Consider the following 112,369-nt stretch of genomic DNA (forward strand, 5'->3'; position numbering starts at 1 on the left):
GGCGTCGACGTGAACGACCTCTACGGCAGCTACCCCGACTTTTCCATCGACATCGAGGCCGAACAGGCCCGGCTCTCCCAGGCCAGCCTGGTGGTGCTGCTGCACCCGATCCAGTGGTATTCCATGCCCGCGCTGCAGAAGCTCTGGCTCGACGACGTGCTCGCCTACGGCTGGGCCTACGGCCCCGGCGGCACGGCGCTGCAGGGCAAGGACCTCTGGCTGGTGGCCACCACCGGCAGCCCGGAGCCCAGCTACCACCCGCAGAGCTACCACCGCTACTTCTTCGACGCCTTCCTGCCGCCGTACGAGCAGACAGCCGCGCTGTGCGGCATGCGCTTCCTGCCGCCGCTGATCTTCTACGGCGCGCGCAGCGCCCCGGAAGCCGAGGTGGCCGCGCACGTGCAGACCTTCGCCCAGCGCCTGGGCAGCTACCCCGACTGGCCCGAGATCGAGGAACTCGACACCTGCATCGCCTGCCCGGTGCCCGAAACCGACCGCCCGGCCGATTCCGACGACATCGGCAAGGTCGTGTCCAACGCCTTCCACGCCGCCATGACCCACGGGCTGGCCGCGGCCTCCACGAGCAAGGCGCCCTGAATGGAACACGCACCCGCCTGGCTGACCAACAGCCTCATCTACCTGAGCGCCGCCGTGCTGGTGGTGCCGCTGTCCAAGGCCCTGGGCCTCGGCTCGATCATCGGCTACCTCGTGGCCGGCATCGCCATCGGCCCCTGGGGGCTGGGCCTGGTGTCCAGCGTCCAGGACGTGCTGCACTTCGCCGAGTTCGGCGTGGTGCTGATGCTCTTTCTGGTCGGCCTCGAGCTGGAGCCCAAGCGCCTGTGGAACCTGCGCCGCCCGATCTTCGGCTGGGGCACGGCGCAGGTGCTCAGCTGCGCCGCCGTGCTGTTCGCCGCGGGCTGCGTCGTGGGCGCCGAATGGCGCGTGGCGCTGGTGGCCTCGCTGGGCCTGGCGCTGTCGTCCACCGCCATCGCGCTGCAGGTGTTCGGCGAACGCAACCTGCTGAAGACGCCGAGCGGACAGGCCGGCTTCTCGATCCTGCTGTTCCAGGACGTGGCGGCCATTCCCATCCTCGCGCTGCTGCCGCTGCTGGCCGGCGCCACCGCCGCCGAGCAGTCGATCAGCGGGCTCGACCGCGCGCTGGAGGCCGCGAAGATCATCGGCGTGATCGGCGGCATCATCCTCGGCGGCCGGCTGCTGCTGCGCCCGGTGCTGCGCTGGATCGCCCGCAGCGACACGCCCGAGATCTTCACCGCCGCCGCGCTGCTGCTGGTGGTGGCCATCGCGGCGCTGATGCAGCTGGTGGGCCTGTCGATGGCGCTGGGCGCCTTCCTGGCCGGCGTGCTGCTGGCCGAGAGCGAGTACCGGCGCGAGCTGGAAACCGACATCGAGCCCTTCAAGGGCTTGCTGCTGGGCCTGTTCTTCATTGCCGTGGGCATGTCGATCAACTTCGGCGTGCTGATCGCCAGCCCCTGGGTCATGGCGGCGCTGGTGGTCGGCTTCATGGTCGTCAAGCTGGCGGTGATCTATGCGCTGGCCAAGGCCATGGGCATCGCCTACCAGGAGCGGCCTGTGTTCACGCTGCTGCTCGCGCAGGGCGGCGAGTTCGCGTTCGTGGTGTTCCAGGCCGCGGGGCCCGACGTGCTGCCGCCCGAGATCACGTCGCTGCTGATCGGCGCTGTCGCGCTGTCGATGCTGCTGTCGCCCCTGCTGCTGGTGCTGCTCGACAAGTTCGTGCTGCCGCGCTACAGCCGCAACCACGGCCCGCAGCTCGAAGAAATCTCGGAGCAGCAGGATGCCAAGGTGCTGATCTGCGGCTTCGGCCGCTACGGCCAGATCGTCGGGCGCATGCTGATGTCGCAGGGCCTGCGCGTGACGGTGCTCGACCATGACGCCGACACCGTCGAAGGCTTGCGGCAGTTCGGCTTTCGCGTGTTCTACGGCGACGCGACGCGGCTCGACCTGCTGCGCACCGCGGGCGCCGGCACGGCCAAGGCCATCGTGGTGGCGGTGGACGACATCGAGCAGTCGCTGGAAATCGTCGACCTCGTGAAAGAGAACTTCCCGCAGGCCCGCATCATCGCGCGGGCGCGCAACGTGACGCACCTGTTCCAGCTGCGCGACCGCGGCGTGACGGATGTAGAGCGCGAGGTGTTCGAGTCGTCGTTGCGCAGCGCCCGCGCCACGCTGGAAGCGCTGGGCTGGCCGGCGCACGAGGCACGCGAATCGACGATGCGGTTTCGCCGCCGGAACATCAAGCTCAGCGACGAGATCTATCCGCACTACAAGGACCGCGCCAAGCTGATCGCCGCCAACAAGGCGGGGCGCCAGCAGTTCGAGGAACAGATGGCGCGCGAACGGGAGGAGCGGCAGCGCCGCTCCGGGCGCGACTGGGACCGGCTCGAGGAAGAAGAGCAGGCCGAGCAGGCGCCCTAGATCGCGACGGTCAGATAAACGCCTTCGCGGCCCACCAGCGCCGCGCGGGTCGGCATGAAGATCGTGCAGTCGTCGCAAGGCGATCGGATTTCATGGCCGTCATCGACCGCGATCAGCTCGCCCTTCTGGAAGACTTCGAAGCCGAGCACCGGCCGCGCGAAGGCGAAGCTCTCGGTCTTCACCATGTGCACTTCGAGCAGGCGGAATCGGCGCGCCGGCGCCTTCGCCTCGGCAGCCGCCGGCGCATCGACCAGCCCCAGGTGCGCCAGAAAGCGCAGCGTCACGTCGGTGGCCAGGTCGGCCGCGGAGCGGCTGAAATGCTGGCCGCATTCCACGACCACCGCGCCGCCATCGGCACCTGCTTCGCCGTGGCGGCCGTAGCCCGTCACGCCGGTGCCGGGCGCGCCACCCAGCGGCATCACCAGGTGCACCAGCGGATTGCCGACGGCCAGCGCCAGCTCGGCGTTGCGCTCGAACTCCGGGTACACCCAGAAAGGCTGCACCGGCGCGCGCGTCGAGTGGATGTCGAGCACGTAGTCGGCCGCGTCCAGCACCGGCCGCAGCTCGCGCGCGCGGCGCAGCTCGGGGCTCTGTTCGCTGCCGTCGAGCATGGCCTTCGACCAGATGCGGTTGAGGTTGTGCACCAGCTGGCGGTTGTCGTAGGGCCGCCCGATGTCGAAGGCGTTGTAGGCCTCCACGTTCGCGAAGCTCACGGTGAGCGTGCCGGTCTTCGGGCGCACGCCGGTGTCCAGCAGGTGCGTGGCGGCGACCATGCCGCAGATCTCGTTGCCGTGGGTCAGCGCGTTGACCAGCACGTGCGGCCCCGGCCGGCCCGACTCGAAGCGGTGCACGTAGTCGATGCCGGTGTTGCCCTGCTTGTAGGCGGAGATGTCGCGCGGCAGCACCTCCAGCGGCGCGGTGTCGGGCGCGAACGATGCCTCGGTCATGCCGCCGCTCATTCGCCGCGAATGCCGGCGCGCTTGACGAGGTCGCCGTAGACCGCGAGCCGCTCCGACATCATGGCGGTGAACTGCGCGGGCGACTGCGCCTCGGGCGGCAGCGAGCCGCGCGACTCCAGCGCCTCGACCATCGACGGCTGGTCGGCCACCGAGCGCACCGCCTTGTGCAGCGCCGCGATGACTTCCGGCGGCGTCTTGGCGGGCGCCGCCAGGCCGATCCACGAAGTGGTGTTCAGCACCGGGTAGCCCAGTTCCGCGAAGGTCGGGATGTCGGGCAGCGCCGCCACGCGCGTGGGCGAGGCCACGGCCAGCGCGCGCAGCTTGCCGGCCTGGATCTGCGGCAGGAAGGGCGCGAGGTTGTCGAGCCCGAACTGCACTTCGTTCGAGATCAGCGCGGTGACCAGCGGGCCGCCGCCGCGGTAAGGCACGTGAGTGGCGTTGAGCTGCAGCTGCGACTTCATCAGCTCCACGTTGAGCTGGCCCATGCTGCCCGGGCCCGCGCTGCAGTAGTTGAGCTCGCCGGGGCGCGACTTCACCAGCGCGACGAATTCCTTGAAGTTCTTCGCGGGCACGGCCGGGTTGACCAGCAGCACGTTGATCGAGCGCGCGAGCTGGCTGATCGACGCGAAGTCCTTGATGGGGTCGTAGCCGGGGTTGGGCTGGGTGAGCGGGTTGGCCAGGTGCGAGCTCTGCGACGACGCGACCAGCGTGTAGCCGTCGGGCTTGGCGCGCGCCACCTGCGCGCTGGCGATGGAGCCGCCGGCGCCGGCACGGTTGTCGATGACCACCGCCGTGCCCAGCGCCTTGGCGAGCGGGTCGGCATACAGCCGCGCGATCAGGTCCACGGAACCGCCCGCCGGGAACGGCACCACCAGCGTGACGGGCCGCGAAGGCCACGCCTGCGCGCGCGCCGCCAGCGGCAGCATCGACACGAGGCCGGCGGCGAGGATCTCGCGGCGGCGCAACGCCGCGGCGGTGGAGATGGGATTCATGGAGCGTCCTGTAGCGGGATTTTGAAGTGGGCGCATTGTTGCAAGATGATTTCAATTTTGCAATGACCATTGCAAAATTAGGCCCAACGCGAATCAACGCGCAGAATGCGCGCGACCATGAATCTGAACCAACGCATCTCGGGCTACGGCAGGAAACTCACCAGGAGCGAGCAGCGCCTGATCGAGGAACTGCAGACGCGCTACCCCCAGGGCCTGCTCGAATCTGCAACGAGCCTTGCAAAGAAGGTGGGCACCAGCGCCTCCACCGTGGTGCGACTGCTGGCCAAGCTGGGCTACCCCAGCTACGCCGAGGCGCAGCTGGAGGCCCGCTCCGAGGTGACCGCGCGGCTGTCATCGCCGGCCACGCGGGCGGACGCCGTCATCGCCGACGACGCCTCGGTGCGCACCTGCCTGGCCAATGCGCTGCTGCACGACCAGCACAACCTGGCATCGACCTTCGCGGCGCTCGACGTCGCCGCCTTCGAGGGCGCGGTGCGCCTGCTCACGCAGCGCAAGGCGCGCGTTCACGTGACCGGGCAGCGGCACGCGGCGTCGCTGGCCGGCCATCTCGCGCTGCACCTGAACCTGTGCCTGCCCGACGTGCGCCCCATGTCCGGCGCCGGGCCGCTGCTCATGGAAGACCAGTTGCTGTGGGTCGGCGAGCAGGACGTGCTGCTGGCCGTCACCTTCAGGCGCCACGCGCTCGCCACCGCGCGCGCGGCCAGGTATTTCAAGGAAAAGGGCGCGAAGGTCATCGTCATCACCGACGCGCCCTCGGTGGCCGCGGCGGCCTCGGCCGACCATGTGATGCTGGTGCGCACGTCGAGCGCCTCCCCCTTCGATTCGTACACCGCCGCGTTCTCGCTATGCAACGCGCTGGTCACCGCCGTGGTGCAGCGGCGCAGGAAGGAACTGGGCGCCGCGCTCGAACGCGGCGACGCCCTATGGGAGCAGCACTGGAACGACGTGCCCGCGCAGCCTTCGGCGAAGAAGCCGCCGGCCGCCTGAGCGGCTCAGCCTCCTGAAGCCGCGCCCAGCTTCAGCAGGCGCATCGCATTGCCCTTGAGGATGCCGGGCATCACCTCGGGCTTGAAGCCCGCGTTTTCGAAGTCGCGCATCCAGCGGTCGGGCGTGATCAGCGGATAGTCGCTGCCGAACAGCACGCGGTCTTTCAGCAGCGTGTTGGCGTACTGCACCAGCTGCTTCGGAAAGTACTTGGGGCTCCAGCCCGACAGGTCGATCCACACATTGGGCTTGTGCGTGGCCACGCTCAGCGCCTCGTCCTGCCAGGGGAAGCTGGGGTGCGCCATGACGATCTGCATGTCGGGGAAGTCGATGGCCACGTCGTCCAGGTGCATCGGGTTGCTGTACTCCAGCCGCAGGCCGCCGCCGCAGCGCATGCCCGAGCCGATGCCGCTGTGGCCGGTGTGGAAGATGGCCGGCAGGCCGTATTCGGCGATCACCTCGTAGATGGGCCAGGCCATGCGGTCGTAAGGGTGGTAGCCCTGCACCGTGGGATGGAACTTGAAGCCCTTCACGCCGTGCTCCTCGATGAGCCTGCGGGCCTCGCGCGCGCCCATCTTTCCCTTGTGCGGATCGACGCTGCCGAAGGCGATCATGATGTCGCTGTTGTTCTTCGCGGCATCGGCGATCTCTTCGTTCGGGATGCGCCGGCGGCCCATGTTCGACTCCGCGTCGACCATGAACATCACCAGCCCGATCTTTCTTTCACGGTAGTACGCCACGCTCTCGGCGATGGTGGGCCGGCCGCTGGAGCCGAAGTACTTGTCGGCGGCGCGGTCGTATTCCTCGCCGTAGTTGTCGAACGGGTTCCAGCAGCTGACTTCGGCGTGCGTGTGGATGTCGATCGCAACAAGGTTCTCGTGGTCCATGTGTTTGTCTCCAGTGCGGGTAAGTCCCTAGCTTGGGGTGGGCTTGAATGCCTTGAATTGATTATTTCTCATAACCATAATCCAACGCAACCCCGGACACCTTCCCATGACCAATCCAGACCTCCACCTCGACATCCGCGACGAAGTCGCCATCGTCCGTCTGACGCGCGGCGCCAAGCGCAACGCGCTGTCGGACGGCCTGATCCTCGCACTGCGCGACACGTTCGAAAAGCTGCCTTCCACCGTGCGCGCCGCGGTGATCGACGGCGAGGGCCCGCACTTCTGCGCCGGCCTCGACCTGAGCGAACTGAAGGAGCGCGACGCCGGCCAGGGCATGCAGCACTCGCGCATGTGGCACGCGGCGCTCGACCTGATCCAGCACGGCCCGGTGCCGGTGATCGCCGCGCTGCACGGCGCGGTGGTCGGCGGCGGGCTCGAACTGGCCAGCGCCTGCCACATCCGCGTGGCTGACCGCAGCACCTTCTACGCGCTGCCCGAAGGCTCGCGCGGCATCTTCGTGGGCGGCGGCGGCTCGGTGCGCATTCCCAAGCTGATCGGCGTGGCCCGCATGACCGACATGATGATGACCGGCCGCGTCTACAACGCCGAGGAAGGCGAGCGCGCCAACTTCGCGCAGTACCTCGTGGACGAGGGCACCGCCTTCGACAAGGCCTTCGAACTCGCCAAGCGCGTGGCCACCAACGCGCCGCTGACCAACTACGCGCTGATGCATGCGCTGCCGCGCATCGCCGAGCAGTCGGCCGACCACGGCTTCTTCACCGAGGCGCTGATCTCCGGCATCACGCAGGCCGCCCCCGAAGCCAAGCAGCGCGTGCGCGACTTCCTCGAAGGGCGCGGCGCGAAAGTGAGCAAGGGATGAGCGCCGTCCGATACCGCCCGCTGGTCTTCGGCGTGACGCGCGCAGTCTTGCGCGACGGCGCGCCGGGCACGCAGTACCTGAGCGCCGAGACACAGCTCGCCCCCTACCGCGAGCGCATGACCGACCGCCTCGCCTACTGGGCCGAGCGCACGCCCGATCGCACCTTCATCGCCCGCCGCGAACGGCTGGCCGACGGCAGCACCGGCGACTGGGTGCGCGTGAGCTACGCGCAGGCGCTGAAGGAAGCGCGCGGCATCGGACAAGCCCTGCTGGACCGCGGCCTGAGCGCCGAGCGCCCCGTGGCCATCCTCAGCGAGAACGGCATCGAGCATGCGCTGCTCGCGCTCGGCTGCCTCTACGCCGGCGTGCCCTACTGCCCCGTGTCGCCGCCCTACTCGCTGGTGAGCCAGGACTTCGAGAAGCTGCGCCACGTCTTCGACACACTCACACCGGGCCTCGTGTTCGCAAGCGACGCGGCACGCTTCGCCAAGGCCATCGCGGCGGTCGTGCCGGCGGACACCGAAGTCGTGCTCGCCCAGGGCACGCTCGAAGGCCGCCCCACCACCGCGTTCGACGCGCTGGCCTCCACACCCGCCACGCCCGCCATCGACGAAGCGATGCGGGCGACCGGCCCCGACACCATCACCAAGTTCCTCTTCACCTCGGGCTCCACCAAGATGCCCAAGGCGGTGATCAACACGCACCGCATGTGGTGCGCCAACCAGCAGCAGCTGCGCCAGTCGATTCCCGCGCTGGGCGACGAGCCGCCGGTGCTGGTCGACTGGCTGCCGTGGAACCACACCTTCGGCGGCAACCACAACGTGGGCATCGTGCTGGACAACGGCGGCACGCTCTACGTCGACGACGGCAAGCCCACGCCCGCCGGCATGGCCGAGACGCTGCGCAACCTGCGCGAGATCGCGCCCACCATCTACTTCAACGTGCCCACCGGCTTCGAGGCCATCGCGCACGCCATGGAGACCGACGCGGTGCTGCGCCGCAACCTGCTGTCGCGCGTGAAGATGTTCTTCTACTCGGGCGCCGCGCTGTCGCAGCCCGTGTGGGACAGCCTGCACCGCACGCAGGAGTCGGAAGTGGGCGAGCGCATCGTCATGGGCACCGGCCTGGGCATGACCGAGTCGGGCCCCTTCGCGCTGTACGTGACCGGCCCCGACGTGAAGTCGGGCGACGTGGGCCTGCCCGCACCGGGCATCGAGCTGAAGCTGATCGAGGTCGACGGCAAGACCGAGGTGCGCTACCGCGGCCCCAACATCACGCCCGGCTACTGGCGCGCACCGGAAGCCACCGCCGAGGCCTTCGACGAGGAAGGCTTCTTCTCCACCGGCGACGCGGTGAAGTGGATCGACGACGCCGACATCCACCGCGGCCTGCGTTTCGACGGCCGCATCGCGGAAGACTTCAAGCTCGCCACCGGCACTTTCGTGAGCGTAGGCCCGATGCGCGCGAAGATCATCGCGGCCGGCTCGCCCTACGTGCAGGACGCGGTGCTGACCGGCATCAACCTGAAGGAAGTGGGCGCGCTGATCTTCCCGACGCAGAAGGTGCGCCAGCTCGCCGGCCTGCCGGCCGACGCCACCATGCGGCAGGTGCTCGAAAGCGCGCCGGTGCAGGCGCACTTCCAGCAGGTGGTCGACACGCTGGCCGCCGGCGCCACCGGCAGCGCCAACCGCATCGCGCGGCTGCACCTGATGGCCGAGCCGCCGTCCATCGACAAGGGCGAAGTCACCGACAAGGGCTCCATCAACCAGCGCGCGGTGCTCAAGCACCGCGCCGAACTGGCCGACGCGATGCACGGCGCCGCGCTGCCCTTCACCCTCAAGCCCCGCTAAACACTCCAGGAGACAGAACACCATGAAGATCGAAGGACAGGCAGCACTCGTCACCGGCGGCGCCTCGGGCCTGGGCGAGGCCACCGCGCGCGAGCTCGCGCGCCTGGGCGCCAAGGTCGCCGTGCTCGACCGCAACGCCGCGCTGGCAGAGAAAGTGGCGGCCGAGATCGGCGGCGTCGCCTGCGTCTGCGACATCACCGACACCGACAGCGTGAACGCTGCGCTCGACAAGGCCGAGGCCGCGCACGGCACCGCGCGCATCCTGATGAACGTGGCCGGCATCGGCAGCGCCAGGCGCATCGTCGGCAAGGACGGCAACCCCGCCCCGCTCGAAGACTTCGTGCGCGTGGTCAACATCAACCTGATCGGCGGCTACAACATGGCCCGCCTGTTCGCGGCGCGCTGCGCGAAGCTGCCGGCGCTCGACAACGGCGATGAAAAAGGCGAGAAGGGCGTGATGCTCTTCACCGCCTCCGTGGCGGCCTTCGACGGCCAGGTGGGCCAGCAGGCTTACAGCGCCTCCAAGGGCGGCCTGGTCGGCATGACGCTGCCGATGGCGCGCGACCTCGCGCAGCACGCCATCCGCGTGTGCACCGTGGCGCCGGGCCTCTTCGCCACGCCGCTGCTGCTGGAGCTGCCCGAGCCGGTACAGCAGTCGCTGGCCGCCTCCATTCCCTTCCCGCCGCGCCTGGGCAAGCCGTCGGAGTTCGCCGAACTGGCCTGCCACATCGTCACCAACGGCCACCTCAACGGCGAGGTGATCCGCCTCGACGGCGCGCTGCGCATGGCGCCGCGCTGAGTCGCACTCTTTCGCGTACCCGAGTTCCCGCCTTCACAACGTATCAGGAGACATCGATGACCTTCAAGAAGACCACCCTCGCCGCCGTGCTGGCGCTCATGGCCGCCGGCTTCGCGCATGCCGACATCACCATCGGCGTGGTGCAGCCGCTCACCGGCCCGGCCTCGGGCCTGGGCATTCCGGTGAAGAACGGCATCGCGATCTGGCCCAAGACCATCGCGGGCGAAACGCTCAAGGTGGTGGTGCTCGACGACGCGACCGACCCGACCACGGGCGTGAAGGACGCCCAGCGCCTGGTCACCGAGGACAAGGCCGACATCATCATCGGCTCCAGCGCCACGCCCGTGGCCATTCCCATGGCCGACGTGACGGCCGAGTCGGGCACGCCGCAGCTGTCGACCGCGCCGGCCGGCCTGCCGCCGGGCAAGGACAAGTGGTTCTTCCGCCTGCCGCAGTCGAACGACGTGATGGCCTACGCCGTGGTCGCGCACATGAAGAAGCAGAACGTGAAGACGGTCGGCTTCCTCGGCTATACCGATGCCTACGGCGAACTGTGGCTCAAGGCGCTCACCGCCGAAGCCGCCAAGAACGGCATCAAGATCGTCGCCACCGAGCGCTTCGCGCGCGCCGACACCAGCGTGACCGGCCAGGTGCTCAAGCTCACCTCGGCCAACCCCGACGCGATCCTGATCGTGGCCTCGGGCAGCGGCGCCGGCATGCCGCAGAAGGCGGTGATGGAGCGCGGCTACAAGGGCAAGGTCTACCAGACGCACGCCGCCGCCACGCAAGACCTGATGCGCACCGCCGGCAAGGACGCCGAAGGCACCTTCGTGGTGTCGGGCCCCGCCACGGTGGCTGAGCAATTGCCCGACAGCCATCCGTCGAAGGCAGCCGCGGTCGCCTTCGTGCAGGGCTACGAGAAGGCTTATGGCCCCGGCTCGCGCAACCAGTTCGCCGGCCACGCGGCCGATGCGCTCACGGTGCTCGAGAAGGCCGTGCCCGTGGCGCTCAAGAAGGCCAAGCCCGGCACGCCGGAGTTCCGCGCCGCGCTGCGCGACGCGCTCGAGGGCATGGGCCGCACGGTGCTCGCGCACGGCGTGCTGAACTGGACCGCGCAGGACCACTGGGGCTACACGACCGAAACCGGCGTGATGCTCAAGGTGGTGAACGGCGCGTTCAAGGTCGAGCAGTAAACCCTTTCTCCAGCCGCATCACACACACGCCATGGATCTCTCGATCGCCAGCATCCTGACGCTGGACGGCCTCACCAATGGCGCGATCTATGCCCTGCTGGGCATGGGCATCGTGCTCGTCTTCACGGTGACCCGCGTCATCTTCATCCCGCAGGGCGAATTCGTGGCGTACGGCGCGCTGACGCTGGCGATCTTCCAGACCGGCAAGACGCCGGGCACGGTGTGGCTGCTGCTCATCCTGGCCGGCGTCGCCGCGCTGATGGACCTGGTCACCATCTGGCGCCACAGCGGCAGCGCGGCCGCCGGGCTGAAGGCGGCGCTGCGCACCTTCGCGCTGCCGGCCGTGGTCTGCGCGGTGTCGGCCTGGGCCGGCCCGCGCAACCTGCCGATCGGCGTGCAGGCGCTGCTCACGGTGTTCATCGTCACGGCCTTCGGGCCGCTGGTGTACCGGGTGGCGTATCAATCGCTGGCGGGCGCGAGTTCGCTGGTGCTGCTGATCGTCTCGGTCGGCGTGCATTTCGCGATGACGGGGCTGGGCCTGCTGTTCTTCGGGGCCGAGGGCTTTCGCAATCCGCCGTTCTGGGACGAGCGCATGGCGCTCGGGCCGCTGAACGTGAGCGGGCAGGCGCTGATCATCTTCGGCGTGTCGGCGGCGTTGATCGTGCTGCTGTGGCTCTTCTTCGAGCGCAGCCTGTACGGCAAGGCGCTGCGCGCGACCGCGGTGAACCGGCTCGGCGCGCGGCTGATGGGCATTTCCACGCAGGCCGCGGGGCAGCTCACCTTCGCGATGGCGGCGCTGATCGGCGCGCTGTCGGGCCTGCTGATCGGGCCGACGACCACCGTGTTCTACGACTCGGGCTTCCTCATCGGCCTGAAGGGCTTCGTGGCGGGCGTCATCGCCGGCCTGGCGAGCTACCCGGGCGCGCTGGTCGGCGCCCTGGCCGTGGGCGTGATCGAGGCCTTCGGTTCTTTCTGGGCGAGCTCGTTCAAGGAAGTGATCGTGTTCACCATCATCCTGCCGGTGCTGCTGTGGCGCTCGCTGCGCAGCGGCCATTCGGACGAGGAGCATTGACATGGAAGCCCTGCTGAAATCCGAAACCGCCGCGCCCGCGCCCGACAAGAGCGCGCTGCGCACCTGGGGCCCGCTCGCGCTGATCCTGGTGCTGGCCGTTCTGCCGTTCCTGCCGCTGCCCGACTTCTGGATCATCCAGCTCAACTACATCGGCATCTACACGCTGCCGGTGCTGGGCCTCGTGCTGCTCACCGGCGTGGGCGGCCTCACCTCGTTCGGGCAGGCGGCCTTCGTGGGCATCGGCGCGTACACCACCGCCTATCTCACGGTGAACACCGGGCTGTCGCCGTGGGTCACGCTCTTCATCGGGCTGGCGCTCACCGGCATCAGCGCCGCGATCATCGGCGCGATCACGCTGCGCATGTCGGGGCACTACCTGCCGCTGGCGACCATCGCCTGGGCGCTGTCGCTCTACTACCTCATGGGCAACCTGGACGCGCTGGGCAAGTACGACGGCATCCTGGGCGTGAAGGGGCTGTCGCTGTTCGGCTTCGAGTTCGGGCAGCAGCGGTTCTTCTACGGCGTGGTGTGGGTCTTCGCGATCGTCGCGGCATTCGCGGTGATACGGCTGCTCGACTCGCGCAGCGGCCGCGCCATCCGCTCGCTGGCCGGCGGCTCGCAGATGGCCGAGGCCATGGGCGTGAACACGCTGCGCTTCAAGATCGGCATCTTCGTGCTGGCGGCCATGCTGGCATCGATCTCGGGCTGGCTGTTCGCGCACTTCCAGCGCACGGTGAACCCCTCGCCCTTCGGGCTGAAGATGGGCATCGAGTACCTGTTCATGGCGGTGCTCGGCGGCGCGGCCCATGTGTGGGGCGCGATTGCCGGCGCGGGCGTGGTCAAGCTGCTCGAAGACCAGCTGCAGGTGCTGCTGCCCAAGCTCATCGGCACGGCCGGCAGCTACGAGCTGATCGTGTTCGGCATCATGATCGTGCTGGTGCTGAAGTACCTGCCCGAAGGGCTCTGGGCTTTTGTCGATCGGCGCCTGCCGCGTCCGCGCCGCACCGTCGACTGGCAGGACGCGAAAGACCTGCCCGCGCGCGCCAAGCCGGCGGCCGGCGAAGTGGTGCTCGACGTGCAGGCCATCCGCAAGACCTTCGGCGGGCTGGTGGCAGTGAACGACATCAGTTTCCAGACGCGCGCCGGCCAGATCGTCGGGCTGATCGGGCCGAACGGCGCCGGCAAGTCGACCACCTTCAACCTCGTGACCGGCGTGCTCTCGCTGTCGGGCGGCGCGGTGCGTTTCCGCGGCGAGGCCATCGGCGGACTGGGCGCGCGGCAGATCGCCCAGCGCGGCGTGTCGCGCACCTTCCAGCACGTGAAGATGGTGGCTGACATGACGGTGCTGGAGAACGTGGCGCTCGGCGCGCACCTGCGCGGCCAGCGCGGCGCCATCGCCGCGATGCTGCGCACCGACCGCCAGGAAGAGCGCGCGCTGTTCCGCGAGGCCGAGCGCCAGTTGCGACGCGTGGGCATGGGCGAGTACCTGCACGAGCTGGCGGGCAACCTGGCGATGGGCCAGCAGCGCCTGCTGGAAATCGCGCGCGCGCTGTGCGCCGACCCCGCCCTGCTGCTGCTCGACGAGCCGGCCGCGGGCCTGCGCCACAAGGAAAAGGAAGCGCTGGGCAAGGTGCTGCGCCAGCTGCGCGACGAGGGCATGAGCATCCTGCTGGTCGAGCACGACATGGGGCTGGTGATGGACATCTGCGACCACATCGTGGTGATGGAGTTCGGCACGCACCTGATGGAGGGCACGCCTGCCCAGGTGCAGAACAGCGACAAGGTGCGCGCCGCGTACCTGGGAACGGAACACTGACATGACGACACCCCTGCTTCGCATCCGCGACCTGCACGCCGGCTACGGCCGCGCCGAAGTGCTGCACGGCATCGACCTGCAGGCCGACCAGGGCCGCGTCGTCACCGTGATCGGCCCGAACGGCGCCGGCAAGTCGACCCTGCTCAACGCGCTGATGGGCGTGCTGCCGTCCAAGGGCGGCATCGAGTTCAAGGGCCAGCCCATCTCGGCGATGACGCTCGAGGAACGGGTGATGCTCGGCATCGCGCTGGTGCCCGAGAAGCGCGAGCTGTTCGGCACCATGCCGGTGGAAGACAACCTCGTGCTCGGCGCCTTCCGCCAGGTGCGGCTGCGCAACCGGCAATGGCGCGACCGCATCGACGAGGTCTACACGCTGTTCCCGCGCCTGAAAGAGCGGCGCGCGCAGCTGGCCGGCACGCTCTCCGGCGGCGAGCGGCAGATGCTCGCGGTGGGCCGCGCGCTGATGTCGCGTCCCACGCTGCTGATGCTCGACGAACCCAGCCTGGGGCTGGCGCCGCTGGTGGTGCAGGAAATCTTCCGCACGGTCGATGCGCTGCGCGCCACGGGCGTGACGATCCTGCTGGTGGAGCAGAACGCGCGCGCCGCGCTCGAAGTGGCGGACCACGGCTACGTGCTCGAAATGGGCAGCGTGAGCCTCGAAGGCGAGGCCGGCAAGCTCGCGGTCGATCCGCGCGTGATCGACACCTACCTGGGCGCGGCACGCAAGGCCGCCTGACGGCAAGACACGGACCAGCACAGCCGCCGCGCGCGCGGCAAGGAGACGACATGACGAGACAGCAGCAGCGCCACCTCCACCTCGGCCTGTGCGCCAGCGCGCTCGGCGTTGCCGCACTGCTCGCGGCCTGCGCGGCCAGGCCGCCCGCTCCGCACGCGCCGCTGGCCGCCGCGCGGCCCGGCACGCTGCAGGCCTGCACGGACCTCGCCACGCGCGCCGCGCTGCCGGGCACGGTCTACACCTCCGTCACCGACGTGCCGGCCGGCACCGTCACGGTCGGCGGCGTCGCGATGGCGGCACCCGCGCACTGCCTGGTGCAGGGCCGCATGAACGAGCGCACCAGCCCGGTCGACAACCAGCGCTACGCCGTCGGCTTCGAGATGCGGCTGCCGGTGGCCTGGAACGGCCGCTTCTTCTATCAAGCCAACGGCGGTCTCGACGGCGTGGTGCTGCCGGCGCTCGGAGGCATCGGTGGCGGCGGGCCGCGCAGCAGCGCGCTGCAGATGGGCTTCGCCGTCATCAGTTCCGACGCGGGCCATGCCGGTTCGATGGGCCCACGCTTCGGGCTCGACCCGCAGGCACGGCTCGACTACGGCTACAACGCCGTCGCGCAGCTCACGCCGATGGCGAAGAACCTGATCTCCAAGGCCTACGGCCGCGGCCCCGACCGCTCTTACTTCGGCGGCTGCTCCAACGGCGGGCGGCATGCAATGGTGGCCGCCGTGCGCTCGGCGCAGCAGTACGACGGCATCCTCGCGGGCGACCCCGGCTTCAACCTGCCGAAGGCGGCCGTGGCCCAGCTTTATGGCGCGCAGCAGTACGCCGCCGTGGCCAGCGCGAAGACGCCCGCCGGCCAGCCCGACCTGCAAAGCGCATTCACCCCGGCCGAGCTGAAGCTGGTGGCCGACAAGGTGCTCGCGCGCTGCGACGCGCTCGACGGCCTGGCGGACGGCATCGTGTCGAACGTGCGGGCCTGCCGCACGCGCTTCGACATCCAGCGCGACGTGCCCACCTGCGCCGCCGGCACGCGCGACGGCATGTGCCTGAGCGCGCCGCAGAAGAATGCGCTGGCGAACGTGTTCAAGGGTGCGCGCAACAGCGCGGGCCAGCCGCTGTACAGCAGCTTCCCCTTCGACGCCGGCGTGAGCGGCAGCAACTGGCGCGAATGGAAGTTCGCGAGCCCGCCGACGCGCGACGCCGGCGCCGTGGCCTTCATCTTCAGCACGCCGCCGCTGGCCGACCGGCCGCAGGGCCTGCCGTTCGCGCTGGGCTTCGACATGGACCGCGACGCGCCGCGCATCGCCGCGACGGACGGCGTGTTCCGCGAGTCGGCGCTGTCGTTCATGACGCCGCCGGACGCGGCCAACCTGAGCGCGCTGCGCGACCGCGGCGGCCGCATGATCGTCTACCATGGCACCAGCGACCCGGTGTTCTCGTCCGACGACACCGCCGCCTGGTACGAGCGCGTGCAGGCGGCGAACGGCAGCGATGCATCGGCCTTCGCGCGCTACTTCCCGGTGCCGGGCATGAATCACTGCTCGGGCGGCCCGGCCACCGACCAGTTCGACATGCTGCGCGCGCTGGTCGACTGGGTCGAGCAGGGCAAGGCGCCCGCGTCCGTCACCGCCTCCGCCCGAGGCGCGGGCACGCCGGTGCCGAACGCCGAAGTGCCGGCCAACTGGTCGCCGCAGCGCACGCGGCCGCTGTGCCCCTATCCGCAAGTCGCCACCTACACCGGCGGCGACACCGAGCGCGCGAGCAGCTTCGCCTGCAGGCCGCCTTCCCCCTAGATTCCTTTTTCCGAGCCTCCATGGATTACCAGCCCCGCCCCGAAGATGTCCGATTCCTGCTGAACGCGGTGCTCGATGCGCCCACGCGCCTGGCCGCGCTCGCGCCTTTCGCCGAGGTCGACGAGGCGCTGCAGTCGCAGGTGCTGGAGGAAGCGGGGCGCTTCGTCGGCGAGGTGATCGCGCCGCTGAACCGGGGCGGCGACGAGACCGGCTGCCGCTTTGCCGGCGGCGAAGTGGCCAGCCCGCCGGGCTTTCGCGAGGCGTACCAGGCCTTCGTCGATGGCGGCTGGCCTGCTCTTTCGGCCGCGCCCGAAGACGGCGGCCAAGGCCTGCCCGCGGTGCTGGAGGCGGTGCTCTACGAATGGCTGGCCGCCGCCAACCACGGCTTCACGATGGCACCCGGGCTTCTGCATGGCGCCTACGCCTGTCTCAAGCATCACGGCAGCGACGAGCTGAAGCAGCGCTACCTCTCGAAGATCGCGACCGGCGAATGGCTGGCCACCATGTGCCTCACCGAAGCGCACGCGGGCAGCGACCTGGGGCAGGTGCGCACGCGGGCCGTGCCACAGGCCGACGGCAGCGTGCGCGTGAGCGGCGGCAAGATCTTCATTTCTGGCGGCGAGCACGACCTGACGCCGAACATCGTGCACCTGGTGCTGTGCCGCCTGCCCGACGCGCCGGACGGCCCCAAGGGCCTGTCGCTGGCGCTGGTGCCCAAGCTGCTGCCGGACGGCGCGCGCAACGCGGTGCACTGCGAACGCATCGAGGAAAAGATGGGCCTGCACGGCAGCCCCACCTGCACCATGCGCTTCGACGACGCCACCGGCTGGCTGGTCGGCGAGCCGGGGCGCGGGCTGGCCGCGATGTTCGTGATGATGAATTCGGCGCGCCTGCATGTGGCGCTGCAGGGCATCGGCCTGCTCGACGCCGCCTGGCAGAAGGCCGACGCCTATGCCGCCGAGCGCCGCCAGATGCGCGCGCCCGGCCCCGTGCCCGCGAGCCGTGGCGGCGAGAGCGCCGACCTGATCGCGGAACACCCCGCCGTGCGCCGCATCCTCGACACGCAGCGAGCCTGGATCGACGGCGCGCGCGCCCTCGCCTACCGCAGCGCGCTGATGCTCGACGTGGCCGCGCACGACGCCGACGCCAAGGCACGCGAGCGCGCGCAGCGCTGGTGCTCATTCGTCACGCCGGTGCTCAAGGCCGCGTGCACCCAGCAGGCTTTTCATGGCGCGAGCGAATGCCTGCAGGTGTTCGGCGGCCACGGCTACGTGCGCGAATGGGGCATCGAGCAGATCGTGCGCGATTCGCGCGTGACCATGATCTACGAGGGCACCAACGAGATCCAGGCCATCGACCTGCTGGTGCGCAAGGTGCTGCCGGACGGCGGCGCCGGCATGTCGGCGGTGCTGCTGGAGCTGCGCGACACGCTCGACGCCTCGCGCGAAGCCGATGCCGACGTGCAGCGCCGGCTCGCGCAATTGCGCTACCTGGGCACCACGGTCGCGATGGCCGCGCATGCCAACCCCGCGCTGCCCTATGAAGTGGCGGACGACTACCTGCGCGTGGCGATGCTCACGATGCTGGCCTGGGCCTGGGCGCGCATCGAGGCGGCGGCGCCGCGGGACGCCGCCAGGGCCCGGGTGGCCGCGGCCTTTCGCCGCTGGGTACTGCCCGAGTTCGAGATGCGGCTGGGCATCGTCAAGCGGGCCTGCGAGACGGTCGCGCTGACCCACGCGGCGCAGCCGCAAGGTGTCGCGCGCTAGGCTGCCGGCGCCCATTCACGCGGTTACGCTCTGGCCATGTCTTCCTCTTCGAAATCCGCTCCCGCGAAAGGCGAGCCGGCTGTGGCGCCGCCGGGCAAGTCGGACCGGCTCGACGCGCGCATGCTCGAAACACTGGTCGGCTACAACGCCCGCCGGGCGTGGCTGATCGTCAGCGACTTCTTCGCGGAGCGCATGGCGCCCTACGGGCTCAAGCAGATCGATTTCTCGGTGCTCTCGCTGCTGGCGCACAACCCGGGCGCCACGTCGCGGCAACTGTGCAGCACGCTGGACATCCTGCCGCCCAATCTGGTGAGCTTGGTCGCCACGCTCGACAGCCGCGGGCTCATCGAGCGCCGGCCGCATCCGCACGACGGCCGCGCGGTGGGCCTGCACCTCACACCGGCCGGCGAGGCGCTGATCCATGAAGCGGAACAGGCCGTGATGCAGCTCGAGGCCGATGCCAGCGCCAGGCTCACGGCACGCGAGCGCGAGACGCTGATCCGCCTGCTGCAGAAAATCTATTTGTAGGCGCTATAGGGCGATACAGGGCGCTACAGGCCTCGCTCAACCATGTCGATGAGGCGCTGGCCCAGCGCGTGGGTCTCGGCGGGCGGCATGGCGCGCAGCGGCCCGTCGATGATGAGCAGCGCCAGCCCGTGCACCGACGACCACGCGAGGTATTCGGCGTTGGGGCGCCGGGCCGGCTCGAGCACGCCCGCGTCCACCAGCCGGTCGATGGCCTTGCCCAGCAGCTGGAACGGATCAAGCCCGCTCGCGCCGGCCTTGCCGGGGCCGAGTTCGCCGTCGCCTTCGGCGGAAACCACGAACGCGGTGCGGAACAGGCCGGGCTCGGCCTGCGCGAACCGCAGGTAGGCGGTGCCGATGGCGCGCACCTGAGCGCGCGCGAAGTCGGCGGGCGGCTGGTCGCAGGGCAGCACGGCCAGTTCCTTTTCCATCGCCCCGGCCGCCGCGGCCAGGGCCGCCTCGCGCACGGCCCACAGAAGCTCCTGGCGGCTGCCGAAGTGCCTGTAGGCGGCATTCGGCACCACGCCCGCGCGGCGCGTGGCTTCGCGCAGCACCACTGCGTCGGGGCCACCGTCGCGTGCAAGCTCGATGCCCGCGTCCAGCAACGCCCGGCGCAAGTCCCCGTGGCGGTAGGTGCTGCGGGCGGGCGGCAGGCTTTCAGGGACGTTGTTGAGCTTCATTGCACTTCCATGTGGACACCGTCCATTATCCCTGCTATTCTTTGTGGACGGTGTACACAAAGTAATCCGATTGTTTGCGGCCCGATACACCGGGGCCCCACGACCCACCTCATCCAGCCCGAAGGAATCGTCATGAAAGTCCAGTCTTACCTCTCGTTCGAAGGCCGCTGCGACGAAGCGCTCGGCTTCTACAAGAAAGCGCTCGGCGCCGAAGTGATCCAGCTCATGCGCTATGCCGACGCACCGGCGCCCGAGCCCGCCGCTTCCGGCAACGCCGACGCCAGTTGCGGCGGCGCCGGGCCCGCGCCCGACAAGGTGATGCACGCGGTGGTCCGCATCGGCGAGACCGAGCTCATGGCCTCCGACGGCCGCTGCTCGGGCCAGCCGAAGTTCGACGGCATCATGCTGGCCCTCACCGCCAACACCGACGCCGAAGCCGTCAAGTGGTTCAACGCGCTGGCCGAAGGCGGCCAAGTGATGCAGCCGCTGATCCCGACCTTCTTCACATCGAACTTCGGCATGCTGGCCGACCGCTTCGGCGTGAACTGGTTGCTGGTCGTGGCGCACCCCGCCTGACCTCGCACCGCCCGCCCGCGCTCATCTCCAGGAATTTTTCTCCATGTTCAAGACCATCACCCTCATCGTCGTGGCGGCCATCGCGGCGCTGCTGATCTTCGCGGCCACCCGGCCCGACACCTTCCGCGTGGAGCGCACCGCGCGCATCAACGCGCCGGCCGAGAAGATCTTTCCGCTGATCGACGACTTCCACCGCTGGGGCACATGGTCGCCCTACGAGAAGCTCGACCCCGACATGCAGCGCAGCTTCGGCGGCAGCGCCAGCGGCAAGGGCGCAACCTATGCCTGGGAGAGCAAGGGCAAGGCCGGCGCGGGCCGCATGGAAATCACGGAATCGACACCCTCGTCGAAGATCGCGATCAACCTCGATTTCACCCGGCCCATGGAAGGCCACAACGTGGCTGAATTCACGCTGCAGCCACAAGGCGACGCTACACAGGTCACCTGGTCCATGCACGGCCCGAGCCCTTTTGTCGCCAAGCTCATGGGCATCTTCTTCAACATGGACCAGATGATCGGCAAGGACTTCGAAACCGGCCTTGCCAACCTCAAGACAGCCACTGAAAAGTAACCAAGGAAACTCTCATGTCCCCCATCAACGCTTACCTCACGTTCGACGGCAATGCAGCCGAGGCCATGCGCTTCTACGAGAAGACGCTCGGCGGCAAGATGCAGATGATGATGACCATGGGCCAGGCGCCCGGTGCCGAGCAGTTCCCGCCCGGCGCGGCCGACCGCATCATGCATGCCGCCCTCGCCTACGGCGGCGGCCTGCTGATGGCCTCCGACTCCATGCCCGGTATGGCCTACGAAGGCATGAAGGGCTTCGGCGTGGCGCTCACGCTCGACACCGTGGCCGAAGCACAGCGCGTGTTCGATGCCTTCGCCGACGGCGGCAAGGTCGGCATGCCGTTCGGCCCGACCTTCTGGGTCGAGGGCTTCGGCATGGTCACCGACCGCTTCGGCACACCCTGGCTCATCAACGGCGGCAAGCCCCTGGTGTAACGCGCATGACGGACACACTCGACAGCCGCAAGCGCTGGCTCGCGTTGATGGTGCTGTGCCTGGGCGTTCTGATGATCGTGCTGGACACCACCATCGTGAACGTCGCGCTGCCTTCGATCCGCACCGATCTCGGCTTCACCGAGACGTCGCTGGTCTGGGTGGTGAACGCCTACATGCTGACCTTCGGCGGCTTCCTGCTGCTGGGCGGCCGGCTCGGCGACCTGTACGGCCATCGCAAGCTCTTCCTCATCGGCCTGGTGCTGTTCACGCTGGCCTCGCTGGCCTGCGGCATCTCCAACTCGCAGGTGCTGCTGGTGGCGGCACGGGCGGTGCAGGGGCTGGGCGGCGCGGTGGTGTCGGCTGTGTCCCTCTCGCTGATCATGAACCTGTTCACCGAGCCTGCCGAGCGCGCCAAGGCCATGGGCGTGTACGGCTTCGTGTGCGCGGGCGGCGGCAGCATCGGCGTGCTCCTGGGCGGCCTGCTCACGAGCACGCTGAGCTGGCACTGGATCTTCCTGGTGAACCTGCCGATCGGCGTGGCGGTGTATGCGCTGTGCGTGGCGCTGCTGCCAAGCGCGCGCGGCCATGCGCACGGCGAGAAGCTCGACGTGGCCGGCGCGGTGACGGTCACGCTGTCGCTCATGCTCGCGGTGTACGGTGTGGTCAACGGCAACGAGGCCGGTTGGGGCTCCACGCAGACCGTGGGCCTGCTCGGCGCGGCCGTGGTGCTGCTTGCGGTGTTCATCGCCATCGAGGCGCGCGTGCAGCATCCGCTGATGCCGCTGGGCCTGTTCCGGCTGCGCAGCGTGTCGGTGGCCAACGTGGTGGGCGTGCTGTGGGCGGCGGCCATGTTCGCGTGGTTCTTCATCTCGGCGCTCTACATGCAGCTGGTGCTGCAGTACACGCCGATGCAGATCGGCCTGGCCTTCCTGCCGGCCAACATCATCATGGCGGTGTTCTCGCTGGGCCTGTCGGCCAAGATCGTCATGCGCTTCGGCATCCGCAAGCCACTGGCGGCGGGGCTGTGGCTCGCGGCCATCGGCCTCGCGCTGTTCGCCCGCGCGCCGGTCAACGGCAGCTTCGTGGTCGACGTGCTGCCCGGCATGATGCTGCTCGGCCTGGGCGCGGGCATGGCGTTCAACCCGATGCTGCTGGCGGCCATGAGCGAGGTGAGCCCCTCCGATTCGGGCCTGGCCTCGGGCGTGGTCAACACCGCCTTCATGATGGGCGGCGCGCTGGGCCTGGCCGTGCTGGCCAGCGCGGCGGCTGCGCGCACCGCGTCGATGGACGCCGCCGGCGCGCAGATGCCGCTGGCGCTCACCGGCGGCTACAACCTCGCGTTTCTCGTCGGCGCCGTGTTCGCGGCGGCGGCGGGGCTGATCGGCGTGCTGCTGCTTCGCTCGGCCATGCCGGGGCAGATGCAGAACAACAACGAAGAAGAAGCGGCCCCCCGAGGAACGGCGGCATCGTGAGCCCAGAGGCGCCATGCAGCCGCAGGTCTTTTTTCTTCAACGGTTCCACTCTTTGTTCAGGAGAACTTCCATGGCTCGTTATGTAGACGGTTTCATCGTCGCGGTTCCCACCGCCAACGTCGAGGCGTACCGCAAGCTGGCGCGCAAGGCCGGCAAGGTCTGGATGGAGTACGGCGCGCTCGAGTACGTCGAGTGCATTGCCGACGACGTGAAGCCCGGCAAGCTCACCTCGTTTCCGCAGAGCGTGAAGCAGAAGGCCGACGAGACCGTGGCCTTCTCGTGGATCACCTACAAGTCGCGCAAGCACCGCGACACGGTGAACGCCAAGGTCATGGCCGACCCGCGCATCGCATCCATGGACCCCAAGACCATGCCCTTCGACGCCAAGCGCATGATCTTCGGCGGCTTCAAAAGCATCGTCGAGCTCTGAGTCTTCTCAGGAACACCGCGGAACCGGCTTCGCCGGGCCGCCGGTGTTGCCCCCTGCAAGGGGGGTGGCGCAGCGACACGAAGTGCGCGAAGCCTGGGGGTTAGCCAATAAACCCGTCGTAGACGAGCTTGAGCCCCGTGAGCAGCATGCCCAGGTACACGAAGCGATAGAACCAGGTCGCGTCGATGCGCCGCGCGATGCGAATGCCGACCCACACGCCGAACGGCGCGATCGGCATCAGCACCAGCGAAGTGGCCAGCGTTCGGAAGTCGATCAGGCCCAGCCAGGCGTAGGGAATCCACTTGCTGAGGTTCACCACGAAGAAGAAGTAGGCCATGGTGGCCGTGAAGATCACGGGCTTGAGCCGCAGCGGGATCACATAGGCATTGATGGGCGGGCCGCCGGCATGCGCGATGAAGCTGGTGAAGCCCGACACCGTGGTCAGCACCGCGCCCACGCCGCGCGAGGGCAACGGGTCGTCGGGCTTGGGCGGGAACAGCAGGCGCTGCGCCAGGAACAACAGCGTGAACACGCCCACGATGCCCGCCACCGTGTGCGCCGACAGCATGCGAAACAGCAGCGTGCCGACCACCGTGCCCAGCAAGCCGAACGGAATCAGGAACTTGAGCAGCGAGCGGTCGAAGTCGCGCCGGAACGCGGCCAGGCCCAGCACATCCATCAGCAACAAGAGCGGCATCAGGATGGCGGCTGCCTGCGGCACGGTGACGGCCAGGGCCATCAGCGGCACCGCGAGCGACCCGAAACCGGCGCCGAAGCCGCTCTTGCTGATGCCGAGCAGCAGCACGGCGGGAATGGCGACCGCGTAGAAGTACGGGTCGGTGATCAGTGGGAAAACCATGGACGGAAGGCAAAAGAAAACCCGCCATGCGGGCGGGCCTTCCGAGGGTAGCAGGATGGCGCGGAACGCGCCGAAGGCCGCCGCGCTCCTCTAGCGCTCCAGTTCGCCGCCAGCCAGCCAGCGGGCGCCGCGCGCGTACAGCGCCTCCACCGCCGGGCCCTTGAGCATCGGCATGTCGAGCTTCACCGTGTAGCCGATGCGCTGCTGGATGTAGGTCAGGTGGCGGTAGCCCTCGGGCAGGCCGGCCAGCACCGCGGCATCGAGCTTCACGGTGGCGGCGGGGTCGACCGGGTCGATGCGGTCCTTCTCGTAGATGGGCTGGCGGTGCAGCAGCTTCCATTCGCCGCCGTGCTTCACCACGAAGTCGTAGAAGCGGCCGGTGCACACCACATCGCACAGCACGCCCTCGACCATGCCGCGCTGCGAGATGGTCATCTTGGTCTGCGCGATGGCGCGCTCGCCCGCCACCTCGATGGCCGAGCCGCCCAGGAAGTGCAGGATGCTCACGCCCTTGGCCCAGCCCTCCTGCGTGACGCGGATGAACTCGGTGTACGGGCCCTGGAACCAGGTGGCCATCATCACGCCCTCGGGGTGCCACACGGTGGCGAATCGCTCCCAGTCGCCGGCGTCGCGCCACACGGCCCAGCGTTCGATCATCTGGCGGATCAGCAGCTCCTGCTGCAAGGTGTCGGTCATTCTCTTCATCTCCGGGAGGGGTTGAGCACAAAATCGAAATCGAGGCGCCAGCGGCCGTTGTCCTGCTTCTTCCAAGGCGCGACCAGCGACTGGCGCACCGCGAACACGGCGTCGGAGTCCAGCCATTCGTCGCCGTCGCGGAACACGTGGGTGATGAGCCGCTCGTAGCCCGGCGCCTCGATCTTGAAATGCAGATGCGCGGGCCGCCAGGGGTGGCGCTTGGTGGCACGCAGCAGGTCTCCCACGGGGCCGTCGACCGGAATCGGATAGGCCACCGCCACCACGCTGCGGAAGTTCAGGCCGCCGTCGGGCCCGGTGCGCAGGGTGCCGCGGTTCTCCGCATGGTCGAGGCCCGGATGCTGCACGTCGTAGTGGCCACCGGCATCGGCCTGCCACACGTCGACGACCGCACCGGGCACCGGTTCGCCGTCGAGCCCGCGCACCGTGGCGTACACGTCGCAGGGCTCGCCCTCGGCGCCGTTGGCCACGTCGTCGCCATGCTCGTACTCGGGGGCGCCGTCGAAGTAGAAGGGGCCGAACACCGTGGCCTCGGTGCACCCGGCGGGCTTGTCGTTGTTCATCGCGATGGTGAGCATCGACAGGCCCAGCACGTCCGACAGCAGGATGAATTCCTGCCGCTTGTCGTCGCACTTCTGGCCGGTGGCCGTGAGGTACTGGATGCCCTGGAACCACTCCTCTTCAGTGAGCTTCACGTCGCGCGCAAAGGCATGCAGGTGCTGCACCAGGCTGGTCATGATCTCGCGCAGGCGCGGATCGGGGGTGTCGGCAAAGCGCGCAAGCACGGCCTGCGTGATGTTGTCCTGGTTGAGGTTGCGCATCGTGGTGTCTCCATGTTGTCTCGTCCGAAGCGGCACTGTAGGCCGCGCGCCGCCTGGCCGAAAGCTGCCGGGCGCAAATGATTTTTCCGCCCAGCGGAACGGTCGCCGCGCCGCTGCGCCAAAATCGTCCGAACAGACAAAAGACAAGCCCCGGAGACACCGCCCCATGGACCGCTGGACCGAAATCGCCCTGCTCGTGCAGATTGCCGATGCCGGCAGCCTGAGCGGAGCGGCCGAAGCGCTGGGGCTCTCCAACGCCGCCGCGAGCCGGCACCTGAGCGCGCTGGAGGCCCGGCTGGGCGCGCGGCTGGTGGAGCGCAACACCCGCCGCCTCTACCTGACCGACACGGGCCGCGAGTTCTGCGGCCGCGCCCGCACCATCCTGAGCGACCTGGCGGACGCCGAATCGACGGTCAACGCCACCGCGTTCAACCCCACCGGCACGCTGCGGGTGACGGCGTCGCTGTCGTTCTCCATCCACCACATCGCGCCGCTGCTGCGCGAATACACCCAGCGCTACCCCGGCGTGACGGTGCACGTGGAAGCCGCCAACCGGTACTTCGACCTGATCGACAACAACATCGACGTGGCGATCCGCACGCGCGAGTACGAGCCCGACTCGAACGTCACGATCCGCCGGCTCGGCGAGACCCGGCGCATCCTGGTGGCGTCGCCGCGCTACTTCGCGCAGCACGGCTTTCCGAAGACGCTGGACGAGTTGGCACGGCACAAGCTGCTGATCTACACCCACGCCAACAACCCGAACGAGCTGCGCTTCAGCCGCCAGGGCGAGACGCGCACGGTGTCGGTCACCGGGCTGCTGGAGTCGAACGACGGCCAGGTGCTGCGCGCCGCCGCGCTCGACGGCATGGGCATCCTGGTGCAGCCGACCTACATCGTCTACGACGACATCGTGGCCGGCCGGCTGGTGCCCACGCTGGACGACTGGGACCTGCCGCACCTGGCCATCAACCTGGCGTACCCGAGCCGCAAGCACCTGTCGGCCAAGGTGCGCAGCTTCATCGACTTCATGGCGGCGCACTTCGAGAAAATGGACTACGAGCGCAAGTGGACGGGCAGGTTCGGCGTGCGCTGAGCCGGCTTTGCGGCAAAACATGTGCGTTTACGCACATCCCGGCTTGCGGCGGCTGCGGACACTGGAGGCGCAACCGTCGCATTTCGCGGCGGCCTTCAATTTCCAAGGATCCGCCATGAACACCCAGGCCACCGCCGCCAACACCCCGCGTGCGCCGATCGCATCGCCGCTGTCCGCCCTCTCCCCCACCACGCTGGACGATTCCGGCAAGCTGCTGATCCGCGTGGCGGTCGGCTTCCTGGTGCTGCTGCACGGCATTCTCAAGCTGTCGGCGGGCGTCGGCTTCATCGCGGGCATGCTGGCCAAGTCGGGGCTGCCGGGCGGCATCGCCTACCTGGTGTATGTCGGCGAAATCGTCGCGCCGCTGCTGATGATCGCGGGCCTGTTCACCCGCGCCGCCGCCGGCGTGGTGGTGATCAACATGCTGGTGGCCTTCGGCCTCGTGCACATGGCCGACCTGTTCGCGCTGACCAAGCAAGGCGGCTGGGCGCTGGAACTGCAGGGCCTGTACCTGTTCGGCGCGCTGACCGTGGTGCTGCTGGGCGCCGGCCGCTTCAGCATCGGCGGCAAGAACGGCCGCTGGAACTGACGACGGCCAGCCGGCTCAGCCGGCATCTCCCCTGACCTGCGAGACCATCATTTCCAGGCGGGCGATGTCGGCCACCAGCAGGGCCTTGTCGTCCTTGCGCAGCACCCCGCTGCGCACCAGCACGTTGAGTTCGCGGGTCACCTGCTCGCGGTTGGTGCTGATCTGGCTGGCCAGCGCCGCATGCTTGGGCGCGGGGTCCAGGCGGGCCTGGTTGGCGTCCGCGGCATGCGGGCCGGCGGCCCGGGCCAGCCGAAGAAGCTCGGCGTGCAGCCGGTTCTGCACGCCCAGGGTGCTCAGGTCGATCACCCGTTCGGACAGCTGCCGCACCAGCGAGGCCAGCCGCTGCATCACCCGCTCGGCCACCAATGGCTCGTCGCGCAAAAGGGCCATGAAGGCGGCACGGTCGAGGCTGGCGACCACGCTGGGCGCAAGGGTGACCACGTCGGCGGAGCGTGGGCCGCCGTCGATGGCGGCGATGTCGCCGAAGTGCTCTCCGGCCTCCGAGTCGCGGAAGGTCACCTGCCGGCCGTTGGCCGAATAGGTCGTCACCCGCACCCGGCCCGAGACCAGCAGGAACACCTCGCCCTGCTGCTCGGCGCGCAGCAGCAGCGGCTTGCCGGCCTCCACGCTGTGCCACAGGCATTGCTGGGCCAGCAGGGCCAGGCGCTGGTCGGAAAGGCCTTCGAACAGCGCGATCTGGCGCAGCGCGAGGCTGGAGCGGGGTACAGGTTCGGGTTTGGCCATGCCGGGGATCGAAGCTCCATGAGGATGGGCGCGCGGATTATGCTCGGGAGCCGCTTCGAACCCGTTCATGGACAGACGTTCCCCCCAACCCCACTTTTCCCCGAGAACGCCGACCCGGCGCAATCTCCGCTGGGCGAGCGGGTTGGTGCTGATGGCCTACATCACACTTCACCTGCTGAACCATTCGCTGGGCATCTATTCATTCGCGGCGGCCGAGACCGTGCTGCGCGGCGTGCAGAAGTTCTGGCACAGCCTGCCCGGCACCGCGCTGCTGTACGGCGCCGCCGCCATCCATCTCGTGCTGGCCGTGGTTGCCCTCTGGGAGCGCCGCACCCTGCGCATGCCGCCGCTGGAGGGCCTGCGGGTGCTGCTGGGCTTCGCGTTGCCGCTGCTGCTGGCCACCCACCTCACGGCCATGCGAGGCGCCTACCTGGCCTACGGCATCGAGGGCTCTTACGTGCGGGTGGTCTGGGGCCTGTGGGACTGGCAGGGCGCCGCCGCGCAGTTGGTGATGATGCTGGCGGCCTGGACCCACGGCTGCCTGGGCCTGCATTTCGCGCTGCGGGCCCAGCCGGCGTACCGCCGCTTTTCGTACCTGCTGCTGGCCGTGGCGGTGATGCTTCCGCTGACGGCGGCGATGGGCTTCGTCTCGATGGGCCGGGAGTTCCAGTGGAACGGCGTGCCGCCCGTCGTGCTGCCGACGGCCGAACAGGGCAAGGCGCTCAGTGCGGCCGAAGGCAGCATCAAGTGGTTCTACGGGCTGGCGCTTGCCTTGCTGCTGCTGGCGCGCTGGGGCCGCAACGGTTTCTCGCGCCTGTCGCGCCAGCCATCGGTCGCGCTGCGCTACCCCGACCGCACGGTGCAGGTTCCGCGCGGCTGGAGCGTGCTGGAGGCCAGCCGTTCGCACGGCATCGACCACCTGTCGATCTGCGGCGGCCGGGCCCGTTGCTCGACCTGCCGGGTGCGCGTGGCCGGCCCGGCGGAGCACATCGGCGAGCCGGGCCGCGACGAACAGCGCACGCTGGAGCGCGTGCGCGCGCCCGCCGACGTGCGGCTGGCCTGCCAGCTGCGCCCGCGCGGCGACATCGAAGTGACGCCGCTGTTCGCGCCGCTGCCCAACGAAGGCCGGCCCGCGCCGGTCGGCAGCTTCGGGCGCGAGCGCGACGTGGCGATCCTGTTCGTCGACCTGCGGCGCTGGTCGGGCCTGTCGGAGCGGCAGTGGCCCTTCGATCTGGCCTATGTGCTCGACCGCTACTTCGCCACCGTGGGTGCGGCCGTGCGCGAGAGCGGCGGCGTTCCCAACCAGTTCATCGGCGACAGTGTGATGGCCATCTTCGGGCTCGAATGCGACCTGCCCACTGCCTGCAGGCAGGCCATGCGCGCGACCGAACTGATCGGCGAGCGCATGGACGCATGGAGCAAGGGCTTCGAGGCGCAGTTTGGCCAGCGGCTGGAGTTCGGCATGGGGCTGCACGCAGGGCGCGCGGCAGTGGGCGAAGTGGGCTACCTGGAAACCACCACCTTCACGGCCATCGGCGAAGTGGTGAACACGGCGAGCCGGCTGCAGGACCACTCGAAGACGGCGGCCTCGCGCCTTGTCGTCTCGCTGTTCGCGGCGGAGCAGGCGGGCGTGGCACATGCCCTGGGCACGCCCGAGACGCTTTCGGTGCGCGGGCGCTCCGAACCTCTTTCAGTGCTTTACGCATCCACTGGTGCCGTTCCTGCGTAGTAGATGCTGAATGCGGTGCGCAAACGCACAGCGCGAACCGCACTGCGGTTTCACACTGCATCTTGTGGCAACGACGAATGTCCGCCGCCCACACAGTGAACCAAAGGGACTCTCACCATGAACACCAAGCAACGCATCGCCGCCTCCGCTTTCGCCACCGCCTTCGCCCTGCTGGGCGCCGCCGGCGCGGCACATGCGGAAACCTATGACGGCGTGCACGCCATTACCTCGGCCGCCAGCCGCGCCGACGTGAAGGCCGAAGCCGTGGCCGCCGCGCGCGCAGGGAATGTCTATTCGGACACCGCCGCCGAAGGCGCCGTGGCCTTCAACTCCACGATCGACCGCGCCACCGTGCGCGAGCAGGCCGTGGCCGCCGCGAACAACCCGCTGCAAAGCCTGGACCGCCGCGCCTTCTACCGCGACGAAGTGCCCTCCGCCTACAAGAAGCCCAGCATGTCGTTCACGCGCCAGGCCGGCCTGTAAGGCCAGCCGCGGCCCCGCCCCGTCGGTTCAGGGCCGCACGCCTTCCCACGCGTCCTGCAGCAGGGCACGGATCGCATCGCGCTCCAGCGGGCGCGGATTGGGATACTGGTTCTTGAGCGCATGCTCGCAGGCCAGGTCGAGGTCGGACTCCTTCATGCCGATGTCGCGCAGCGCGACCGGCGCGCCGTTGTCGCGCGCCAGGTCGTACACCGCCTGCGCGGCGCTGCTTCCCCCCAGCGCCTTCACGATGCGCGCCATGGCCCGAGGCGCCGCTTCGGCGTTGTAGGCCAGCGCATGCGGCAGCACGATGGTGTGGGTCTCCGCATGCGGCAGGTTGAAGCTGCCGCCCAGCGTGTGGCACAGCTTGTGGTGCAGCGCCATGCCCACGTTGCCCAGCACCGAGCCGCAGAGCCAGGCGCCATAGAGCGCATCGCCGCGCGCGCCCGGGTCTTGCGGCGTGGCGCGGATGGCGGGCAATGCGCGGCCCAGCGCCGCAATGCCTTCCTGCGCCATCAGGTCCATGACCGGGTTCGAATCGACCGCGTAGAGGCCCTCGGCCGCATGCGCGATGGCGTTGATGCCGCTCGTCACGCTGATGCCCACGGGCAGGCTCGAGGAAAGCTCCGGGTCGTAGATCACCGTGCGCGGCAGCACCCGGATGTCTTTTCCTGTCTTCTTCATGCCGGCTTCGGTGATGCCGTAGATCGGCGTCATCTCGGAGCCCGCGTAGGTGGTCGGTATCGCGAGGATCGGCAGCCCCGAATCGAGGGCGATGGCCTTGCCCAGCCCGGTGGTGGAGCCGCCGCCGATGGCCACTGCGCAATCGGCGCCCAGGCGTTGCGCCACTTCCCTGGCCTCGCGCGCGGTCTCGATGGGCACGTGCATCACCGCACGGTCGAACACGCCGGCCGCATGGCCGCCGAGCATGCCTGCAACGCGCTCGGCTTGCGGGCGTTGCTCGGGCGTGGAAAGCACAAGCGCGCGCTTTGCGCCGAGCGCATCGATCTCGCGCGCCAGATGCTGCAGCGACCCCGCGCCGAACACCACCCGCTGGGGCACGCTGTTGTAGACGAATGAGGGGATGGTCATGGCTTTCCTGTTCCTCGGATGTTCATTCATGAAGCGTCGGTGTGGCTGATGCGGCCCTTGACGAAGACGCCGGTCATCGCCAGCACTGCCGGCACGATCAGCACCGTCAGCACCTGCTCGAAGTTCCAGCCCAGGCCCAGCAGCGCCGCCCCGAGCCAGGCGCCCAGCACCGCGCCGAAACGACCGATGCCGAGCATCCACGATACGCCCGTGGCACGCACGTGGGTCGGGTAATAACGTGCCGCCAGCGAAGGCATGGCCGACTGCGCGCCGTTGATGCACATGCCCGCGAGCAGCACCAGCAGCACGAGTGCCAGCCCGCTGCCCATGCTGTGGCCCACAGCCACCGCGAGCACGCCCGCCAGCAGGTAGCAGATGCCGATCACCTTGTGCGGGTTGCCGCGGTCCATGGCCCAGCCCACGCCCACCGCGCTCAGCACGCCGCCGAACTGGAAAAGCGCCCCCACCACGGCCGACTGCGTCATCGACGCGCCGCTCTCGCGCATCAGCGTCGGCAACCAGCTCGTGAGCAGGTAGATGATGATCAGCCCCATGAAGTTGGTGCCCCACAGCAGCAGCGTGCCCGGGCCGAGGCCGCCGGCGAACATGCGTGCCAGCACCGGGCCGCGCGGCCCCTTGCCGCCGGCCTGCTGGCCCGGAATGGTGAACTGCTCCACGCCCGCCAGCGACTCGCGCGCCACCGGCTGCAGCACCTTGCGGATGCGCTCGACCGGCTGCCCGCGAACCACCATGAAGCGCGCCGACTCCGGCAGCCAGAACAGCAGCACGGGCAACAGCAGCATCGGCACGATGCCGCCGATGAGCAGCAGGCTGTGCCAGCCCCAGTGCGGAATGATCGCGGCCGACAGGAAACCACCGCCCGCCATGCCCAGGTTGAAGCCGCAGAACATCGTCGTCACCAGCAGCGACTTGACTTTCTCGGGCGTGTACTCCGACAGCAGCGTGGTCGCGTTCGGCATGCCCGCCCCCAGCCCGAGCCCGGTCAGGAAGCGCAGCAACACGAGCTGGTCGATGCCGGTCGCGAAGGCCGACCAGAGAGAGAAGCCGCCGAACACCGCCACCGACACGCACAGCACCGTCTTGCGCCCGAAGCGGTCGGCCAGCGGTCCCGAGCCCAGCGCGCCGAAGATCATGCCGGCCAGCGCCGCGCTCATCACCGGGCCGAGCGAGGCGCTGGGCACGCCCCAGTCGCGCACCAGCGCCGGCGCGATGAAGCCCATGGCGGCGGTGTCGAGGCCATCGAGCAGCACGATCAGAAAGCACATCGCCACGATGCCCCATTGGTAAGGCGAAAGCGGGCGTGCGTTGATGAGCCACTGCACGTCGACGGTGCGGCGCGTGGCGATTGAACCTGTGTCGGTCATGGGCTTCTTTTGTCTCCATCGCTGATATGCGATGGGCGCGAGTGTCCCGCCGGCACGCAACCGGTTCAACGACACGAGCGGAAAGGAGTTTTCCGCTCAGGCCGGGGCGACCTGCACCCTGCAGGCCTGGCGGCCCTCCGCGATCGTGAAGCGCACCGGCAGGAAGCGCTCGATCACCGCGCAGTTGGTGCGCGTGTGCTCCGTCAGCTCGCTGCAGGTGAAGACGCAGGCTTTTCGCCCCTGCCACGCCGCAAGCGCCTGCAGCAGCGCCAGTTGGTCCGCGAGGTGCGGTCCGACCGCCGCCTCGCTCTTCTGGAAGTCGCGCAGCTCCTTGGCCAGGCCATGCGCCACCTGCTCGGCGCTCATCGACTTTTCGCCGAAGGCGGTGAACACCTCGGTCACGTGCTCGTAGGCCAGCGTGGCCATCAGCGCATTGCCGGGGCCTTCGTTCTGGCGCACCGCGCCCAGACGCAGCTGCTCGCCGGACCAGCCCATCGCGACACCCAGCGTGTCGAGTTCGCGCGTCGGCACATGGCGCGGCAGGCCGGGCGCGAGGCATTCGGCATGGCTTTCCTGGTACGCGCCGCGCGCCGTCAGGTCGAAAGGCTGCAGCGCGCCGCCAGCCGGCACGATGACCGCAGCCACCTCCCCTCCCCCGGCCGGATAGAAGCCGCAGCGGCGCAGCGTCAGTTGCAGGTCCGCGCCCAGGCGGCGCACCAGCGGCGCGAAAGCACGCTCCAGAAAATGAAACGGCGGCGCCATCGGGTTGTGCGTGCCGCCGCTCAGTTGCACGCGGCTCGTCGCGCCGGCCAGCAGCAGCGGCGGCAGCACGGTCTGCAGCACCAGCATGCAGCTTCCCGCGCCCGAGATCGCGAAGCGGTACTCGCCCGCGCGCACCGCGCCGGGCGTGAAGCGCAGCGCCTGCGAGCCCAGCTCCGCGCCTTCGACCTGCGCACCGCTGATTGCGGCGGCGGCGTTCACGCACGCCAGATGCTGGCGCATCAGGCCCGGCTTGGCGCGGCCCGCGCGGATCTTCTCGATGGCCAGCGGCTGGCCGGTGGCCACCGACAGCGCGAGGCTGGTGCGCAGGATCTGACCGCCACCTTCGCCTTGGGAGCCGTCGAGTTCAATCATGGGCGGACTCCTTCTTCTTGTTCTCCGCCTCGAGACGCAGCACCGTGTCGTACAGGAACGCATCGAGCCCCGAACCATCGGCCGAAGGCAGCGGCGTCACCGGCTCGGCCGCATTGGCCGCCAGTTCGGCTTCGATGAACGCGTGGATACCCGGCCAGCGCGGGCTGGTTGCGGCTTCGCCGGCGCGCATCTTCACCTCGAGCAGCGCGTTGATCTCGGCGATCAGCGCGGCGTCTCGCACGGTGTCGAGCGTGTGCTGCGCCAGGTCGGCAAAGCGCATCGGAGGCACACCGGCGCGCGAGCGGATCCAGCGCGCCGCCAGCAGCGGGCGCAGCACGTAGAGGTACTTCTTGTAGCGCACCTCGTCGGCCTGCAGGTGCTCGCGGAAGTTCTTCTTCGCCATCGAGCTGTAGTGATGCCAGCCGCGCGCGTTGGAAAACACCGCCTCCGACAGCTCGCGAAAGCGCGGCATCGCGGTCGCGTCGTCGCGGTACACGACCGGCGAACGCAGCCACTCGAGCAGCGTCGGGTTCGACTCGCGCATCAGGCCCAGCGCCTTGCGCAGGTCCCAGCCGTTGATGTCGAGGTCGCCGCTGATCGGCACCTCGATCACGTCGCGACGCGGCGCCACAGTGAGGTACCACGGCAGGCGGTTGACGTAGATGAAACGCACGTCGTAGTCGCTGTCGGGCGAAGCGAAGCCCCAGCCGCGGCTGCCGGATTCGCAGGCGAACAGCACGGTCACGTGATGCGTCGCCTCGATGTCGCGCAGGGCGTCCATGATCTGCGTGCGCACGGCCGGGTCGATCGGGTGGGCGGAGCGCAGGAATTCTTCGGTGCTCATTTCTTTCTTCTTCTCTTCAGGCCCGGGTGACGGTCACATGGCCGGCACCGTCGAGCTCGTAAACATCCAGGTCGTTGGCCAGGAACGCGTGGCCGCTGTAGCAGGCCTGCGTCTCGGCCATCAATGCGGCCATGCCCTCTTCGTTCTGATGGCGCGCGCTGAAGTGCGTGAGGATCAGATTGGGCACTTCAACCGCCTGCGCGAACTCGGCCAGCAGGCGCGCGGAACTGTGCATCGGCCCGGGGCCGACCTTGTCGAGCGCGTCTTGCGTGAAGGTGGCTTCGTGCACCAGCAACTGAGCGCTCTTGCAGGCGTCGCGCAGCAATGCGGGCTCGGCGTTGTCGCCACCCATCACCGCGGCAACCGCCTCGACCTGGGCATCCGTGTAGTCGGCACTGCGCAGCACATCGCCGTTGAAAGGCACGTCCTCGCCGGTCTGCAATGCGCGCCATGCGGGGCCGGGTGGCAGGCCGATGGCGCGCAGCGCGTCCGCCTTCAGCCGCACGCGCCGAGTCTCGACTTGCACGCGGTAGGCGTGGCTGGGCACGCGATGCAGCAGCGCATGGCTTTCTATGCACACGCCCGGCACCTCGTAAACCAGTGACGGGCCATCAAGATTCACGTGCTCGACTTCGTAAGGCAGATGCAGGTCGGTCAACGCGCGCGTCGCCTCGAACCACTGCCACACCGGCAGCGGCGCGATCAGCTTCAGCGGCTTCGTTCGCTTGTTCATGCCCGCACTTGCGAGCAAGCCGGGCAGGCCATAGCAGTGGTCGCCGTGCACATGCGTGATGCAGACGGCAGCCAGGTCGTTCAGGGACAGCGGCGTCTGCAGCACACGATGCTGCGTGCCCTCGCCGCAGTCGATGAGGACCCAGTCTGCGCCGAGCACCGTCTGCACGGCCAGGCCGGAGACGTTGCGGTGGCGCGTGGGGGTGCCGGAAGAGGTCCCCAGGAAAGTCAGTTTCATCATCTCGTTTGTCACTCCCTGCGCATCAATGCGCTTCTTGCGGCGTCGGCGGCGACGCGCTCCCAGCCGAAGTATCGGCGACCTCCCTCCGGGCGAGCCGCCATGAACGCATGGAGTCTTGCAAGATTCGCTTCGCCGCCCCAGCGCCCCATGGCCTGGATCGCCACGACGCGCAGGCTCCACCATTTGCTTTGCAGCGCCGCCTCGACTTCGGCTTCGGCCTGCACGCTCGGCTTTGCGGCGCCCAACGCACGCAGACGGCACGTCTTCTCGAACAGAAGGTTGGCGCCGGGTGCGGCGCTTCGCAACCGCTCGCGCCGCGCGCGCCTGCATGCGAGGCATCGCACGGCACGGCTATCGATATGACCGTGAATCGTCTCGTACCACCACTTCTGTTGCTTGGCCGTCCAGACCTCTTCGGCCCCGCAATCCCGGCAGATGAAGGGGCGCGCGACATAGAAGTCCGGCAGCACGCCGTAGGTGTTGCTGTACAGCTGGAGAACGGCTTGGTCCGCCGGCTCGCAACCGGGTGCATGGGCGATATCGGACTTCGACAGCCGGACATCCGGCGAACGCAGGCGTGCGGCCAGCGTCGCAGCACGCTCGCGGCGATGCGCCTTGATCTCGGCGCGGCGTTGCTTGTTGCTCTTCATTTTTTTAACCTCCGTAATACGTTGCTACGAAGGCAGGCTCGATTGTTCGAACCCTCTTCTATAGCTCTTCCACTGTCACGACGCCTTCGCCCGCAGCAAGTTGAACGATCCGGCCAAAAATCTGCCGCGCAAGGTCGCTGTTCGCATGCAAACAGACAACAAGGCCATCGGCTTCGATGTCCGCCGAGACTTCCGGCCATGTCGCGGACGTGGGTGCCACCGACGAATAGAAGCTGCCGCCAGCATCCCCCATCTCCAGGCGGCAGCCGTCGGCGGCCTTCCTCAGGACGGCTTCTGCGGTGGCCCCTGTCGGCAATGCCATCCTGATGCGGTACTCGACGCCCACCGCGTCAACCCTTCACGCAAACAACCTGCTTGAGCGTGTAAACCACCTCCACCAGGTCCTGCTGCGCCTCCATCACCGCGTCGATGTCCTTGTAGGCCATCGGAATCTCGTCGATCACGTCCGCGTCCTTTCGGCATTCCACGCCTTCGGTCGCGGCGATCTGATCGGCGATGGTGAAGAGCTTCTTCGCCTTGGTACGGCTCATCTTTCGACCGGCGCCGTGGCTGCAGCTCATGAAGCTCTCGGGGTTGCCCTTTCCGCGCACGATGAAGCTCTTGGCGCCCATGCTGCCGGGGATGATCCCCAGCTCGCCGGCCTTCGCGCTCACCGCGCCCTTGCGGGTCACGAGCACGTCTTCACCGAAGTGCGTCTCGCGGCTCACGTAGTTGTGGTGGCAGTTCACCGCTTCCACATGCGCCTCGAAGGGCTTGACGATGACCTTTCGCACGGCCGCGACCACGCGCTGCATCATCACTTCGCGGTTCGCTCGCGCGAACTTCTGGGCCCAACCCACCGCACGCACGTAGTCACCGAAGTACCGGGCGCCTTCCTCGAAGTACGCCAGGTCCTGATCGGGCAGGTTGCGCTGGTGCAGTTCCGCGTCTTTCTTGGCGAGCTCGATGAAGTGCGTGCCGACGGCGTTACCCACGCCGCGCGAACCCGAATGCAGCATGAACCACACGGAGCCCGCTTCGTCCAGGCACACCTCGATGAAGTGGTTGCCCGTACCCAGCGTTCCCAGGTGCTTGTGGTTGTTGGTGTTCTTCAGGCGCGGGTAGTCTTCGCAGATCGCGTCGAACTCGTCCTTCAGTGCAGCCCACGCCACGTCGGTTTCGTTCGGCGGCGTTTCCCACGAACCCTTGTCGCGCCCCATGCGCTTGGGGTTCGATCCGTGCGGCACGGCCTTCTCGATCGCCGAGCGCAGCGGCCCCAGGTTGTCCGGCAGGTCGTTGGCATGCAGCGTGGTCTTGCACGCCATCATTCCGCAGCCGATGTCCACGCCCACCGCGGCCGGGATGATGGCCTTGAAGGTCGGGATCACCGAACCCACGGTGGCGCCGATGCCGTAGTGCACGTCGGGCATGGCCGCGATGTGCTTGAACACGATGGGCAGGCGCGCCGCGTTCTCGAGCTGCTTCTGCGCCTCGGGCTCCACGGGCACGCCGCGGGTCCACATCTTCACGGGCACGCCGTTTTCGACTTCGTGCAGGTCGTAGTTCATTTTTTCTTCTTTCATCATCGTTTCACTCCTCTGTTCAGGTCATCGCGCGCTTGTACAGCGCGATCGACAGTCGTTCGTAGTCCTGCAGCGGGAAGTCGTGCTCCACCCACATCTCGCGGTAGCGCTTCGGCCCCACTTCATCGTGGATGCGCTGCAGGATCGCATGGATGTTCCGGACCAGCTCTGTACGCGAAATCTCTCCGCGCGCCACCACTTCATGGTCATGCACACCGACCACTCCCCAGCTGGCCCAGTCACGGTACTGGCGCAGCTCGTACTGCAACACGTCCCCAGCGCCCGAGACCAGCAGGATCACCTCGCCCGGCTCGCCCATGAACACGGCCTCGGCGTGCTCGGCACCCTTTTGCAGGGTCAGGCCCATGCGCGCAAGGTCGCCGAGCGAATCGTGCAGGTAGGACACCGCGAAGCCCAGTCGCTCGGAAGCGGCGCGGAAGCTCACCTCGGCCCAGCCCGCGTCGTGCAGGTCATAGGCGACGAGGTCGTGTTCGCGAATTTCTTCTTCGGTCATTTTCTTCTCCCTTGGCGCCTCTTCTGCGCCAGTCAAGCCTTCTCGAATCCGCAGCTCAAGGGGCGTTCGGCCGAAGCGTCACCAACCCATTGAGCACTTGGTCCAGACCGCCGATCACGGAGATCTTGTCGATCCGCTCGGCCACCCGTTCCAGCGTTTCGAGTTCCTTCATCCGCAGCGCGACGGGGTTGCCCTCCATCACCTTCGCGGTGTTCAGCAGCGAGCGCGTGGCCGCGGTTTCCTCGCGGCGGCGGATCACGTTGGCCTGGGCCGACTTCTCGGCCTCCACCACCTGGGCGAGGATGGTCTTCATCTCGCCGGGCAGGATGATGTCCTTCACGCCCACGCTTTCCAGCGCGATGCCGCTGCCCTCGATCCGCTCGCGCACCTGCGCCAGCACCGTCTGGTCGATGGCCGCCTTGTTCTCCAGCAGCGCGTCGAGCGTCTGTTCGCCCACGGCGGCGCGCAGCCCGAACTGCAGCTCGCGGTACACATGGTCGGCCGGCTTCGGCATCTGCGCCATCGCCTGACGCACATCGGTGAAGCGCCACACCGCTGACATGTTCAGCCGCAGGCCCACCTTGTCGCGGGTCAGGATTTCCTGGCCGCTCACTTCGGCGATCTGCGAACGCATGTCCACGCAGGTCACGGCCACCTGCCGGTTGAAGCGCCAGAAACCATGGTTGCCCGGCTGCAGCAGCTCCTGCATCTGGCCCTGCAACGTCAGCACGCCGACGTGGAACTCGGGCACCTGCACCAGCAGCACGCCGTCGAGGCCGGCCACCGCACGCGGGCGCAGCGCCACGCTCTGCAGCTTCGACACCAGCTCGGCCGGCAGCCGCGCATCTTCGGCGACGTCGATCACGTCGATGCGCTGTTCGCGCAGGCCACGCCAGTACAGCTTGCGGGTGGCGGGCGGCAGGATCTGCACCAGCACGCCGTCTTCCAGACGCAAGCCGACTTCCGTTTCGCCAAGGGACACCTGTACGAACTCGCGCTCGACAAGCTCCGGCTCCTGCGCCAGGAAATAGTCGACCAACTCATGCTCGAAGGCCGGTTCGGTCAACGCAAAGCGCTGTAGCTGGATCTTGTCGAAGCGCGAAAACACCCAGTGCTTTCCGGCGCCCAGTAGTTGCTCGAAATCGCCGTTGCGCAGCAGCAGCGCGCGTTCGTTCTTCTTGATCGTGATTCGGTTGAAGCCCAACATTTTTCTCTCCCACTCGTTATTCGGTTCGGTTGTTCGTTTAGTCGTTCAGCCATTCAATCCAGGCCCTCGAAAGGGCAGGCGGCGGGCACTGCGGCAGTCAAGGCCTGACGCGCGGCGGTCGCTCGGCTCGGCAGGTGCCTCCCTCGTTGCTCGCGCAACGCCGTCACCTTCCTGGCCGTCGATGGCCGCACGCAGTTCCTTGCCACGCACACGGTGCGCAAGCCGCCTGCGCTTGGCACTTTGGCGCGCGCCGCAGGGCATTGGTTGTCTGCCCTGCGCCATCGCTCCGTTGTGCCGGGGCGGAGGGGCTTTCGCCCCCAACAGATGGCGGTGCAAGCACCGCCGGTTTTTTCGCGGGAATCGAACCCACAGCTCCATGTGGTCAACACGGCGCTCAACCATGAGCGGAACTGAATCAAGTTCAGTTGCCAGACAGCTCAACCGCGGCATACGGCAAACCCAAGGACAGACCTGGCTTGCCGCACCGGACCGCTTTCACGCGGCTCCTGCGAGTGGATGAACTGCATCCTGACGCGATATCCATTGCAGCCGGCGTGCCAGCTTTGCGCCGGCGCTGCTCCTATGAGGGCAAGTCATTGATTGAAAAGGAGAAATTCTTTTTTCACCTGTTTTTTCGCGGCACATAGGGCTATAGAATTTCTATTGATCTATAAATTCAGCTAGTTTTTTATCCATGAAGCCAATCGTCGTCATAGGCTTTCTAGGCACCCAGCTCGACGCCGGCCAGGGCGCGGGCCGCTGGAACAAATGGCGCCCCACCGTTTCGCTCGCCCAGCACGAAGACATGGTCGTCTCGCGCATGGAGCTGCTCTACACGCTCAAGCACAAGGCGCTGGCCGAGCTGGTGAAGGCAGACATCGCCACGGTATCGCCCGAAACCACCGTCAACCTCGTGCCGATGGAGCTCGCGGACCCGTGGGATTTCGGCGAGGTCTACAGCCGCCTGTACGACTGGGCGCGCGGCTACAGCTTCGACACCGAGCGCGAGCAGTACTGGACGCACATCACCACCGGCACGCACGTCGCGCAGATCTGCATGTTCCTGCTGTCGGAATCGCGCGTGGTGCCGGGCGTGCTCGCACAGACCTCGCCACCCCGACGGCAGCGCCAGGGCGAGGCCGGCAAGTGCACGCTGATCGACCTCGACCTCTCGCGCTACGACGTGATCGCGAGGCGCTTCGACGCGGAGCAGCGCGATGCGGTCGCGTTCCTGAAGAGCGGCATCGCCACGCGCAATGCGCGCTTCAATGCGTTGATCGACGAGATCGAGCGCGTGGCGGTGCGCTCGCGCGCGCCGATCCTGCTGGTGGGGCCTACCGGCGCGGGCAAGTCCTTCCTGGCGCGGCGCATGTTCGAGCTGAAGCAGTCGCGCCACCAGATGACCGGGCCGTTCGTGGAAGTGAACTGCGCCACGCTGCGCGGTGACGGCGCCGCGTCCACGCTGTTCGGCCACAGGAAGGGTTCTTTCACCGGAGCAGCCGCCGACCGCGCTGGCCTGCTGCGCACGGCACACCAGGGCGCGCTCTTCCTCGACGAGATCGGCGAACTCGGCCTCGACGAGCAGGCGATGCTGCTCAAGGCAATCGAGGAAAAACGCTTCTTTCCCGTTGGCGCCGACAAGGAAGTGGAGAGCGACTTCCAGCTCATCGCCGGAACCAATCGCGACTTGCGCAGCGACGTGGCCGACGGCCGGTTTCGCGAAGACCTGTTCGCGCGCATCAACCTCTGGACCTACGACCTGCCCGGCCTCGCGCAGCGGCCCGAGGACATCGAGCCCAACGTCGATCATCTGCTGGCCATCCACGCGGCGGAAAACCATCGCGTGGTGCGCTTCAACGCGGAAGCGCGTGCGGCCTACCTGCGCTTCGCGCAAAGTGGCGAAGCGGTCTGGAGCGGCAACTTCCGCGACCTGTCGGCCAGCGTGACGCGACTGGCCACGCTGGCCGATGGCGGGCGCATTCCAGTCGCGCTGGTCGAAGCGGAAATCGCGCGGCTGCGATGGTTGTGGAAGCATGCGGGCGCGGTGTCGCCTGCATCGGCTGGCGGCGGCGATGTCGATCTCGATGCGCTGCTTGGTGAAGAGCGGGTGCAGGCGCTCGACCTGTTCGACAGGCTGCAACTCGAAGCCGTGGTGCGCGTGTGCCGCCAGTCGCGCAGCCTTTCCGACGCGGGGCGACAGTTGTTTCAGGCCTCGCGCACGCAACGCAGCGTGGTGAACGATGCGGACCGGCTGCGCAAGTACCTGGTCAAGCTGGGCCTCGATTGGGGGCAGGTTTCCGCCGGGCCAACGAGCTGACCGAACGGCACCATCGATGGGCTATCCTCCGCCCGATGGCCATCTCCGCATTCGTCGTGAAGGTTCCCGCCGCCGAGCCCATGGCCGGCGATCTGCGCCGCCGCTACGACGCAACCGTGGCACTCGGGGTACCGGCGCACATCACGGTGCTCGTGCCCTTCATGGACCCCGCGCTGATCACTGCAGACGTGCTGGATCGGGCACGGCGTGCGCTGACGCGGACACCTTCGTTCGCTTTCTCGCTGAACAAGGTCGGTCGGTTTCCAGAGACCGCCTATCTGGCGCCCGAGCCAGCAGCACCGTTCATCGAAATGACATTGGCGCTCGCGAAGACGTTCCCCGACTTCCCTCCCTATGGCGGCGAACACGAAGGCGTCATTCCGCATCTGTCGGTGGCGCATGGCCATGCGCGCGACGCGCAGGAGGCAGCCGACGAACTGAATGTCCGCCTTCTCGCATCAGGTGCCGTACACGCGCATTGCACCGAAGTCACGCTGATCGAGAACTCGTCCGGGCGCTGGCGCGACCTGCATGTCTTCGCGCTACCCGAAGCGACTTCCTGAGTATTCGTTCATGCCCGAAGAACCATCGACGTCGCCCGTTCGCAACGTGCTCTTCATCTGCAGCCGCAACCAGTGGCGCAGCCCCACAGCGGAGCAGATCTGGCGGCGGCACCCGCTGATCCGCGCACGCTCCGCCGGCACCAGCCCGAATGCGCGGCACACGGTGTCCGTGGACGACATCGAATGGGCCGACGTCATCCTCGCGATGGAAGAAAAGCACAAGTCGCGGCTGGTGGCCGAGTTCAAGCGAATGCTGGAAGGCAAGCCGATCCACGTGCTCGACATTCCGGACGAGTACAAATACATGGACCCTGAGCTCGTCGAGGAGCTCGAGCGGTCGGTTGCGTCGATTCCTCAAATCGACTGACGTTCGCAGCAACGAGAACCGCACCTGAAGAAGCACATGCCAGAAATCTACATAAGCACAGACGTCGAATCCGACGGCCCCATCCCCGGCCCGCATTCGATGCTCAGCTTCGGCTCGGCCGCCTACACGGCCGACAAGCAACTGCTCTCCACGTTCACCGCCAACCTGCACACCCTGCCCGGCGCCGAGGCCGACCCGAAGACCGCCGCCTGGTGGAAGACCCAGCCCGAGGCCTGGGCCGCCTGCCGCAGCGACCTGCAGGATCCCGCCCACGCGATGAAGAACTACGTGAGCTGGCTCAAGGGGCTGCCCGCGCGGCCCGTGTTCGTCGCGTACCCCGCGGGCTTCGACTTCCTGTTCGTCTACTGGTACCTGATGCGCTTCGCGGGCGAGAGCCCGTTCAGCCACTCGGCGCTCGACGTGAAGTCGTTCGCGATGGCGATGCTCAAGCTCGACTATCGCGACAGCACCAAGCGCGCGATGCCGCGCCGCTGGTTCGACCCCGGGCTGCCGCACACGCACGTCGCACTCGACGACGCCATCGAGCAAGGCGCCCTCTTCTGCAACATGCTCGCGGAGAACCGCGCGGCCGCCAAGGGCCCGGCGCCATGACCGGCAACGGCCGGATCCGACGATGGCTCAGGAGGCTCGCGCTGTGCGCGCTGCCGCTGATGCTCGCGGGCTGCGTGCAGTCGATGTTCTATTACCCCGACAACGTGCGCTACGAAACGCCCGACGTGCTGGGCATGCGCTACGAGCCCGTGCAGTTCACCAGCGCAGACGGCACGCGCCTGAGCGGCTGGTTCCTGCCTGCTGCCGACCGCAAGAACCCGAAGGAGGCCAAGGGCACGGTGGTGCACTTCCACGGCAACGCGCAGAACATGAGCACGCACTGGCGCTTCGTGGCGTGGCTGCCGAAGCACGACTACAACGTGTTCGTCTTCGACTATCGCGGCTACGGCCAGTCCGAAGGCAAGCCGGAGCCCAAGGGCGTGTTCGAGGACTCCAACGCGGCCCTCGACTACGTGCGCTCGCGCCAGGACGTCGACCCCGAGCGGCTGTTCGTCTTCGGGCAGAGCCTGGGCGGCACCAACGCGATCGCGGTGATGGGCTCCGGGAACCGGGCCGGCGTGAAGGCGGCGGCCATCGAATCGACCTTCTATTCGTATTCGTCGATTGCCAACGACAAGATCAAGGGCGCCGGCCTGCTGGTGAGCGACGAGTACGCGGCATCGAAGTACGTGGCCGCCGTCTCGCCGATTCCGCTGCTCTTCATCCACGGCACGGCCGACCACGTGATTCCGATCGAACATTCGAAGCGGTTGCTGGCCGACGCGCACGATCCCAAGCGGCTGATCGAGGTGCAGGGCGCCGGGCATCTGGAGCCGATGACGACCCTGCGCTTCGGCAACGCCTACCGCAAGGCGCTGACGGCCTTCTTCGAATCGTCCATGCAGCCGCTGCAGCAATGAAGCACTTCGACGAAACCGCCACCCGCGCGCCGCTGGCTTTCGAGCGGCTGGTGCCTGCGCTGCGCTCGGCGTTCGCGGCCGAGGCGCAGGTGCCGCCGCGCCATGTGCACGCCATCGAGACCGCCGGCGCGGACGGCGCCGCCTGCAAGGGCACGGTGCTCATCATGCCGGCGTGGAGCGACGCGGGCTTCCTGGGCATCAAGACCATCAACATCTTCCCCGGCAACGGCGAACAGGGCCTGCCCGGCCTGCACGCGACCTACGTGCTGTACGACGCGCGCACCGGCGTGCCCCTGGCAATGATGGACGGCAACGAAATCACCGCGCGCCGCACGGCCGCCGCGTCCGCGCTGGGCGCGTCGTTCCTCGCGCGCAAGGATGCACACCGGCTGCTGGTGCTGGGCACCGGCCGCATCGCGCGGATGCTGCCGGCCGCGCACGCGAGCGTGCGGCCCATCGACGAGGTGTGGGTGTGGAACCACCGGCCGGAAGGCGCCGAGGCGCTGGCTGCGCAATGGCGAGCCGAGGGCTGGAATGCGCGCGCCACCGCCGACCTGGAGACCGCCGTGCGTACGCATGCCGACATCGTCAGTTGCGCCACGCTGGCCACCACGCCGCTGGTGCGTGGCGAATGGCTCGCGCCGGGCTCGCACCTGGACCTGATCGGCAGCTTCACACCTGCGATGCGCGAGACCGACGTGCATTGCTTCTCGGGCGCGCGCACCTTCATCGACACCCCGGAGGCCCTGCAGAAATCCGGCGACCTGCTCGACGCGATCGCCGCGGGCACGCTGCGTGCGCAGGATGTCCAGGGCACCCTGGCCGAACTGTGCCGCGGAGAGCGCTCGGGGCGCTCCAGCGACGAGGAGCGCACCGTCTTCAAGGCCGTGGGCAGCGCGCTCGAAGACCTGACCGCCGCCACGCTGGTATGGCAGGCCGCAACGCCGCCGGCCTAATGCTTCCGGCTTAGTGTCGGCCGCGAGACCGATTTCGGAGGGCTTTTTCCTACATCCGCATACGTCAAGCAGCTAATGGCGAGCGCCGGCACATCCCGCTATCGTCCTTGCACGACAGACAGAGGAGGCGCCCGCATGCTCAGCACACATCACAAGGCCAACATCCTGCGCAAGGCGGGGTACGACGTTCCCGCGTGTCCGATCGAGCACCACGTTGGAGGACTGGGCACGGCAAGCCTGCCTGCCGACACGGTGCATCAGACGCCGCAAGCCTGGGGCAAGGCCATCGAGACGATGTATGTGTCGTATGCCGCCGCCCGCGCAGCCAAGAGCCTGCGCGACGCGGAAGAGGCGCGGATGCTGGCGATGCTGCAGTTGCGTTCGGCCAAGGCCTACGCCTGAGTCTCGCCGCCGCCTCGGTCGCGCAGGTAGGCAAGGATCAGCCGGACCAGTTCGGTCCTCAGCGCCGCCGAGCCGAGTTCGTTGCGGCCGGCCGCCGAGTGGACAACACCTTCGACGGCCGACGAGAGCATCCGCGCGGCCATGACCGCCCCATCGTCGTCACTCCGTTCATCGGCTGCAGCCAGCAGCCCCCGATAGCGCCGTTGGTACTCGGCCTCGAACGCCACATAGCTCGAGCGTGCCCCCAGCGGCACCTCGTCGACCAGCACGTGGTGCAGCGCCTGGTCGATGGAATGGGCGGCGATGACGCCGTCGATGAACCGGCCGACCCGCTGCTCTAGCGCGAGCGTCTCGCTCTGCTCGTCCGCGGCGGACAGCACCCGCAGCACTTCGTCGAGGTGCCGCTGCCGGATCGCCTCGGCAATGGCCAGCTTGTTCGGGAAGTACTGGTACAGCGATCCGACACTGACGCCCGCGACCGCAGCGATCTCATTCGTCGTGAATCGCGCCCAGCCCCGGCGCCCCAGAACGCGAGCAGCGGCCTCGACGATCACATCGACCGTGGCGCGCGAACGCTGTTGCCGCGGTGCTTTGCGCATGCTCTTGTGCTGCGAAGGAATGCGAGTACCCAAGTTCGAGGCTCCCCTCAAGAATAAGACCGTGCACATCCGCCATCGGTCGATGGATGCGAAGTGTGCCGTTTTAATCCAAGGGAACCGCGATGACGACGCAGACGCTTTTGACTTCACTGTTCCGCTACAAGACCTGGGCGGACGAAGAACTGCTGGAGGGGCTGGCCACGCTGGCCGAAAAGGCGCCGGAGGCGGAATACCGCACCGCAATGCGAGTGTTCAACCATGCATGCATCGTCGACCGCATCTTCATGGCGAACCTCCAGCGCATGAATCACGGCTACGCCGCGACAGGGTCTGAAGTCATTCCAACGTTGCGGGAGCTGGCTGATGCAGCGAGGAAAACGGATCGCTGGTACGTCGACTACACCGCGCGCGTGAGCGCGGAAGAGCTTGCGGAAAGCATCGACTTCACCTTCACCGACGGCGCCGCCGGGCGCATGTCGCGCGAGGAGATGCTGGGCCACGTGGCGACCCATGCCGGCTACCACCGGGGCGAGGTCGGCCGGATCATGTGGCGGCTGATGGGCGCGTCGCCCCCCGACACATTCACCGGCTTCCTGCACCAGGCCGAGCCCGCGCGCCGCATGCGCGCCTGAGCGGCCCGGCGTACTTGCCTTGCTTACTTGCCTTGCGCGGCCTTCAGCACGGGGTTCTCCATGGTGGAGATCACCTTGCTGTTGACGCGCGAGCCGCCAGTCACGTTCTGGTCGGGAGCCGCGGCGGTGGCCATGGCTTCCTGGTAGACCTGGGCCGGGTCACGGCTGGAGGTGAAGGGGTCCGGACCGCGCGAGCCGCGGGTCACGTTCTGGTTCGGCGCATGGGCCGTGTCGACGGCCTGCTTGTACACGGCTTCAGGATCGGCCACGGACTTGAACGGATCGGCGCCGCGCGAGCCGCGCGTGACGTTCTGGTCCTTGGCATGGGCGGCGGCGATGGCTTCTGCCTCCACAGCTTCGCGGGTGCGTTGCTGGGCATTGGCGGAAGCGACGGCCAGCACGGCGAGTGCGGCAGCGAGGGCGAGGTGAGTGGTTTTCATGGTTCCGTCTTTTCTATGGGTTGTCTGTCTGGATGGGGTCTTGCCTCTGTGATTCGGGAAAACCCTGAGCAAGACTATTAACGGCACAAGGCAGATCCGTGACGGCCCCGAGGCGTGGAGTAGCTCTTTCGCGAGCGCTGCAACCTCTGCGAACTTCTGTTAGCCGCGCCGGTGTACTTCGAATTCCTGCTTGCGCGCGAGCAGCGGGTTCTGCCACAGTCAACCGATTGCGAGCGCATCGCATCCACACATCCGACGAAGGAAAACCGCAACCATGGGACTGTTCGACCTCCTGAAGAAAAAGAAACCGGCCATGCCTGAAACGATCGAGGAAGGCATGGCTTCGCAGGCCAACGACTTCGTCGGTGCGTTCTCGCGGCCCGGCGCGCCCATCGACGGCGCGCGGCTGGACTACACGGCGTCCTCCCTGTCGCTGGTCGACCGCGTGCTCGACGACTTCTTCAAGCAGCAGGCGCCCCTGCCGGACGATCTTCACTTCCTCGCGTCGGCATACGTCTTCGAGGTCGCGCGCCGCGAATTCGGCGGGCGCTATCTGCGGGGCGACGAAGACAACCCCTTCGTTCTCGTCATCGGCAAGGACGATGCCCAGGTCGGCGTCTGCGCGATGGCCAAGGTGCGCGGGCGCGCCGTCAACGGCCCCGAGGACAACCTGGACTTCTTCTACGCCGGCATCGCACCCGCAGTGGCGCGCGGGGTGAGCGCGACGCTCATCTGAGGCCAGGGCAAGGCGCGAGCGATCACAGCCGGCTGCTACCCGCTGCGCCATCCGCCTTCGAATAATGCGGTGACGGTCGCTCGCGCACCGCATTCCAACCTCGTTCGAAGGAGACAAATCAGATGGCTCGCAAGATCCTCATGCTCTGCGGCGACTACGCCGAAGACTACGAAACCATGGTGCCCTTCCAGGCCCTGCTGGCCGTGGGCCACACGGTGCACGCGGTGGCACCCGACAAGAAGGCCGGCGACTGGGTGCACACCGCCATCCACGACTTCGAAGGCGCACAGACCTACAGCGAGAAACCGGGCCACCGCTTCACGCTGAACGCCAACTTCGCCGACGTGCGCCCCGAGGCCTACGACGCGCTCGTCATCCCCGGCGGCCGCGCGCCCGAATACCTGCGCATGAACAGCCGCGTGGTCGAGATCGCCAGGCACTTCCTGGCCGCAGACAAGCCGCTGGCCGCCGTCTGCCACGGCGCGCAGCTGCTCGCCGCCACCGGCCTGCTCAAGGGCCGCAAGGTCTCGGCCTACCCCGCCTGCCAGGTCGAGGTGGAACTCGCCGGCGCCGAGTACATGGGCATTCCGGTCGACCAGGCCGTGACCGACCGCAACCTGGTCACCGCGCCTGCGTGGCCGGCGCACCCGGCGTGGCTCTCTCAGTTCCTGGTGGTGCTCGGCACGCGCATCGAGCACTGATTGATTTCGCGATGGGCGGCGCTACAGTGCGTGCGTCGTCCATCCACCCATCCCGCAAAGGAGACAGCCCATGTGCGAAGTCTTCATCAGCGCCGACCCGCAGAGCTACGACGCGCGCACGCGCTCGGTGCGCCTGCACGGCGTGGTCACCAGCATCCGGCTCGAGAACCTGTTCTGGCAGGTGCTCGAGGAAATCGCGCAGCGCGACGGCATGGTCGTGGTGCAGCTCATCGAGCGCCTCTACGACGAGCTTGTCGCGGCGCGCGGCGAAGTCGGCAACTTCGCTTCCTTCCTGCGCGTGAGTGCCTTGCGCTACGAGGCAATGCTGGCGCAGGGACGCATTCCGGCGGACACCTCCGTGGCCATCCGCTCGCTCGATGCGAAGGCGGTGCTGCATGAGTTGCCGCAGGGGTGGGGGCGGCCGGCGTTGGAGGCGCAGCCTGCACAGGGTCGGGTGCGCACGCTGCACATTGCAGCGCAGCGTTAGACATCTTCGGCGCGCTGCCGCCGGATCTGCCGCTTCTGTTGGCCATCGGGCGCTTTGTAGGCAGGCGACAAGCGGCGCTTGAGGGACTTGATCGCAGTTACCCGTGCCGCTTCGACATCCGCATCCGCGACCTTGAGCGCCTGCACCCACGCAAGGGACCTTTCTGTGGGTGCGCCGCGAAGGGCCCAGAGACAAATGCTCTGGAGGAAGGGCACAAGGGTCGCACCGAACGCCTGCGTCACGATTTCCAGAAGATCATCCATGACGGCCTCGTCGACCTTCACACTATCGTCGAAGCTCAGCAGCTGGTTCAAAGCCGCCAGTGCTTTCCATTCGGCATGCGTGACGGCCATCGATTGCCATTGAGCCGAAACGCAAAAACCGATCAGTGCCCGCACGCTCTCGACAGTCTTCACCTCTTGCAGGACGCCGATGGCAAAGCTTGCGTGCACAGGGTCGCCCAGCAGCAGCCTCAACGCGGGGACACCACCGCGCCCAAAGGCAGCGCAGGCCCGTGCCCATTGAGCCAGAGGCACGACGCGCGTTCCGTCTTCGCGCATGCCGTCGCTCAGCCAGCCGTACTGTGCGCAAAGGCGTTCGATTTCGTCCGCCCCTTCGGCACCGTGGACCATCGCGAAACGGATCATGTCTTCGACCTCCATCGATCCGCCATAGGCCAGAGGCGCAGGCCCTTTCGATGCCTTGCGGGCAAGTGCGTTCAGATTCATCTATTCATCACCATCGCCTATGGATTCGTGCATCGCTGCCACCGACGCGCGGGTGGCCCTCCGGCGCATCATCGGCAAAGCGGCGAACGAGGACTTCGCAGCTTCGCACCATGTCGACCTTAGCGAAGGGTGCCACCCTGGCAACCCAGGTGCGCAGCGCGGGCGTGTCGGCATGCGCCGCCGCTTCGAATGCACGCTCTGTCGTCAATCGATGTCCTCCCCTGTGCGCCCGCCCCTTGCAGGCCAAGGCACTTTAAAGGAAAAGACGTGCGGCGGCGCGGCCGCGCCGGCGTCAGTCGAGCGACACGTTGGCCTTGCGGATCACGTCGGTGAAGCGCGCGGTCTCGCTCGCCACGAACTGGTCGAACTGCGGGCGGGTGGTCGGGAACGGCTCATAGCCGAAGCTCTTGAACTTCTCCAGCACGTCGGGTTCCGACAGGCCCTTCTCGATGTCGCGCTTGATCTTCTCGGTGACCGCCGCGGGCAGGCCCTTGGGCACGGCGATGGCGTTCCAGCCGATGACTTCGAAGCCCTTCGGGCCGCCCGATTCGGAAACCGTCGGCACGTCGGGAAAGGCGGCCACGCGCTGCGGCGCGGCTGCGGCCAGGAAGCGCAGCTTGTTCGCGCGCTGCAGCGGGCCGGCGGTGGCGCTGCTGCCCAGTGCGAAAGCCAGCTCGCCCGTAGCCACCGAGGTGTAGAGCTGCGTGGTTTCCTTGTAGACGATGTGCTCCATCTGCGTGCCGGTGGCCGACTCGAACAGCTCCGAGCCCAGGTGCACCGGATTGCCGACCGACCACGAGCCGTAGTCCAGCTTGCCGGGGTTGGCCTTCGCATCGGCGATCAGGTCGCCGATGGTCTTGTACTTGCTGTTGGTGGCCACCGTGAAGAAGAAGTAGGTCTTGAACAGCGGCAGCAGCGCGTCGAAGTCCTTGCCGGTGTCGTAGGGCAGCTTCTTGAAGAGCGCCGGATATGCGGCCAGGTGCACGTTGTCGAGCACGATGATGTCGTGGCCGTCCCTCGCGCCGCGCTTGAAGGCGTCGATGGCGATGAAGCCGTTGCCGCCCGGGCGGTTCTCCACCACCACGGGCTGGCCCCAGGCACGCGCGAGCTTGTCGGCCACCAGGCGCGCCACGCCGTCGGGGCCACCGCCCACCGGGAACGGCGTGATGATGCGCACGGGCTTGGTGGGAAAAGCCTGCTGTGGCTGTTGCTGCTGCGCAGATGCGGTGGCGGGCACCAGCGCGGCGGCGGCGAGCGCCAGTGCGGCCAGGCCGACATTGCGGCGCGTCGGCTTCGTTGTGTTCTTCTTCATCCTCTGATCCTCTTTTCTAGATCCTCATGATTGAAAAAAAGCCATCGGGCCGCTATGCGTGCGGCTTCCGATGGCTTGTTGGTTCTCTTCTTGTTGTTGTGTGTTCGTTCGCAGTGCGGCGTCAGACGCGTTCGAGAATCACCGCGATGCCCTGGCCCACGCCGATGCACATCGTGCACAGCGCATAGCGGCCACCGCCCTTGTGCAGCTGGTTCACCGCCGTGGTGGCCAGGCGGGCGCCGCTGGCGCCCAGCGGGTGACCCAGCGCGATGGCGCCGCCGTTGATGTTCACGCGGGCGTCGTCGTCCTTCAGGCCCAGCAGGCGCAGCACGGCGAGGCCTTGGGCTGCAAAGGCTTCGTTGAGTTCGATGACGTCGATCTGGTCGATGGTCAGGCCGGTGAGCGCCAGCACCTTCTGCGTGGCGGGCGCCGGGCCGATGCCCATCACGCGCGGCGCGACGCCGGCGGTGGCCATGCCGACCACGCGGGCGCGCGGCGTGAGGCCGTGCCTGGCGGCGCTGGCTTCGTCGGCCAGCAGCAGCGCGCACGCGCCGTCGTTCACGCCGCTGGCATTGCCGGCGGTGACGGTGCCGTCGGGGCGCACCACGCCCTTGAGCTTGGCGAGCGATTCGAGGCTGGTCTCGCGCGGATGCTCGTCCTTGTTGACGATGATGGCGTCGCCCTTCTTCTGCGGCACGGTCACGGGCACGATTTCAGAATCGAAGAAGCCCGACTTCTGCGAGGCCACGGCGCGCAGCTGCGAGTTCAGGGCCATCAGGTCTTGCGCCTCGCGCTCGATCTTGTAGTCGGTGGCCACGTTCTCCGCCGTCTCTGGCATGGAGTCGACGCCGTACTGCGCCTTCATGAGCTTGTTGACGAAGCGCCAGCCGATGGTGGTGTCGTACACCGCGTTGTTGCGGCTGAAGGCGCTCTCGGCCTTGGGCATGACGAAGGGCGCGCGGCTCATGCTTTCCACGCCGCCGGCAATCATGAGGCCGGCTTCACCGGCGCGAATGGCGCGTGCGGCGGTGCCCACCGCATCGAGGCCCGAACCGCACAGGCGGTTGATGGTGGCGCCGCCCAGCTCGATCGGCAGGCCGGCCAGCAGCGCCGACATGCGCGCGACGTTGCGGTTGTCTTCGCCGGCCTGGTTGGCGCAGCCGTAGAGCACGTCGCTCACGGCCTGCCAGTCGACGTTCTTGTTGCGTTCCATCAGAGCGCGCAGGGGCACGGCGCCGAGGTCGTCGGTGCGCACGCTGCTGAGCGAACCGCCGTAGCGGCCGAAGGGAGTGCGAACGGCGTCGCAGATGAAGGCTTGGTTGGTCATGGTGTGGTGTGTCTCTGTAATGGCTTGAAAGGGATCAGGCGGCAATCGGCAGACCGACGAGCTTCTCGAGTTCTTCGCGGCTCAGGCCGTCGACCAGGTCGATGAGCTTCAGGCCCTGCGGCGTGCATTCGAGCGTGGCGAGGTCGGAATACACGCGCTTGACGCAGGCGATGCCGGTCAGCGGATAGGTGCATTCCTTCACCAGCTTGCTCGCGCCCTGCTTGGTCAGCAGGTCCATCATGACCCAGGTCTGCTTGGCGCCGATGGCCAGGTCCATGGCGCCGCCGACGGCGGGAATGGCGTCTTTCTCTCCGGTGTGCCAGTTGGCGAGGTCGCCGGTGGCCGACACCTGGAACGCGCCGAGCACGCAGATGTCGAGGTGGCCGCCGCGCATCATCGCGAAGCTGTCGGCGTGGTGGAAGAAGGCGCCGCCCGGCAGCAGGGTGACGGGCTGCTTGCCGGCGTTGATGAGGTCGTAGTCCTCTTCGCCGGCCTCGGGCGCCGGGCCCATGCCAAGGATGCCGTTCTCGCTCTGCAGGATGACCTCGCGGCCCTTGGGCAGATGGTTGGCCACCAGCGTGGGCTGGCCGATGCCGAGGTTGACGACGGCGCCGTCGAAGATGTCCTGCGCGACGCGGGCGGCCAACTGGTCCTTGGTGCGACGGGTGTAAGTCATGGTCATGCTGCCTTCTTGAAACCGCCGGCCTGGGTCGCCACGCGTTCGATGCGCACCACCTGGTGCACGAAGATGCCCGGGGTCACGATGGTCTCGGGGTCGAGGGTGCCGAGTTCGGCGATGTCGTGCACGGTAGCGATGGTCTTCTTGGCGGCCATGGCCATCACCGGGCCGAAGTTGCGCGCCGCCTTGCGATAGACCAGGTTGCCCCAGCGGTCGCCGCGCTCGGCCTTGATGAGCGCCACGTCGCCGTGGATGGGGTACTCGAGAACGTACTGCTTGCCGTCGATCTCGCGGGTCTCGCGGTTGCCTGCCAACTGCGTGCCGTAGCCCGTGGGGCAGAAGAAAGCGCCGATGCCGGCGCCCGCGGCGCGAATGCGCTCGGCGAGGTTGCCCTGGGGCACGAGTTCGAGCTCGATCTTGCCGCTGCGGTAGAGCCCGTCGAACACCTGGCTGTCGGCCTGGCGCGGGAAGCTGCAGATGATCTTGCGCACGCGGCCGGTCTTGAGCAGCGCCGCCAGGCCAGTCTCGCCGTTGCCCGCGTTGTTGTTGACGACCGTGAGGTCCTTGGCGCCCTGCTCGACGAGGCCGTCGATGAGTTCGCCGGGGATGCCGGCGGTGCCGAAGCCGCCGATGAGAACCGTGGCGCCGTCCTGGATGCCCGACAGGGCATCGGCGACCGAGCGCGCGATCTTGTTGATCATGAAGCTTGTCTCCGGGTGAGAGGAAAGAAGAAACCGAACCGCGATCCGCCTGATTCTGCAAACTTTTGCGGATTGCCGATTTGTTCGTCTAAAGAACATTTGTTCGTATAATGAATTCTAGAGAGGATCGCTCATCATGGCAACCCACGCGACACAACCCGCCGCACCCGCCCCCGGCGACAGCTACGTGCAGTCTTTCGCACGCGGCCTGCAGGTCATCCGTTCGTTCAGCGCCAACGCGCCGCACCAGACGCTGAGCGAGGTGGCGGCCGTCAGCGGGCTCACGCGCGCGGGCGCGCGCCGCATCCTGCTCACGCTGCAGACGCTGGGCTACGTGGTGACCGACGGCAAGCTGTTCACGCTCACGCCGCGCATCCTCGACCTGGGCTTCGCGTATCTGTCGTCGATGCCGATCTGGAATCGCGCGGAGCCGGTGATGGAAGCGCTGGTGCAGCAGGTGCAGGAGTCGTGCTCGGCCGCCGTGCTGGACGCCACCGACATCGTCTACGTGCTGCGCGTGCCGACGAAAAAGATCATGCACATCAACCTGGGCGTGGGCTCGCGGCTGCCGGCCTATTGCACCTCGCTGGGCCGGCTGCTGTTGGCCGACCTGCCGGACGACGAGGTGCGCGCACGGCTCGAAGCCTCCGAGATCGAGGCGCTGACCAAGCACACCGTGACCGACATCGACGCGCTCATGGCCAAGGTCGCGCAGGCGCGCAAGCAGCAGTGGTGCCTGGTGAACCAGGAGCTGGAAGAAGGCCTGGTCTCTGTGGCCGCGCCCATCGTCGACAGGCAGGGGCGCATGGTGGCCGCGCTCAACATCAGCGGGCAGGCGAACCGCACCAGCGCCAAGGCCATGCAGGAAACGATGCTGCCGGCGCTGCGCGAATCGGCGGACCGGATCTCGCGCATGCTCTGAGCAAAAGGGCATTCATGGATGCGTCACAACGGTTTTCTAGATTGCGCTTCGCACTAAAAAACCATGGGAGGGTGCATTCATGTCCGATCGTTCGGTCTGGTCTATTTCGTCCGTTTCATCCGTATTGCCGCGTCGCCTGCTGATCGCGGCGGTTTCTTCCGCGGTCCTTGCCGCATGCGGCGGCGGTAATGGGAGTGGCATTGCACTTCCGCCGCTGGAGGCAGCGCCCGCGCCAACCCCCGCTCCCGCCCCTGCCGCGCCACCCGCGCAGGACAGCTCCGCGGGCCTGCCCCACCAACTGACCGGCTGGGCCGCGCTGCCCGACACGTTCCGCTGGCCCGGCCCGACCACGGGCCAGTTCATCTCCAGCATGTTCGGCGTGACACCGCCCTTCGTCGGCGGCCAGCCGCTGCCGGGCTTCTCAGCACTGCTGAAGAACGACGACGGCACCTGGACCGCCCTGCCCGACAACGGCTACGGCAGCAAGGGCAACTCCAGCGACTTCGTGGTCGGCTTCTACAACGTGAGCATCGATTTCCGCACCGTGCCCAACGGCACCACGGTGCCCGGCACCGTCAAGGTGAACAGCCATGTCGCCTTCAACGACGCCAAGGGCTTCCTGAAGGACGGCAAGGGCGTGGACCTGAAGATCATTGCCGACTACGCCAACTACCAGACGGTGACGGGCAACAGCATCGTCGACAGCGGCAAGCCCGTGGACCCGCGCATCGTCAGCGGTCGGCTCCTGACGGGCTTCGACTTCGACGTCGAGTCGATCGCCCGCGCGAAGGACGGCACCTGGTTCGTGGGCGAGGAATTCGGCCCCTACATCCTGCACTTCGACAAGAACGGCACGCTGATGGAAGACCCGGTGCCGCATCCGTTCCTGCGCAGCCCGTCCAACCCGCTGGTGATGAGCGGCAGCGCCGCCGCGACCTCGCTCTCGAGCCGGGGCTTCGAGAGCCTTGCCTTCAACAGCGACGGCAGCCGCATCTTCGCGGTGCCCGAGGCGGCGCCTTCGCTGGCCTCGCTGCGGCCGGTGGCCGACGACGAGCGCTATCTGAACTTCTTCGAGTTCGACCCGGCCTCGATGCTCTACACCGGCAAGAACCCGGTCTACAAGAAAGACGGTCCCGCCAAGGACAACCAGATCGTGATCGGCGACATGACCAACGTGGGCGGCAACAGGTTCGTGCTGATCGAGCGCGACGGCCTGTACGGCGCCAAGGCGGTGGTGAAGCGCCTGTACATGGTGGACCTGGACGTCAAGGACGCCGACGGCGTGCTGAAGAAGACGCTGCTGGTGGACCTGCTGAACATCTCCGACCCCAAGGACATCGGCGGCCCGCTGCCCGGCGTGCCGGCCGGCAAGTTCAGCATGCCCTTCGATTCGGTCGAGAGCGTCGAGGTGGTGGACGACCACACGCTGGCCGTCGCGATCGACACCAACTTCCCCACGGAAGACGGCCGCGTGCCCGGCAAGCCGGACGACACGGAAGTCATCACGATCCGCTTCGACCAGGCGCTGTTCAAGCGCTCCGGATCGAAGACTTGAGAGAGAACCCCGGGGGCATCAGCCCTCCGAGTGAATGCCCTTCATCAGGATCACGCCGCCCAGGCGCGTGGTGTCGGCGCGCATGCGCTTGGCCAGCGTGTCGGGCGAGCCGGGCTGCGCCTGCCAGCCGGTCTTGAGCAGCGCCTGGCTCACCTCGGGCGAGCTGATCACTTCGACCAGCGCGGCGTTGAGCCTTGCCACGGCCGAGGGCTTCATGCTGGCGGGCGCGGCGAGCGCGGTCCAGATCTCGAGATCGGCGCCGCGCACGTCGGCGTCGCGGATGGTGGGCAGCTCGCTCGCCAGCGGGCTGCGCTCGGGCGAAGTCACGCCGATGGCCTTGATCTTTCCCGACTTGATGTGCGGCATCGCCAGGCCTGGGGGCAGCAGCGCCAGCTGGATCTCGTTGGCCAGCAGGCCCGCGATGACCTGCGGGTTGCCGGTGTAGGGCTTGTGCTGCGCGGTGATGGCCGCGCGGCTCTTGATGAGTTCCATGCCCAGGTGGCCCACGGTGCCCACGCCCGGCGTGCCGTACTTGCCGCCGCTGCCGAGGTTGCGCACCCACAGCAACTGGTCGGCCGCGGTCTTGCCCGTGGCGCTGCCCGACACCGCCAGCACCAGCGGCGCGGTGCCGATCAGGCCGACGGGCGCGAAGTCTTTCTCGGGATCGAAAGGCAGCGACGGGTTGAGCAGCTTGGCAATGGTGAGATTGCCGTTGATCAGCGCGCCGATGGTGTGGTCGTCGGTGGCCTTCGCCACCAGGTCGGCCACGGTGTTGCCGCTGGCGCCGGGCTTGTTCTCCACCGTCACCGGCTGGCGCAGGATCTTCGACAGAGGCTCGGCAATGGCACGGGCCGCGAGGTCGGGCGATGCGCCGGCGGGGAAACCCACCAGGATGTGCAAGGGCTTGGTCGGCCAGGCATCGCCGCCGTTGTTGTTGCGCTGCTGCGCCCAGGAAGCCTTCGCGAGCAGCGAGGCGGCGACAGCTGCCGCGCCGCCTTCGAGCAAGCGGCGTTTGGTGATCGTCAAGATGACTCCAGAAAGAATGAAAAACCGGGGAAACCGCTAACGTTTCGTTTACACAACGTTACAGGATGAGGCCCGATTAATCAAGTCTGAACAAACGCCGGACAGGGCTTTAGCATGGATGGCGAGGGCGCATCGACCTGATGCCGCCCCATGCCACCAGAGGGAGCGAACGCCGATGATCGAGTTTTTCCACACCAAGGACCGCCTGCGTTTTCTGTTGTACGTGAGCGCCATTGCGGCGCCGCTGCTGATCGCCAGCGCATGGATCGTGAGCAGCATGGAAGAATCCGCCGCCGCCAAGGGCGAGCCCAACGCGCAGGGTGGACTGAGCTATCGCATCCAGGAAAAGAGCGGCGCCAAGACCTTGCCGCCGCCGCTGGCCGCCTTGCTCTCGGTGCCACCAAACACCTTGATGACCGACGTGAACGTGAGCGCCGACAGCGCCGGCCGCGTGAGCAGCGCGACGGTCAAGGCGTTCAGCACCGACGGCTTCCCGGCCGTGGCCGCTTTCCACAAGCCCACCCTCTCGCCCGTCACCACCGACAGCGCGACCTCGCTGGAGGGCGTGCGCGATGGCTACGAGATCAGGATCTCGCAGGAGACCAGGTTCTTCGACAACGATCCCTACAAGGACCGCACGAAGATCGAGTACTACATCAACCCCGTGAAGAAGCCTTAGCCCCGGCCGTTGCGTGCAGCAGTTTGCGCTGCGTGGGAAACAGCGACCAGCCCCATCGCTGCTGCGCGTAACCCCACAGGCCCTGCTTGAAGAACAGCGTGACAAGAATGGCGAGCAGCCCCAGCCCCAGCAGATACCAAGTGCCGTAGTCGCTCAGGAACTTGTTGAGCGCCCAGAAGATGAGCGCGCCCACCAGCGGCCCTTCGATGCGCCCGATGCCGCCGATGACCACCATGAAGATCGCGAAGGCCGTCCAGTTGACACTGAACGCCGCGTCGGGGCTGATGCGCAGGTTGCCGACGAAGTACAGAGCGCCCGCGAGCCCCGCGCCTAAAGCCGCGACCACATACACCGCCAGCTTCATGCGCGCGACCGGAATGCCCTGCGACTCCGCCGCCACCTCGTTGTCGCGAATGGCCAGCAGCGCGAGGCCACGCTTGCTGCGCAGGAACAGGTACACCAGCGCGACGGCCGCGACCACGCAGGCCAGCGCCATCCAGTAGGTGGTGCTCTCGCGCATGGCCTTCTCGATGCCGCGCAGCGCGGTGAGCGTGGTGCCCGAGCCGCCGCCCACCGCCGACACGTTCGCAAAGCTCAGCCGGAACACTTCGGCGATGACCCAGGTGCCGATGGCGAAGTAGCCGCCCGACAGCCTGAACGCGACGAAGGAAACCGGAATGGCGACGAGCCCCGCCGCCAGCGCGCCCAGCGGTATCGCCAAGAACGGATTGACGCCCGCGAAGTTGCCCAGCATCAGCATCACATAGCCGCCGAAGCCGAAGAAGGCCTGCTGCCCGATGCTCACCATGCCGCCGTAGCCGGCGAGCAGGTTCCACATCATCGCGAAGATGAAGTAGCAGGCGATCTCGACGAACTCGCGCATCCAGCTCGACTCGCCCCACCACGGCAGGCTGGCGGCAACGAGCACGAGGGCAATGCCGGTGGCCAGCGCGGCGCGGCTCGCGGCGGTGGCGCGCTCGACGGCGATGAGCGAAGGAGGCATGTTGGTCATACGGTTCATCCGCGCGTCTTGGGAAAAAGCCCCTGCGGCCGCAGCACCAGCACCACCAGGAACACGATGTGCCCGAACCAGATTCCCCAGCCTGGGTCGAGCCTGAAGCCGATCTGCTGCGTGATGCCGAGAATCATCGCGCCGGCCAGCGTGCCCCAGAAGGAACCCATGCCGCCGATGATCACCGCCTCGAAGGCGAAGAGCAGCAGCAGCGGCCCGTCCGAAGGAGACACCGTGGTGCGCATGCCCTGCAACGCGCCCGCTATCGCGATGAGCACGAAGGCGATGGCGGTGGCAAAGGCGTAGACCTTCTTCGCATTCAGCCCCATCAGCTCGGCGATCTCGCGGTCGTCCGATACGGCCCGAAACGACCGCCCCAGCGCCGTGCGTGCGAAGAGCCATTGCAGCGCACCCGTCGCCAGGAGCGCGATCGCCAGCACGACCAGCGGCAGCACGCCGACCGACATCGCGCTGCCCAGTGCGACACCCTGGGTGCTGAGGCCGCCGGTCTCGATGGCGCGCGGATCGGCCGAGAACAGCTCCAGCAGCAGGTTCTGGATCACGATCGACAGGCCGAAGGTGACGACCAGCGAAGGCAGCGGGTCTTTGCCAAGCGTGCCGTTGAGCACGTAGCGCTGCAGCGCATAGCCGAAGCCGAAGGCCACCGGCAGCACGGCAAGGGCGACCAGCCACGGCGCCACCGCATCGCCCGTCAGCGACACGCCCGCGATGACCGCGAATGCGCCGAGGATGATGAAGTCGCCCTGCGCCGTATTGGTGAGCCGCATCACGCCGAACATCAGCGACTGGCCCAGCGCGAAGAGCGTGTAGAGGCCGCCGAGCAGAACGCCTTGGACAAGGGTTTCAAGCATGGGCAGCCTCGATACCGAAATAGGCCTGCGAAATCTGCTCGCGCGTGAGGTCGCCCGAGTCGCCTTCGAGCGAAACGCGGCCTTCCTGGAAGCAGTAGATGCGCTGCGAGACCTGCCGCGCCATCGTCACGTCCTGCTCGACGATGACTACCGTCATGCCCTCGCCCGTGATGCTGGGCATGGCCGCATAGATCTCGCGGATGACGATCGGCGCGAGGCCCAGCGAAAGCTCGTCGCACAGCAGCACCTCGGGGTTGCTCATGAGCGCGCGGCCCAGCGCCACCATCTGCTGCTGCCCGCCCGAGAGCGATGTACCCGGCTGGCGGCGCTTCTCCGCGAGGATGGGGAACAGCGCATACAGGCGCTGCAGGTTCCAAGGGCCCTTGCGCGCTGCGGTGGCGCCCATGAGCAGGTTCTCTTCCACGCTGAGGCTGGGGAACAGTCGCCGGCCCTCGGGAACCATGGCAAGGCCCCGACGCACGATGTCGCCCGGGGGAAGGCCTCCGATGGGCTGGCCCTTGAAATGGATGGCTTCGCGCGGCGCGCGTACCAGGCCGGTGAGGCTCTTGAGGAAGGTCGACTTGCCCGCGCCGTTGGCGCCGATGATGGCGACGAGTTCGCCTTGCACCAGGGCGAAGTCGATGCCGAAGAGGGCCTGGGCGTCGCCGTAGAAGGCCTGGAGGGCGTGGGTAGAGAGCAGAGCGTTCATGGTCTTTGCTCCCTCCCCTTCCGGGGGAGGGCTGGGGTGGGGGCAAGCGGCGTGCGATGAGGCGTCGCGGCGAAACCAGCGCCGTCATGCCCCCATCCCGGCCTTCCCCTGGAAGGGGAAGGAGCAATGCAGAGCGCGCTCATGCCTCCATCCCCATGTAAACCCGCCGCACCTCCGCATCATTCATCACCACCCGCGGCTCTCCCTCCGCAAGCCTCTGCCCGAAGTTGATGACGAACAACCGGTCCGCCAGCGACAGCAGTGCATGCACCACGTGCTCGATCCAGATCATCGTCACGCCTCGCGCCTTGATCCGCTTGAGCTCCGCGACAAGCACGGCCGCCTCCGGCTCCGTCAACCCGCCCGCGATCTCGTCGAGCAGCAGCAGGCGCGGCCGCGTCGCCAGCGCACGCGCCAGCTCCAAGCGCTTGCGATCGAGCAGCGTCAGCCCGCCCGCCGGCTTGTTCGCATGCGCCATCAGCCCCGTCTGCGACAGCACCTCGTGCGCCGTCTGCCAGGCTTCGCGCTCGGTCTGCTGCCCGCCGAAGCAGGCGGCGGTCACGAGGTTCTCGAACACGCTCATGTTGCCGAAGGGCTGCGGCACCTGGTAGCTGCGGCCGATGCCCGCATGGCAGCGCTGGTGCGGCTTGAGCCGCGTCACGTCGCGGCCCGCGTATTCGACGCGCCCCGCGTCGACGCGCACGTCGCCCGAGATCAGGTTGAACAGCGTGGTCTTGCCAGCGCCGTTGGGCCCGAGGATGCCCAGCGTCTCGCCCTCGGCCACCGCGAGCGTGATGTCGTCGGTGACCTTGAGCGCGCCGTACGACTTGCTCACCGCATGCAATGCCAGCAGAGCCATGACGTTCTTCTCTTCTTCAGAGCAGCCGCAGCTTGCCGCCGATGGGAATGTTGGTCGCCGCCTCGTTGTTGACGATGGTCAGCTCCACCTTGTACTTCTGGCCCTTGCCCCATTGGCCGAGCACCAGCGGCGTCTTGCTGACGTTCTTGAACGGCCCCTGGCCACCCCACTTCACCGGCCCGACCACGGAGTTGATCGAGGTCGAGGCCACCGCGTCGCGCACGTCCGAAGCCTTCAGCGACTTCGCGCGCCCCAATGCATTCGCCGCCACCTCGAACAGCGCATGCGCGAAGCCGATGGGCTGGGTCCACTGCTTCTTCGTGCCGGCCTCGTAGGCATCGGCCAGCGCCTTGGCGCTTTGCTGCGTGAGGCTCGACGTGAACGGATGCGAAGGGCTCCACCACACCTCGGTCGACAGGCCGTCGCCCAGGTCGCCCAGCGCCTCGATGGCGCCGGGGAACAGCAGCGCCTTGCCCAACGTGATGACCTTGGGCCTGAAGCCCTGCTGCCGCGCCTGCGTGAGGAAAGTCTTGGCGTCGGGCGGAATCACCACGCCGGTGACGATCTCGCAGCCCGCGCTCTTGAACGCGGCGATCTGCGCGCTGAAGTCCTGCGTGCCGTTCTGGAAGCGGCCGGGGTCGGTGAGCGTGAAGCCCATCTGCGCGAGCGGCTTCGGAAAGCCAAGTTCCTTGTCGCCCCAGGCGTTGCCGTCGCCGTCGTTCGGGAACAGGCCGCCCACCTTCTTGTTGGTGGCCAGCGTCTTCCAGCCGTTGGTGAAGTTGGCAATGACGTCTTCCAGCCCCCAGAACATGTGGTACGTCCAGTTGAAGCCCTTGGCAGGGTCGCCCTTGCGGCCGAAGAACCACGGCTGCCACGGCACCACGCTGGAGACGCAGGGCACCTCGTTGAGTTCGCAGGCGTCGCTCACCGGGTTCGCGGTCTCGGGCGTTCCCGCCGTGAGCACCAGCGCGACCTTGTCCTTCAGGATCAAGTCGTTCGCCACCTCGCCCGCGCGGTTGGGGTTCGACTGGCTGTCCTTGAGCACGATCTGCACCGCGTACTTCCTGCCGCCGACCGCGATGCCGTCCTTGAAGGCGGCCTTCATCTGGTCGATGACCCATTTGTCGGCCTCGCCGAAGGGCGCGAGCGGGCCGGTCTGCGGCGACACGTAGCCGATCTTCAGCGTGTCGGCCGCGAACACCAGCGGTGCCGCGCCCGAAGCCACCAGCGCGGCCGTGGCCTGCGTGAACTGTCTGCGATTGAATGCCATGGTTGTCTCCTTTTCTTCTGTTCGTGTTGCCGCAGGGGGCCGGAGTCAGCGCGCGAAGTGCGGCGGTATCTGCGCGTCGACGTTCACCCACACGCTCTTCACCTGCGTGTATTCGCGCATCGCATCGAACCCCATCTCGCGGCCGTAGCCGCTCTGGCCGACGCCGCCGAAGGGCGAGCCGGGGTTCACGCGCTTGTAGCTGTTGATCCAGACCATGCCGGCGTGCAGGTCGCGCGCCACCTTGTGGGCGCGCTGCAGGTCGCGGGTCCACAGGCCGCTGCCCAGGCCGTAGTCGGTGCCGTTGGCGATCTGCATCGCCTCTTCGTCGTTCTTGAATGTGAGCACGGTGACGAAGGGGCCGAAGACCTCTTCCTGCGCGACGCGGTCCTTGTACGACTTCGCGCGCATCACGGTGGGCTCGACGTAGCAGCCCCTGGCAAGATCGCCGCCGGGCGACTGCCCGCCCGCTAGCAGTTCGCCGCCTTCGCTCTGTGCCACCTCGACATAGCCCAGCACGCGCTCGCGATGCTGCGCACTGGTGAGCGGGCCCATCTCGGTGTTCTCGTCGAGCGGGTTGCCGAGACGGATCGACCTGGCCAGCGGGATGAACTGTTCGAGGAACGCGTCGGCGATCTTCTCGTGCAGCATCAGCCGCGAACCCGCGATGCAGGCCTGCCCCTGGTTGTGAAAGATCGCCCATGCGCTGCCGTTGACGGCCGCCTGCAGGTTCGCGTCTTCGAAGACGATGTTCGGCCCCTTGCCGCCGAGTTCGAGCTGCACCTTCTTCAGGTTGCCCGCGCTGGCCTGCACGATGCGCCGACCCGTGGCGGTGCTGCCGGTGAAGGCGATCTTGGCGATCTCCGGATGCTCGGCGATGTACTGGCCCGCCACGCTGCCCAGCCCCGGCAGCATGTTGACCACGCCCGGCGGCAGGCCGGCCTCGGCCATCAGCTCGGCAATGCGCAGCGAGCTCAGCGGCGTGATCTCCGCCGGCTTCATCACGATGCAGTTGCCGGCCGCGAGCGCGGGCGCCATCTTCCAGCTGGTGAACATCAGCGGAAAGTTCCACGGCACCACCTGGCCGACGATGCCCACGGGCTCGCGCAGCGTGTAGTTGAGAAAGCCCTCTTCGACCGGGATGGTCTCGCCCTGGAACTTGTCGGCCATGCCGCCGAAGTAGCGGAAGCACGCGGCGGTGCGCGGCACGTCGAGCCGGCGCGAGTCGCGGATGGGGTGGCCGGTGTCGAGCGATTCGAGGCGTGCGAGCTCTTCGGCATTGGCCTCGATGAGGTCGGCGAGTTTCAGCAGGATGCGGCCGCGGTCGGCGGCGGCCATGCGGCTCCATTGGGGGAAGGCGCGCTTTGCGGCGGCCACGGCCTTGTCGACGTCGGCCTTGCCGGCCAATGCGACCTGGGCGATGGGCGTGTTGTCGTGCGGGTTGAGCGTGGCGAGGGTCTCGCCGGACTCGGCGTCGACGAAGCGGCCGTCGATGAAGAGCTGGTGGCGGATGGGCAATTCAGGCATGGTCGTTCCTCTCCCTCCCCCGCTGGGGGAGGGTTGGGGTGGGGGCTTCTTCAAGGAGGGCACGGGCCTGGAGAGCCCCCACCCCTGCCCTCCCCCAGCGGGGGAGGGAGCAATGCATCAGAACTGCACCGGAATCTCCGGCGACTCGCCGTTCTGGATCTCATACACCAGGCTCGGCGAGCCGTTCTCCCACACCAGCAGCATCGAGCGCTTGGGGCTGAAGCCCTGGTGGCGGCAGTAGGCGGGCATGGCGGCCATGTCGCCGGCCTTCATGATCACGCGGGCCATCGGCTTGCCGGTGTTCTTGTCGCCGCAGTCCCAGTGGATCTCGTCGGTCATCTGGAAGAACCACTCCACCCGGTCGTTGCCGTGGATGATCGGCAGGATGTGCTCCTCGGTCGTCGGGCACATGTAGCTGTGCTTCACCACCGAGGTGAAGCTCGGGTTCCACGTGACCTGCGAACGGCTCAGGAAGCCGAAGAGATTGAAGGCGTGCACATCGTTCTCGAAGCCGGGCTCGGGGTGCAGCTCGGGCTGGCCCTGCGGCACGTCGGCGAAGGCGCGATTGACGGGCGCGCCGCGCTCGTCGCTGCGCAGGTCGAGGTCGCCCTTCAGGCCCACGCAGCGTTTTGCGAGTTCACGTGCCCTGGTGATCTTGGCGGTGTTGTTGCCATTCTTGCGGCCGTAGGGCGAGCCGGTTTCCTGCGGCGCGGCGAAGGGGTCGAAGCTCTCGTTGGTCCAGTCGTCGAGCATGGCCTCGAAGGTGGCGCGGATCTGGGCGGTCGGGAAGTTCTCGAGCAGGTCGATGCCCGCGTCCTTCATGGTGCCGTTGAAGCTGCCGGCGTACAGGTCGACCGACTCGTAGTGGTTCACCGTGCCGAACACGTCGTCGAAGTTGACCCAGCCGTAGAAGAAGCCCCAGGCCACGTCGCGCATCAACGCGCGCAGGTAGCTGCCAGCGTCCATGGTGTGGCTCATGGGGCGGCCGTCGCGGGTCTTCCAGCCGATGTGCACGAAGTATTCGTCGCGGCGGAAGCTGAAGCTGCCGAGCGAGAAATTCTTGTAGCCGAGCGTGGCGTCGGGCTGCGACGCGATCACCTTGGCGAGTTCTGCGGGTGCGTTCATGGTGTTTTCCTTGTCTGGTCTGAATAAGTGGCCTGCATCCTTCGTGGAACACCGCGGAACCGGCTTTGCCGGGCCGCAGGTGTTGCCCCCGGTAGGGGGTTGGCGTAGCGACACGAAGTGCGCGCAGCCTGGGGGCGAGTCAATGTGCTTGGCAGATGTCGGCCCACTTCTCTACAGAGAGGTCGCCCTTGCAGCTTTGAAGGACGATCACGCCCGGCTCGCCGGCGCTGCGGAACTGGTAGGCGGTGTTCTTCGGCAGCAGGCCCTGGTGGCCGCGCGAGAGCTTCATCCAGCCCATCTTCTTTCCCTTGGGCTCGCCCTTGACGAGCACGGCGCCGTTCTTGTCCTTGTCCGGCACCGTCTGCGCGGCATCGAGCTGCACGAGGTGCACTTCGATGTCGCCGTCCATCACCAGCGCGAACTCGTCATGCGCGCAGGTGTACCAGGGCGAGGTGCCTTCGGCGCGCAGCGTCTCCAGCACGTAGATCTGGTTCTGGCCGAACACGACTTTCTCGTACGGCTTGCTGTTGCTCGCGATCTCGAAGCAGTTGGAAAACGCGTAGTGGCGCACGTCGTCGTCGATCGGTTCGACGTGACCCTTCTCGAAGTGCTTGAGCGATCCGAAGCGGGTCTGGTAGGCGGCCGAAGTGGTGGCTGTCATGGCTTGTCTCCTTGGATGAGCGAACTCTAGGAGCCAATGGCCGCAGCCGGTAGGGATCAGATCGGGAGAGGATTATTCGGAGTCTCCGAATAATCGCTGGGGTTTTCCCCCTGTTCGCGGGGCTATCCGCTGGAGCGGCTGAACTCGATGAGTTCTGCGGGAATGAGGCCGCGCTCGATCAGCGTGGCGTCCCAGGGCGGCACGCGGGTGAAACGCGTGGCGATGTGCTCGATGAACAGGCGCAGCTTCAGCGCATTGCGCGAGGTGCCCGCGTACACCGCGCTCAGCGAGAACGACGACAGCTGGTGTTCGGCCAGCACCACCTGCAGGTCGCCGCGCGCGATGGCGTCGCCCGCCACCAGCGTGGGCAGGCAGACGATGCCGGCATGTTCCAGCGCGTATTCGCGCAGCAGGTGCACGCTGTTGGTCAGCAGCGCGGCGGCGAGGTAGATGGTGGTCTGCTCGCCCTGGTGATGAAAGGTCCAGCGGTCGCGCGTGGGATAGCCCGAATACAGGCCGAGCTTGTGGCGGTGCAGCTCGCGCGGCGTGGCGGGCGTGCCATGGGCTTCCAGGTAGGCCGGCGTGGCGCAGAGCACGCGCCGCACCGGGAACAGCGGGCGAGACACCAGTTCCTGCGAGGCCGCCGGAAAAATCTGCAACGCGCAGTCGACACCGGCCTTGACCGGATCGGCCACCGCGTCGCTCACGATCAGCTCCAGGTGAATGTCGGGGTAAGTGGTCTGGAACTCGCGCAGCAGCGAAGCGAAGCGGCCCAGCACCATGCCCGTCAGCGCATGCACGCGCAGCGTGCCGGAGGGCGTGCCGCGTGCGTCGCGCATCTGGTCGACGATGTCGTTGGCGCGGCCTACCAGCTCGGTGCAGTCGCGCAGGAAGGCCTGGCCCATGTCGCTGAGCCGCACCACGCGCGTGCTGCGGTGGAACAGCGGCGCGCCCAGGAATTCTTCCAGTTGCTTGACCCGCGTGGTCACGACCGAATTGGCCACCCGCAGCTGCCGAGCCGCTTCCGCGAAGCTCTGGGTCTGCGCGACACGAACGAAAGTTTCAATGCTTTGGAGGCGGTCCACGGCGGCACTGTACTGCGGCGCCGTGCGTTGCGGGCAAGCCTAAAGGCCGTGAAAGACCGTCAGGCGCTGTATCGGGGGGTTACTTGCCCCACTTACAATCCCTGCCGCATCACCCACCCCCTACGAGGTCTTGTCCGCAATGCCCAAGAGCCCCCGGCCACGCGCCCGTTTCAGCTTCTCCCCCACCGTGCGCGCCCTCTTCCTGGCCGCTGCGACCTGTGGCGTGGCGCTACCCGCGCTGTCCGCCGTCGAGCATGAGGAAGTCGACAAGCTCATGCAGGCCGGCAAGCTCGACGAGGCCATGACCAAGGCCGACGCCTTCCTCAAGGACAAGCCACGCGATCCGCAGATGCGCTTCCTCAAGGGCGTGATCCAGCTCGACACCGGCAAGCGCGCCGAGGCCATCGCCGCCTTCACGCAGCTCACGCAGGACGCCCCCGAGCTGCCCGAGCCGTTCAACAACCTGGCCGTGATCTACGCAAGCCAGAACCAGTTCGACAAGGCGCGCGCCGCGCTCGAGAGCGCGATCCGCACCAACCCCAGCTACGCCACCGCCCAGGAAAACCTCGGCGACGTGTATGCACGGCTCGCGAGCCAGGCCTACAGCAAGGCACTGCAGCTCGACCAGAACAACACGGCCGTGCAGCCCAAGCTGGCGGTGATCCGCACGCTCTTCACGCCCACGCCGGCCGGCGGCAAGTCCAGCACGCTGGTGGCATCGGCCGCGCCCGTGCCTGCGCCGACTCCGGCCCCGGCTCCCGCTCCGGCGGTCAAGGCCGCCGCACCGGCTCCGGCACCGGCCCCCGCCGCGCCGCCGCCCGCCAAGGTCGCGGCCGCGCCCGCACCGGTGGCTGCAGCGCCCAAGGCGCCCGAAGCAGCGCCTGCCCCGGCACCCGCGCCCGCACCGGCCGCAAGCACGGCCTCCAACGCCGAGGTCGAATCGGCCGTGCGCGCCTGGGCTTCGGCATGGGCCAGCCAGGACATGGACCGCTACCTCGCGGCCTACGGCAGCGACTTCACGCCCGGCGGCGGCCAGAGCCGCAAGAACTGGGAACAGGACCGCCGCGCCCGCATCGTCGGCAAATCCAGCATCAGCGTGAACATCGAAAACCTGGTGATCAAGGTCGACGGCGACAACGCCACGGCCAAGTTCCGCCAGATCTACCGCGCCGACAACCTCAACGTCTCCAGCCGCAAGACGCTGGACATGCAGCGCTCCGGCAATCAGTGGCACATTCGCAAGGAAAGCGTCGGCGGCTAGTGGCAGACATCGTCCGGCACGGCCGGCTTCAGAATCCCCCGTTCCGTCCGCGCAGCGGACACCTGCTGGCAGCGCTGATGGCCGCGTCGGCGCTGATGCTCGCGGCGCCGGGTGCCGCGTTGGCATCGGCCACGGCCACCACCAAGCAGGGCAGCTCGAAATCCGGCAGCGGCAACAACGCTTCCAAGTCCAAGACCAAGGCGGCGAGCAGTGGCAACGCCCGCTCTCCTGCAGCGCACGGCGCACGCGCTTCCGCCAAGGAGGTGAAGGAAGCCAGGGGCGGCAAGAAGGCCGCGCTGGCCGAAACCAAGGCAGCCGCCGCCAAGCCCACCCGCAGCAAACAGGCGCGCGCCGCGGCCCCCATCCAGGAAGCCAGCAACGCCGAGGCCCGCCTCATCGCCGTCTACGAGATGTTCGGCCGCGGCCAGGCCCGCCCCGCGCTCGCCAAGGCCCGCGACCTGGTGCGCGACTATCCGAACTTCCAGCTCGCGCAGCTCGTCTATGGCGACCTGCTCGCTGCCCAGGTGCCGCCTTCGAACAGCCTGCCCGACACCGCCAGCATCGCCAAGATGCGCGGCAACCCGGCCATGACCGAATTGCACGAAGAGTCGCGCCGACGCCTGCAGGCCCTGCGCGAACGGCCGCCGGCCAACACGGTGCCTTCGCAATTCCTGGCGCTCTCCACACGCAGCCGCTACGCCATTGCCGTCGACGCCTCGCGCTCGCGCCTGTACCTGTTCGAGAACAGCGACAAGGGCCTGAAGCTCACGGCCGACTACTACATCTCGGTCGGCAAGTCCGGCACCGACAAGGCCACCGAGGGCGATGCCCGCACCCCGCTGGGCGTGTACTACATCACCAGCAGCCTCGACCCGAAGTCGCTGAAAGACTTTTACGGCGCAGGCGCCCTGCCCATCAACTACCCCAACCCGTACGACGTGCGGCGCGGCAAGACCGGCGGCGGCATCTGGCTGCACGGCACGCCGCCCCAGCAGTTCGCGCGGGCGCCACTGGCCAGCGACGGCTGCGTGGTCATGGCCAACCCCGATCTCAAGCAGCTTTTGCGAAAAGTGCAAATCGGCGCCACGCCGGTGGTCACGGCGCGCAGCCTGCAATGGATTTCGCAGCCGCAGGCAGAAAAAGAATCCCAATCCATTTCCAGCGCAATCAATGGCTGGAAAGATGCGCGCGCCAATGGCAATGAAGCGCAATTGAAGAAATTCTATTTGCCCGATTTCCAGCGCATCAGCAAAAAATCCACCGAGGGTATTTCCGCCGTCGACGACGAAGTGAAATACGCGCAGGGCAAGCGCGTGCAGCTCAAGGACATGTCGTACCTCCATTGGCGGGACGGTGACGACACGATGGTGGTTACCTTCGGCGAAGTGTTCGAAGGCGAGAAGAGCGGGCGCTCCCGGCGCCAGTACTGGCTGCGCCAAGGCAGCGAGTGGAAGCTCTTCCACGAAGAAATCCTGGGCTGAAGCCCTGCTGGCGACGCGGTCACGGCCCCCGAGCCGTGACATTTTGCTCACGCATTTCGCCTTTTTTGAGTGTTACAACTGGTGCTTCGTGGCCCCGTGCTACGTAACGCGTAACGGGTTTGTACCCGTAACGTAACCCTTTCGCGCGTTCCCGGCGCCGTAACGTCACCCTCCCCACTTCATGGGAGGTCGCACGCGGCCCTCAGAGGGAAAAATAGGATTTCAAAGTGTTAACCAGCCGATCGTCCTTCACGAGGACCCGGCTGGCGAGAGGCTGGCCGCTATCCTGCTTACACCTTTTGGCTAGCACAGCTAAGCGCGAGTCTTGCGGGTTTCTCTTGTTGATACACGGAGTTACTCTGTATAACATCCACCTCACCAGCCTTTGTTAACACTTACTGAAAGGGGTAAATCATGCTTGGTCAAATTACTCGTTTTTTAAAGGACGAGGAAGGCGCGACCGCAATTGAGTACGGAATTATTGCGGGGTTGGTTGCGGTCGCGATTGTTACGTCACTCTCTGGCACCGATGGCCTCGGCCCCAAGCTTTCCGGCCTCTTCACCTATATCGCCGGCAAAGTGACTGCCCCCGCCTCTTAACAGAGCGCTATCGCATCAAGCTCCCTGTCAGTTCTCCAAATCCATCTGAAAAGGCTTCATCATGCTTAACTCAATTGCCCGTTTTCTGCGCGACGAAGAAGGCGCCACCGCCATCGAGTACGGAATCATTGCTGGCCTCGTCGCCGTTGCCATCGTGGCGTCCCTTAACGGTACCAACGGTCTTGGCACCAAGCTCGCGGGTCTGTTCACGTACATCGCCGGCAAGGTAACGGCGCCGGCGTCCTGAGAAACAGCGCAAGCAATGCAATTGGCGTGTCTGCTGTGGTTGCTATTCGTTGCCGTCTATGACTTCCGTCAACGCCGCGTCCCCAACTGGCTCGTGCTTGCCGGCGCCGCAGTGGCACTGGCGGCACTTGCCTCCGGGATGCAGCCCTTCGGCATCGAATGGTCCACCGCACTCACGGGGGCGGCCATCGGCTTCGGCGCCCTGCTGCTCCTGTACGCCATCGGCCTCATGGGGGCTGGCGACGTGAAATTCGCGGGCGCGCTCGGACTCTGGGTGGGCCTGCAGGCATTGCTGCCGATATGGGTCGTGGCCAGCCTGCTGGCAGGCCTTCACAGCGCGCTCTGGCTCGCGCTGCAGCGCTGGCCCGTGGCACCACGGCTGTCGCTGATGCTGCTGGGCCGCTCTTCGGCCGCAAGCAGCGGCGCTGCGTCCGCAACGGCGCGCAGGCGCATCGTTCCCTACGCAGCCTACCTCTCGTTGGCCACCGCGGTCTGGATGGTCTGGGGGCGACAGGGCTAGCAGTCATCTGCCTCTGTCACAGCAGGCCCTTCATTCCTCAAATTCCATGATCGCTTGCACCCATACCTTCATCCGCCGCACATGATCAATCTCACCAAGATCCTCGCCGCCATCCTCGTGCTTCTGGCCATCGCACTCGGTGGCTATGCCTGGATGCTGAGCCGCCAGGCTCCCGCTCCCGCGGTGGCGACAACAGGCCCAGCCGCACCGACCAAGGCCAAGGAGGTGCTGGTCTACCCGGTCGTCGTGGCCGCCAAGGCATTGCCCGCGGGCGAGGCGATTCCCGCGGATGCGCTGCGCGTGGAGCGCCTGACGATCAACCCGGCGGGCGCATTCCAGGACGTGTCCGTGGCTGCCGGCCGTGTGCCGGTGATCGACCTCGCCGAAGGCGCACCGCTGATGGAAAACCAGCTGGTCTCCGGTCTCGCGGTGCGCATCGCCGAAGGCGAGCGCGCTGTCGCGATCAAGGCCGACGAGATCATGGGCGTGGGCAACAAGATCCAGCCCGGCGACTTCGTCGACGTGTTCATCACGCTCAAGTCGGACGGCAAGGACGTCGACCGCAGCCAGGCGCGCCTGCTGCTCTCCCGCAAGCGTGTGCTGGCTTTCGGCAGCGCATCCGTCGATGGGATGCCGTCCAAGGCACCCGACAAGGCGGCCGCACAGCAGGCCCAACGAACAGAAATGGCACGCACTGCCGTGCTGGCGGTACCCGTCGACGAGGTGAACCGCCTGACCATCGGCGACGCCAGCGGCCGGCTGCTGCTCGCGCTGCGCAATCCCACGGACATGTCGCAGCCAGATCCGAAGCTTTTTGCCGAACTTCCCACTGCCTTGCAGCCCGTGCAAGCCAAGACAGGCGAACCGCGCCGCGCGCCTCTTGAAGGCCTCGATCTTGCGCAAGCAGGGCTGACCACTGCCGATCTGGCCACAGGCGGCAAAGGCCCCGGTGTCAAGTCTCCCGCTGTCGAAGCACGAGTCGCAACCGCACCCCGCCGTGCAACCAGTGCTGGCGCGCACGGGGGCCTTCAGGTCGAGGTTATTCGCGGCGCCCGCAGCGAAACCGTTAGCTATTGATCGGGCAGACAGCCGATACCCGCCATTCAGGAAGAACACATGCATTACATGCCTCGCGAGCAGTCGACCTTTGTCACCCGCAGCCCCGCGAAAGCTTCGTCACGACTGCTGCGCCCGGCCTTGGTCGCCTTGTCCGTGATGTCACAAGCTGTGTGGCCGACAGCGTCCATGGCTGCCGATGCGCAAGCAGCGCGCCCGCAACCGATGCAGCGTCCCTTGATCCTCGGCGCTGGCACGCAACAGGAGCTGCTGATTGAAAAGGGCATCGATCGCATGGCGATCGGCGACGAGGCCATCGCCACTGTCGCAATCACACGCAAGGCACCCAACTCCGCGGCGGCACGGCTGATCGTCACCGGCAAAGTTGCAGGACGCACCTCGTTGATGGTCTGGGAAAAAGGCAGCACCTCCGCCATCACCTATCCGGTCGAAGTGCGGCGCCCCTCGTCCACGGTGAGCGGCAGCATGGACAGCATGACCGCACACCAGGTAGCGCGAGACACTGCGCTGGCCAGCAACGGTGAAAAGGCGGATCTGATCGACCGCTCGGTGGTGAACGTGCGCAGCAACACGGTGCAAGTCGAAGTCAAGGTGGTGGAATTCAATCGCAGCGTACTCAAGCAGGCAGGGTTGAACATCTTCAGCACGCGTCCCAACTCGAGTGGCTTCAGCTTCGGCGTCTTCTCGCCTTCCTCCCTCATATCGTCGACCTTTGCCGCCAACGGCCAGATCGCCGTCCAGTACAACAACCCGCTGACGCAAGCTTTCGACCTGCTCTTCAACTTCAGCAAGGCCGGCATAGGATTGAACTTCGGCTTTCTTGAAGGTAACGGCATGGCCCGTGTGCTAGCCGAGCCCACACTGGTGGCGCTGTCGGGCCAGAGCGCCAGCTTCCTGGCCGGCGGCGAACTGCCGATCCCGGTGCCGCAAGGCCTGGGCACCATCAGCATCGAATACAAGCCCTTCGGCATCGGCCTCACACTGACTCCGACCGTGCTCTCCAACGAACGCATCGTGCTCAAGGTTGCCCCCGAGGCCAGCGATCTGGACTACACGAACGCCATCACCCTGAACGGCGTCGTGGTGCCCGCCATTACCACGCGCCGTGCCGACACCACGGTGGAACTGGGCGACGGCGAGAGCTTCATCATCGGCGGCCTCGTCAGCCGCACCACCACTTCGAACGCCAGCAAGGTGCCGATGCTCGGCGACCTGCCGATCATCGGCACCTTCTTCAGCAAGAACAATTACCAGATGAACGAGAAGGAGCTCGTGATTCTGGTCACGCCGCACCTGGTCAAGCCCATCGCGCGCGGCACCGACCTGGCGCCGTACCTGCCCGGCAGCGCCGAACAGCGCGACGGCGCGGTGTGGCGCGCCTACCTCCTCGGTGGCGCGGTCGACACGCCGGTTCCAGGCTTCTCCCGCTGAGCACGATGACGCGGACCATGCATCGCAGCAGGCAGGCCCCATGAACGCTCCACGCGACAGCATTCCAGAGACAGGCAGCGAGACCTATCTGTTCGCTTCGAGCAACGGCAGCCACATCACGTGGCTGACCGATGCGCTCGGCACGCTGGGCTCGGTGGTGGTCCTGGCGCCGGACACCAAGTCGATCGACGAACGCATCGCCCTGCTCGGGCCGGTGGCGGTGTTCATCGATTTCTCGCCCGACCAGAGCGCCAATGCCGTCCAGCTCCATCAGCGCCTGAAGCGCGACTGGCCCACGCTGCCGGTGCTGGCCACCGGCGTGTCGGCCGAACCCGCCGCCATGCTTTCCGCTTTGCGCGCGGGGGTGGACGACTTCATCGACATGGCCGCGCCGTCCACCGACGCGGTCACGACGCTGCGCGCGCTGCTCGACCGCCGCAGCACTCTGCAAGGCGGCACGCGCGGCAGCACGTTGGCCTTGCTGGGCGCGCGCGCCGGACTCGGCGTGACCACGCTGGCAACCAGCCTGGCCCTCACGCTGCACGACCAGCTCGCGCAGGCCCCCGCGCGTCCGCCGGGCCGCAGCTCCAGGCACGGCGTCGCGCTGCTCGACCTGGGGCTGCCGGCACGCGACGGCCTGCTCTACCTCGACACCCAGAGCGGCTTCAGCTTCGTCGACGGCGTGCGCAACCTGCGCCGGCTCGACCAGACCCTGCTGCACACGGCGCTCGCGCATCACACCAGCGGCGTGGCCATCCTGCCGCTGCCCGCGAGCCTGGCGCAGGTGCGCGAGATCTCGCATGCCGACTCGGTGGCGCTGATCAAGCGGCTGGCCGACTTCTTCGATTTCCAGGTCGCCGATCTCGGCGGTTTCTCGACCATCGACTTCATGGCGCAGACGGTGCGCGAGGCGCAGCAGGCCTGGGTCGTGTGCGACCAGAGCATCGGCGGCATCGTGTCCACCGCCAACATGCTCAAGGAGCTGCGTGCGCGCAACGTCGAGATCGAACGCCTCTCGCTGGTGGTCAACAAGTTCGACAGCCATGTCGGCCTCACGGCCAAGGACATCGCCGAACGGCTCGAGCTGCCACTGCGCCACGTGCTGCCTTCGCGCAGCGCACAACTGATGGCGGCGGCGAGCCGCGGCGAGATGCTGGTGCGCACCGCGCGCAGCGACCCCTACGCGCAGGCGGTGACGGGCCTGGCCCGCAGCCTGCACCAGGAATACATGTCTGCCACGGGCCAACCTCCGGCCAAGGATCCACGCTGGGTTGCGCTCATGTCGCAAGTCACCGGCCTCTGGAAGAGTTCACACGAAGGCTGAACCCATGTCCACCGATATCGAATTCGCCGACGACGACCAGGCGTTCGTCAACTCCCAGCAGTTCCAGGACATCAAGAGCTGGACGCACGATCACCTGCTCAGTCGCATCGAGGAACTGGGTGCGGAGTTCGGCCGCTGGTCGCGCGCCTCGATCCAGCAGTTCGTCGAACTGGAGGTCGACAGCTTCGTGCGGCTGCGCCGCGTGCCGATCAACGACCGCGAGATGCAGCTCATCTCCGACGCGCTGACGAAAGAGCTCGCGGGCTTCGGGCCGCTGGAAGACCTGCTCAACGATCCGGCCGTGGAAGACATCCTGATCAACGGCTACCAGAACGTGTATGTGTCGCGCCACGGCATGCTGGAACGCGAAACCGTGCGCTTCGCCGATTCCGAGCATGTGATGCGCATCGTGCGCCGCATCCTCGCGCCGCTGGGCCGCCGGCTGGACGAGTCGAACCCGATGGTCGACGCGCGCCTGCCCGACGGCGGCCGCATCAACGTGATCATCGAGCCGCTGGCCATCGACGGCCTCTCGGTGTCGATCCGCAAGTTCCGCAAGGAGCCGCTCACGCCGATGGACCTGGTGAAGCTCGGCACCTTCGATGCCGGCATGGCGCAGCTGCTCGAGATCGCGGTGCGCGCGCGCTGCAACATCCTCGTGAGCGGCGGCACCAGCTCGGGCAAGACCTCGCTGCTGAATGCGCTCGCAAGCTACATCCCCGCGCGCGAGCGCGTCATCACCATAGAGGACACGGCGGAACTCTCGCTCGGCACCAGCCACGTGGTGCGGCTCGAAAGCCGCCCCGGCGGTTTCGACGGCACCGGCGTGGTGTCGATCCGCGACCTGCTGCGCAACAGCCTGCGCATGCGGCCCGACCGCATCATCGTGGGCGAAGTGCGCGGCGCCGAGGTCATCGAGATGATGCAGGCCATGAACACCGGCCACGAAGGCTCGATGGGCACCATCCACGCCAGCTCGCCGCGCGAATGCCTCTACCGCCTCGAAATGCTCGCGGGCTTCGCGGGCTACCAAGGCAGCGAGGTGAGCCTGCGCCGGCAGATCGCCAACGCCATCGATTTCATCGTGCAGATCGGGCGCCTGTCGGGTGGCCAGCGCCGCATCATCTCGCTGAGCGAAGTCACGGGCGTCAACGACAACGTGGTCGCCATGCAGGAGCTCTACCGCTACGAGCCGGTCGTCTCGCCCGACGGCGAGGAGCGCGACCGCTGGGTGTCGCTGGGCATTGCACCGCACTCGCCCAAGATCACGCGCTTTCGCCAGTCGATGTCGCGCGCGCATGGAGACAACCGTGCGTGAAGCCCTGCTCATCGTGGCGTGCATCGCGTTGCTGATGGCGGCCGCGGGGCTCATGCTGTGGCAGTGGGCGAGGAACAGGCAGGTGCGGCTGGCTACCGAACGGCACCTCAGTCAGCAGATTCTCGCGACCAGCACGGCGACCACGGCGATACCGATGCCTGTCAGGGACCGGGAGCTTCCGGGAGAGGGCATGTCGTCGACCTTGACGACGGACCCCTGGCTCGATACCAGCCCTCCGACCACTGAAGCCACGCGTACCGGCCTGCTGGAGCGCGCGATGCCGGGCTGGCTGGTCGGGGTCGTCGAGCCGCGCACCATCGCGCTCGCACTGGCGGCGGTCGTCGCGATCAGCATACTGACGGGAGTGCTGGCGGGCTGGCTTGCGGCAGCGAGCATTCTTTTCGTGCTGCTGCTCGCCGGCAGCTTCTTGTTGTGGTGGCGACTGCAGAAGTTTCGCCGCAAGCTGGTCAGCCAGTTGCCGGCATACATCGATGCGATGGTTCGCCTCATCACGATCGGCAACTCCACGCAGGCAGCGTTCCAACTTGCGATCGCCACAACGGAAGCACCGCTGCGCGTCCACCTGGAACGCTCGGCTGCGCTGGTCCGTGCCGGCTTGGACCTCGACCGTGCGCTGCATCAGACCGCCACCAACGTTCGCATCGAGGAAATGTTCCTGCTGGCATCCATTCTGGGCCTGGGCGTGCGCTACGGCGGCCGCGCCGACCTGCTGCTCGAGCGCGTGGGCAACTTCATGCGCGACCGCGAACAGGCGGAGCAGGAACTGAATGCCATGTCCGCGGAGACGCGCCTGTCGGCATGGATCCTGGGCCTTCTGCCGATCGGTGTGGGCGGCTTTCTGATTCTTACCAACCCCGGCTATTTCATGGGCATGTGGAACGACGAAACAGGCCGCATCCTTATCTATTCCTCCGCGACCCTGCAAGTGGTGGGAGTAGCGCTTCTATATCGGCTTGCGAGGCTGGCATGACGTTCACGTCCAATCAGCTGGCCATCTTCAGCATCGCGCTGCTCGCGCTTGGCCTGATGGTCGGCGCAGGCGCGCTGATCGCGGCCGAACGGCGCCGCACGCGCAGCGGCCAAGTCATCGGGCGCGCCATCCGGCAAGCCGCGCTCACGCCGGGATCACAGTCGGCGACGGTGGCAGAAGTGGAAGCCGAGAACGCATTCAAGCCCGAACTCGAACTGCCTTTTCACTGGCTGGATTCGCGCCTCGGGCGGGCCTTCGTGGCGGACGAAGACCGCAACCTGATCGACCAATGCGGCCTGCCGTCGAAGCGGACGCAATTGATCTTCCTGGTAACTCGCATCAGCCTGGCCTTTGTTTTTCCGCTGCTGGCCTACCTGCTCTGGAGCAGCGGGCATGAGCAAGGCACTGTGGTCACCGTTCTGGCAGCCTGTGCCGTGCTCGGGTTCATGGCGCCCAAGTGGGTGCTCGGCCGCTTCGCCGCCGGCCGCCGCGAGCGCGCGTCCCGGGAGCTCCCGCTCTTCATTGACCTGCTGCGGCTGCTGCAAGGCGTCGGCCTGAGCCTCGACCAGAGCTTGCAGATCATGGCGACAGATTTCTCTCATGTGCTGCACGTACTGGGCTACGAACTCGGTATTGCCAATGCGCAGTACAGCCAGGGCCGTACCCGTGAACACTCGCTGCACCGCCTGGCGACGCTGCACAAGAACGAAAACCTGCGGGGCCTTGTCTCGCTGCTTGTGCAGGTCGACCGCCACGGCGGCGCGGTGCAGGAGCCGCTGCGCGTCTTCAGCGACCGTCTGCGTGAGAGCAGGCGCTCCGAGATGAAGGAACGCATCGGCAAGATCACCGTGAAGATGACCGGCGTCATGGTCGTTTCGCTACTGCCAGCGCTGGTCATCATCACGGCGGGTCCAGGCTTCATCGCGATATTCCATTCTTTGGGAGCGATCGGTAAATGACAAATCTCGGCTTATTCATGCCCATTCGCTCCAGCCGCACGACTCGCATGCTCACATGCGCCGCTGCCGCCGCCTCGGTCCTCGCGGTCACCGGATGCAGCCTCCTCAAGGACACGTCCTCCGCTTACGCCGCCAGCGCCAACGCCCAGGAACGCGCGGCCGCAGAGGCGTCCGCAGAAACCAAATCGAGCGCGAACATCGACAGCAAGGCCACGTACCTCAAGCTCGTCGAGCAGATGCAAAAGGAGGGCCTGTGGTTCGCTTCGCTCGCGCATATCGATGCGCTTGAGCAGCGCTGGGGCGTGTCGCCGGAATCCACTCGCGTACGCGCCGATGCCTTGCGCCAGACTGACCAGGCCGCGCTCAGCGCGCAAGCCTATAAGCGCCTGATCGGCACGCCGCTGGAAAGCGCCGGCTACCGCGGCCTCGGCCTGCTGGCTGGTGCGCGCGGCAGCTACGCGGAGGCGGCGCAACTGCTGGGAAAAGCGCAGCGCCAGACTCCGACCGATGCCCTCCTGCTCAGCGACCTGGGCTACGCCAACCTGCGCGCCGGACAGATCGAGGAAGCCCGACTCCCGCTGATGCAGGCGCTGCAACTGCGCCCGGACAGCACACAGGCCCAGTCCAACCTTGCGCTGTACCTGGAAGTCACCGGCCAGCGCGAACAGGCAGACCGGCTGATGGAAGTCAACCGCATGCCACCCGCAGCGCGCGCCGCGGTGCGCGAGGCCGCGCAGCAGATGCGCACGGGCGGCACGCCGCTGGCGGCGGCAAGCGCGGCGCCCGTCGCCGTCGCACCGCGGCCGCTTGCAAGCACTCCGCAGCCGGCGCGGGAAGACACCGTCCCGCCCCCGTTGATGCTCAAGGCGTCGCGCTGGGCCGGTATGGGCGGCCTGCGCACGGCCAGCCAGTTGAACCCGTCCGTCGCCGATTCCACGCTGTCGATGCCGCCAAACTCCACATCACAAGGTACCCAATGAAGAAACAACACGCTCAACGCCTCGCTCTGCTGGCCGCTGTGTTGGTGATCGCTGCGCCCACTGCGATGGCGCAGGAGGCTGCGAAACCTGCCCAGCCGGAAGCGCCGCCAACTGCCGCCCCACCGGCACACCCCGGCCAGGAAGAAATGAATGCGGCAGGAGAAATCGTCTACGAGCGGCTGCAGGTCGGTGACGCCACCCAGGGCCTGCTCGCATGGCAGCGCAGCGGCGAAATTGCCTCTCCCACGCCACGCCCCATCGCTGGCGACGTGGCAAGTCGCAGCTACGAGCGCTACACGAAGAGTTTCGAGTTTCCGATTCCGGAGCGCATGAGTTCGATCGTCAAGTCGTCCTCGGCGGGGAACGGGGGCGGCAAGTAGCGCTTGCTGCTGGGTTGAAGATCAGAAGGCCAACATGAAATCACAGGGCACACGCACCTCGACACGCAATCAGCGCGGCGTGTACGCGGTCGAGTTCGCCCTGGTGTTTCTCATCCTGTTTGCGTTGATCTACGGAATCATCTGCTACGGGATGATCTTCACATTTCGCATGGGCTTGCAAAACGCGGCAGAGGACGGCGCGCGCGCGGCTCTGCAATATCAGAATACGGTGGATGGCCGCAGGCAACGGGCACAGACCGTGGCGGGGGTCCAAAGCAATTGGATGCCTTCCATCGTGAATCTGGCGCCGACTGCCAAAGTCTGCACCGTCGAAGACGGCAATTGCGTTGCGCCCAAATGCGGAACCACTTGGGTCATGCGTTGCCAGGTCGTGGTGACGATCACCGCAAGCAACCTTCGTGCGCTACTGCCGCCGCTTCCGAATTTCGCGGTTCCCGATCAGATCGTCGGCCAAGCCACCATGCTGCTCGACGGAAAGTCGCAATGACCACGATCAAGAGATCATCCCTGGGCAGAGGCTCGGCCAGGCAGCAGAGCGGCTTGGCCGCGATCGAGTTCGCGCTGGTGTTCGTAGCGCTTTTCCTTGCCGTTTACGGTGTTGCTTCGATCGGCGCAGTGCTATATGTACAACAGGTTGTTTCGCGCGCCGCCGAGGACGGTGCAAGAGCCGCCTTGCAACTGAGCCTCGATGTCGCGGCCAACGACAGCCGGGTCCAGTCCGCCGTTTACCAGTCCCTTGCATCGTCGTCGATCACGCCTTCCGCCGCGGGAAACTCCATTGCTTCGAAGTTCGCCTGGCTGAAATCCAATGTGCCCGCGAACCTGATCACCGTGGACCTTTCGGTTCCGACCCAGGTCACGGTGAAAGTCGCGTACCCCTATGGGAACAATCCCATCATTCCCCCGCTGCCATTCACGGGAATCACCACTCCCACCAACTTGCGGGGCAAGGCGACGACGGCCAAGCCCTTGCCTTGAGGTTTCTATGTGGCCACTCTTTCAAAGACACGCATCACATCGGAATCGGCAGCGTGGGTCCGTGCTCGTCAACGCGGCCATTGCGTTGAGCTTGATCGTCATCACGCTGGTCGGCACCGAGATCGGTTATCTGTTTTTTCTGAAAAGGGAATTCCAGAAGTCGGCCGACCTCGCGGCGCTGTCGGGAGCACAGGCACTCACCACGAGCAGTTGCACCGAAGCCGCGGCGGCCGCCATTTCCAATGCATCGCAGAACCTGCCAACGGGGTTTCAGCTGAGTTCGGGCGACGTGGTCTGCGGTCGTTGGGACCCATCGAGTATTCCGGGCCCCAAGTACTTCTCGGCAGGCGTAGCGCCTTTCAACGGCGTGCAGATCTCCTTGCAGAGAACACCTGCGATGCTGCTGACGGGAATATCGGGTGGCATTCAGCGCCAGATTCAAGTACAGGCACTTGCGGTCAAGGATGAACCGTCGGTTGTTTTCTCCGTGGGCGCCAAGCTCGTCGACGTGAGCCCGGGAGGTGCGCTGACTTCCATTCTGAAGATCGCTGGCGTGAATGTGAACAACGCCTGCGTCGGTTGCTACACAGGGCTCGTCACCGCCAATATCTCTCCCGGAGACTTACTGACGGCATTGGGAATACCGGTGAGCGCGGACCTGACGGTTGGCGGCTTGAACGCACTCCTGGCGGCCAAGAAGGTGAGCGTCGGGCAACTCGTCAACGTCATTGCGACCCTTGCCAATCAAAGCGGACTCCTGGCCGCCAACGCGCAGCTTCTCGGTGCCCTGGTAAATGCCGGCATCAATGTCGACTCCCTCCTCGTGCAAGTCGGCACCGATCCCGCCGCTACCGACGGCACCAGAGGCTTGTTCACGGTCATCACGGCACCCACGACTTCCGCGGCCTTGAACACCCAGATCAACGCCTTCGATCTTCTGAAGACGGCCCTCAGCGTAGGGACTTCGCAACACGCGGTGACGTTGAATCAGCAAGTGGGTGCGCTGGGACTCAGCGTCGAAGCACGCGTCATCGAACCGGCATCCATCGGTATCGGCGGTGTTGGCACGACGGCGTACAACTCGCAAATCAGAGTCTTCGCTTCCATCAACACGAATGCGAGCATCCTGGGTGGCATCCTGGGTGCCTTGGCCACCCAGATAACCCTTCCGATATCCATCGACATCGGCAACTCGCTCGGCACCGTAAAAAAAATCGACTGCAATTCGACGCCAACCAAGGCGACCATAGACGTGGATGCACCGCTTCTGGGGGCCTGCATCGGGCAGATCTCGTCCACCCAGGCGCTCTGGTCCAAGTCCAATGTCTGCCAGACCGATCTGCAGCCCATGTCCCTGGTCAAGATCCTGGGGGTGGATCTGCTGGCGGGGAAAGCATATTTGCCGGCACTTAACAACCCCAGCACGGTGGTCCTGTCTCCGGGCGACACCGTCACAACGGGGGGGAATCCTCTTGCCATCGGCACCACGGTTTCCACGCTCCTGAGTGACCTCTTGAAGCTGCTTCTCGGGAACCCGGGCATTGCCGGAACACCTGCGAACCGCCCCACAACGCCGGCCATTGCCGCTACGCTGGCGAATCACTACATTCCGACGACCACCGGCGCCACCATGAACCAAAGCGCAGTCGACGCTGTTCAAGCAGCCCTGACGGCCGACGGCTTGACATGGAATCGCCCTCTGCTCGGCATACTTTCTCAGTCGATGCCTTCCGAATGGGCCGGCAACGTAGCCAGCTGCAAGACTTCATTCACCGTTTATCAGACGTCCTGCGTTCGCTCCACGCTTGTCGACTCGCTGCAAACCGCGAATCAGAACGGGCTCCTGACTGGCATCCTGAGTGGTCTGGTGCAGCTCATTTCAGGCCTGCTCGGCGTCGGCGCTTCCGATGGCGGAACTCCTCTGCTGGCAGGCCTTCTTGGCCCACTGGTCAACCTGTTGCAGCCGGTTCTAGATGTTCTGGGCAAGTTCGTCTCCGATCTACTGCAGATGCTGCTTGGACTGCAGCTCGGACAAACCGACGTTCATCTGCATTCCATCAGCTGCCGCAATGCGAAGCTTGTCTATTGAAGAAGGCCGGAGCAAGTTGCCAATTTCCTATCGTTTCAAATGAGCTCTCCCGCCAATTTCGACGAACTCGACCTCTTTGTCTGGGAGGGCAAAGCCGACATCCTCGATCGCATCGCGCGTTGCATGGCGAGCTTCGACGTGGAGGTGATCCGGGCCGATGGCCTGCCGCCGCCTGCGCCCGAGCGCGGCGTTGCCATGCGGCCTTCCGTCGCCATCATCAGCGTCACCGTCATCGACGGCGGCGGGCTCGCGCATGCGACCGAACTGCTGCAGGGCATGCCGGTGATCTGGGTCGCGGCGGGCTCGCGCGAGCGCGACTCGCGCACTTATCCGCCCGAGTACCTGCACGTGCTGCCCTACGACTTCACCTGCGCCGAGTTGCGCACGATGGTCGCGAAGCTGGTGCGGCAGTTGCGTGCGCGCGAGGTGGCGCCGCAGGCGCCCGACGTGCTGGTGGCGCACTCCGACGCGATGAAGTCGCTGCTGGCCGAGGTGGGCGCTTTTGCCGACTGCGACCACAGCGTGCTGGTGCGCGGCGAAACCGGCGTGGGCAAGGAGCGCATCGCGCAGCAGTTGCACCTGGGGCACCAGCACTACAGCAAGGGCGCGTTCGTGGCGGTGAACTGCGGCGCGATTCCCGACGGGCTGTTCGAGTCGCTGTTCTTCGGCCATACCAAGGGCTCGTTCACCGGTGCCGTGCATGCGCACCGCGGCTATTTCGAGCAGGCCACGGGCGGCACGCTGTTCCTCGACGAAATCGGCGACCTGCCACGCTACCAGCAGGTGAAGCTGCTGCGCGTGCTCGAAGACAACGCGGTGACGCGGCTCGGGGCGACGGCACCGATCCGCGTCGACTTCCGCCTGGTGGCTGCGACCAACCGCAACCTGCGCGAGATGGTGGCGAGCGGGGAGTTTCGCGCCGATCTTTTCTATCGGCTCGCGGTGATCGAGCTGCATGTGCCCAGCCTCGAGGAGCGCGGCGAAGTCGACAAGATCGCGATCTTCAAGGCCCTGTTGAGCAATGTGCTCGGCGACGAGCTGGAGGCGCTCGGCGAGACGCCGCACTGGCTCAGCGATGCCGTGGCCGAGACCTACTTTCCGGGCAATGTGCGCCAGTTGCGCAACCTCGCGGAGCGCGTGGGCGTGATCGCGCGGCAGTTGCACAGCTGGGACCAGAACCTGATCCAGCGCGCGATCGCGCTGACGCGCGGCACGCCTGCACCGGCCATTTCCGCGGACCGCAACGGCGCGGGTGGTGGCGGCGGAATCGGGCTCGACGGCGGCAGCGACCGCAAGGGCTGGAACAGCGGCGAGCGCAACCGCATCATCGCGGCGCTCGAGGTCAACGACTGGAAGCGCCAGGACACCGCGCAGCACCTGGGCATCAGCCGCAAGGTGCTGTGGGAAAAGATGCGCAAGTACCAGATCCTCGACGGCGAACCCGGCATCCCCGAAGACGCCTGATCGCTCCGTCGCCAGCGGCGACGAGATCAGGGCGTCGAGAGACGAGGCGCCTTGCGCAGCGGCGGGTTCGCGCTAGCGGGGCCCGCGGCGCGCTCGACCACCGGCTCGCTCGCGCACGCGGTGTTGCTCGAGATGCAGAGCGCGGCCAGCAGGCCGTCTTCGGTCAACGCGGGCCGGCTCGGCGAACCGAAGAGCCTGTCGATCCAGTTGTTGGGGCCCACCGGGTCGATGCGCAGTTCGCCGGTGGTGCGCGCCAGGCGCAGTTCCGTGATGCGCAGGTCGAACACGCCGTCCACATAGTCGAACAGCAGCGTGTAGTAGTCGAGTTGCGCGTCGAGCACCTTGGGCAGGGTCTCGCGGCCGAACTCCATGAGGCGGCGGCGGCCGCGGAAGGCCTGGCCCGACGTGCTCACGGCCTCCATCAGCTGACGTTCGCGTTCACGGCCCGACACGGTGCGGGCCCACGACGCGGAGGTGAGTTCGAACAGGTTGAGCTTCACGCCCTCGAGCTTGGCTTCCTGGTTCGCGACTTCGGCCAGCGCGGACTTCAGCCGCAGTTGCCGGTCGAAGCCGTTGCCGAAGTTCCAGTTGAGTTCGAAGCCCGCGCGCGTCGGGTTCTGCGTCACGTCATTGGGGTCGCGGGTCTTGACGATGACGGCGTCCACGGTCGGGTACAGGCTCGCGTCCTGCTGGTCCGCCAGCGCCCTGGCACGTTCGATGCGGCCCTGGGCTTCGGCGATCTCGGTGCTGCGCGCCTCGGCGCGGCGCAGCGCTTCTTCCTGCGAGCCGATACGCCATTGCGGCGGCGCGGCGAGCACGGGCAGCGACTCGGCGTTGGGCGAGAACTTGAAGTAGTTGCGGAACTTGGCCATCGCCTCGTCGCGCTGCGCCTCGAAGTCGGACTCGCGCGCGGCCACGAGCGCGCGGCGCGACGCGGCCATATTGAGGTCGTTGTCGCCGGTCACGCCCAGCGCGACGCGGCGGGCCTCGGCCTTGGAGAGCTCGGCGACCACCTCGGTGGCCTTGTGCGCGATCTGCTTCTTGAGGTCGTAGCGCTGCACCTGCAGGTAGGCGGTCAGCGCGTCGAGCACCACTTTCTGCGAGGTGGTGACGACGGCCTCGTCGTCGGCCTGGTTGCCGGCTTCGGCGGCGCGCTGCGCGGCGCTCATGGCGCCGCCGTCCAGCAGGCTCATGCGGGCCTGGGCGGTGAGCACGGTGTAGCTCTGCGTCCTGGCGCCCGCCGCGCCGCTGTTGTAGTTGCCGGTGGTCGTGCCGAAGTTGAAGCGCGGGTAGCGCGCCTGCTTGGCGGCATCGACGCCGTAGCTGCTGGTGTTGGCCGCCGCCTGCGCAGTCTGCACCTCGGGGTAGTCCTGCGACAGCGCGATCAGCGCCTGCTTCACCTGCTGCGCGTAACTGGCCGCGCCGAGCGACGGCGCGGACAGGCGGCGCGCGAGCATGAGCACCGGCGGCGGCTCCAGCTGCGATTCCTGTTGTTGCTGCTGCTGTTCCTGCGCGAAGGCGGCGGGCGGCAGCGCGAAGCTGGCGCACAGCGCCGCGCACACGGCACCGGTGCCCGCGCGGCGCCGGCTGTTCAAGGGTGCGCTCCTCATGGCTCGCGGAAGGCTTCGCGCCGCAGCTTGAGCACCGGCCGCAGGATGTACCAGATGAACGGATCGGTGCCGACACGCAGGTCGACCTCCGACTCCATGCCGGCGGTGATGCGGTTCTCGTCGCGCCCCACGTGCGACTGCGACATGCTGATGAGCAGCCGGTAGTAGGGCGCGCCGTTCGAGATGGCGGGGTCGCGGTCGGCGTCTGCCGCCACCAGCTTGACCTTGCCGTCGACGGCGCCGTAGCGCAGGTAGTCGTAGGCGGTGATCTTCACGCGCGCGGTCTGCCCCACTTCGATGAAGCCGCGGTCGTTCGGGTTGAGCCGCGCCTCGACCATGATCTCGTCTTCGTCGGGCACCACTTCGAGAATCGATTCGCCGGGCTTCACCACCCAGCCGGGGCTGGAGTTGCGCAGGCCCTTGACGATGCCGTCGGAAGGCGCCTTCACCACCGTGCGCGAGCGTTGCGTGCGGGCACGCGCGAGGTCTTCGCTCAGGCTCGCGAACTGGCGCTCGACGGTGGCCAGTTCGTCCGATGCGCGGCGGCGGTATCGCCCTTCGGCCTCGGCCATCTTGGCCTGCGCCTCGGTGATGGCGGCGTCTGCCGAGACCACGCCCTGCCGCGCCACCGCAAGCTCGCTGCGCACGCTCTCGGCCTGGCGCCGCTTCTCGAGCACCTCGACCTGGCCCACCAGCTTCTCGCTGAGCAGCTGCTCGGAAATCTCGAGTTCCTTCTGCATCAGTTCGAGCCGGTCGCCGAGGCCCTTCACCTTGGCCTGCTGCTCCAGCTTCTTGCTGCGCGCCTGCTCCAGGCCCGACACCGCGCCCGCCATGACGCCGCGCTGCTCCAGCGCGCGCGCCTGGTAGGCGCCGGTCTCGCCCTCGAACACGCCTTCGTCGATGTCCTTGGCGAAGGACTCGCGGCGAAGCGGCTGGCCCCGGCTCTCGGCCATGAGGCGCACGCGCGTGGCCTGCGTGGCGGCATAGCGAGCCGTGAGTTCTTCCAGGTTCAGGCCGCTGCCGCCGAGGTCGATCTCCACCAGCGGCTGGCCGGTCTTGACCTTGTCGCCTTCCTTGACCAGCACGCTGCTGACGATGCCGCCTTCCAAGTGCTGGATGGACTTGACGCGGTCCGACGGGATCACGCGGCCCGGCGCGACGACCACGGTTTCCATGGGAAAGCCCAGGCCGACCAGTGCCAGCACCGCGACCGCCCCGCCGATGATCCATTGCCGCCGTCGTCCCTGCGGCGATGTCTGCGCCGCGCGCTTGTCCTGTTCGTCCTGCAGTATCTGCGGCAGATCTGATTTCAAAATTTGCGGCCCCCGTCGCTCGTCGTTTTCACGCCATGGAGCGGGTGGCCGCGGCCCCCGCGCTGTCTTCGCTGTCGCCCACCGCCACCAGCGGCTTCTTCACGCCGAACAGCTTGGGCACCATCACCGCCGCGGAGCCCTGTTCGACGTTGCCCTGCCCGGTCACGTGATAGACCACGGTGGCCGCCGAGACGATGCGCAGCGAATGCGTGACCACCACCACGGTGCGCACCTTGGCCACCGCCAGCATGGTGGCGAGCAGGTTGCGCTCGCTCTGGAAGTCGAGGTCGTTGCTGGGCTCGTCGAGCACCAGCACCGAGGGCTTGCGCAGGAAGCTCATGGCCAGCGCGAGCTTGCGTCGCTCGCCCACGGAGAAGCCGGTGCCGCCCTCGCCCACCACGGTGCGGTAGCCGTCGGGCAGGCGCGAGATGAAGTCGTGCGCGCCCGAGAGCTTGCAGGCCGCGACGATCTGCTCGTCGCTCTGGCCCGGCGCGCCGCGGCGCATCACGTCGACCAGCGCGCCGCCGAACCAGTAGACCTCTTGCGACAGATAGCTGATCCAGCGCGACAGCTCTTCGCGGCCGAACTGCGAGAGGTCGTATTCGCCGATGTTCACCGTGCCGCGCGTGGGCGTGTACAGGCCCGACACCAGCTTCACCAGCGTCGACTTGCCCGCGCCGTTGCGCCCGACGATCACGTGCAGGCCGCCGGGACCGATGTCGAGGTCGACGTTTTCCAGCACCGGCTGCTGTGCGTTCTGCGTGAAGCTGAAGCTCACGTCGCGCAGCGTGACGCGGCCCAGCGGCTGCGGCAGCTCCATGCCCGTGGGCGGCTTCTCGACCGGCTCGCGCAGCACGGTCTCGAGCCGCTTGGCGGCTTCCTTCGCGGTGGCCAGCGAGCGCCAGTTCGACACCAGCCCGGCCACCGGCTGCAGCGCCTTCAGGGCCAGCATGTTGGAAGCGACAAGGCCGCCCACCGTCATCCATTGCTCCATGACCGACACCGCGCCCACGGTGACGACGATGACGGAGAACACGGTGAGCAGCACGGTGGTGCCGTCGCGCGCGGTCTCGATCTGGCCGTTCTTGCTGAAGCTCTCGGTGAGCCACGCGTTGTAGGTCTGGCGCCACATCTCGATGGTGGGACCGTCGTTGGCCTGCGTCTTGAGCGTCTCGCGCGCATGGCAGATCTCCGAGGTGACGCGGTCCAGCCCGCGGCCGCGCTGCACTTCTTCCACGCGGCCGGTGCGCACTTCGTCGGCCCACCACCACGCCAGGAAAGACATGATGGCCAGGAACACGGCCACCACCGGCAGCACCGGCAGCGCGACGATGCCGATCACGATCAGCGCGAAGATGGCCATCGGCAGGTCGAAGATCGACTGTGCGAGCCCGCCGGTGACGGTGCCGCGCACCGAACCCACGTCGCGGAAGTACAGCTGCCACGACGACGCGGGCCGCGACTCCAATGCGCGCAGCGGGCGCGCGAGCATCGAGTTCAGCAAGGCGCCCGACACGCCGTGGTCGATGATGGCGCCCGCGTTGCGCAGCAGGCGCGAGCGCCGCGTGCGCAGCCAGAATTCGATGCACAGGAAGAAGAAGATGCCGCTCACCAGCGCGGCGAGCGTCGATGTGCCGCTGCGCGACAGCACGCGGTCGTACACCTGCAGCAGGAAGATCGAAGGCAGCAGCCCGAACAGGCTGATGGGGAGCGAGCGCCATGCCGCGCCCTTGACCAGCGGATAGGCCGCGCGAAACGCTTCATGCAGCGCACCCGCATAGGGGCTGGCACCAGGTTCGTCTGGCGTGTCGGCAACCAGTTGGCTGGGCAAGAGGAACTTGATCATGGGAAAAAGCCGATCCGTCGTGCAATGACGCCTGCCTCATTATCAACTGTTACCCAGCTGTTACAAGGCAAAAATTCACTCTGCAGGCGACTCAGCACACAGGCACGCGTACCTTCGACGGATTGGCTTTCACAGGCTGCTCCGGCCCCGGTTGCGCGGCGCTTCCCGTGACCGCGCAACCGGCCGGACTCCCTGACGTGACAGCTTTCGTTTGATGGGGCAAACCCTCTGCGAACACCAACGCGATGTTGGCGCACAACAGCATGCACAGCACCCACGCGCACAGCAGCTGGAGCCAGCCCAGCCACCATCGCCGCGGCGCTGCCGGTGCTTCATGGTCATAGGGCGAATGCAGGAGCGCGTTCCATCTCATGGCAGTGCTTTCAAGACCCGGGCAAGCCGGGAAAGACCGATGCCCGCCGAGCTCTTGGCCAGCACCCAGTCGCCTGGTTGCAGGAGGCCTCCGAGCGCGGTCGACAGATCGGAAACGTCGACGAACCAGTGCGAACGGACCTTGGTGCGAATGCGCGTGTGCAGCGCCCGCATCAGCGGGCCGCACAGCAGCACGCGATCGGGCTGCGAGGCCAGCAGTTCGGCCTCCAGGTCGAGGTGATGGCGCTGCGCCGCGGGGCCCAGCTCCTGCATGTCGCCGAGGATCGCCACGCGGCGGGCCGGCTCGCAGGGCGCCTGCGACAGCATCTCCAGCGCCGCGCGCATCGAGCTCGGGTTGGCGTCGTAGGTCTCGTCGATCAGCTTGAAGCTGCCGCCGCCGATGTGAATGGTGTGCAGCGCGCCGCGCCCGCCCGGCGGCTCGAAGTGCGCGAAGGGCTCGACCGCCGCGGCCAGCGGCAGACGCAGCGCCTGCAGCGCTGCGAGCGCGGCGATGGCGCTCGCGCCCATGTGGCGGCCCGGCGCATTGAGCCGCAGCTGGAAGGGCTCGCCCGCCACCAGCGCCTGCACTTCGCCGTGGTCGAAGGCGAGCAGGCGCACGTCGGCGTCCTTGTGCTCGCCATAGGTCACGATCTGCAGCTGCTGCGTCATCGCGGCTTCGGCGAAGGTCGCGAACTCGGGCATGTCGCGGTTCAGCACCACGCTGTCGCCGGGGCTCATCGATTGGAAGATGCGGCTGTCCAGCCGCGCGGCGGCCTCCGAAGGGCCGCGGTGTTTCTGCGACGCGGCCGACAGCCCCGTCACGACCACGAGCGAGGGCCGCACCAGTTGCGCCGAGGCCGGCATGTGGGAGGCGCCCATCTCCATCACCCAATAGGCCGCGTGCCGGGGCATGCAGGTCATGTTCCAGGCGATGCCTGAAGGCAGGCTGATGTTGCCTTCAGGCTGCGCGACTTCGCCCCACACGGTGAGCGCGCCGGCCAGCATGGCCGTGACGGTGCCGCTGCCGGCACCGCTGCCGAGCACGCCGCACACGCGGCCGGTGAACTCGCAGCGCGCATGGTCGCCCAGCAGCAGCACCGACTGCAGCACGTTCTGCACCTTCAGCACCGGCACGCGCTTGTCCAGGTGCGGCTTGGGGTCGGTGCACAGCACGGCGGCTGCCGGCTGCAGCACGCCCTTGAGCGTGACCGCCGCGAGCGGCACCTTCGACGGGCGCGTCTGGTGGTCGAACACCACGCGGCCCTTGCGCATGAAGGAGCGCTGCGTCACGCCGCTGGCGCGCCAGCCGTCCTCGGGCCTGACGACCCACTCGCCGCCGGTGACGCGCGCCATCTCGCTGGCGGTCCAGGCCGGGCCGTCGTCGCGCGCTCCGTTGCCTGGCGCACCGCCCGTGCCGTTGGCCGCGGCCAGTGAGCGGCGCTCCAGCAGGTAGCGGTGATAGGCCGCGAAGCCCGACACGTACTGCTCGACATCGTCGATGCGCACGCGGAACGAGTGATGCCGGATGAAGAAGGAACCGACCACGGTCGAAGGCCGGCGGAAGTACATCGCCATCTCGGGCCAGAAGAAGCCGTTGAGCAGGTAGTGCGCGCGGTAGTCGAGCGCGCGGTAGAACTTCTCGGTGTCCAGCTCGTCGAGCAGGTGCCGCATCGCGGGCATGCCTTCGAGCCGCTGCAGCATCTGCTGCGCGGCCAGCATGAGCTCCAGCAGCGTCGGAAACGTGGTCTTGCGGTCGAGCACGAAGTCCAGGTACCCGGCCACGTTCTGCAGCCCGAAGCGGAAGTACTTTTCCTGCGGGCTCCAGTGCGTGAGTTCGTTGACGCAGCAGCTGAGCCAGTGGTCGTGCGACTGCCAGTGCTGGCCCGCGATGAAATAGTCGAAGGCCTTCTCGACCACGGCCAGCCATTGCGGATCGCGCGTGAGGCTGTACAGGCGCATCAGGCCGTAGACCGCCTCGCCGTCGTAGTAGATGACGCGCGATGCCTGCTTGACCGTGAGGTCGGTCGCATGCAGCACGTGGTTGAAGCGGCCGGTGGCCGGGTCTTGCAGCGACGCGATGCCGAGCGCGAGCTTGTCGATCAGCGGCAGCCAGTGGCGCGTGTCCATCAGCTCGCAGTACTTCACCAGCGCGAGCACGCAGGCCGCGTTGCCGCCCAGCTTGATCTCGCCGCCGGTGTCGACCAGGAAAGCCGCCGCGCGTCCGTCGGCCAGCGTGTAGTCGCGGATCAGCCAGCTGGTGAGGTGATCGACCGCGCGGTCGATGGCCGCGCGCAGGGTCTCGTCGCGCGTGAGCTCCCATGCCTCGAGCATGGCGTAGACCGCGCTCGCGTGGCGCATGGCGTCGTAGGTCGGAATGCGGCGGTCGAAGCACGGGAAGTAGCCGTACACGAACAGGCCATCGCTCTGCACCTGGCGAGCAAGGTACGACGAGCCGCTGCGCACGAGGTCGAGCACCGACTGCGGGTTGAGCGCCGGCAGCTGCCGGCGGCCCGCGTCGAGCCCCGTGCCGACGAGCTTGTGCACCACGCCGTCGGGCTGGCAGAACACGCCCACCATCGCCAGCAGGTAGACCGGCTGCTCGGGGGGCATGTCCAGCGGCGGCGCGCGCTCGAAGCGGGCCAGGCCGTAGACCTCGAAGTTGCGCGGGTTCACCACCGAGTGCGCGATGGTCGAATCGCCGCACAGCATGGCGTTGGCATTGAGCTCCTGCTCGGTGAAAGCGAGCTCGAAGTCCTGGTCGAAGGCCAGGCCCAGGCGAAAGTAGTTGCGCTTGACCGCGGTGAGCTGGGTCTTGAACTGCACCCACTCCATGGGGCTGGCGCCTTCGACCCAGTCGATGCGCAGCCACGGCGACACGATGCCGCGCTCGCGCACCCAGCGCCCGACGGAGTCCGCGCCTTCGCGCCATGCCGTCTCGAAGTCGGCGGCGCGCGCATGCACCACGTGGGCACGCTGCGAGCCGTCGCTGACCGAGAAGAACAGCGTGAACGCCGGGTACGGGGCGGGCAATGCCGCGCACACCGACACCAGGCGTTCATGGCAGGCGTGGAGCTGATCCTGGAAAGACATCATGCGGCCCCGATCGAATGCGGGAAACCGGTCGCGCCCGTCATCTGCCCATGCCTCGACGTGTGCGCTGACCGGAAACTGCCGTCGAAGTCATCGAGTGGCACCGGCTTCAGCGGTAGCTGAATTCGGCGCGGCGATTGAGCTGATAGCCCTCCTCGGTGGTTGCGAGCGACGCGGGTTTCTCCGTGCCCCAGCTGATGGCTTCGATGCGCTCGGCCGGCACGCCCAGTTGCGTGAGGGCGCGTTGCACGGCGTCGGCGCGGCGCTGGCCGAGGGCCAGGTTGTATTCGCGGCCGCCGCGCTGGTCGGTGTTGCCTTCGATGACGACCCGGCTCGACGTCCGGTTGCGCATGTAGCTCGCGTGCGCCTCGACGATCTTCACGTACTCGGACTTGATGTTGTATTTGTCGAAGTCGAAGTAGACGATCTTGGAGACGCCCTCCGGGCCGTTCTGCACCGCCGGCGGCGGGGCGGGCTCCACCTTCGGCACCGCGCTCGCGGCCTTGTTCGAGTAGTAGTAGGTCGCGTCGTCGCGGCCAGTCTTGGGAGCCGCGCAGCCAACCAGGGTTGCCCCGAGAGCGACGATGGCCAGTATCCGGAAATTCTTTTTCATATCCAATCCTTTCGCGGGACAGGCCGTTGGCGGCCTGTCCCTGGTGCTTCAGCTCCCCACCCCTCCTTCTGCTGTTCTTGTGGATCAGCCCAACAGGCCGTGCAGGATGTTGGTCACCGGCGACAGCGCGCTGCCAGCCGGGCTGTGCTCCACCAGGCTCGTGATCGGGGTCACGACGTCGTTCACCAGCGGCGTGGTCACGTGCTCGACGGTGTTCACCACGCTGCTGACGACATCGGTCACCGGTGCGGCCGCATGGGAGGCGCCGGCCAGGATGTCGGTCACCGGCGCCGTCGCATCGGACACCGCATGGGTGACGTTCGAGGCGACCGAGCCGACGGTATCGGTGACGCCGCTGGCGACGCTCGTCACCGGCTGCAGGATGTTGGCCACCGGGCTGCTGCCGCCCAGCAGGCCACCGAGCAGTCCGCCGACGAGACCGTCGTTGCCCAGCAGGCTGCCGACCAGGCCGTCATTGCCGAGGACGCCGCCGAGTGCGCCGCCCGTGCCGCTGCCACCGCCCAGCAGACCGCCCACAAGGCCGTCGCTGCCGAGGACGCCACCGAGCAGGCCGCCTTCGCTGCCGCCGAGCACGCCACCCAGGACGCCGTGGTCGCCCAGCACACCGCCGAGCAAGCCGCCGTCGGTGCCACCGCCGAGCAGACCGCCCACGAGGCCGTCGTTGCCGAGGACACCACCGAGCAGACCGCCTTCGCTGCCGCCGAGCACGCCGCCCAGGACGCCGTGATCACCCAGCACACCGCCGAGCAAACCACCGTCGGTACCGCCGCCGAGCAGACCGCCCACGAGGCCGTCGTTGCCGAGGACACCGCCCAGCAGGCCGCCTTCGCTGCCGCCGAGGACGCCACCCAGAACACCGTGGTCGCCCAGCACACCGCCGAGCAAACCACCGTCGGTACCGCCGCCGAGCAGACCGCCTACGAGGCCGTCGTTGCCGAGGACGCCGCCGAGCAGACCGCCTTCGCTGCCGCCGAGGACACCGCCCAGCAGGCCACCGTCGGTGCCGCCAAGCACGCCACCCAGGAGACCGTGGTCACCACCGAGCACGCCGCCAAGCAGGCCGCCGTCAGTGCCACCGCCGAGCAGACCGCCCACGAGGCCGTCGTTGCCGAGGACACCGCCCAGCAGGCCGCCTTCGCTGCCGCCGAGGACGCCACCGAGCAGACCGCCGTCGCCGCCGAGCACACCGCCCAGCAAACCGTTGTCGCCCAGCACACCGCCGAGCAGGCCACCGTCGCCGCCGAGAACACCACCCAGCAGGCCGTTGTCACCCAGCACACCGCCGAGCAGGCCACCGTCACCGCCGAGCACACCGCCCAGCAGGCCGTTGTCGCCCAGCACACCGCCGAGCAGACCACCGTCGCCGCCGAGCACACCGCCCAGCAGGCCGTTGTCGCCCAGCACACCGCCGAGCAGACCACCGTCGCCGCCGAGCACGCCGCCCAGCAGACCGTTGTCACCCAGCACGCCGCCGAGCAGGCCACCGTCGCCGCCGAGCACACCGCCCAGCAGACCGTTGTCACCCAGCACGCCACCGAGCAGGCCACCGTCACCGCCGAGGACACCGCCCAGCAGACCGTTGTCACCCAGCACGCCGCCGAGCAGACCACCGTCACCGCCAAGGACGCCGCCCAGCAGACCGTCGTCACCCAGCACGCCACCGAGCAGGCCGCCGTCGCCACCAAGGACGCCGCCCAGCACGCCGCCATTCAGCAGGTTCGCCACGCCATCCGTGAGGTAGTCCACCTGCGTATCGACAGCGTGCAGCACCGCGGTCGTCGTGCCGGTGCCCAGCAGTTGATCGGTCAGCGGGCTCAGCAGGCCGCCGACGCCGCCGGTCACCTGGCTCACCACGCTGTCGACCGGGTCGAGCACGTTGGGGCTGTTCGCATTGAAGGACGTACCCAGCACCGGGCCGAGCAGGCCGTCGACCGTGTCGGTCAGGCTGTCCGTGAGACCGACCACCGGGGTGAGCACGTCGCCCAGGCCCAGGTCGCCGAGAACGCCGTGGTTCAGGCCGTTGGCCACGCTGCCCACGATGCTGTCGACCGGGTCGAGCAGCGCGGCGCCGGTGCCCGGCGTGCCGCCGTTGCCGATGCCGCCCAGCACGCCGCCGAGCACGCCACCCAGCAGGCCGTCGTTGCCCAGCAGGCCACCCACCACACCGTCGTTGCCGAGGAGGCCGCCGACCAAGCCGTCCGGCCCGAGCAGGCCGCCGCCGAGACCACCGCTGCCGAGCACGCTGCCCAGGCCGCTGTCGCCCAGCAGGCCGCCGACGAGGCCGTCGTTGCCGAGCAGGCCGCCCACCGGGCCGTCGCTGCCCAACAGGCCGCCGACCAGGCCGTTGTCGCCAAGCACGCCGCCGAGCAGGCCGTCGTTGCCCAGCAGGCCTCCGACCACACCGTCGTTGCCGAGCACGCCACCAAGCAGGCCGTCGCCGCCCAGGAGGCCGCCCACCACGCCGTTGTCGCCGAGCAGGCCACCCAGCAGGCCGTCGTTGCTCAGCAGGCCGCCCAGCGCGCCGTTGTCGCCCAGCAGGCCGTCGACCACGCCCTTGTCGCCGAGCAGGCCGCCGAGGGCACCGCCCAGCAGGCCGTTGTCGCCGCCGAGCAGGCCGCCCAGCGGGCTGTCGGTGATCAGGCCGCCGACCACGCCGTGCTCGCCGAGCAGGCTGTCGACCAGGCCGCCGTGACCCAACAGCTGGCCGGTGAGGCCGCCGCTGCCCAGCACGTTGGACAGCGTGCCGTCGCCGCCCAGCAGGCCGCCGACCAGGCCGTCGTCGCCGAGCAAGCCGCCGACCGCGCTGCCTTCGCCGAGCAGGCCGCCCAGCAGGCCGTGGTCACCGAGCAGGCCGCCGGTGAGGCCGCCGACGGCGCCCTTGTCACCCAGCAGGCCGCCCACGAGGCCGTCGCTGCCCAGCACTTCGCCGAGCAGGCCGCCCACGGCACCCTTGTCGCCCAGCAGGCCACCGACCAGGCCGTCCTGGCCGAGCAGGCCGCCGACCAGGCCCTTGTCGCTGAGCAGGCCGGACACGAGGCTGCCTTCACCCAGCACGTTGCCGAGCACGTCGCCGATGACGCCGTCCTTGCCCAGCAGCTGGTCGGTCACGCCGCCCAGGCCCAGGGCACCGGTCAGGCCGCTCACGATGCCGTGGTCGCCGATGAGGTTCTCCAGGCCGTTGTGCAGCGCGTCGGTCAGGTAGTCGACCTGATGGTTCAGCGAGCCGAGGATCTGGTTGGTGGCGCCGGCGCCCAGCAGGCCGTCGAGCGCCGGGCTCAGCGCGCCGCCCAGCAGATGGGTGACGCTGGCCACGGTGTTGTCGACCGGGTCGAATTCGTTGGGGTTGTTGGGCGTGAAGGTGCTGCCGAGCAGCGGGGCCAGCACGTCGTCCAGGACGTCGGTCAGGCCGTCGACCGCATGGGTCACGGGCGTGAGCGCACCGCCGAGGCCGAGCGCGCCGCTCACGCCGTCGACGACATGGTTGACGAGGCCGTCGCCCGGATCGAGGAGGTGGTCGCCATCGGCGTCTGCGTCTGCATCGGCGTCCGCATCTGCGTCGGCATCTGCATCCGAGTCGGCGTCCGCATCGGCGTCAGCGTCCGAATCGGCATCCGCGTCGGCGTCCGAATCCGAGTCGGCGTCTGCGTCGGCATCCGAGTCAGCATCGGCGTCTGCATCCGAATCGGAGTCGGCGTCAGCGTCCGCGTCCGAGTCGGCATCTGCATCGGCGTCAGCGTCGGCATCTGCATCCGAGTCGGCGTCCGCATCGGCGTCCGCGTCCGAGTCGGCATCCGAATCCGCGTCGCCGTCCGCATCGGCATCCGAGTCCGCGTCGGAGTCGGCATCCGCATCGGAGTCCGGGGTGGTGGGCGTCGTCGGGGTCGTGGGCGTGGTCGGGTCGCCGGAAGAAACGAGCAGCGGAATGCCGGCCGCGCCGCCACCGCCACCACCGCCGAGCGCGGCGCCCAGTGCCGCGGCACCCAGGGCGCCCAGCGCGAATTCACCCAGGCCGATGCCGCTGCCGGCAGCGAGCTTCTTGGTCACGGCCAGCGCGGCCGCATCGGCGTCGCTGTCGGGCGGGGTCACTTGCAGGTCGCCCGAGGCGACATCCACGTTCACTTGTTCGAGGCCGCCGGGCAGCTTGGTCGAGCCGATGGTGGCGTCGGTGCCGCCGGTGAAGACGCCGGCCAGCGGCGCCTTGTTGGTGGCGGAGCCGGGGAACATGACGTTGGCGTGGCCGTCTTGCGGCACGATCACGCGGTCACCGGCAACCAGGGTCTGATTGCCATCGACCGGAATGCGGACACCGTCGCGCATCACGGCGACGCCGGGCGTGGCATTCGATAATGTCCCGATGCTGGCCGGGCCGGCCGCGGCAGCGGGCGCCGCCGAACTCATCGCGCCGGGCGTGCCGAGCGGAGTAACGGTGGCCTGGGCAATAACAACAGGAGCTGCGCCATCGGCGGCAAGTCCTACGGTCGAAACGGTCGATGCTTGTGGAGCGTTCATGGCAGCCTCTGTGACAAAAGATGCCTACTCAGGGGCAACTAGCGTGCCGCTTTCGTCCAGCCCCGTGCCAAGCCCATCGCCGACGCCGCAACCTGTTGATTTATATGGATATTTTTCTTTTCAGCGGCCTGCCAGCCATGTGTGGAAACAGCTCGTAAGCAGGTCATTTCGCGATTCGTTACGTTACGGTGTAACGGTTCGTACCCGGAACGCCGGACACATCGAGCCGCTGCAAAAGCAGTCTTTCGGCTGACTTCCGACCCTCCCCGCCTTCCCTACCCTTCCCGCACCTATCTATATATGTTCAATCCCTCCCAGGAAGACGTGCGCCGCTTCTTCTGCGACGTGTACGCCAAGCACCGGCAGGGCTTGCCGATGGAAGCGCTCGAGACCATCGCCGCCGGCTGGATCGACCAGCACCCCGAGTACCACGAAGACCTGGCCGACGCCGACGCGGCGGTCGCGCGGGTCTACGACGGATCGAACGGGCGCGAGAACCCGTTCCTTCATCTGTCGATGCACCTGTCGATCAGCGAGCAATGCTCCATCGACCAGCCGCGCGGCATTCGCCAGGCCGTCGAGTTGCTGGCCGCGCGCCGCGGTTCGCTGCTGCATGCGCACCACGAGGCGATGGATTGCCTTGGCCAGATGATGTGGGAGAGCCAGCGCGCCGGCCGGCCGCCGGACGGCGAAGGCTACGTCGCCTGCGTGCAGCGCCGCGCGACGAAGGACTGACTAGCCGGAACCGCCGGCCCGGGGCTTGCGCCTGGCCTTCGGCGGCACCGCCCCCTGCTCCCTGGCCGCCTCCCGCAGCAGCACGGCCATCGCGGCGCGCAAGGCCGAGGGCTCGGCATCGCTGCGCTGCAGCAAACCGACCGGCTCCTCGGTGCCCGCCGTCTCGATGCGCAGTTGCACCAGCCGCCCGTCGGCCAGTTCGCCACGCGCGGCGCCCAGCGGCGTGATCCACACCGCGTCGGACACCGCCACCAGCGCGCGCGCCACCGCCACGTCGAGCGTCTGCAGCGCGTTGGTCGGCAGCACGAGGCCGCGTGCCGACAGGAAGCTCTCGGTGTTGTGGCGCGGGATCGTGCCCTCGCCGTACACCACCAGCGGATAGCCCAGCACCGCCTGCACCGACGCCGCCTTCAGCGCGAGCGGATGCCCCGCCCGCACCGCGAACACCAGCGGCTCGGTGTGCAGCAGCTCGAAGCTCAGGCCGCCCATCAGCCGCGGATCGCTCATGCGGCCGACCACCAGGTCGAGCTCGCCCGCGCGCAGCTCGTCGAGCAGGGCCGCGTTGGCGGCGCTCTTCACCACGATCTGCACCTGCGGCCAGCCGTCGCGCAGGCGCGCCAGCGCCTGCGGCAGCAACGCCGGCGCCACGCTGGGCAACGCGCCGATGCGCAGCCGCTCGATGCGCCCGCCCGCCGCCGGCGCCACCGCCTGCGCGCTGGCATCGAGCGCCTCGAGCACGCGCAGCGCGTGCGCCAGCAGCTGCTCGCCGGCCGCCGTGAGCCCCTGCACGCCGCGCCGGCCGGCCTTGCTGCGCTCCACCAGCCGGGTGCCGACGATGGCCTCGAGCTCGGACAGCGTCTTCGACACCGCCGGCTGGCTCAGCGCCAGCCGCTCGGCCGCGCGCGCAAGATGCCGCTCCTGCGCCACGGCCACGAGGCAGCGCAGATGGCGCAGCTGCACGTTGCGCACGAAGTCCTGGCGAAGATCGGTGGGGTTTTTCAATTCCTGATGGTTATTGAGAACGGAGCAATCTTCAATTTACATCATCGAATGAGGCTTCGAGAATCTGGGCTTCCGGATTCGTCCCACGACAGGAGACAACGTTCATGTTGACCAAGACCAAGGGCTCTTCGCCCATCCTCACCCCGCGCGACTGGGAAGCCCACCCCAGCTACGTGTACCCCGGCTACAAGTCCACCGTGAAGCGCGGCCCGCAGAAGCCGCTGATTCCGCTGAAGGCCTCGCTCGGCGAGTTGCAGCAGCCGGTGTACGGCCACGACAGCATTGGCGAGTTCGACCACGACCTCACGCGCAACGCGCGCAAGAACGGCGAGCCGCTGGGCGAACGCATGATCCTCACGGGCCGCGTGCTCGACGACCGCCGCCGCCCGGTGGCCAACACGCTGGTCGAACTGTGGCAGGCCAACGCCTCGGGCCGCTACGTGCACAAGGTCGACCAGCACGATGCGCCGCTGGACCCCAACTTCCTGGGCGCTGGCCGCTGCCTGACCGACAGCGAAGGCCGCTACCGCTTCCTCACCATCAAGCCCGGCGCCTACCCCTGGGGCAACCATCCGAACGCCTGGCGTCCGCAGCACATCCACCTGTCGCTGTTCGGCCAGAGCTTCGCGAGCCGCCTGGTCACACAGATGTACTTCCCCGGCGACCCGCTGCTGCAGTACGACCCGATGGTCACCGGCACGCCCGAGCGCTACCGCAACCGCCTGATCGCCGACTTCAGCCTCGACATCACCGAAGAAGGCTACGCACTGGGCTACCAGTTCGACATCGTGCTGCGCGGCGCCGACGAAACGCCGTTCGAAAACCGCTGAGCCAGGAGACACACATCATGCTGATGACCGCACAGGAAGCCGACTTCGGCCAGACCCCCTCGCAGACCGTGGGCCCCTACTTCGCCTACGGCCTCACCGCCACGCAGTACGGCTACGACTTCGACCAGCCCTTCGACGCGGTGCTCGCGCTCGACAAGGCCTCCGGCCAGCGCATCCGCCTCGAAGGCCGCGTGATCGACGGCGACGGCAACCCGATCAACGACGCGCTGGTCGAGATCAGCCAGCCCGACGGCGAGGGCCGCTATCCGCAGACGCCCGAAGAAGCACGCGCCATTGGCTTTCGCGCCTTCGGCCGCGTCGGCACCGGCACTACCGAAGGCAACCGCTTCGTGTTCCACACCGTCAAGCCCGGCGCCGAGTCACCCGGCGAAGCACCGCACATCAACGTGATCGTGCTGATGCGCGGCCTGCTGCTGCATGCTTTCACGCGCGTGTACTTCAGCGACGAGGCGCCGGCCAACGCGAAGGACGCCGTGTTCAACAGCGTGCCCGCCGAGCGCCGCCAGACGCTGGTCGCCGAGCGCGTGGAGCACGGCGGTGCCGTGACCTACCGCTTCGACATCCGCATGCAGGGCGCGGACGAGACGGCCTTCTTCGACATCTGATCTCCGGGAAATCCCGGACAAAAAAATGCCCGCTCGCAGCGGGCATTTTTGTTTTGCGGCAACGCTGCTTATTCGGCGCCGTGGTGGATGCGCGACTCGGGCACGGTCTTCAGTTCGCCAGGCAGCGAGCTGATGTAGGTGGCCAGCGTCTTGAGCTCGGCCGTGGTGAACTTCTTCTCTTCGACCTGCTGGCCCATCACCGCGTTCGAGCGGCCGAGGTGCGGATTGTTCTTCACGCGGTACGACTTGAGCGCGACGAACAGGTAGTCGGCATGCTGGCCGGCCAGCTTGGGCACGGTGCCGTCGTTGGGCGTGTTGAAGTTGGCGCCGTGGCACTTGGTGCAGCTGTTGTCGGCGTTGCGGGTGATGAGCGCCTCGACGTTGGCGGGCGTGGCCTTGGCCAGCGTGGCGGGCGGTGCGCCGCCGTCCTTCAGGCCGAGCTGGCTGTAGTAGGCCGCGAGGTCGGCGATATCTTGTTCGGTGAGCGTGTCGGCAATGGCACGCATGGTGGGGTGCTTGCGGTCGCCGCCCTTGTACGCGGTGAGCGCGGCCGTGATGTAGGTGGCGCTCTGGCCAGCGATCATCGGCACCTTGTGAATCTCCGGGAAGCTGGCCTGGTAGCCGATGATGCCGTGGCAGCCCACGCACATGGCTACCTTCTTTGCTCCGTCCTGGGCCTTGCCAGTGACTTGTTGGGCTTCAGCCGAGACCGTCACGCAAGCGACAGCAAGGGCAAACATCGTGGTCAACAACTTGTTCATTTTGCGCGCACAATCTCGTGGAGAGTACAGTTTTTCGGATCAACATTCGATTATATGCAGGGGTCCCCTGGAACCCTGTGCAGGCCAACCCTGAGGCCGCACGACGCAGATCGAGTGTGTTCTTTTCTCCACCCCAGCCTTCGTCCCACTCATCTCACTCATGAAATTCCAGGGCTCCGACAACTACGTCGCCACGCAAGACCTGATGCTCGCCGTCAACGCGGCCATCACCCTCAAGCGCCCGCTGCTCGTCAAGGGCGAGCCCGGCACGGGCAAGACCATGCTGGCCGAGGAAGTGGCCCAGTCGCTGGGCCTGCCGCTGCTGCAGTGGCACATCAAGTCGACCACCAAGGCACAGCAGGGCCTGTACGAATACGACGCCGTGAGCCGCCTGCGCGACTCGCAGCTCAAGGACCTGGACGGCGGCGAACGCGTCAGCGACATCAACAACTACATCGTCAAGGGCGTGCTCTGGCAGGCCTTCACGGCCGACCAGCCGGTGGCGCTGCTGATCGACGAGATCGACAAGGCCGACATCGAATTCCCGAACGACCTGCTGCGCGAAATCGACCGCATGGAGTTCTACTGCTACGAGACGCGCGAGCTCATCCGCGCCAAGCACCGGCCCGTGGTGTTCATCACCTCGAACAACGAGAAGGAACTGCCCGACGCCTTCCTGCGCCGCTGCTTCTTCCACTACATCAAGTTCCCCGACGCGGAGACGATGAAGCACATCGTCGCGGTGCACTTCCCCGGCCTCAAGCAGGAGCTGCTCACCGCCGCGATGAAGACCTTCTACGACGTGCGCAATCTGCCCGGCCTGAAGAAGAAGCCCTCCACTTCCGAGCTGCTCGACTGGCTCAAGCTGCTGGTGGCCGAAGACATTCCGCTCGAGGCGCTGCAGAGCAAGGACGACAAGGTCGCCGTGCCGCCGCTGGTGGGCGCGCTGCTCAAGAACGAACAGGACGTGACGCTCTTCGAGAAGCTCGTCTTCATGCAACGCAACAACCGCTGACCCCATGAGCGGACAAAAACACTCCACCAAGCAGCTCATGAAGCTGGGCATTGCCCAGGCCGTGATGTTCATGGTGGGCGCGATGCTGGGCCGCGGGCTCGGGCTGCTGCTGGGCCTCGATGCCTTCGGCAGCGGCGAGTACAACAAGCGCGAGCTCTTCGGCATCGCGCTGATCGGCCTGGGCGGTGGCGCCGGCGCGCAGGCCGCGCGCGCCTGGTACGTGCACAAGTACGGCGACCCGCGCGGCTGACACCCATACAAGCTCGAACAGAGTCGGAGAAAAGATGGCGTTCGTCGAACCTGTCACGCTGAAGGCCCGCGACCTCGCGCTGGTGCCGCTGTCGCTCGAACACGAAGACGGCCTGCGCGCCGCGGCCGCCGACGGCGAGCTGTGGAAGCTGCGCGTCACCTCCGTGCCCGAGCCCGAGAACACGCGCGCCTACATCGAGACCGCGCTGAAGACGCCCGACCGCTTCGCCTTCGCGGTGACCGAGGCCGCCAGCGGCAAGGTGCTGGGCACCAGCAGCTTCCACGACATCCTGCCGACGGTGAAGCGCGTGGAGATCGGCTACACGTGGTACGCCGCGCACTGCCAGCGCACCCACGTCAACACCACCTGCAAGCTGCTGCTGCTCACGCATGCCTTCGACGTGCTGGGCTGCAACACCGTGGGCTGGCGCACCGACAACTTCAACTTCGCGTCGCAGCGCGCCATCGAGCGTCTGGGCGCGAAGAAAGACGGCGTGATCCGCGGCCATGCGATGCGCCGCGACGGCACCATCCGCGACACCGTCATGTACAGCCTGCGCGCGGGCGAATGGCCCGAGGTCAAGGCACAGCTGCTGTACCTGCTCGACAAGCCGCGCGGCTGACAGACAGACACACAAGGAGCGCTCCATGCTCATCGACTTCTTCTACACGCTGCGTTCGGCCAAGCTGCCGGTGTCGGTCAAGGAATACCTCACGCTGCTGGAGGCCCTGCAGGCCGACGTGGTCGGCCCCAACTCCGACGGCGCCTACGGCATCGACGACTTCTACTACCTCTCGCGCACCGCGCTCGTGAAGGACGAGAAGCACTACGACAAGTTCGACCGTGCCTTCGCCGCCTACTTCAAGGGCGTGGAGATGCTCACCGACTTCACCAAGGAAGTGCCGCTCGACTGGCTCAAGAAGACGCTGGAGCGCGAGTTCACGGCCGAAGAGAAAGCCAAGATCGAGAAGATGGGCTGGGACGAGCTCATGGAAACGCTCAAGAAGCGCTTCGAGGAGCAGAAGGAACGCCACGAAGGCGGCAGCAAGTGGATCGGCACCGGCGGCACCTCGCCCTTCGGCAACGGCGGCTACAACCCGCAGGGCATACGCATCGGCGGCGCGGGCAAGAACAAGAGCGCCGTGAAGGTGTGGGACCAGCGCGCCTACAAGGACTACGACGACACGCAGGAGCTGGGCACGCGCAACATCAAGGTGGCGCTGCGCCGGCTGCGCAAGTTCGCGCGCGAGGGCCACGACGAAGAGCTGGACCTCGACGACACCATCCACTCGACCGCGGCCAACGCAGGCTTTCTCGACATCAAGATGCGGCCCGAGCGCCACAACAACGTCAAGGTGCTGCTGCTGATGGACGTGGGCGGCACCATGGACGAGCACATCCAGCGCGTGGAAGAGCTGTTCTCGGCCGTGAAGACCGAGTTCAAGCACCTGGAGTTCTTCTACTTCCACAACTGCGTGTACGACTTCATGTGGAAGAACAACAAGCGCCGCTTCTCCGAGAAGTTCGCGACCTGGGACATCCTGCGCAAGTACAACAAGGACTACAAGCTCATCTTCGTCGGCGACGCGACCATGAGCCCCTACGAGATCCTGCAGCCCGGCGGCAGCGTCGAGTACAACAACGAAGAGGCCGGCGCCGAGTGGATCCAGCGCCTCACGCACACCTTCCCCAAGTTCGCGTGGATCAACCCCGAGCCGCAGGGCGTGTGGCAGTACCGCCAGAGCATCGCGGTGATGCAGCAGCTCATGTCCAACAGGATGTATCCGCTGACCTTGCGCGGCCTCGAAGAAGCCATGCGCATGCTGTCCAAGTAAGTAGGACGAAGCCGGCGATCTGGCGGGGCCTTCAGGAACCGGCCGGGCTTGCTGTCAGAATCCGCCCATGGTCAGGGTGGTTCCAGTTTCCTTGCCGGCGTGGTGGCCGGCTTTGCTTTTTTCCGGCGTCCTGCTTCTGCAAGGCTGCAGCCTGCTGCCGAAGAAAGATGCGTCCGAAGGCAAGCCCGTGGCCGGTCTCGTGCGCGGCGACAGCACCGCGGATACCACCAAAGACAACAGGAACAGCGACGACAAGAAGGACAAGGCAGACAAGCGCGACGCCTTCACCGTCGACGTGCGCGGCCCCGAGGCCGTGCGCGACTATCTCAAGCTGCACCTCGAGATCCAGCGCTACCGCGAGCTCGACGACCTCGGCGCCACCGAAATATCCCGCCTCATGGTGGCCGCCGAAGCCAACGCCCGCGAGCTGCTGGGCACCCTCGGCTACTTCACGCCCACGCTGACGCTCGAGCTCAACGAAACGCCGCAGGGCGCCAAGGCCCCGCGCGAGATCGTCATCACCGTCTCGCCCGGCGAGCTCACCAAGGTGAGCAACGTGCAGATCAGCTACGGCGGCCCGATTGCCGACGACGCCACTGCCGAGGCCCAGCGCGATTCGATCCGAACCGCCTGGGCGCTGCGCGCGGGCCAGCCCTTCACGCAGCAGGCGTGGGACGAGGCCAAGACCACCGCGCTGCGCAGCCTCACGGCCAAGCGCTTTCCCACGGGCAACATCGAGATCAGCCGCGCCGAGGTCGATGCCGACCGCCACGAGGCGCGCCTGAGCGTCACCTACCAGTCGGGCCCGGCCTACAAGTTCGGCCCGCTGGTGCTGCGCGGCATCCAACGCTACGACCCCGACGGCGCACGCCGCATCGCGCGCCTGCCCAGCGGGCAGGACTACGACCAGCAGAAGCTGCTCGACGCGCAGCAGCGCCTGGCCAGCAGCGGCTACTACGACTCGGTGTTCCTCACGCTCGACACCGAAAGCGGCAACCCGCTGGCCGCGCCCGTCATCGCGCAACTGCGCGAAGCGCCATTGCAGAAGGTGGTGCTGGGCGCCGGCTTCACCACCGACAACGGCCCGCGCCTGTCGGTCGATCACATCCACAACCAGGTGCCGCTGCTCGGCTGGCGCGCGGTATCGCGGCTGTCGGTGGACCGCGACATCAAGTCGCTGAGCACCGAGCTCAACGCCATTCCCGACGACCACGGCTGGCGCTGGTTCTCCGGCGCGGAACTCAAGAGCGAGCAGTCGGGCAGCTACGTGGTCGACAGCGGACGCCTGCGCGGGGGGCGCAACAAGTCGAGCGACCACATCGACCGCAGCTACTTCCTGCAGTACGACTACGCGCAGAACCGCGGCACCAACGCGCCCCCCTCGGCCTCCGCCGTCACCGCCAACTGGGGCTGGACCGGGCGCTACTTCGACAACAACTCCGCGCCCTCGCGCGGCTTCGGCATTGCGCTCGAAGTGGCGGCGGGCTACACGCTCACCGGCATGCAGACGCCCTTCACACGCACCTACGCGCGCTGGCTCGGCGTGTTGCCGCTGGGCTCGAGCGACGACAAGGAAACCAACGCGCGCCGCAGCCGCCTGCAACTGCGGCTCGAAGGCGGCGCGGTGGCGGCCAAGGACAGCGCGCAGATCCCGTCCACCCTGATGTTCCTGACCGGCGGCGACACCACCGTGCGCGGCTACAGCTACAAGCAGATCGGCACCGTGCGCCCCGACGGCACCACCGTGGCCGGCCGCTACCTGGGCGTGGCGAGCGTCGAGTGGCAACGCCCCGTCGTCTACAACAACAAGCTCACCGACTGGGAGAGCGTGGTGTTCGTCGATGCCGGCGCCGTGGCCGACAAGCCCGCGGAACTCAAGCCCAAGGTGGGCGTGGGCGTGGGCGCGCGCTGGCGCAGCCCGGTGGGGCCGGTGCAGGCCGACCTCGCCTACGGCGTGGACAGCAAGAGATTCCGCCTGCACTTCCGTCTCGGCTTCACCTTCTGATTGCCTGTCGATGCAGAACGACGCCAACAACACCGATCCCGCGACCCCGCAGACGCCCGCCGTCGTCAAGCGCTCGCGCACGCGCCGCGCGCTGCGCGCCTTCGCATGGACGGTGCTCGGCCTCTTCGTGGCCGTGCTGCTGCTGGGCGCGGGCGCGTGGTGGTGGCTGGGCTCTAACAAGTCGCTGGCCTTCGCGCTCGCGCAGGCGGCGCAGCGCCTGCCCGCCGGTCAGACGCTGGAGAGCCGCGACGTCACCGGCTCGCTGCGCACCGGCGGCCGCATCGGCTGGCTCAAGTACCAGAGCGAGAGCATCGCCGTCGAAGTAAACGACGCCACCATCGGCTGGCAGCTCGCGCCGCTGTTCCAGCGCAAGGTGCAGCTCGGCGAAGTGCATGCCAAGCAGGTGCTCATCGAAAAGCGCGGCCCGCCGAGCGACAAGCCCACCGAGCCGCTGCAGCAGCTGGCGCTGCCGGTCGATGTCGACGTGCCCTTCCGCATCGACGAAGTGCGCTGGGCCGGCCCGCCCGCGCTGCAGGCGCTCAACCTGTCGGGCAGCTACAGCTACAAGGCCGCCGAGCACGCGCTCGAAGTGAAGGGTGTGGACATTGCCGACGGCCACTACAGCGCGCGCGTCAAGCTGCAGGGCCCCGCGCCGATGGCGATCGACGCCTCGCTCAACGGCCGCGTGAAGGCCCCGCTGGCCGAAGACCACGACATCGACGTGCTGGCCGAAGCCACCGTCAAGGGCACGCTCACCGGCACCGAAGCCCGCCTGCAGGTGGCCGCCGAACTCAAGCCTGCCGAGGAAAGCCCCGACGCCCCGATGGAAGCCAGGCTGCAGGCGCAGATCGCGCCGTGGCTGCCTCAGCCGGTGATCGATGCCAAGGCCGACCTGCGCAACGTCGATGCCTCCAGCCTGTGGCCCGGCGCGCCGGAAACCCGGCTCACCGGCACCGTCGAACTCACGCCCGACGCCGACACCGGCCCGGCCGCATGGAAGGCATCGGCCGACATCCGCAACAGCGTGGCCGGCCCGTGGGACGAAGAAAAACTCCCGGTCGAACAGGTGCAGGCCCGCGTGGGTTTCGACGGCACCAGCTGGACCATTCCCGAAGCCACCGTGCGCGCGGGCGGCGGGCGCATCGACGCGGCCGGCAAGTGGAGCCCCGCGCCCGCCCCGTGGCAGGCCCAGGCCACCGTGCGCGGCGTGCGGCCCGGCGCGCTGTACACCGAGCTTTCCGGCGCGCCCGTGAGCGGCACGCTCAAGGCCGAGCAGAAAGAAAGCACCATCAGCTTCGACGCCGCGCTGCGCGCCGAAGGCGGCGCCGGCAGCAAGGCGCTGCCCGGCTTCGCGCTCGACCGCGCGCTGGCCCAGGGCCAGTGGAAAGACCAGGTGCTCGACCTGCGCACCTTGCGCATCGAAGCCCAGCGCGCCAGCATCGACGGCAAGCTGCAGGTGCGCGTGGCCGACCAGGCCGGCAGCGGCAAGCTCAGCCTGGTGCTGCCGGGCGGCAGCGCGCAGGTCGAAGGCCGTATCGCGCCCACCGCGGGCAGCGGCGACATCAAGGCCAGCATCGACGACGCCGACGCCGTGCAGCGCTGGGTGCAGGGCCTGCCGGGGCTGTCGAACGTGTTCGCGAACGCCAGCGCCAAGGGCTCGGCCAAGCTGGACGCGAACTGGCAGGGCGGCTGGCAGACCATCCAGCGCCGCCTGCAGAACGCGACCGCGCCGGCACAGCGCGGCACCGCCGAGCCCACGCTCAAGGCCATGCTCGGCGTGCCCCGCCTCGACCTGCACCTGCCGGCCTCCGAGCCCGGCGGCGCAGCCACCGCCGTGCAACTGAACGGCCTGCGCGCCGAACTCGCCGGCAGCCTCGCGCAAGCCAGCCTCACGCTGCAGGGCGAAGCCACCACCGGCACCCAGAAAATCACCATCGACACCCGCGCCAGCGGCGGCCTCGCGGGCAACGACCAATGGCGCGCGGCGCTCGCCAGCCTGCGCCTGCAGGCCCAGGACAGCGTCAGCCCCGGCAGCGCCCCCTGGGTGCTGGAGCTGAGCCGCGAAGTGACGGCCACCATCCGCAGCACCAGCGGCAACGCCGCGCGGCTGGACATCGAAGCCTCCGCCGCCGCGGCCACCCTGCGCGGCCCGGTGCCCGGCACCGTGCGCATCGACTGGCAGCCGCTGCGCTTCAGCCAGAGCGGCGCGGCGCCCAACCGGGTGTTCCGCGTGCAGTCCAAGGGCCAGCTGCAGGGCCTGCCCATGGCATGGGCCGGCGCGCTCGGCGCCAACACCACGCTGGGCGAATACGGCATCAGCGGCGACCTGATGTTCGACGGCGACTGGGACATCGACGCCGGCGACACCCTGCGCGCCAAGGCCCGCCTCGCGCGCCAGAGCGGCGACATCCGCGTGCAGGCCGGCGAGGCCGCGCTGGTCACGCGCATCGTGAGCACCGGCACGGGCACCGCCAGCGAACGCACCATGAACTCCGCCACCGCCCCCAACGGCGTGGAAGCGCCCAGCACCCCGGCCGGCCTGCGCCAGGCCGAGCTGCGGCTCGACGCGCAAGGCGACGCCGTGCGCGCCAGCCTGACATGGGACAGCGAACGCGCCGGCAAGATCAACGCCGACATCGACACCCGCGTGCAGCAGCGCGCCGGCGGCTGGCAATGGGCGCCAGACGCGCCGCTGGGCGGCACCATCAAGGCCAGCCTGCCCAACCTGGGCGTGTGGTCGATGCTCGCGCCGCCGGGCTGGCGCATTGCCGGCACGCTCGACGCCGCCGCCACCCTGTCGGGCAACCGCGCCGTGCCGCGCTGGAACGGCACCCTGGGCGCCGACAAGCTCGCGCTGCGCGCGCCGGTCGAAGGCCTGGACCTGCGCGACGGGCGGCTGCGCGCATCGCTGAACGGCGAGCGCGTGGAGATCACCGAATTCACGCTCAAGGGCGGCGCCGGCAGCTCCGCGCGCATTGCCGGCCAGAGCGGCAACCGCAGCACCGCCGCCAGCGAGGCCCGCTCCGACGGCGGCACGCTGTCGGCCACCGGCGACCTCAGCTGGGGCCCGGCCAGCGGCACTGCATCGGGCGTGCGCATGGCCATGCAGGGCCAGTTGCGCGCGCTGCGCGTGCTGGTGCGCACAGACCGGCAAGTCACGCTCTCGGGCGACCTGCAGGCCAAGCTGGACAACGGCCAGTTCACCGTGCGAGGCAAGCTCAAGACCGACCGCGCGGTCATCATCCTGCCCGACGAAACCGCGCCCAGCCTGGGCAGCGACGTGGTCGTGCGCTCCGCCGCCAAGGACCGCGAGGCGGCCGAGGCGGCGAAACGCGAATCCGAGCGCGCCGATGCCCAGGCCGCGAAACCGCAGACCGCCAAGCCGCCGGACATCGTCGTCAACTTCGACCTGGGCGACGACTTCGCGGTGCAGGGCCGCGGCATCACCACCCGCCTGGAAGGCGACCTGGAAATCCGCAGCACCCGGCTGAACGCCCCGCCGCGCATCACCGGCGAAGTGAAGACCGTGAAGGGCCAGTACCGCGCCTACGGCCAGCAGCTCGACGTGGAAACCGGCGTGGCCCGCTTCAACGGCCCCTTCGACAACCCCGCGCTGGACATCCTGGCCATTCGCCCGAACCTGTCGCAGCGCGCGGGCGTGCAGATCACCGGCACCGCGCAGTCGCCGCGCGTGAAGCTGTATTCCGAGCCCGCCCTGTCGGACGCCGAAACCCTGTCATGGGTGATCCTGGGCCGCGCATCCGCCACCAGCGGCGGCGAATCGGCGCTGCTGCAGCAGGCGGCGCTGTCGCTGCTGGGCAAGATCGGCGGCAGCGGCTCCGGCGGCAGCCTGGCCAGCCGCTTCGGGCTGGACGAACTGGGCTTCAAGGGCCCGGGCAGCGGCGGCGACCTGCGCGAATCGGCGGTGACGCTGGGCAAGCGGCTGTCGAAGGACTTCTACATCACCTACGAGCGCAGCATCGGCGGGACCTTCGGCACGCTGTTCATCTTCTACGACCTGACCACCAAGCTCACGCTGCGGGGGCAGGCGGGGCAGACGAGCGGGCTGGATCTGATCTATACGGTGAAGTACGACTGACCGATTGAAGTCCGGTCCGGGGAAGGCGCGCTGCCAAGCTGGTAAAGTGCGGGCCGCCACCCTCCGTCTTCGTAGTTCAATGGATAGAACGGGGTCCTCCTAAGACTCAGATACAGGTTCGATTCCTGTCGAAGGCACCAGAAACCTGTTGATTCTCAACAGGTTTTTTTTTGGCCAGACGTTGCCGACACAACTGCCCCGGACTCACAGCGTCATCATCCTGACCCGGGCCAAAAGAGCTGACGAACGCAAGTTTTTACCGTTCCACCTGGGCGCGTTCGTGCAAGCTGTGCTGACGTCCCCAAAAGTGTCGGCAGCGCTGACGCAAGTTCACGGCGAGGCCGTATTGGCCGCCTTCAAGAATGCCTATTCCGTCAAATTGCTGAAACTGCCTGCAGGTCACACCGAAACCGACCTCCGTTGTGGACTGCTGGCTGATAGGCGAGGTCAAAGCACATTTCGACTACCGACAAGGTCAGCAATTTGTGTCCCAACGAGGCCTGCCGCACATACCCGCGCAATCCGAGAACTACTGGGCATTTCCCGTTGCCTGAACAGCCCCGTTCCTCTCTAAAGTAAACGCCCTCGTCCCCCAACACCCCACCAAGTGGGCAAGGAGCGCAACCCCCTCAAGCACCTGAACGATTGAACCGCACCACCTCGCAGCGGGTCATCGGCGCGTAGCCGCATCGATGCAAATGCGAGGTCCCAAAAGGCGACGGCCGGGATGCGTCAACACCCCAGCCGTCTGACCAAGTGAAGTGCCCAACTTTCGAAAGGAAGCACCCCAAATGGCTACCCGGAATATAGCCCGCCCCTCCACGCCCCTAGCTCACGCCGACGCCCCACCCGACGCCGTGACGCTCCTGGAGGAAAAGAGCACGCAGCTCTATTCGCTGCTCTGCTATTGCCACGGCAACGGCCCGCCGCAGCAGGAAGACGCAGGGCCAGAACATCGCGGCAACGTGTTCTGGCTCGCTTCGGAATTGGCAAGAGAAGTGATGAACCTGATTCAGGTCTGCATCCCGCGAGAGCGGTAGGCAGCACAGGCCGATCGCTCAACGCCGCACGTAGCTCTTCGCCCCGCTGTCGCTCAGGCAGTACTGCCCGCCGCGCGGCCCGGTGCATATGCGCCCCGATCTGCAAGAGCAATCGCCGGTGCCGGCGGGCGGCTGCGGTGCCAGCAAGTTGCGCACCGCGCCCCCGCCGCCCTGCGGCCCCGTGCAAACCTTCTTCGATCCGCTGATCGAGCCGTCATTGCACACGAACAACTCGCCGGAGCAATGCGACACACCGCCCTTGCTTCCCGAGCAGGGGTAGTTCGCGGCAACGGCGTTGAAGGCCAACGCGCATGCGCCAAGCGCGAACAGCAACGCCGCGCGCCACATGATCGAGCGGCTCAGCATTTCAGGTCGAAGAAAGACTTCCGGGCCTTGTACAACGCGACCTCCGCGCGACCCTTCTCCGCACCGCTCGTTCGCGCCACGTCGCCCTGCAATTCGGCAATCTGCCCATCGAGCGTATCGCAGCGGGCTTGAACGCCGGCCGGCAGGTTCACGCGGTGCCGCAGGACATTCATGTCCTCATGCGACTTTCCGGTGAGCGGCCGGAAGGCCGTGTCCATCGACTTGCGAAACTCCTCGCGCTGCACCTCAGCGCCCTTGCGCGATGTGCCGCCCATCTTGTCCATGCCTTGCG

Annotated in this window: 109 protein-coding genes and 1 tRNA gene (2 of these 110 cut by a window edge); 64 read left to right on the forward strand and 46 right to left on the reverse strand. The window is 67.5% G+C overall.

Features of this window, described 5'->3' with window-relative positions; translation table 11 throughout:
* Both L3V85_RS28410 and kefC read left to right on the forward strand, forming a co-directional pair.
* A protein-coding gene (locus tag L3V85_RS28410) for an NAD(P)H-dependent oxidoreductase (protein WP_237675979.1) crosses the window boundary here: on the forward strand, nt 1-597 show its 3' portion. 129 nt of this gene lie to the left of the window's left edge; the window shows 597 of its 726 coding nt (coding positions 130-726); its start codon lies off the left edge, out of view; the stop codon is at nt 595-597.
* Nucleotides 598-2,454 (forward strand): glutathione-regulated potassium-efflux system protein KefC, encoded by a 1,857-nt coding sequence (kefC, locus tag L3V85_RS28415; protein WP_237675980.1) that lies wholly within the window; start codon nt 598-600, stop codon nt 2,452-2,454.
* On the opposite strand, the gene L3V85_RS28420 is transcribed toward kefC, so the two are convergent.
* Both L3V85_RS28420 and L3V85_RS28425 read right to left on the reverse strand, forming a co-directional pair.
* Nucleotides 2,451-3,401 (reverse strand): succinylglutamate desuccinylase/aspartoacylase domain-containing protein, encoded by a 951-nt coding sequence (locus L3V85_RS28420; protein ID WP_237675981.1) that lies wholly within the window; start codon nt 3,399-3,401, stop codon nt 2,451-2,453. The genes kefC and L3V85_RS28420 overlap by 4 nt on opposite strands.
* 8 nt (nt 3,402-3,409) lie before the next feature.
* Nucleotides 3,410-4,405: a Bug family tripartite tricarboxylate transporter substrate binding protein gene (locus L3V85_RS28425; protein WP_237675982.1), complete on the reverse strand. Its 996-nt coding sequence runs from the start codon at nt 4,403-4,405 to the stop codon at nt 3,410-3,412.
* A gap of 117 nt (nt 4,406-4,522) precedes the next feature.
* Between L3V85_RS28425 and L3V85_RS28430 the strand changes: the two genes are divergently transcribed.
* Nucleotides 4,523-5,413, forward strand: a complete 891-nt coding sequence (locus tag L3V85_RS28430; RefSeq protein ID WP_237675983.1) for a MurR/RpiR family transcriptional regulator — start codon at nt 4,523-4,525, stop codon at nt 5,411-5,413.
* 5 nt (nt 5,414-5,418) lie between these two features.
* Here the strand turns inward: L3V85_RS28430 and L3V85_RS28435 are convergent, their stop codons facing one another.
* Complete coding sequence (locus L3V85_RS28435; RefSeq protein WP_237675984.1) at nt 5,419-6,297, reverse strand: amidohydrolase family protein; 879 nt, start codon at nt 6,295-6,297, stop codon at nt 5,419-5,421.
* Between the two features lie 106 nt (nt 6,298-6,403).
* On the opposite strand from L3V85_RS28435, the gene L3V85_RS28440 reads away from it, so the two are divergent.
* From L3V85_RS28440 to L3V85_RS28485, 10 genes are read left to right on the forward strand one after another with little or no spacing between them, the layout of a single operon-like run.
* Nucleotides 6,404-7,177 carry a crotonase/enoyl-CoA hydratase family protein gene (locus tag L3V85_RS28440; RefSeq protein ID WP_237675985.1) on the forward strand — a complete coding sequence of 258 codons (774 nt, stop codon included), beginning with the start codon at nt 6,404-6,406 and terminating at the stop codon, nt 7,175-7,177.
* Nucleotides 7,174-9,027: a feruloyl-CoA synthase gene (locus L3V85_RS28445; protein WP_237675986.1), complete on the forward strand. Its 1,854-nt coding sequence runs from the start codon at nt 7,174-7,176 to the stop codon at nt 9,025-9,027. Before L3V85_RS28440 ends, L3V85_RS28445 begins: the two co-directional genes overlap by 4 nt.
* A gap of 22 nt (nt 9,028-9,049) precedes the next feature.
* Entirely contained in the window at nt 9,050-9,826 is a 777-nt protein-coding gene (locus L3V85_RS28450) for an SDR family NAD(P)-dependent oxidoreductase (RefSeq protein ID WP_237675987.1), read from the forward strand.
* A 56-nt stretch (nt 9,827-9,882) separates the two neighbouring features.
* The gene (locus tag L3V85_RS28455) at nt 9,883-11,019 is read left to right on the forward strand and encodes an ABC transporter substrate-binding protein (protein ID WP_237675988.1); all 1,137 of its coding nucleotides are present in this window, start codon (nt 9,883-9,885) and stop codon (nt 11,017-11,019) included.
* Between the two features lie 31 nt (nt 11,020-11,050).
* Nucleotides 11,051-12,091: a branched-chain amino acid ABC transporter permease gene (locus L3V85_RS28460; protein ID WP_237675989.1), complete on the forward strand. Its 1,041-nt coding sequence runs from the start codon at nt 11,051-11,053 to the stop codon at nt 12,089-12,091.
* 1 nt (nt 12,092) lies between these two features.
* On the forward strand, nt 12,093-13,907 hold the full coding sequence (locus L3V85_RS28465; protein WP_237675990.1) for an ABC transporter permease subunit: 1,815 nt from the start codon (nt 12,093-12,095) through the stop codon (nt 13,905-13,907).
* 1 nt (nt 13,908) lies between these two features.
* Nucleotides 13,909-14,643, forward strand: a complete 735-nt coding sequence (locus L3V85_RS28470) for an ABC transporter ATP-binding protein (RefSeq protein WP_237675991.1) — start codon at nt 13,909-13,911, stop codon at nt 14,641-14,643.
* Between the two features lie 50 nt (nt 14,644-14,693).
* A complete protein-coding gene (locus tag L3V85_RS28475) occupies nt 14,694-16,433 on the forward strand; it encodes a tannase/feruloyl esterase family alpha/beta hydrolase (protein ID WP_237675992.1) in 1,740 nt (579 codons plus the stop codon).
* A 20-nt stretch (nt 16,434-16,453) separates the two neighbouring features.
* Nucleotides 16,454-18,199 (forward strand): acyl-CoA dehydrogenase family protein, encoded by a 1,746-nt coding sequence (locus L3V85_RS28480; RefSeq protein ID WP_237675993.1) that lies wholly within the window; start codon nt 16,454-16,456, stop codon nt 18,197-18,199.
* A gap of 36 nt (nt 18,200-18,235) precedes the next feature.
* Nucleotides 18,236-18,727, forward strand: coding sequence for a MarR family winged helix-turn-helix transcriptional regulator (locus tag L3V85_RS28485; RefSeq protein WP_237675994.1), 492 nt, complete (start codon nt 18,236-18,238; stop codon nt 18,725-18,727).
* A gap of 23 nt (nt 18,728-18,750) precedes the next feature.
* Here the strand turns inward: L3V85_RS28485 and L3V85_RS28490 are convergent, their stop codons facing one another.
* Complete coding sequence (locus tag L3V85_RS28490; RefSeq protein WP_237675995.1) at nt 18,751-19,404, reverse strand: TetR/AcrR family transcriptional regulator; 654 nt, start codon at nt 19,402-19,404, stop codon at nt 18,751-18,753.
* Between the two features lie 132 nt (nt 19,405-19,536).
* Here L3V85_RS28490 and L3V85_RS28495 point away from each other — a divergent pair, with 132 nt between their 5' ends.
* The 5 genes from L3V85_RS28495 to L3V85_RS28515 all read left to right on the forward strand — a co-directional run bounded on the left by L3V85_RS28495 (nt 19,537) and on the right by L3V85_RS28515 (nt 22,887).
* Entirely contained in the window at nt 19,537-19,980 is a 444-nt protein-coding gene (locus tag L3V85_RS28495; RefSeq protein WP_237675996.1) for a VOC family protein, read from the forward strand.
* Nucleotides 19,981-20,023: 43 nt separating this feature from the next.
* On the forward strand, nt 20,024-20,551 hold the full coding sequence (locus tag L3V85_RS28500) for an SRPBCC family protein (RefSeq protein ID WP_237675997.1): 528 nt from the start codon (nt 20,024-20,026) through the stop codon (nt 20,549-20,551).
* Between the two features lie 14 nt (nt 20,552-20,565).
* Nucleotides 20,566-20,985: a VOC family protein gene (locus L3V85_RS28505; RefSeq protein WP_237675998.1), complete on the forward strand. Its 420-nt coding sequence runs from the start codon at nt 20,566-20,568 to the stop codon at nt 20,983-20,985.
* Nucleotides 20,986-20,990: 5 nt separating this feature from the next.
* Nucleotides 20,991-22,457 (forward strand): DHA2 family efflux MFS transporter permease subunit, encoded by a 1,467-nt coding sequence (locus L3V85_RS28510; protein ID WP_237675999.1) that lies wholly within the window; start codon nt 20,991-20,993, stop codon nt 22,455-22,457.
* A gap of 70 nt (nt 22,458-22,527) precedes the next feature.
* Nucleotides 22,528-22,887, forward strand: coding sequence for a DUF1428 domain-containing protein (locus L3V85_RS28515; protein WP_237676000.1), 360 nt, complete (start codon nt 22,528-22,530; stop codon nt 22,885-22,887).
* Nucleotides 22,888-22,987: 100 nt separating this feature from the next.
* Here the strand turns inward: L3V85_RS28515 and L3V85_RS28520 are convergent, their stop codons facing one another.
* From L3V85_RS28520 to L3V85_RS28530, 3 genes are all read right to left on the reverse strand, one after another.
* Nucleotides 22,988-23,746 carry a sulfite exporter TauE/SafE family protein gene (locus L3V85_RS28520; protein ID WP_237676001.1) on the reverse strand — a complete coding sequence of 253 codons (759 nt, stop codon included), beginning with the start codon at nt 23,744-23,746 and terminating at the stop codon, nt 22,988-22,990.
* 90 nt (nt 23,747-23,836) lie between these two features.
* Nucleotides 23,837-24,442 (reverse strand): nuclear transport factor 2 family protein, encoded by a 606-nt coding sequence (locus tag L3V85_RS28525; protein WP_237676002.1) that lies wholly within the window; start codon nt 24,440-24,442, stop codon nt 23,837-23,839.
* A gap of 5 nt (nt 24,443-24,447) precedes the next feature.
* Nucleotides 24,448-25,281: an intradiol ring-cleavage dioxygenase gene (locus tag L3V85_RS28530; RefSeq protein ID WP_237676003.1), complete on the reverse strand. Its 834-nt coding sequence runs from the start codon at nt 25,279-25,281 to the stop codon at nt 24,448-24,450.
* A 166-nt stretch (nt 25,282-25,447) separates the two neighbouring features.
* On the opposite strand from L3V85_RS28530, the gene L3V85_RS28535 reads away from it, so the two are divergent.
* Both L3V85_RS28535 and L3V85_RS28540 read left to right on the forward strand, forming a co-directional pair.
* Nucleotides 25,448-26,377 carry a LysR family transcriptional regulator gene (locus L3V85_RS28535; protein ID WP_237676004.1) on the forward strand — a complete coding sequence of 310 codons (930 nt, stop codon included), beginning with the start codon at nt 25,448-25,450 and terminating at the stop codon, nt 26,375-26,377.
* 115 nt (nt 26,378-26,492) lie between these two features.
* Nucleotides 26,493-26,966 carry a DoxX family protein gene (locus L3V85_RS28540; protein WP_237676005.1) on the forward strand — a complete coding sequence of 158 codons (474 nt, stop codon included), beginning with the start codon at nt 26,493-26,495 and terminating at the stop codon, nt 26,964-26,966.
* Nucleotides 26,967-26,981: 15 nt separating this feature from the next.
* Here L3V85_RS28540 and L3V85_RS28545 read toward each other — a convergent pair whose 3' ends face one another.
* Nucleotides 26,982-27,710, reverse strand: a complete 729-nt coding sequence (locus L3V85_RS28545) for a Crp/Fnr family transcriptional regulator (protein ID WP_237676006.1) — start codon at nt 27,708-27,710, stop codon at nt 26,982-26,984.
* Nucleotides 27,711-27,777: 67 nt separating this feature from the next.
* Here L3V85_RS28545 and L3V85_RS28550 point away from each other — a divergent pair, with 67 nt between their 5' ends.
* A complete protein-coding gene (locus L3V85_RS28550) occupies nt 27,778-29,439 on the forward strand; it encodes an adenylate/guanylate cyclase domain-containing protein (protein WP_237676007.1) in 1,662 nt (553 codons plus the stop codon).
* Between the two features lie 117 nt (nt 29,440-29,556).
* Entirely contained in the window at nt 29,557-29,922 is a 366-nt protein-coding gene (locus tag L3V85_RS28555) for an alpha/beta hydrolase (protein ID WP_237676008.1), read from the forward strand.
* Nucleotides 29,923-29,949: 27 nt separating this feature from the next.
* On the opposite strand, the gene L3V85_RS28560 is transcribed toward L3V85_RS28555, so the two are convergent.
* From L3V85_RS28560 to L3V85_RS28605, 10 genes are all read right to left on the reverse strand, one after another.
* On the reverse strand, nt 29,950-31,011 hold the full coding sequence (locus L3V85_RS28560; RefSeq protein ID WP_237676009.1) for a maleylacetate reductase: 1,062 nt from the start codon (nt 31,009-31,011) through the stop codon (nt 29,950-29,952).
* 26 nt (nt 31,012-31,037) lie between these two features.
* Nucleotides 31,038-32,396 (reverse strand): MFS transporter, encoded by a 1,359-nt coding sequence (locus tag L3V85_RS28565; RefSeq protein ID WP_237676010.1) that lies wholly within the window; start codon nt 32,394-32,396, stop codon nt 31,038-31,040.
* 96 nt (nt 32,397-32,492) lie between these two features.
* Entirely contained in the window at nt 32,493-33,530 is a 1,038-nt protein-coding gene (gene rtcA, locus L3V85_RS28570; RefSeq protein ID WP_237676011.1) for an RNA 3'-terminal phosphate cyclase, read from the reverse strand.
* Nucleotides 33,523-34,374, reverse strand: coding sequence for a nucleotidyltransferase domain-containing protein (locus tag L3V85_RS28575; RefSeq protein WP_237676012.1), 852 nt, complete (start codon nt 34,372-34,374; stop codon nt 33,523-33,525). The genes rtcA and L3V85_RS28575 overlap by 8 nt, the downstream gene beginning before the upstream one ends.
* 16 nt (nt 34,375-34,390) lie before the next feature.
* Nucleotides 34,391-35,347 (reverse strand): ribonuclease Z, encoded by a 957-nt coding sequence (locus L3V85_RS28580; protein ID WP_237676013.1) that lies wholly within the window; start codon nt 35,345-35,347, stop codon nt 34,391-34,393.
* A gap of 8 nt (nt 35,348-35,355) precedes the next feature.
* On the reverse strand, nt 35,356-35,997 hold the full coding sequence (locus L3V85_RS28585; RefSeq protein WP_237676014.1) for a zinc-ribbon domain containing protein: 642 nt from the start codon (nt 35,995-35,997) through the stop codon (nt 35,356-35,358).
* A gap of 58 nt (nt 35,998-36,055) precedes the next feature.
* Nucleotides 36,056-36,319, reverse strand: coding sequence for a hypothetical protein (locus L3V85_RS28590; protein WP_237676015.1), 264 nt, complete (start codon nt 36,317-36,319; stop codon nt 36,056-36,058).
* Between the two features lie 28 nt (nt 36,320-36,347).
* Nucleotides 36,348-37,580, reverse strand: coding sequence for an RtcB family protein (locus L3V85_RS28595; protein ID WP_414080249.1), 1,233 nt, complete (start codon nt 37,578-37,580; stop codon nt 36,348-36,350).
* Between the two features lie 19 nt (nt 37,581-37,599).
* Entirely contained in the window at nt 37,600-38,094 is a 495-nt protein-coding gene (locus tag L3V85_RS28600; RefSeq protein WP_237676016.1) for a hypothetical protein, read from the reverse strand.
* Nucleotides 38,095-38,149: 55 nt separating this feature from the next.
* Entirely contained in the window at nt 38,150-39,301 is a 1,152-nt protein-coding gene (locus tag L3V85_RS28605) for a slipin family protein (RefSeq protein WP_237676017.1), read from the reverse strand.
* Nucleotides 39,302-39,995: 694 nt separating this feature from the next.
* Here L3V85_RS28605 and rtcR point away from each other — a divergent pair.
* The 7 genes from rtcR to L3V85_RS28640 all read left to right on the forward strand — a co-directional run bounded on the left by rtcR (nt 39,996) and on the right by L3V85_RS28640 (nt 45,378).
* A complete protein-coding gene (gene rtcR / locus L3V85_RS28610; RefSeq protein WP_237676018.1) occupies nt 39,996-41,618 on the forward strand; it encodes an RNA repair transcriptional activator RtcR in 1,623 nt (540 codons plus the stop codon).
* Nucleotides 41,619-41,653: 35 nt separating this feature from the next.
* Nucleotides 41,654-42,181 (forward strand): 2'-5' RNA ligase family protein, encoded by a 528-nt coding sequence (locus tag L3V85_RS28615; protein ID WP_237676019.1) that lies wholly within the window; start codon nt 41,654-41,656, stop codon nt 42,179-42,181.
* A 10-nt stretch (nt 42,182-42,191) separates the two neighbouring features.
* Entirely contained in the window at nt 42,192-42,548 is a 357-nt protein-coding gene (locus L3V85_RS28620; protein ID WP_237676020.1) for a low molecular weight protein tyrosine phosphatase family protein, read from the forward strand.
* A 36-nt stretch (nt 42,549-42,584) separates the two neighbouring features.
* Entirely contained in the window at nt 42,585-43,160 is a 576-nt protein-coding gene (locus L3V85_RS28625; RefSeq protein WP_237676021.1) for an exonuclease, read from the forward strand.
* Complete coding sequence (locus L3V85_RS28630) at nt 43,157-44,020, forward strand: alpha/beta hydrolase (protein WP_237676022.1); 864 nt, start codon at nt 43,157-43,159, stop codon at nt 44,018-44,020. The genes L3V85_RS28625 and L3V85_RS28630 overlap by 4 nt, the downstream gene beginning before the upstream one ends.
* Nucleotides 44,017-44,976, forward strand: a complete 960-nt coding sequence (locus L3V85_RS28635; RefSeq protein WP_237676023.1) for an ornithine cyclodeaminase family protein — start codon at nt 44,017-44,019, stop codon at nt 44,974-44,976. Before L3V85_RS28630 ends, L3V85_RS28635 begins: the two co-directional genes overlap by 4 nt.
* Nucleotides 44,977-45,111: 135 nt before the next feature.
* Complete coding sequence (locus L3V85_RS28640; protein ID WP_237676024.1) at nt 45,112-45,378, forward strand: hypothetical protein; 267 nt, start codon at nt 45,112-45,114, stop codon at nt 45,376-45,378.
* Here L3V85_RS28640 and L3V85_RS28645 read toward each other — a convergent pair.
* The gene (locus L3V85_RS28645) at nt 45,369-45,977 is read right to left on the reverse strand and encodes a TetR/AcrR family transcriptional regulator (RefSeq protein ID WP_237676025.1); all 609 of its coding nucleotides are present in this window, start codon (nt 45,975-45,977) and stop codon (nt 45,369-45,371) included. The genes L3V85_RS28640 and L3V85_RS28645 overlap by 10 nt on opposite strands.
* A 122-nt stretch (nt 45,978-46,099) precedes the next feature.
* Between L3V85_RS28645 and L3V85_RS28650 the strand changes: the two genes are divergently transcribed.
* The gene (locus L3V85_RS28650; RefSeq protein WP_237676026.1) at nt 46,100-46,609 is read left to right on the forward strand and encodes a DinB family protein; all 510 of its coding nucleotides are present in this window, start codon (nt 46,100-46,102) and stop codon (nt 46,607-46,609) included.
* Between the two features lie 23 nt (nt 46,610-46,632).
* On the opposite strand, the gene L3V85_RS28655 is transcribed toward L3V85_RS28650, so the two are convergent.
* Nucleotides 46,633-47,049: a hypothetical protein gene (locus tag L3V85_RS28655; protein ID WP_237676027.1), complete on the reverse strand. Its 417-nt coding sequence runs from the start codon at nt 47,047-47,049 to the stop codon at nt 46,633-46,635.
* Between the two features lie 313 nt (nt 47,050-47,362).
* Here L3V85_RS28655 and L3V85_RS28660 point away from each other — a divergent pair, with 313 nt between their 5' ends.
* From L3V85_RS28660 to L3V85_RS28670, 3 genes are all read left to right on the forward strand, one after another.
* A complete protein-coding gene (locus L3V85_RS28660; RefSeq protein ID WP_237676028.1) occupies nt 47,363-47,785 on the forward strand; it encodes a hypothetical protein in 423 nt (140 codons plus the stop codon).
* Nucleotides 47,786-47,907: 122 nt separating this feature from the next.
* The gene (locus tag L3V85_RS28665; RefSeq protein WP_237676029.1) at nt 47,908-48,486 is read left to right on the forward strand and encodes a DJ-1/PfpI family protein; all 579 of its coding nucleotides are present in this window, start codon (nt 47,908-47,910) and stop codon (nt 48,484-48,486) included.
* Nucleotides 48,487-48,556: 70 nt separating this feature from the next.
* The gene (locus L3V85_RS28670; protein WP_237676030.1) at nt 48,557-48,973 is read left to right on the forward strand and encodes a ribbon-helix-helix domain-containing protein; all 417 of its coding nucleotides are present in this window, start codon (nt 48,557-48,559) and stop codon (nt 48,971-48,973) included.
* On the opposite strand, the gene L3V85_RS28675 is transcribed toward L3V85_RS28670, so the two are convergent.
* The 6 genes from L3V85_RS28675 to L3V85_RS28700 form a co-directional block, all read right to left on the reverse strand.
* Nucleotides 48,970-49,701, reverse strand: a complete 732-nt coding sequence (locus tag L3V85_RS28675) for a hypothetical protein (protein WP_237676031.1) — start codon at nt 49,699-49,701, stop codon at nt 48,970-48,972. The genes L3V85_RS28670 and L3V85_RS28675 overlap by 4 nt on opposite strands.
* A 7-nt stretch (nt 49,702-49,708) precedes the next feature.
* On the reverse strand, nt 49,709-49,909 hold the full coding sequence (locus L3V85_RS28680) for a hypothetical protein (protein WP_237676032.1): 201 nt from the start codon (nt 49,907-49,909) through the stop codon (nt 49,709-49,711).
* 84 nt (nt 49,910-49,993) lie between these two features.
* A complete protein-coding gene (locus tag L3V85_RS28685) occupies nt 49,994-51,013 on the reverse strand; it encodes a Bug family tripartite tricarboxylate transporter substrate binding protein (RefSeq protein ID WP_237676033.1) in 1,020 nt (339 codons plus the stop codon).
* A gap of 121 nt (nt 51,014-51,134) precedes the next feature.
* The gene (gene pcaF, locus L3V85_RS28690; protein ID WP_237676034.1) at nt 51,135-52,340 is read right to left on the reverse strand and encodes a 3-oxoadipyl-CoA thiolase; all 1,206 of its coding nucleotides are present in this window, start codon (nt 52,338-52,340) and stop codon (nt 51,135-51,137) included.
* Nucleotides 52,341-52,374: 34 nt separating this feature from the next.
* Complete coding sequence (locus L3V85_RS28695; protein ID WP_081269976.1) at nt 52,375-53,022, reverse strand: 3-oxoacid CoA-transferase subunit B; 648 nt, start codon at nt 53,020-53,022, stop codon at nt 52,375-52,377.
* Nucleotides 53,019-53,720 (reverse strand): 3-oxoacid CoA-transferase subunit A, encoded by a 702-nt coding sequence (locus L3V85_RS28700; protein ID WP_081269977.1) that lies wholly within the window; start codon nt 53,718-53,720, stop codon nt 53,019-53,021. The genes L3V85_RS28695 and L3V85_RS28700 overlap by 4 nt, the downstream gene beginning before the upstream one ends.
* A gap of 136 nt (nt 53,721-53,856) precedes the next feature.
* Between L3V85_RS28700 and L3V85_RS28705 the strand changes: the two genes are divergently transcribed.
* Both L3V85_RS28705 and L3V85_RS28710 read left to right on the forward strand, forming a co-directional pair.
* A complete protein-coding gene (locus tag L3V85_RS28705) occupies nt 53,857-54,642 on the forward strand; it encodes an IclR family transcriptional regulator domain-containing protein (protein ID WP_237676035.1) in 786 nt (261 codons plus the stop codon).
* 79 nt (nt 54,643-54,721) lie between these two features.
* Complete coding sequence (locus L3V85_RS28710) at nt 54,722-56,197, forward strand: esterase-like activity of phytase family protein (protein WP_237676036.1); 1,476 nt, start codon at nt 54,722-54,724, stop codon at nt 56,195-56,197.
* A gap of 18 nt (nt 56,198-56,215) precedes the next feature.
* Here L3V85_RS28710 and L3V85_RS28715 read toward each other — a convergent pair whose 3' ends face one another.
* Entirely contained in the window at nt 56,216-57,223 is a 1,008-nt protein-coding gene (locus tag L3V85_RS28715; RefSeq protein ID WP_237676037.1) for a Bug family tripartite tricarboxylate transporter substrate binding protein, read from the reverse strand.
* A gap of 175 nt (nt 57,224-57,398) precedes the next feature.
* Between L3V85_RS28715 and L3V85_RS28720 the strand changes: the two genes are divergently transcribed.
* Nucleotides 57,399-57,902 carry a hypothetical protein gene (locus L3V85_RS28720; RefSeq protein WP_237676038.1) on the forward strand — a complete coding sequence of 168 codons (504 nt, stop codon included), beginning with the start codon at nt 57,399-57,401 and terminating at the stop codon, nt 57,900-57,902.
* On the opposite strand, the gene L3V85_RS28725 is transcribed toward L3V85_RS28720, so the two are convergent.
* The 9 genes from L3V85_RS28725 to L3V85_RS28765 all read right to left on the reverse strand — a co-directional run bounded on the left by L3V85_RS28725 (nt 57,880) and on the right by L3V85_RS28765 (nt 67,019).
* Nucleotides 57,880-58,923, reverse strand: coding sequence for a branched-chain amino acid ABC transporter permease (locus L3V85_RS28725; protein ID WP_237676039.1), 1,044 nt, complete (start codon nt 58,921-58,923; stop codon nt 57,880-57,882). The genes L3V85_RS28720 and L3V85_RS28725 overlap by 23 nt on opposite strands.
* The gene (locus L3V85_RS28730; RefSeq protein WP_237676040.1) at nt 58,920-59,786 is read right to left on the reverse strand and encodes a branched-chain amino acid ABC transporter permease; all 867 of its coding nucleotides are present in this window, start codon (nt 59,784-59,786) and stop codon (nt 58,920-58,922) included. Before L3V85_RS28730 ends, L3V85_RS28725 begins: the two co-directional genes overlap by 4 nt.
* The gene (locus tag L3V85_RS28735; RefSeq protein ID WP_237676041.1) at nt 59,779-60,495 is read right to left on the reverse strand and encodes an ABC transporter ATP-binding protein; all 717 of its coding nucleotides are present in this window, start codon (nt 60,493-60,495) and stop codon (nt 59,779-59,781) included. The genes L3V85_RS28730 and L3V85_RS28735 overlap by 8 nt, the downstream gene beginning before the upstream one ends.
* Before the next feature lie 139 nt (nt 60,496-60,634).
* Nucleotides 60,635-61,354 carry an ABC transporter ATP-binding protein gene (locus L3V85_RS28740; RefSeq protein ID WP_237676042.1) on the reverse strand — a complete coding sequence of 240 codons (720 nt, stop codon included), beginning with the start codon at nt 61,352-61,354 and terminating at the stop codon, nt 60,635-60,637.
* 16 nt (nt 61,355-61,370) lie between these two features.
* Complete coding sequence (locus tag L3V85_RS28745) at nt 61,371-62,624, reverse strand: ABC transporter substrate-binding protein (protein ID WP_237676043.1); 1,254 nt, start codon at nt 62,622-62,624, stop codon at nt 61,371-61,373.
* Between the two features lie 45 nt (nt 62,625-62,669).
* On the reverse strand, nt 62,670-64,133 hold the full coding sequence (locus tag L3V85_RS28750; protein WP_237680672.1) for an aldehyde dehydrogenase family protein: 1,464 nt from the start codon (nt 64,131-64,133) through the stop codon (nt 62,670-62,672).
* Between the two features lie 132 nt (nt 64,134-64,265).
* Nucleotides 64,266-65,273 carry a hydroxyquinol 1,2-dioxygenase gene (locus tag L3V85_RS28755; RefSeq protein WP_237676044.1) on the reverse strand — a complete coding sequence of 336 codons (1,008 nt, stop codon included), beginning with the start codon at nt 65,271-65,273 and terminating at the stop codon, nt 64,266-64,268.
* A 139-nt stretch (nt 65,274-65,412) separates the two neighbouring features.
* Nucleotides 65,413-65,934 (reverse strand): hydroxyquinol 1,2-dioxygenase, encoded by a 522-nt coding sequence (locus L3V85_RS28760; RefSeq protein WP_237676045.1) that lies wholly within the window; start codon nt 65,932-65,934, stop codon nt 65,413-65,415.
* Nucleotides 65,935-66,056: 122 nt separating this feature from the next.
* Nucleotides 66,057-67,019: a LysR family transcriptional regulator gene (locus L3V85_RS28765; protein ID WP_237676046.1), complete on the reverse strand. Its 963-nt coding sequence runs from the start codon at nt 67,017-67,019 to the stop codon at nt 66,057-66,059.
* A 139-nt stretch (nt 67,020-67,158) separates the two neighbouring features.
* Between L3V85_RS28765 and L3V85_RS28770 the strand changes: the two genes are divergently transcribed.
* The 17 genes from L3V85_RS28770 to L3V85_RS28850 all read left to right on the forward strand — a co-directional run bounded on the left by L3V85_RS28770 (nt 67,159) and on the right by L3V85_RS28850 (nt 84,139).
* Nucleotides 67,159-68,280, forward strand: a complete 1,122-nt coding sequence (locus tag L3V85_RS28770) for a nuclear transport factor 2 family protein (RefSeq protein ID WP_237676047.1) — start codon at nt 67,159-67,161, stop codon at nt 68,278-68,280.
* Nucleotides 68,280-69,761 (forward strand): L,D-transpeptidase family protein, encoded by a 1,482-nt coding sequence (locus tag L3V85_RS28775; protein WP_237676048.1) that lies wholly within the window; start codon nt 68,280-68,282, stop codon nt 69,759-69,761. Before L3V85_RS28770 ends, L3V85_RS28775 begins: the two co-directional genes overlap by 1 nt.
* A gap of 414 nt (nt 69,762-70,175) precedes the next feature.
* Entirely contained in the window at nt 70,176-70,361 is a 186-nt protein-coding gene (locus L3V85_RS28780; protein WP_237676049.1) for a Flp family type IVb pilin, read from the forward strand.
* Between the two features lie 61 nt (nt 70,362-70,422).
* Nucleotides 70,423-70,608: a Flp family type IVb pilin gene (locus tag L3V85_RS28785; protein WP_237676050.1), complete on the forward strand. Its 186-nt coding sequence runs from the start codon at nt 70,423-70,425 to the stop codon at nt 70,606-70,608.
* A gap of 15 nt (nt 70,609-70,623) precedes the next feature.
* Nucleotides 70,624-71,127, forward strand: a complete 504-nt coding sequence (locus tag L3V85_RS28790) for an A24 family peptidase (protein WP_237676051.1) — start codon at nt 70,624-70,626, stop codon at nt 71,125-71,127.
* Nucleotides 71,128-71,208: 81 nt separating this feature from the next.
* Nucleotides 71,209-72,204, forward strand: a complete 996-nt coding sequence (cpaB, locus tag L3V85_RS28795; protein ID WP_237676052.1) for a Flp pilus assembly protein CpaB — start codon at nt 71,209-71,211, stop codon at nt 72,202-72,204.
* A gap of 39 nt (nt 72,205-72,243) precedes the next feature.
* On the forward strand, nt 72,244-73,635 hold the full coding sequence (locus L3V85_RS28800) for a type II and III secretion system protein family protein (protein WP_414080164.1): 1,392 nt from the start codon (nt 72,244-72,246) through the stop codon (nt 73,633-73,635).
* A gap of 40 nt (nt 73,636-73,675) precedes the next feature.
* Nucleotides 73,676-74,959, forward strand: a complete 1,284-nt coding sequence (locus tag L3V85_RS28805) for an AAA family ATPase (protein ID WP_237676054.1) — start codon at nt 73,676-73,678, stop codon at nt 74,957-74,959.
* Between the two features lie 4 nt (nt 74,960-74,963).
* Complete coding sequence (locus L3V85_RS28810; protein ID WP_237676055.1) at nt 74,964-76,277, forward strand: CpaF family protein; 1,314 nt, start codon at nt 74,964-74,966, stop codon at nt 76,275-76,277.
* On the forward strand, nt 76,270-77,268 hold the full coding sequence (locus tag L3V85_RS28815) for a type II secretion system F family protein (protein ID WP_237676056.1): 999 nt from the start codon (nt 76,270-76,272) through the stop codon (nt 77,266-77,268). Before L3V85_RS28810 ends, L3V85_RS28815 begins: the two co-directional genes overlap by 8 nt.
* Nucleotides 77,265-78,227 carry a type II secretion system F family protein gene (locus tag L3V85_RS28820; RefSeq protein ID WP_237676057.1) on the forward strand — a complete coding sequence of 321 codons (963 nt, stop codon included), beginning with the start codon at nt 77,265-77,267 and terminating at the stop codon, nt 78,225-78,227. The genes L3V85_RS28815 and L3V85_RS28820 overlap by 4 nt, the downstream gene beginning before the upstream one ends.
* Nucleotides 78,224-79,207: a hypothetical protein gene (locus L3V85_RS28825; RefSeq protein WP_237676058.1), complete on the forward strand. Its 984-nt coding sequence runs from the start codon at nt 78,224-78,226 to the stop codon at nt 79,205-79,207. The genes L3V85_RS28820 and L3V85_RS28825 overlap by 4 nt, the downstream gene beginning before the upstream one ends.
* Nucleotides 79,204-79,587, forward strand: a complete 384-nt coding sequence (locus tag L3V85_RS28830; protein WP_237676059.1) for a DUF3613 domain-containing protein — start codon at nt 79,204-79,206, stop codon at nt 79,585-79,587. The genes L3V85_RS28825 and L3V85_RS28830 overlap by 4 nt, the downstream gene beginning before the upstream one ends.
* Nucleotides 79,588-79,621: 34 nt before the next feature.
* Nucleotides 79,622-80,095: a TadE/TadG family type IV pilus assembly protein gene (locus L3V85_RS28835; RefSeq protein WP_237676060.1), complete on the forward strand. Its 474-nt coding sequence runs from the start codon at nt 79,622-79,624 to the stop codon at nt 80,093-80,095.
* Nucleotides 80,092-80,586 (forward strand): TadE/TadG family type IV pilus assembly protein, encoded by a 495-nt coding sequence (locus tag L3V85_RS28840; RefSeq protein WP_237676061.1) that lies wholly within the window; start codon nt 80,092-80,094, stop codon nt 80,584-80,586. The genes L3V85_RS28835 and L3V85_RS28840 overlap by 4 nt, the downstream gene beginning before the upstream one ends.
* A gap of 61 nt (nt 80,587-80,647) precedes the next feature.
* A complete protein-coding gene (locus L3V85_RS28845; RefSeq protein WP_237676062.1) occupies nt 80,648-82,675 on the forward strand; it encodes a TadG family pilus assembly protein in 2,028 nt (675 codons plus the stop codon).
* Nucleotides 82,676-82,714: 39 nt separating this feature from the next.
* Nucleotides 82,715-84,139: a sigma 54-interacting transcriptional regulator gene (locus L3V85_RS28850; RefSeq protein WP_237676063.1), complete on the forward strand. Its 1,425-nt coding sequence runs from the start codon at nt 82,715-82,717 to the stop codon at nt 84,137-84,139.
* A 26-nt stretch (nt 84,140-84,165) separates the two neighbouring features.
* On the opposite strand, the gene L3V85_RS28855 is transcribed toward L3V85_RS28850, so the two are convergent.
* The 6 genes from L3V85_RS28855 to L3V85_RS28880 all read right to left on the reverse strand — a co-directional run bounded on the left by L3V85_RS28855 (nt 84,166) and on the right by L3V85_RS28880 (nt 97,513).
* The gene (locus L3V85_RS28855; RefSeq protein WP_237676064.1) at nt 84,166-85,734 is read right to left on the reverse strand and encodes a TolC family protein; all 1,569 of its coding nucleotides are present in this window, start codon (nt 85,732-85,734) and stop codon (nt 84,166-84,168) included.
* 11 nt (nt 85,735-85,745) lie between these two features.
* Nucleotides 85,746-87,062 (reverse strand): HlyD family type I secretion periplasmic adaptor subunit, encoded by a 1,317-nt coding sequence (locus tag L3V85_RS28860; protein ID WP_237676065.1) that lies wholly within the window; start codon nt 87,060-87,062, stop codon nt 85,746-85,748.
* Between the two features lie 28 nt (nt 87,063-87,090).
* On the reverse strand, nt 87,091-88,908 hold the full coding sequence (locus tag L3V85_RS28865) for a peptidase domain-containing ABC transporter (protein ID WP_237676066.1): 1,818 nt from the start codon (nt 88,906-88,908) through the stop codon (nt 87,091-87,093).
* A 369-nt stretch (nt 88,909-89,277) separates the two neighbouring features.
* Nucleotides 89,278-92,373 (reverse strand): Mur ligase family protein, encoded by a 3,096-nt coding sequence (locus L3V85_RS28870; protein WP_237676067.1) that lies wholly within the window; start codon nt 92,371-92,373, stop codon nt 89,278-89,280.
* 106 nt (nt 92,374-92,479) lie between these two features.
* A complete protein-coding gene (gene pal / locus L3V85_RS28875) occupies nt 92,480-92,983 on the reverse strand; it encodes a peptidoglycan-associated lipoprotein Pal (RefSeq protein ID WP_237676068.1) in 504 nt (167 codons plus the stop codon).
* Between the two features lie 84 nt (nt 92,984-93,067).
* Entirely contained in the window at nt 93,068-97,513 is a 4,446-nt protein-coding gene (locus L3V85_RS28880) for a hypothetical protein (RefSeq protein ID WP_237676069.1), read from the reverse strand.
* Between the two features lie 300 nt (nt 97,514-97,813).
* On the opposite strand from L3V85_RS28880, the gene L3V85_RS28885 reads away from it, so the two are divergent.
* Nucleotides 97,814-98,248, forward strand: a complete 435-nt coding sequence (locus L3V85_RS28885; protein WP_081271722.1) for a DUF1841 family protein — start codon at nt 97,814-97,816, stop codon at nt 98,246-98,248.
* Here the strand turns inward: L3V85_RS28885 and L3V85_RS28890 are convergent, their stop codons facing one another.
* Complete coding sequence (locus L3V85_RS28890; RefSeq protein WP_237676070.1) at nt 98,249-99,250, reverse strand: LysR substrate-binding domain-containing protein; 1,002 nt, start codon at nt 99,248-99,250, stop codon at nt 98,249-98,251. It lies immediately after the preceding gene.
* Nucleotides 99,251-99,354: 104 nt separating this feature from the next.
* On the opposite strand from L3V85_RS28890, the gene pcaH reads away from it, so the two are divergent.
* Together pcaH and pcaG are read left to right on the forward strand one after the other, a co-directional pair.
* On the forward strand, nt 99,355-100,080 hold the full coding sequence (pcaH, locus tag L3V85_RS28895; protein ID WP_237676071.1) for a protocatechuate 3,4-dioxygenase subunit beta: 726 nt from the start codon (nt 99,355-99,357) through the stop codon (nt 100,078-100,080).
* Between the two features lie 17 nt (nt 100,081-100,097).
* The gene (gene pcaG, locus L3V85_RS28900; RefSeq protein ID WP_237676072.1) at nt 100,098-100,706 is read left to right on the forward strand and encodes a protocatechuate 3,4-dioxygenase subunit alpha; all 609 of its coding nucleotides are present in this window, start codon (nt 100,098-100,100) and stop codon (nt 100,704-100,706) included.
* A 68-nt stretch (nt 100,707-100,774) separates the two neighbouring features.
* On the opposite strand, the gene L3V85_RS28905 is transcribed toward pcaG, so the two are convergent.
* Nucleotides 100,775-101,467, reverse strand: a complete 693-nt coding sequence (locus L3V85_RS28905; RefSeq protein WP_237676073.1) for a c-type cytochrome — start codon at nt 101,465-101,467, stop codon at nt 100,775-100,777.
* A gap of 160 nt (nt 101,468-101,627) precedes the next feature.
* Here L3V85_RS28905 and L3V85_RS28910 point away from each other — a divergent pair, with 160 nt between their 5' ends.
* From L3V85_RS28910 to L3V85_RS28945, 8 genes are all read left to right on the forward strand, one after another.
* On the forward strand, nt 101,628-102,482 hold the full coding sequence (locus tag L3V85_RS28910; protein ID WP_093246711.1) for an AAA family ATPase: 855 nt from the start codon (nt 101,628-101,630) through the stop codon (nt 102,480-102,482).
* 4 nt (nt 102,483-102,486) lie between these two features.
* Nucleotides 102,487-102,732: a hypothetical protein gene (locus tag L3V85_RS28915; protein ID WP_237676074.1), complete on the forward strand. Its 246-nt coding sequence runs from the start codon at nt 102,487-102,489 to the stop codon at nt 102,730-102,732.
* Between the two features lie 34 nt (nt 102,733-102,766).
* On the forward strand, nt 102,767-103,354 hold the full coding sequence (locus L3V85_RS28920) for a GNAT family N-acetyltransferase (RefSeq protein ID WP_237676075.1): 588 nt from the start codon (nt 102,767-102,769) through the stop codon (nt 103,352-103,354).
* 25 nt (nt 103,355-103,379) lie between these two features.
* On the forward strand, nt 103,380-104,567 hold the full coding sequence (locus L3V85_RS28925; RefSeq protein ID WP_081268833.1) for a vWA domain-containing protein: 1,188 nt from the start codon (nt 103,380-103,382) through the stop codon (nt 104,565-104,567).
* 67 nt (nt 104,568-104,634) lie between these two features.
* Entirely contained in the window at nt 104,635-106,572 is a 1,938-nt protein-coding gene (locus L3V85_RS28930) for an autotransporter assembly complex protein TamA (RefSeq protein ID WP_237676076.1), read from the forward strand.
* Nucleotides 106,573-106,582: 10 nt separating this feature from the next.
* Nucleotides 106,583-110,671, forward strand: a complete 4,089-nt coding sequence (locus L3V85_RS28935; protein WP_237676077.1) for a translocation/assembly module TamB domain-containing protein — start codon at nt 106,583-106,585, stop codon at nt 110,669-110,671.
* Between the two features lie 65 nt (nt 110,672-110,736).
* A tRNA-Arg gene (locus tag L3V85_RS28940) sits at nt 110,737-110,811 on the forward strand.
* Nucleotides 110,812-111,528: 717 nt separating this feature from the next.
* Nucleotides 111,529-111,711 carry a hypothetical protein gene (locus L3V85_RS28945; RefSeq protein WP_237676078.1) on the forward strand — a complete coding sequence of 61 codons (183 nt, stop codon included), beginning with the start codon at nt 111,529-111,531 and terminating at the stop codon, nt 111,709-111,711.
* 18 nt (nt 111,712-111,729) lie between these two features.
* Here L3V85_RS28945 and L3V85_RS28950 read toward each other — a convergent pair whose 3' ends face one another.
* Both L3V85_RS28950 and L3V85_RS28955 read right to left on the reverse strand, forming a co-directional pair.
* Nucleotides 111,730-112,077: a hypothetical protein gene (locus L3V85_RS28950; RefSeq protein WP_237676079.1), complete on the reverse strand. Its 348-nt coding sequence runs from the start codon at nt 112,075-112,077 to the stop codon at nt 111,730-111,732.
* On the reverse strand, nt 112,071-112,369 hold the 3' portion of the coding sequence (locus L3V85_RS28955; RefSeq protein ID WP_237676080.1) for a DUF4124 domain-containing protein. The gene runs 145 nt beyond the window's last position; only the last 299 of its 444 coding nucleotides appear in the window; its start codon lies beyond the right edge, outside the window; it ends in the stop codon at nt 112,071-112,073. The genes L3V85_RS28950 and L3V85_RS28955 overlap by 7 nt, the downstream gene beginning before the upstream one ends.

It is taken from the genome of Variovorax paradoxus (assembly GCF_022009635.1).
Taxonomy (GTDB): Bacteria; Pseudomonadota; Gammaproteobacteria; order Burkholderiales; family Burkholderiaceae_C; genus Variovorax.

Coding starts and splice junctions, on each gene's coding strand:
- L3V85_RS28645 (WP_237676025.1), bottom strand. CDS start 45,977: ATGCGCAAAGCACCGCGGCAACAGCGTTCGCGCGCCACGGTCGATGTG.
- L3V85_RS28700 (WP_081269977.1), bottom strand. CDS start 53,720: ATGATCAACAAGATCGCGCGCTCGGTCGCCGATGCCCTGTCGGGCATC.
- L3V85_RS28530 (WP_237676003.1), bottom strand. CDS start 25,281: ATGCGCAACCTCAACCAGGACAACATCACGCAGGCCGTGCTTGCGCGC.
- L3V85_RS28720 (WP_237676038.1), top strand. CDS start 57,399: ATGATCGAGTTTTTCCACACCAAGGACCGCCTGCGTTTTCTGTTGTAC.
- L3V85_RS28630 (WP_237676022.1), top strand. CDS start 43,157: ATGACCGGCAACGGCCGGATCCGACGATGGCTCAGGAGGCTCGCGCTG.
- L3V85_RS28470 (WP_237675991.1), top strand. CDS start 13,909: ATGACGACACCCCTGCTTCGCATCCGCGACCTGCACGCCGGCTACGGC.
- L3V85_RS28740 (WP_237676042.1), bottom strand. CDS start 61,354: ATGGCTCTGCTGGCATTGCATGCGGTGAGCAAGTCGTACGGCGCGCTC.
- L3V85_RS28870 (WP_237676067.1), bottom strand. CDS start 92,373: ATGATGTCTTTCCAGGATCAGCTCCACGCCTGCCATGAACGCCTGGTG.
- L3V85_RS28760 (WP_237676045.1), bottom strand. CDS start 65,934: ATGACAGCCACCACTTCGGCCGCCTACCAGACCCGCTTCGGATCGCTC.
- L3V85_RS28455 (WP_237675988.1), top strand. CDS start 9,883: ATGACCTTCAAGAAGACCACCCTCGCCGCCGTGCTGGCGCTCATGGCC.
- pcaH (WP_237676071.1), top strand. CDS start 99,355: ATGTTGACCAAGACCAAGGGCTCTTCGCCCATCCTCACCCCGCGCGAC.
- L3V85_RS28425 (WP_237675982.1), bottom strand. CDS start 4,405: ATGAATCCCATCTCCACCGCCGCGGCGTTGCGCCGCCGCGAGATCCTC.
- L3V85_RS28825 (WP_237676058.1), top strand. CDS start 78,224: ATGACAAATCTCGGCTTATTCATGCCCATTCGCTCCAGCCGCACGACT.
- L3V85_RS28525 (WP_237676002.1), bottom strand. CDS start 24,442: ATGACCGACACCTTGCAGCAGGAGCTGCTGATCCGCCAGATGATCGAA.
- L3V85_RS28920 (WP_237676075.1), top strand. CDS start 102,767: ATGGCGTTCGTCGAACCTGTCACGCTGAAGGCCCGCGACCTCGCGCTG.
- L3V85_RS28590 (WP_237676015.1), bottom strand. CDS start 36,319: ATGGCATTGCCGACAGGGGCCACCGCAGAAGCCGTCCTGAGGAAGGCC.
- L3V85_RS28575 (WP_237676012.1), bottom strand. CDS start 34,374: ATGAGCACCGAAGAATTCCTGCGCTCCGCCCACCCGATCGACCCGGCC.
- L3V85_RS28660 (WP_237676028.1), top strand. CDS start 47,363: ATGCCTGAAACGATCGAGGAAGGCATGGCTTCGCAGGCCAACGACTTC.
- L3V85_RS28850 (WP_237676063.1), top strand. CDS start 82,715: ATGAGCTCTCCCGCCAATTTCGACGAACTCGACCTCTTTGTCTGGGAG.
- rtcA (WP_237676011.1), bottom strand. CDS start 33,530: ATGATTGAACTCGACGGCTCCCAAGGCGAAGGTGGCGGTCAGATCCTG.
- L3V85_RS28695 (WP_081269976.1), bottom strand. CDS start 53,022: ATGACCATGACTTACACCCGTCGCACCAAGGACCAGTTGGCCGCCCGC.
- L3V85_RS28560 (WP_237676009.1), bottom strand. CDS start 31,011: ATGACCATCCCCTCATTCGTCTACAACAGCGTGCCCCAGCGGGTGGTG.
- L3V85_RS28485 (WP_237675994.1), top strand. CDS start 18,236: ATGTCTTCCTCTTCGAAATCCGCTCCCGCGAAAGGCGAGCCGGCTGTG.
- L3V85_RS28635 (WP_237676023.1), top strand. CDS start 44,017: ATGAAGCACTTCGACGAAACCGCCACCCGCGCGCCGCTGGCTTTCGAG.
- L3V85_RS28725 (WP_237676039.1), bottom strand. CDS start 58,923: ATGAACCGTATGACCAACATGCCTCCTTCGCTCATCGCCGTCGAGCGC.
- L3V85_RS28735 (WP_237676041.1), bottom strand. CDS start 60,495: ATGAACGCTCTGCTCTCTACCCACGCCCTCCAGGCCTTCTACGGCGAC.
- L3V85_RS28625 (WP_237676021.1), top strand. CDS start 42,585: ATGCCAGAAATCTACATAAGCACAGACGTCGAATCCGACGGCCCCATC.
- L3V85_RS28790 (WP_237676051.1), top strand. CDS start 70,624: ATGCAATTGGCGTGTCTGCTGTGGTTGCTATTCGTTGCCGTCTATGAC.
- L3V85_RS28500 (WP_237675997.1), top strand. CDS start 20,024: ATGTTCAAGACCATCACCCTCATCGTCGTGGCGGCCATCGCGGCGCTG.
- L3V85_RS28915 (WP_237676074.1), top strand. CDS start 102,487: ATGAGCGGACAAAAACACTCCACCAAGCAGCTCATGAAGCTGGGCATT.
- L3V85_RS28465 (WP_237675990.1), top strand. CDS start 12,093: ATGGAAGCCCTGCTGAAATCCGAAACCGCCGCGCCCGCGCCCGACAAG.
- L3V85_RS28730 (WP_237676040.1), bottom strand. CDS start 59,786: ATGCTTGAAACCCTTGTCCAAGGCGTTCTGCTCGGCGGCCTCTACACG.
- L3V85_RS28580 (WP_237676013.1), bottom strand. CDS start 35,347: ATGATGAAACTGACTTTCCTGGGGACCTCTTCCGGCACCCCCACGCGC.
- L3V85_RS28495 (WP_237675996.1), top strand. CDS start 19,537: ATGAAAGTCCAGTCTTACCTCTCGTTCGAAGGCCGCTGCGACGAAGCG.
- L3V85_RS28435 (WP_237675984.1), bottom strand. CDS start 6,297: ATGGACCACGAGAACCTTGTTGCGATCGACATCCACACGCACGCCGAA.
- L3V85_RS28620 (WP_237676020.1), top strand. CDS start 42,192: ATGCCCGAAGAACCATCGACGTCGCCCGTTCGCAACGTGCTCTTCATC.
- L3V85_RS28535 (WP_237676004.1), top strand. CDS start 25,448: ATGGACCGCTGGACCGAAATCGCCCTGCTCGTGCAGATTGCCGATGCC.
- L3V85_RS28545 (WP_237676006.1), bottom strand. CDS start 27,710: ATGGCCAAACCCGAACCTGTACCCCGCTCCAGCCTCGCGCTGCGCCAG.
- L3V85_RS28430 (WP_237675983.1), top strand. CDS start 4,523: ATGAATCTGAACCAACGCATCTCGGGCTACGGCAGGAAACTCACCAGG.
- L3V85_RS28520 (WP_237676001.1), bottom strand. CDS start 23,746: ATGGTTTTCCCACTGATCACCGACCCGTACTTCTACGCGGTCGCCATT.
- L3V85_RS28745 (WP_237676043.1), bottom strand. CDS start 62,624: ATGGCATTCAATCGCAGACAGTTCACGCAGGCCACGGCCGCGCTGGTG.
- L3V85_RS28670 (WP_237676030.1), top strand. CDS start 48,557: ATGTGCGAAGTCTTCATCAGCGCCGACCCGCAGAGCTACGACGCGCGC.
- L3V85_RS28550 (WP_237676007.1), top strand. CDS start 27,778: ATGGACAGACGTTCCCCCCAACCCCACTTTTCCCCGAGAACGCCGACC.
- L3V85_RS28770 (WP_237676047.1), top strand. CDS start 67,159: ATGCCCAAGAGCCCCCGGCCACGCGCCCGTTTCAGCTTCTCCCCCACC.
- L3V85_RS28910 (WP_093246711.1), top strand. CDS start 101,628: ATGAAATTCCAGGGCTCCGACAACTACGTCGCCACGCAAGACCTGATG.
- L3V85_RS28475 (WP_237675992.1), top strand. CDS start 14,694: ATGACGAGACAGCAGCAGCGCCACCTCCACCTCGGCCTGTGCGCCAGC.
- L3V85_RS28810 (WP_237676055.1), top strand. CDS start 74,964: ATGTCCACCGATATCGAATTCGCCGACGACGACCAGGCGTTCGTCAAC.
- L3V85_RS28615 (WP_237676019.1), top strand. CDS start 41,654: ATGGCCATCTCCGCATTCGTCGTGAAGGTTCCCGCCGCCGAGCCCATG.
- L3V85_RS28830 (WP_237676059.1), top strand. CDS start 79,204: ATGAAGAAACAACACGCTCAACGCCTCGCTCTGCTGGCCGCTGTGTTG.
- L3V85_RS28925 (WP_081268833.1), top strand. CDS start 103,380: ATGCTCATCGACTTCTTCTACACGCTGCGTTCGGCCAAGCTGCCGGTG.
- L3V85_RS28785 (WP_237676050.1), top strand. CDS start 70,423: ATGCTTAACTCAATTGCCCGTTTTCTGCGCGACGAAGAAGGCGCCACC.
- L3V85_RS28460 (WP_237675989.1), top strand. CDS start 11,051: ATGGATCTCTCGATCGCCAGCATCCTGACGCTGGACGGCCTCACCAAT.
- L3V85_RS28655 (WP_237676027.1), bottom strand. CDS start 47,049: ATGAAAACCACTCACCTCGCCCTCGCTGCCGCACTCGCCGTGCTGGCC.
- L3V85_RS28490 (WP_237675995.1), bottom strand. CDS start 19,404: ATGAAGCTCAACAACGTCCCTGAAAGCCTGCCGCCCGCCCGCAGCACC.
- L3V85_RS28755 (WP_237676044.1), bottom strand. CDS start 65,273: ATGAACGCACCCGCAGAACTCGCCAAGGTGATCGCGTCGCAGCCCGAC.
- L3V85_RS28905 (WP_237676073.1), bottom strand. CDS start 101,467: ATGAACAAGTTGTTGACCACGATGTTTGCCCTTGCTGTCGCTTGCGTG.
- L3V85_RS28800 (WP_414080164.1), top strand. CDS start 72,244: ATGCATTACATGCCTCGCGAGCAGTCGACCTTTGTCACCCGCAGCCCC.
- L3V85_RS28820 (WP_237676057.1), top strand. CDS start 77,265: ATGACGTTCACGTCCAATCAGCTGGCCATCTTCAGCATCGCGCTGCTC.
- L3V85_RS28685 (WP_237676033.1), bottom strand. CDS start 51,013: ATGAAGAAGAACACAACGAAGCCGACGCGCCGCAATGTCGGCCTGGCC.
- L3V85_RS28600 (WP_237676016.1), bottom strand. CDS start 38,094: ATGACCGAAGAAGAAATTCGCGAACACGACCTCGTCGCCTATGACCTG.
- L3V85_RS28510 (WP_237675999.1), top strand. CDS start 20,991: ATGACGGACACACTCGACAGCCGCAAGCGCTGGCTCGCGTTGATGGTG.
- pcaF (WP_237676034.1), bottom strand. CDS start 52,340: ATGACCAACCAAGCCTTCATCTGCGACGCCGTTCGCACTCCCTTCGGC.
- L3V85_RS28585 (WP_237676014.1), bottom strand. CDS start 35,997: ATGAAGAGCAACAAGCAACGCCGCGCCGAGATCAAGGCGCATCGCCGC.
- L3V85_RS28595 (WP_414080249.1), bottom strand. CDS start 37,580: ATGAAAGAAGAAAAAATGAACTACGACCTGCACGAAGTCGAAAACGGC.
- L3V85_RS28450 (WP_237675987.1), top strand. CDS start 9,050: ATGAAGATCGAAGGACAGGCAGCACTCGTCACCGGCGGCGCCTCGGGC.
- L3V85_RS28835 (WP_237676060.1), top strand. CDS start 79,622: ATGAAATCACAGGGCACACGCACCTCGACACGCAATCAGCGCGGCGTG.
- L3V85_RS28885 (WP_081271722.1), top strand. CDS start 97,814: ATGTTCAATCCCTCCCAGGAAGACGTGCGCCGCTTCTTCTGCGACGTG.
- L3V85_RS28420 (WP_237675981.1), bottom strand. CDS start 3,401: ATGACCGAGGCATCGTTCGCGCCCGACACCGCGCCGCTGGAGGTGCTG.
- L3V85_RS28950 (WP_237676079.1), bottom strand. CDS start 112,077: ATGCTGAGCCGCTCGATCATGTGGCGCGCGGCGTTGCTGTTCGCGCTT.
- L3V85_RS28650 (WP_237676026.1), top strand. CDS start 46,100: ATGACGACGCAGACGCTTTTGACTTCACTGTTCCGCTACAAGACCTGG.
- L3V85_RS28840 (WP_237676061.1), top strand. CDS start 80,092: ATGACCACGATCAAGAGATCATCCCTGGGCAGAGGCTCGGCCAGGCAG.
- L3V85_RS28865 (WP_237676066.1), bottom strand. CDS start 88,908: ATGATCAAGTTCCTCTTGCCCAGCCAACTGGTTGCCGACACGCCAGAC.
- L3V85_RS28480 (WP_237675993.1), top strand. CDS start 16,454: ATGGATTACCAGCCCCGCCCCGAAGATGTCCGATTCCTGCTGAACGCG.
- L3V85_RS28710 (WP_237676036.1), top strand. CDS start 54,722: ATGTCCGATCGTTCGGTCTGGTCTATTTCGTCCGTTTCATCCGTATTG.
- L3V85_RS28605 (WP_237676017.1), bottom strand. CDS start 39,301: ATGTTGGGCTTCAACCGAATCACGATCAAGAAGAACGAACGCGCGCTG.
- L3V85_RS28780 (WP_237676049.1), top strand. CDS start 70,176: ATGCTTGGTCAAATTACTCGTTTTTTAAAGGACGAGGAAGGCGCGACC.
- rtcR (WP_237676018.1), top strand. CDS start 39,996: ATGAAGCCAATCGTCGTCATAGGCTTTCTAGGCACCCAGCTCGACGCC.
- L3V85_RS28705 (WP_237676035.1), top strand. CDS start 53,857: ATGGCAACCCACGCGACACAACCCGCCGCACCCGCCCCCGGCGACAGC.
- pcaG (WP_237676072.1), top strand. CDS start 100,098: ATGCTGATGACCGCACAGGAAGCCGACTTCGGCCAGACCCCCTCGCAG.
- L3V85_RS28935 (WP_237676077.1), top strand. CDS start 106,583: ATGCAGAACGACGCCAACAACACCGATCCCGCGACCCCGCAGACGCCC.
- L3V85_RS28675 (WP_237676031.1), bottom strand. CDS start 49,701: ATGAATCTGAACGCACTTGCCCGCAAGGCATCGAAAGGGCCTGCGCCT.
- L3V85_RS28930 (WP_237676076.1), top strand. CDS start 104,635: ATGGTCAGGGTGGTTCCAGTTTCCTTGCCGGCGTGGTGGCCGGCTTTG.
- L3V85_RS28440 (WP_237675985.1), top strand. CDS start 6,404: ATGACCAATCCAGACCTCCACCTCGACATCCGCGACGAAGTCGCCATC.
- cpaB (WP_237676052.1), top strand. CDS start 71,209: ATGATCAATCTCACCAAGATCCTCGCCGCCATCCTCGTGCTTCTGGCC.
- L3V85_RS28640 (WP_237676024.1), top strand. CDS start 45,112: ATGCTCAGCACACATCACAAGGCCAACATCCTGCGCAAGGCGGGGTAC.
- L3V85_RS28515 (WP_237676000.1), top strand. CDS start 22,528: ATGGCTCGTTATGTAGACGGTTTCATCGTCGCGGTTCCCACCGCCAAC.
- kefC (WP_237675980.1), top strand. CDS start 598: ATGGAACACGCACCCGCCTGGCTGACCAACAGCCTCATCTACCTGAGC.
- L3V85_RS28555 (WP_237676008.1), top strand. CDS start 29,557: ATGAACACCAAGCAACGCATCGCCGCCTCCGCTTTCGCCACCGCCTTC.
- L3V85_RS28505 (WP_237675998.1), top strand. CDS start 20,566: ATGTCCCCCATCAACGCTTACCTCACGTTCGACGGCAATGCAGCCGAG.
- L3V85_RS28445 (WP_237675986.1), top strand. CDS start 7,174: ATGAGCGCCGTCCGATACCGCCCGCTGGTCTTCGGCGTGACGCGCGCA.
- L3V85_RS28565 (WP_237676010.1), bottom strand. CDS start 32,396: ATGACCGACACAGGTTCAATCGCCACGCGCCGCACCGTCGACGTGCAG.
- pal (WP_237676068.1), bottom strand. CDS start 92,983: ATGAAAAAGAATTTCCGGATACTGGCCATCGTCGCTCTCGGGGCAACC.
- L3V85_RS28540 (WP_237676005.1), top strand. CDS start 26,493: ATGAACACCCAGGCCACCGCCGCCAACACCCCGCGTGCGCCGATCGCA.
- L3V85_RS28665 (WP_237676029.1), top strand. CDS start 47,908: ATGGCTCGCAAGATCCTCATGCTCTGCGGCGACTACGCCGAAGACTAC.
- L3V85_RS28880 (WP_237676069.1), bottom strand. CDS start 97,513: ATGAACGCTCCACAAGCATCGACCGTTTCGACCGTAGGACTTGCCGCC.
- L3V85_RS28805 (WP_237676054.1), top strand. CDS start 73,676: ATGAACGCTCCACGCGACAGCATTCCAGAGACAGGCAGCGAGACCTAT.